97 protein-coding genes and 1 pseudogene are annotated in these 108,256 nt (G+C 70.0%); 72 read left to right on the forward strand and 26 right to left on the reverse strand.

The annotated features are described in order from the left end of the window. Positions 1–126 precede the first annotated feature (126 nt). The 5 genes and pseudogenes from AC07RM_RS29360 to AC07RM_RS29380 form a co-directional block, all read left to right on the forward strand. A pseudogene (locus AC07RM_RS29360) lies at positions 127–4,416 on the forward strand (ESPR-type extended signal peptide-containing protein); the annotation flags it as partial. Positions 4,417–4,422: 6 nt separating this feature from the next. Then, the gene (locus AC07RM_RS29365) at positions 4,423–4,833 is read left to right on the forward strand and encodes a YadA-like family protein (protein ID WP_495336813.1); all 411 of its coding nucleotides are present in this window, start codon (positions 4,423–4,425) and stop codon (positions 4,831–4,833) included. Between the two features lie 83 nt (positions 4,834–4,916). Continuing rightward, positions 4,917–6,062, forward strand: coding sequence for a DUF2827 domain-containing protein (locus AC07RM_RS29370; RefSeq protein ID WP_495336765.1), 1,146 nt, complete (start codon positions 4,917–4,919; stop codon positions 6,060–6,062). Next, positions 6,059–7,189, forward strand: coding sequence for a DUF2827 domain-containing protein (locus AC07RM_RS29375; protein WP_490877338.1), 1,131 nt, complete (start codon positions 6,059–6,061; stop codon positions 7,187–7,189). Before AC07RM_RS29370 ends, AC07RM_RS29375 begins: the two co-directional genes overlap by 4 nt. Before the next feature lie 27 nt (positions 7,190–7,216). Next, on the forward strand, positions 7,217–7,852 hold the full coding sequence (locus AC07RM_RS29380; protein ID WP_256222767.1) for a hypothetical protein: 636 nt from the start codon (positions 7,217–7,219) through the stop codon (positions 7,850–7,852). Between the two features lie 16 nt (positions 7,853–7,868). Here AC07RM_RS29380 and AC07RM_RS29385 read toward each other — a convergent pair whose 3' ends face one another. Next, on the reverse strand, positions 7,869–8,816 hold the full coding sequence (locus AC07RM_RS29385; protein ID WP_495336766.1) for a helix-turn-helix domain-containing protein: 948 nt from the start codon (positions 8,814–8,816) through the stop codon (positions 7,869–7,871). 168 nt (positions 8,817–8,984) lie between these two features. Between AC07RM_RS29385 and AC07RM_RS29390 the strand changes: the two genes are divergently transcribed. Then, entirely contained in the window at positions 8,985–11,270 is a 2,286-nt protein-coding gene (locus AC07RM_RS29390; protein WP_495336767.1) for an acyl-CoA dehydrogenase, read from the forward strand. Here AC07RM_RS29390 and AC07RM_RS29395 read toward each other — a convergent pair. Then, the gene (locus AC07RM_RS29395; RefSeq protein ID WP_495336768.1) at positions 11,158–12,021 is read right to left on the reverse strand and encodes a helix-turn-helix domain-containing protein; all 864 of its coding nucleotides are present in this window, start codon (positions 12,019–12,021) and stop codon (positions 11,158–11,160) included. The genes AC07RM_RS29390 and AC07RM_RS29395 overlap by 113 nt on opposite strands. 139 nt (positions 12,022–12,160) lie before the next feature. On the opposite strand from AC07RM_RS29395, the gene AC07RM_RS29400 reads away from it, so the two are divergent. From AC07RM_RS29400 to AC07RM_RS29450, 11 genes are all read left to right on the forward strand, one after another. After that, the gene (locus AC07RM_RS29400; protein WP_398498891.1) at positions 12,161–12,586 is read left to right on the forward strand and encodes a hypothetical protein; all 426 of its coding nucleotides are present in this window, start codon (positions 12,161–12,163) and stop codon (positions 12,584–12,586) included. 192 nt (positions 12,587–12,778) lie between these two features. Next, positions 12,779–15,655 carry an aconitate hydratase gene (locus AC07RM_RS29405; RefSeq protein WP_495317220.1) on the forward strand — a complete coding sequence of 959 codons (2,877 nt, stop codon included), beginning with the start codon at positions 12,779–12,781 and terminating at the stop codon, positions 15,653–15,655. A gap of 4 nt (positions 15,656–15,659) precedes the next feature. Continuing rightward, positions 15,660–16,121: a metallophosphoesterase family protein gene (locus tag AC07RM_RS29410; RefSeq protein WP_495336769.1), complete on the forward strand. Its 462-nt coding sequence runs from the start codon at positions 15,660–15,662 to the stop codon at positions 16,119–16,121. 168 nt (positions 16,122–16,289) lie between these two features. After that, positions 16,290–17,123, forward strand: a complete 834-nt coding sequence (gene efeU, locus AC07RM_RS29415; protein ID WP_093348815.1) for an iron uptake transporter permease EfeU — start codon at positions 16,290–16,292, stop codon at positions 17,121–17,123. Between the two features lie 9 nt (positions 17,124–17,132). Further along, entirely contained in the window at positions 17,133–18,323 is a 1,191-nt protein-coding gene (gene efeO / locus AC07RM_RS29420; RefSeq protein WP_495336770.1) for an iron uptake system protein EfeO, read from the forward strand. A 22-nt stretch (positions 18,324–18,345) separates the two neighbouring features. Continuing rightward, positions 18,346–19,662, forward strand: coding sequence for an iron uptake transporter deferrochelatase/peroxidase subunit (gene efeB, locus AC07RM_RS29425; RefSeq protein ID WP_495336772.1), 1,317 nt, complete (start codon positions 18,346–18,348; stop codon positions 19,660–19,662). A 51-nt stretch (positions 19,663–19,713) separates the two neighbouring features. After that, the gene (efeO, locus tag AC07RM_RS29430) at positions 19,714–20,550 is read left to right on the forward strand and encodes an iron uptake system protein EfeO (protein WP_093348822.1); all 837 of its coding nucleotides are present in this window, start codon (positions 19,714–19,716) and stop codon (positions 20,548–20,550) included. A gap of 153 nt (positions 20,551–20,703) precedes the next feature. Next, complete coding sequence (locus AC07RM_RS29435; protein WP_203204905.1) at positions 20,704–21,030, forward strand: FeoA family protein; 327 nt, start codon at positions 20,704–20,706, stop codon at positions 21,028–21,030. After that, entirely contained in the window at positions 21,023–22,918 is a 1,896-nt protein-coding gene (gene feoB / locus AC07RM_RS29440) for a ferrous iron transporter B (protein WP_093349278.1), read from the forward strand. Before AC07RM_RS29435 ends, feoB begins: the two co-directional genes overlap by 8 nt. Before the next feature lie 25 nt (positions 22,919–22,943). Next, positions 22,944–23,228: a DUF6587 family protein gene (locus tag AC07RM_RS29445; RefSeq protein ID WP_296780230.1), complete on the forward strand. Its 285-nt coding sequence runs from the start codon at positions 22,944–22,946 to the stop codon at positions 23,226–23,228. Positions 23,229–23,233: 5 nt separating this feature from the next. Next, positions 23,234–24,418, forward strand: coding sequence for an FAD-dependent monooxygenase (locus AC07RM_RS29450; protein WP_495336773.1), 1,185 nt, complete (start codon positions 23,234–23,236; stop codon positions 24,416–24,418). An 11-nt stretch (positions 24,419–24,429) separates the two neighbouring features. On the opposite strand, the gene AC07RM_RS29455 is transcribed toward AC07RM_RS29450, so the two are convergent. From AC07RM_RS29455 to kynB, 6 genes are all read right to left on the reverse strand, one after another. After that, positions 24,430–25,680, reverse strand: coding sequence for an SMI1/KNR4 family protein (locus AC07RM_RS29455; protein WP_093348832.1), 1,251 nt, complete (start codon positions 25,678–25,680; stop codon positions 24,430–24,432). Positions 25,681–25,745: 65 nt separating this feature from the next. Continuing rightward, a complete protein-coding gene (locus AC07RM_RS29460; protein WP_495336774.1) occupies positions 25,746–26,366 on the reverse strand; it encodes a reverse transcriptase domain-containing protein in 621 nt (206 codons plus the stop codon). Positions 26,367–26,375: 9 nt separating this feature from the next. Then, positions 26,376–27,131 carry an RNA-dependent RNA polymerase family protein gene (locus AC07RM_RS29465; RefSeq protein WP_495336775.1) on the reverse strand — a complete coding sequence of 252 codons (756 nt, stop codon included), beginning with the start codon at positions 27,129–27,131 and terminating at the stop codon, positions 26,376–26,378. A gap of 258 nt (positions 27,132–27,389) precedes the next feature. Beyond that, positions 27,390–28,238: a tryptophan 2,3-dioxygenase gene (gene kynA, locus AC07RM_RS29470; protein ID WP_093348837.1), complete on the reverse strand. Its 849-nt coding sequence runs from the start codon at positions 28,236–28,238 to the stop codon at positions 27,390–27,392. Then, the gene (gene kynU, locus AC07RM_RS29475; protein WP_495336776.1) at positions 28,235–29,515 is read right to left on the reverse strand and encodes a kynureninase; all 1,281 of its coding nucleotides are present in this window, start codon (positions 29,513–29,515) and stop codon (positions 28,235–28,237) included. Before kynU ends, kynA begins: the two co-directional genes overlap by 4 nt. Positions 29,516–29,528: 13 nt before the next feature. Beyond that, entirely contained in the window at positions 29,529–30,167 is a 639-nt protein-coding gene (kynB, locus tag AC07RM_RS29480) for an arylformamidase (protein ID WP_093348842.1), read from the reverse strand. Positions 30,168–30,391: 224 nt separating this feature from the next. Between kynB and AC07RM_RS29485 the strand changes: the two genes are divergently transcribed. After that, positions 30,392–30,868: an Lrp/AsnC family transcriptional regulator gene (locus AC07RM_RS29485; RefSeq protein WP_093348845.1), complete on the forward strand. Its 477-nt coding sequence runs from the start codon at positions 30,392–30,394 to the stop codon at positions 30,866–30,868. A 4-nt stretch (positions 30,869–30,872) separates the two neighbouring features. Here the strand turns inward: AC07RM_RS29485 and AC07RM_RS29490 are convergent, their stop codons facing one another. Genes AC07RM_RS29490 through AC07RM_RS29500 form a run of 3 tightly spaced genes read right to left on the reverse strand, consistent with a single transcriptional unit; the run spans position 30,873 to position 33,368 of the window. Then, positions 30,873–31,190: a YkgJ family cysteine cluster protein gene (locus AC07RM_RS29490; protein WP_203204912.1), complete on the reverse strand. Its 318-nt coding sequence runs from the start codon at positions 31,188–31,190 to the stop codon at positions 30,873–30,875. A 37-nt stretch (positions 31,191–31,227) separates the two neighbouring features. Next, the gene (gene argF / locus AC07RM_RS29495; protein WP_495336777.1) at positions 31,228–32,163 is read right to left on the reverse strand and encodes an ornithine carbamoyltransferase; all 936 of its coding nucleotides are present in this window, start codon (positions 32,161–32,163) and stop codon (positions 31,228–31,230) included. Further along, a complete protein-coding gene (locus AC07RM_RS29500; protein WP_495317198.1) occupies positions 32,160–33,368 on the reverse strand; it encodes an aspartate aminotransferase family protein in 1,209 nt (402 codons plus the stop codon). Before AC07RM_RS29500 ends, argF begins: the two co-directional genes overlap by 4 nt. Positions 33,369–33,538: 170 nt before the next feature. On the opposite strand from AC07RM_RS29500, the gene AC07RM_RS29505 reads away from it, so the two are divergent. Beyond that, complete coding sequence (locus AC07RM_RS29505) at positions 33,539–33,904, forward strand: DUF3579 domain-containing protein (protein ID WP_057590667.1); 366 nt, start codon at positions 33,539–33,541, stop codon at positions 33,902–33,904. A gap of 138 nt (positions 33,905–34,042) precedes the next feature. Here the strand turns inward: AC07RM_RS29505 and rpsT are convergent, their stop codons facing one another. Beyond that, positions 34,043–34,357, reverse strand: a complete 315-nt coding sequence (rpsT, locus tag AC07RM_RS29510; RefSeq protein ID WP_495336778.1) for a 30S ribosomal protein S20 — start codon at positions 34,355–34,357, stop codon at positions 34,043–34,045. 116 nt (positions 34,358–34,473) lie between these two features. Here rpsT and murJ point away from each other — a divergent pair, with 116 nt between their 5' ends. From murJ to AC07RM_RS29540, 6 genes are all read left to right on the forward strand, one after another. After that, on the forward strand, positions 34,474–36,027 hold the full coding sequence (murJ, locus tag AC07RM_RS29515; RefSeq protein ID WP_495336779.1) for a murein biosynthesis integral membrane protein MurJ: 1,554 nt from the start codon (positions 34,474–34,476) through the stop codon (positions 36,025–36,027). An 88-nt stretch (positions 36,028–36,115) separates the two neighbouring features. Beyond that, positions 36,116–36,970 carry a SirB1 family protein gene (locus AC07RM_RS29520; protein ID WP_057590664.1) on the forward strand — a complete coding sequence of 285 codons (855 nt, stop codon included), beginning with the start codon at positions 36,116–36,118 and terminating at the stop codon, positions 36,968–36,970. Continuing rightward, positions 36,970–37,395 carry a bleomycin resistance protein gene (locus AC07RM_RS29525; RefSeq protein ID WP_057590663.1) on the forward strand — a complete coding sequence of 142 codons (426 nt, stop codon included), beginning with the start codon at positions 36,970–36,972 and terminating at the stop codon, positions 37,393–37,395. The genes AC07RM_RS29520 and AC07RM_RS29525 overlap by 1 nt, the downstream gene beginning before the upstream one ends. Positions 37,396–37,554: 159 nt before the next feature. Further along, positions 37,555–37,986 (forward strand): YciI family protein, encoded by a 432-nt coding sequence (locus tag AC07RM_RS29530; RefSeq protein WP_495336780.1) that lies wholly within the window; start codon positions 37,555–37,557, stop codon positions 37,984–37,986. A 31-nt stretch (positions 37,987–38,017) separates the two neighbouring features. Beyond that, positions 38,018–38,446, forward strand: a complete 429-nt coding sequence (locus AC07RM_RS29535) for a YciI family protein (RefSeq protein ID WP_057590661.1) — start codon at positions 38,018–38,020, stop codon at positions 38,444–38,446. Between the two features lie 61 nt (positions 38,447–38,507). After that, positions 38,508–39,737 carry an RNA polymerase sigma factor gene (locus AC07RM_RS29540; protein WP_495336814.1) on the forward strand — a complete coding sequence of 410 codons (1,230 nt, stop codon included), beginning with the start codon at positions 38,508–38,510 and terminating at the stop codon, positions 39,735–39,737. A gap of 1 nt (position 39,738) precedes the next feature. Here the strand turns inward: AC07RM_RS29540 and AC07RM_RS29545 are convergent, their stop codons facing one another. The 5 genes from AC07RM_RS29545 to purM all read right to left on the reverse strand — a co-directional run bounded on the left by AC07RM_RS29545 (position 39,739) and on the right by purM (position 44,189). Further along, the gene (locus tag AC07RM_RS29545) at positions 39,739–40,749 is read right to left on the reverse strand and encodes a GlxA family transcriptional regulator (protein ID WP_495317190.1); all 1,011 of its coding nucleotides are present in this window, start codon (positions 40,747–40,749) and stop codon (positions 39,739–39,741) included. Beyond that, positions 40,728–41,360 carry a DJ-1/PfpI family protein gene (locus tag AC07RM_RS29550; protein WP_495336781.1) on the reverse strand — a complete coding sequence of 211 codons (633 nt, stop codon included), beginning with the start codon at positions 41,358–41,360 and terminating at the stop codon, positions 40,728–40,730. The genes AC07RM_RS29545 and AC07RM_RS29550 overlap by 22 nt, the downstream gene beginning before the upstream one ends. Then, a complete protein-coding gene (locus tag AC07RM_RS29555) occupies positions 41,357–41,914 on the reverse strand; it encodes an isochorismatase family protein (RefSeq protein WP_495336782.1) in 558 nt (185 codons plus the stop codon). Before AC07RM_RS29555 ends, AC07RM_RS29550 begins: the two co-directional genes overlap by 4 nt. Positions 41,915–42,042: 128 nt before the next feature. Beyond that, positions 42,043–43,113: an AI-2E family transporter gene (locus AC07RM_RS29560; protein WP_203204922.1), complete on the reverse strand. Its 1,071-nt coding sequence runs from the start codon at positions 43,111–43,113 to the stop codon at positions 42,043–42,045. Between the two features lie 35 nt (positions 43,114–43,148). Beyond that, the gene (gene purM / locus AC07RM_RS29565; RefSeq protein ID WP_495336783.1) at positions 43,149–44,189 is read right to left on the reverse strand and encodes a phosphoribosylformylglycinamidine cyclo-ligase; all 1,041 of its coding nucleotides are present in this window, start codon (positions 44,187–44,189) and stop codon (positions 43,149–43,151) included. 143 nt (positions 44,190–44,332) lie between these two features. Between purM and hda the strand changes: the two genes are divergently transcribed. The 6 genes from hda (at position 44,333) to AC07RM_RS29595 (ending at position 49,855) form a co-directional block, all read left to right on the forward strand. After that, entirely contained in the window at positions 44,333–45,019 is a 687-nt protein-coding gene (hda, locus tag AC07RM_RS29570) for a DnaA regulatory inactivator Hda (RefSeq protein WP_281077707.1), read from the forward strand. A gap of 19 nt (positions 45,020–45,038) precedes the next feature. After that, a complete protein-coding gene (gene pcnB, locus AC07RM_RS29575) occupies positions 45,039–46,655 on the forward strand; it encodes a polynucleotide adenylyltransferase PcnB (protein WP_093348884.1) in 1,617 nt (538 codons plus the stop codon). After that, entirely contained in the window at positions 46,652–47,380 is a 729-nt protein-coding gene (folK, locus tag AC07RM_RS29580) for a 2-amino-4-hydroxy-6-hydroxymethyldihydropteridine diphosphokinase (RefSeq protein ID WP_495336784.1), read from the forward strand. Before pcnB ends, folK begins: the two co-directional genes overlap by 4 nt. Positions 47,381–47,408: 28 nt before the next feature. After that, positions 47,409–48,017, forward strand: a complete 609-nt coding sequence (locus AC07RM_RS29585) for a trimeric intracellular cation channel family protein (RefSeq protein ID WP_093348886.1) — start codon at positions 47,409–47,411, stop codon at positions 48,015–48,017. A 169-nt stretch (positions 48,018–48,186) separates the two neighbouring features. Continuing rightward, entirely contained in the window at positions 48,187–48,831 is a 645-nt protein-coding gene (locus AC07RM_RS29590; protein WP_057590652.1) for a DUF47 domain-containing protein, read from the forward strand. 13 nt (positions 48,832–48,844) lie between these two features. Continuing rightward, positions 48,845–49,855: an inorganic phosphate transporter gene (locus AC07RM_RS29595; protein WP_490878655.1), complete on the forward strand. Its 1,011-nt coding sequence runs from the start codon at positions 48,845–48,847 to the stop codon at positions 49,853–49,855. Positions 49,856–49,861: 6 nt separating this feature from the next. On the opposite strand, the gene AC07RM_RS29600 is transcribed toward AC07RM_RS29595, so the two are convergent. Then, a complete protein-coding gene (locus AC07RM_RS29600; RefSeq protein WP_495336785.1) occupies positions 49,862–50,227 on the reverse strand; it encodes a hypothetical protein in 366 nt (121 codons plus the stop codon). Positions 50,228–50,633: 406 nt separating this feature from the next. Here AC07RM_RS29600 and AC07RM_RS29605 point away from each other — a divergent pair, with 406 nt between their 5' ends. Then, complete coding sequence (locus AC07RM_RS29605) at positions 50,634–51,926, forward strand: porin (protein WP_093348891.1); 1,293 nt, start codon at positions 50,634–50,636, stop codon at positions 51,924–51,926. Positions 51,927–52,136: 210 nt separating this feature from the next. On the opposite strand, the gene AC07RM_RS29610 is transcribed toward AC07RM_RS29605, so the two are convergent. The 3 genes from AC07RM_RS29610 to AC07RM_RS29620 all read right to left on the reverse strand — a co-directional run bounded on the left by AC07RM_RS29610 (position 52,137) and on the right by AC07RM_RS29620 (position 54,356). Further along, on the reverse strand, positions 52,137–53,228 hold the full coding sequence (locus tag AC07RM_RS29610; protein WP_495336786.1) for a helix-turn-helix transcriptional regulator: 1,092 nt from the start codon (positions 53,226–53,228) through the stop codon (positions 52,137–52,139). Between the two features lie 128 nt (positions 53,229–53,356). Further along, a complete protein-coding gene (locus AC07RM_RS29615) occupies positions 53,357–53,803 on the reverse strand; it encodes a TM2 domain-containing protein (protein WP_093348893.1) in 447 nt (148 codons plus the stop codon). 31 nt (positions 53,804–53,834) lie between these two features. Continuing rightward, complete coding sequence (locus AC07RM_RS29620; RefSeq protein ID WP_296781572.1) at positions 53,835–54,356, reverse strand: GNAT family N-acetyltransferase; 522 nt, start codon at positions 54,354–54,356, stop codon at positions 53,835–53,837. A 216-nt stretch (positions 54,357–54,572) separates the two neighbouring features. Between AC07RM_RS29620 and rpsP the strand changes: the two genes are divergently transcribed. The 7 genes from rpsP (at position 54,573) to hisC (ending at position 59,794) form a co-directional block, all read left to right on the forward strand. Continuing rightward, a complete protein-coding gene (rpsP, locus tag AC07RM_RS29625) occupies positions 54,573–54,836 on the forward strand; it encodes a 30S ribosomal protein S16 (RefSeq protein WP_057590647.1) in 264 nt (87 codons plus the stop codon). A 23-nt stretch (positions 54,837–54,859) separates the two neighbouring features. Then, entirely contained in the window at positions 54,860–55,414 is a 555-nt protein-coding gene (gene rimM / locus AC07RM_RS29630; RefSeq protein WP_093348898.1) for a ribosome maturation factor RimM, read from the forward strand. Positions 55,415–55,443: 29 nt separating this feature from the next. Further along, a complete protein-coding gene (trmD, locus tag AC07RM_RS29635) occupies positions 55,444–56,190 on the forward strand; it encodes a tRNA (guanosine(37)-N1)-methyltransferase TrmD (RefSeq protein ID WP_296781574.1) in 747 nt (248 codons plus the stop codon). A 122-nt stretch (positions 56,191–56,312) separates the two neighbouring features. Further along, positions 56,313–56,693: a 50S ribosomal protein L19 gene (rplS, locus tag AC07RM_RS29640; protein ID WP_093348904.1), complete on the forward strand. Its 381-nt coding sequence runs from the start codon at positions 56,313–56,315 to the stop codon at positions 56,691–56,693. Between the two features lie 179 nt (positions 56,694–56,872). After that, positions 56,873–57,598, forward strand: coding sequence for a CoA pyrophosphatase (locus AC07RM_RS29645; protein WP_431511994.1), 726 nt, complete (start codon positions 56,873–56,875; stop codon positions 57,596–57,598). An 83-nt stretch (positions 57,599–57,681) separates the two neighbouring features. Then, positions 57,682–58,683, forward strand: a complete 1,002-nt coding sequence (locus AC07RM_RS29650; RefSeq protein WP_495336787.1) for a CobD/CbiB family protein — start codon at positions 57,682–57,684, stop codon at positions 58,681–58,683. A gap of 4 nt (positions 58,684–58,687) precedes the next feature. Continuing rightward, positions 58,688–59,794 carry a histidinol-phosphate transaminase gene (gene hisC, locus AC07RM_RS29655; protein ID WP_495336788.1) on the forward strand — a complete coding sequence of 369 codons (1,107 nt, stop codon included), beginning with the start codon at positions 58,688–58,690 and terminating at the stop codon, positions 59,792–59,794. 21 nt (positions 59,795–59,815) lie between these two features. Here hisC and rsgA read toward each other — a convergent pair whose 3' ends face one another. Genes rsgA through AC07RM_RS29670 form a run of 3 tightly spaced genes read right to left on the reverse strand, consistent with a single transcriptional unit; the run spans position 59,816 to position 62,452 of the window. Beyond that, positions 59,816–60,769 carry a ribosome small subunit-dependent GTPase A gene (gene rsgA, locus AC07RM_RS29660; RefSeq protein WP_495336789.1) on the reverse strand — a complete coding sequence of 318 codons (954 nt, stop codon included), beginning with the start codon at positions 60,767–60,769 and terminating at the stop codon, positions 59,816–59,818. A 15-nt stretch (positions 60,770–60,784) separates the two neighbouring features. After that, a complete protein-coding gene (locus AC07RM_RS29665) occupies positions 60,785–61,141 on the reverse strand; it encodes a 4a-hydroxytetrahydrobiopterin dehydratase (protein WP_495336790.1) in 357 nt (118 codons plus the stop codon). 48 nt (positions 61,142–61,189) lie between these two features. Next, complete coding sequence (locus tag AC07RM_RS29670) at positions 61,190–62,452, reverse strand: M48 family metallopeptidase (protein WP_495336791.1); 1,263 nt, start codon at positions 62,450–62,452, stop codon at positions 61,190–61,192. A gap of 59 nt (positions 62,453–62,511) precedes the next feature. Between AC07RM_RS29670 and orn the strand changes: the two genes are divergently transcribed. The 6 genes from orn (at position 62,512) to AC07RM_RS29700 (ending at position 69,385) form a co-directional block, all read left to right on the forward strand. After that, a complete protein-coding gene (orn, locus tag AC07RM_RS29675) occupies positions 62,512–63,108 on the forward strand; it encodes an oligoribonuclease (RefSeq protein ID WP_495336792.1) in 597 nt (198 codons plus the stop codon). A gap of 330 nt (positions 63,109–63,438) precedes the next feature. Beyond that, complete coding sequence (locus tag AC07RM_RS29680) at positions 63,439–65,379, forward strand: DEAD/DEAH box helicase (protein WP_093348920.1); 1,941 nt, start codon at positions 63,439–63,441, stop codon at positions 65,377–65,379. A 200-nt stretch (positions 65,380–65,579) separates the two neighbouring features. Next, positions 65,580–66,653: an NAD/NADP-dependent octopine/nopaline dehydrogenase family protein gene (locus tag AC07RM_RS29685; protein ID WP_093348923.1), complete on the forward strand. Its 1,074-nt coding sequence runs from the start codon at positions 65,580–65,582 to the stop codon at positions 66,651–66,653. Beyond that, entirely contained in the window at positions 66,643–67,641 is a 999-nt protein-coding gene (locus AC07RM_RS29690; RefSeq protein ID WP_495336793.1) for a 3-hydroxybutyryl-CoA dehydrogenase, read from the forward strand. Before AC07RM_RS29685 ends, AC07RM_RS29690 begins: the two co-directional genes overlap by 11 nt. Beyond that, on the forward strand, positions 67,638–68,453 hold the full coding sequence (locus AC07RM_RS29695) for an alpha/beta fold hydrolase (protein ID WP_495336794.1): 816 nt from the start codon (positions 67,638–67,640) through the stop codon (positions 68,451–68,453). Before AC07RM_RS29690 ends, AC07RM_RS29695 begins: the two co-directional genes overlap by 4 nt. Then, positions 68,450–69,385 carry a quinone oxidoreductase family protein gene (locus AC07RM_RS29700; protein WP_495336795.1) on the forward strand — a complete coding sequence of 312 codons (936 nt, stop codon included), beginning with the start codon at positions 68,450–68,452 and terminating at the stop codon, positions 69,383–69,385. Before AC07RM_RS29695 ends, AC07RM_RS29700 begins: the two co-directional genes overlap by 4 nt. Positions 69,386–69,394: 9 nt before the next feature. Here AC07RM_RS29700 and AC07RM_RS29705 read toward each other — a convergent pair whose 3' ends face one another. After that, positions 69,395–69,880: a MarR family winged helix-turn-helix transcriptional regulator gene (locus AC07RM_RS29705; RefSeq protein ID WP_398501153.1), complete on the reverse strand. Its 486-nt coding sequence runs from the start codon at positions 69,878–69,880 to the stop codon at positions 69,395–69,397. Positions 69,881–70,078: 198 nt separating this feature from the next. On the opposite strand from AC07RM_RS29705, the gene AC07RM_RS29710 reads away from it, so the two are divergent. The 27 genes from AC07RM_RS29710 (at position 70,079) to AC07RM_RS29840 (ending at position 106,984) form a co-directional block, all read left to right on the forward strand. Next, positions 70,079–72,250: a thiamine pyrophosphate-dependent enzyme gene (locus AC07RM_RS29710; RefSeq protein WP_495336796.1), complete on the forward strand. Its 2,172-nt coding sequence runs from the start codon at positions 70,079–70,081 to the stop codon at positions 72,248–72,250. An 8-nt stretch (positions 72,251–72,258) separates the two neighbouring features. Beyond that, positions 72,259–73,752 (forward strand): indolepyruvate oxidoreductase subunit beta family protein, encoded by a 1,494-nt coding sequence (locus tag AC07RM_RS29715; protein WP_495336797.1) that lies wholly within the window; start codon positions 72,259–72,261, stop codon positions 73,750–73,752. 22 nt (positions 73,753–73,774) lie between these two features. Continuing rightward, on the forward strand, positions 73,775–74,761 hold the full coding sequence (locus tag AC07RM_RS29720; RefSeq protein ID WP_495336798.1) for a PDR/VanB family oxidoreductase: 987 nt from the start codon (positions 73,775–73,777) through the stop codon (positions 74,759–74,761). Between the two features lie 17 nt (positions 74,762–74,778). Then, complete coding sequence (locus AC07RM_RS29725) at positions 74,779–76,095, forward strand: aromatic ring-hydroxylating dioxygenase subunit alpha (RefSeq protein WP_093348943.1); 1,317 nt, start codon at positions 74,779–74,781, stop codon at positions 76,093–76,095. Then, complete coding sequence (locus tag AC07RM_RS29730) at positions 76,095–76,580, forward strand: aromatic-ring-hydroxylating dioxygenase subunit beta (protein ID WP_495336799.1); 486 nt, start codon at positions 76,095–76,097, stop codon at positions 76,578–76,580. Before AC07RM_RS29725 ends, AC07RM_RS29730 begins: the two co-directional genes overlap by 1 nt. A gap of 16 nt (positions 76,581–76,596) precedes the next feature. Continuing rightward, the gene (locus AC07RM_RS29735) at positions 76,597–78,225 is read left to right on the forward strand and encodes an AMP-binding protein (protein WP_495336800.1); all 1,629 of its coding nucleotides are present in this window, start codon (positions 76,597–76,599) and stop codon (positions 78,223–78,225) included. Between the two features lie 301 nt (positions 78,226–78,526). Continuing rightward, positions 78,527–79,696: a thiolase family protein gene (locus AC07RM_RS29740; RefSeq protein ID WP_296794583.1), complete on the forward strand. Its 1,170-nt coding sequence runs from the start codon at positions 78,527–78,529 to the stop codon at positions 79,694–79,696. Continuing rightward, entirely contained in the window at positions 79,693–80,949 is a 1,257-nt protein-coding gene (locus AC07RM_RS29745) for an SDR family NAD(P)-dependent oxidoreductase (RefSeq protein WP_203204949.1), read from the forward strand. Before AC07RM_RS29740 ends, AC07RM_RS29745 begins: the two co-directional genes overlap by 4 nt. A 28-nt stretch (positions 80,950–80,977) precedes the next feature. Continuing rightward, on the forward strand, positions 80,978–81,790 hold the full coding sequence (locus AC07RM_RS29750; protein WP_395348415.1) for a cyclase family protein: 813 nt from the start codon (positions 80,978–80,980) through the stop codon (positions 81,788–81,790). Continuing rightward, positions 81,787–82,518 (forward strand): SDR family oxidoreductase, encoded by a 732-nt coding sequence (locus AC07RM_RS29755; RefSeq protein WP_495336801.1) that lies wholly within the window; start codon positions 81,787–81,789, stop codon positions 82,516–82,518. Before AC07RM_RS29750 ends, AC07RM_RS29755 begins: the two co-directional genes overlap by 4 nt. Positions 82,519–82,571: 53 nt before the next feature. Next, on the forward strand, positions 82,572–83,738 hold the full coding sequence (locus AC07RM_RS29760; protein ID WP_495336802.1) for an ABC transporter substrate-binding protein: 1,167 nt from the start codon (positions 82,572–82,574) through the stop codon (positions 83,736–83,738). 23 nt (positions 83,739–83,761) lie between these two features. Continuing rightward, a complete protein-coding gene (locus tag AC07RM_RS29765) occupies positions 83,762–86,221 on the forward strand; it encodes a penicillin acylase family protein (protein ID WP_495336803.1) in 2,460 nt (819 codons plus the stop codon). Positions 86,222–86,293: 72 nt separating this feature from the next. Beyond that, entirely contained in the window at positions 86,294–87,391 is a 1,098-nt protein-coding gene (locus tag AC07RM_RS29770; RefSeq protein WP_495336815.1) for an ABC transporter substrate-binding protein, read from the forward strand. A 22-nt stretch (positions 87,392–87,413) separates the two neighbouring features. Then, positions 87,414–88,745, forward strand: coding sequence for an aromatic ring-hydroxylating dioxygenase subunit alpha (locus AC07RM_RS29775; protein WP_495336804.1), 1,332 nt, complete (start codon positions 87,414–87,416; stop codon positions 88,743–88,745). Next, positions 88,742–89,206: an aromatic-ring-hydroxylating dioxygenase subunit beta gene (locus AC07RM_RS29780; protein ID WP_495336805.1), complete on the forward strand. Its 465-nt coding sequence runs from the start codon at positions 88,742–88,744 to the stop codon at positions 89,204–89,206. Before AC07RM_RS29775 ends, AC07RM_RS29780 begins: the two co-directional genes overlap by 4 nt. 47 nt (positions 89,207–89,253) lie before the next feature. Then, complete coding sequence (locus AC07RM_RS29785) at positions 89,254–90,414, forward strand: ABC transporter substrate-binding protein (protein ID WP_057590617.1); 1,161 nt, start codon at positions 89,254–89,256, stop codon at positions 90,412–90,414. 75 nt (positions 90,415–90,489) lie between these two features. Next, complete coding sequence (locus AC07RM_RS29790; protein WP_093348977.1) at positions 90,490–91,545, forward strand: branched-chain amino acid ABC transporter permease; 1,056 nt, start codon at positions 90,490–90,492, stop codon at positions 91,543–91,545. Next, complete coding sequence (locus tag AC07RM_RS29795) at positions 91,542–93,326, forward strand: branched-chain amino acid ABC transporter ATP-binding protein/permease (RefSeq protein WP_495336806.1); 1,785 nt, start codon at positions 91,542–91,544, stop codon at positions 93,324–93,326. Before AC07RM_RS29790 ends, AC07RM_RS29795 begins: the two co-directional genes overlap by 4 nt. Next, positions 93,323–94,063 carry an ABC transporter ATP-binding protein gene (locus AC07RM_RS29800; RefSeq protein ID WP_495336807.1) on the forward strand — a complete coding sequence of 247 codons (741 nt, stop codon included), beginning with the start codon at positions 93,323–93,325 and terminating at the stop codon, positions 94,061–94,063. The genes AC07RM_RS29795 and AC07RM_RS29800 overlap by 4 nt, the downstream gene beginning before the upstream one ends. Further along, positions 94,053–95,633: an ATP-dependent acyl-CoA ligase gene (locus AC07RM_RS29805; RefSeq protein WP_495336808.1), complete on the forward strand. Its 1,581-nt coding sequence runs from the start codon at positions 94,053–94,055 to the stop codon at positions 95,631–95,633. The genes AC07RM_RS29800 and AC07RM_RS29805 overlap by 11 nt, the downstream gene beginning before the upstream one ends. Positions 95,634–95,695: 62 nt before the next feature. Continuing rightward, positions 95,696–96,475, forward strand: a complete 780-nt coding sequence (locus AC07RM_RS29810; RefSeq protein ID WP_057590612.1) for an SDR family NAD(P)-dependent oxidoreductase — start codon at positions 95,696–95,698, stop codon at positions 96,473–96,475. Next, positions 96,472–97,002 (forward strand): MarR family winged helix-turn-helix transcriptional regulator, encoded by a 531-nt coding sequence (locus AC07RM_RS29815; RefSeq protein ID WP_093348989.1) that lies wholly within the window; start codon positions 96,472–96,474, stop codon positions 97,000–97,002. Before AC07RM_RS29810 ends, AC07RM_RS29815 begins: the two co-directional genes overlap by 4 nt. Before the next feature lie 3 nt (positions 97,003–97,005). Beyond that, positions 97,006–97,449 carry an acyl-CoA thioesterase gene (locus tag AC07RM_RS29820; protein WP_495336809.1) on the forward strand — a complete coding sequence of 148 codons (444 nt, stop codon included), beginning with the start codon at positions 97,006–97,008 and terminating at the stop codon, positions 97,447–97,449. Between the two features lie 116 nt (positions 97,450–97,565). Beyond that, positions 97,566–98,210, forward strand: a complete 645-nt coding sequence (locus AC07RM_RS29825; RefSeq protein ID WP_064262281.1) for a response regulator — start codon at positions 97,566–97,568, stop codon at positions 98,208–98,210. Beyond that, positions 98,207–99,964, forward strand: coding sequence for an ATP-binding response regulator (locus AC07RM_RS29830; RefSeq protein WP_093348994.1), 1,758 nt, complete (start codon positions 98,207–98,209; stop codon positions 99,962–99,964). Before AC07RM_RS29825 ends, AC07RM_RS29830 begins: the two co-directional genes overlap by 4 nt. A 63-nt stretch (positions 99,965–100,027) precedes the next feature. After that, positions 100,028–106,114, forward strand: a complete 6,087-nt coding sequence (locus tag AC07RM_RS29835) for an alkaline phosphatase D family protein (RefSeq protein ID WP_495336810.1) — start codon at positions 100,028–100,030, stop codon at positions 106,112–106,114. Between the two features lie 132 nt (positions 106,115–106,246). Continuing rightward, the gene (locus AC07RM_RS29840) at positions 106,247–106,984 is read left to right on the forward strand and encodes a hypothetical protein (RefSeq protein WP_495336811.1); all 738 of its coding nucleotides are present in this window, start codon (positions 106,247–106,249) and stop codon (positions 106,982–106,984) included. A 10-nt stretch (positions 106,985–106,994) separates the two neighbouring features. Here the strand turns inward: AC07RM_RS29840 and AC07RM_RS29845 are convergent, their stop codons facing one another. Next, positions 106,995–107,393, reverse strand: coding sequence for a hypothetical protein (locus tag AC07RM_RS29845; protein WP_093349002.1), 399 nt, complete (start codon positions 107,391–107,393; stop codon positions 106,995–106,997). Between the last annotated feature and the right edge of the window lie 863 nt (positions 107,394–108,256).

The raw sequence follows: 108,256 nt of genomic DNA on the forward strand, positions 1-108,256 counted from the left end.
ACGAGTTCGATCGGCAGCCTGTCCACGTCGACTTCGACGGGTCTGAGCACCGCGACGAGCAGCATCGATAGCCTGTCGACTTCGACGTCGACTGGCCTGAGCACGGCAACGAGTTCGATCGGTAGCCTGTCCACCTCGACCTCTACGGGCCTGAGCACCGCGACGAGCAGCATCGATAGCCTCTCGACTTCGACGTCGACGGGTCTGAGCACGGCAACGAGCTCGATCGGCAGCCTGTCCACATCGACGTCGACCGGCTTGAGCACGGCGACCAGCAGCATCGACAGCTTGTCGACCTCGACGTCGACCGGTTTGAGCACGGCCACGAGCAGCATCGGCAGTCTGTCGACCTCCACGTCGACGGGCCTGAGCACGGCAACGAGCTCGATCGGTAGCCTGTCCACGTCGACTTCGACCGGTCTCAGCACCGCCACGAGTAGCATCGATAGCCTGTCGACTTCGACGTCTACTGGCCTCAGCACGGCGACGAGTTCGATCGGTAGCCTGTCCACCTCGACCTCTACGGGCCTGAGTACCGCGACGAGCAGCATCGATAGCCTCTCGACTTCGACGTCGACTGGGCTGAGCACGGCCACGAGCAGCATTGGCAGCCTCTCGACCTCGACGTCCACTGGCCTGAGCACGGCAACGAGCTCTATTGACAGTTTGTCGACTTCGACCTCTACGGGCTTGAGCACAGCGACAAGCTCCATCGGTAGCTTGTCCACCTCAACCTCCACGGGCCTGAGCACTGCGACGAGCAGCATCGACAGTCTCTCGACCTCGACGTCTACTGGCCTCAGCACGGCAACAAGCTCCATCGACAGCCTGTCCACGTCGACCTCGACGGGTCTGAGCACCGCCACGAGCAGCATTGGCAGCCTGTCGACGTCCACGTCGACCGGTTTGAGCACAGCAACGAGTTCGATCGGCAGCCTGTCCACGTCGACCTCGACGGGCCTGAGCACCGCAACCAGCAGCATCGATAGCCTGTCGACGTCCACGTCGACCGGTTTGAGCACGGCAACGAGCTCGATCGGCAGCCTGTCCACTTCGACGTCAACTGGCCTCAGCACGGCGACGAGCTCCATCGACAGCTTGTCCACCTCGACCTCGACCGGTCTGAGCACTGCCACGAGCAGCATTGGCAGCCTGTCGACCTCTACGTCGACGGGGTTGAGCACGGCAACGAGCTCCATCGGCAGCTTGTCCACATCGACCTCTACGGGTCTGAGCACGGCGACCAGCAGCATCGATAGCTTGTCGACATCGACTTCGACCGGCCTGAGCACTGCAACGAGCTCGATCGGTAGCCTGTCCACGTCGACCTCTACCGGCCTGAGCACCGCGACCAGCAGCATCGACAGCCTGTCGACTTCGACCTCGACTGGCTTGAGCACGGCCACCAGCGGCATCGACAGCCTGTCGACCTCGACATCCACCGGCTTGAGCACTGCGACGAGTTCCATTGGTAGCTTGTCGACCTCGACATCGACGGGCCTGAGCACCGCCACGAGCTCGATTGGCAGCCTGTCCACATCGACATCGACCGGCTTGAGCACGGCGACCAGCAGCATCGACAGCCTCTCGACTTCGACGTCGACTGGCCTGAGCACGGCAACGAGCTCGATCGGTAGCCTGTCCACATCGACCTCGACCGGTCTGAGCACGGTCACGAGCAGCATTGGCAGCCTGTCGACATCGACGTCCACTGGCCTCAGCACGGCAACGAGCTCCATCGACAGCTTGTCCACGTCGACTTCGACGGGCCTGAGCACGGCCACGAGCGGCATCGACAGTCTCTCGACTTCGACGTCGACTGGTTTGAGCACCGCAACGAGTTCGATCGGTAGCTTGTCCACATCGACTTCGACGGGGCTGAGCACGGCAACGAGTTCGATCGGTAGCTTGTCCACCTCGACCTCGACGGGCCTGAGCACCGCCACGAGCAGCATCGATAGCCTGTCGACTTCCACGTCGACCGGCCTGAGCACCGCGACGAGCTCCATCGGCAGTTTGTCCACGTCGACCTCGACGGGGCTGAGCACGGCCACCAGCTCTATCGGCAGCCTGTCGACGTCCACGTCGACCGGTTTGAGCACAGCGACGAGCTCGATCGGTAGCCTGTCCACGTCCACTTCGACGGGCCTGAGCACAGCGACCAGCAGCATCGGCAGCCTCTCGACCTCGACGTCTACCGGCCTCAGCACGGCGACGAGTTCGATCGGTAGCTTGTCCACGTCGACGTCGACGGGTCTAAGCACTGCGACGAGTTCGATCGGTAGCTTGTCCACGTCAACCTCGACGGGTCTGAGCACCGCCACGAGTAGCATCGACAGCCTCTCGACCTCGACGTCTACCGGCCTCAGCACGGCGACGAGTTCGATCGGCAGCTTGTCCACGTCTACCTCGACGGGCCTGAGCACCGCCACGAGCAGCATCGGCAGCCTTTCGACTTCCACGTCGACTGGCTTGAGCACGGCAACGAGCTCCATCGGCAGCTTGTCGACGTCGACCTCCACGGGCCTGAGCACTGCGACCAGCAGCATCGGCAGCCTGTCGACCGGCCTGAGCACGGCGACGAGCTCCATCGACAGCCTGTCCACTTCGACCTCGACCGGTCTGAGCACTGCCACCAGCGCTATCGGTAGCCTGTCGACTTCGACGTCCACGGGTCTGAGCACGGCGACGAGTTCCATCGGCAGCCTGTCCACGTCCACGTCGACCGGTTTGAGCACGGCAACGAGCTCCATCGGCAGCTTGTCCACGTCGACCTCCACGGGCCTGAGCACTGCGACCAGCAGCATCGGCAGCCTGTCGACCGGCCTGAGTACCGCGACGAGCTCCATCGGCAGCCTGTCCACGTCCATGTCGACCGGCCTCAGCACCGCCACGAGCAGCATCGACAGCCTGTCCACCGGCCTGAGCACCGCCACCAGCGGCGTCAGCAGCCTCTCGACCTCGACGTCGACTGGCCTCAGCACGGCGACGAGCTCGATCGGCAGCCTTTCGACCTCCACGTCGACCGGCCTCAGCACCGCCACGAGCAGCATCGACAGCCTGTCGACCTCGACCTCCACGGGTCTCAGCACCGCCACGAGCAACATCGACAGCCTCTCGACCTCGACCTCGACCGGCCTGAGCACGGCGACCAGCTCCATCGGCAGCCTGTCGGTGGGCCTGAGCACCGTGAGCAGCGGCATCGGCAGCCTGTCGATCGGCCTGAGCACGACGAACAGCACCGTGAGCAGCCTGTCGACGTCCACGTCGAGCGGGCTGAGCACGGCGACGAGCAGCATCGGCAGCCTGTCGACGTCCACCTCGAGCGGCCTGAGCACGGCAACGAGCAGCATCAACAGCCTGTCGACATCCACCTCGAGCGGCCTGAGCACGGCGACGAGCAGCATCAACAGCCTGTCGACGTCCACGTCGAGCGGGCTGAGCACGGCGACCAGCAGCATCAACAGCCTGTCGACGTCCACCTCGACCGGTCTGAGCACGGCCACGAGCAGCATCAGCAGCCTGTCGACCGGCCTGAGCACCGCGACCAGCAACATCGGCAGCCTGTCGTCGGGCCTGAGCACGACGAACAGCAACGTCTCCAGCCTGTCGACCTCGACCTCGACCGGCCTGAGCACCGTCACCAGCGGCATCGGCAGCCTGTCGAGCGGGCTGAGCACGACGAACAGCAACCTCAGCAGCCTGTCGACGAGCATCAGCGGGTCGGTCAGCGGCATCGGCAGCCTGTCGACGGGGTTGAGCACCACCAACAGCACCGTCACCAACATCTACAACAACGGCACGAAGTACTTCCACGCCAACTCGACGGCAGGCGACTCGCAGGCCATCGGCCAGGAGTCGGTGGCGATCGGACCGCAATCGGTGGCCAGCGGCGCGAACTCCTTCGCCGCGGGCAACGGCGCGAAGGCGACGGCCGACGGCGCGGTGGCGGTGGGCTTCGGGGCGCAGGCCACGGGCACCAACGCGATCGCGATCGGTACCGGGGCACTGGCCACCGGTTCGCAGGCGATCGGTGCGGGCGCCAGCGCGGGCGGCAAGGGCGTCGCGATCGGCGACGGCGCGGATGCGGGCGGCACCTCGAGGAGCGCGGCGTCCAACGTCTCGAACGGCACGGCCGTCGGCTTCAACGCGGTGGTCCAGCAGACCGGCGGCGTGGCCCTGGGCTCGGGCTCGGTGGCTTCCAGGGGCGCGGGCGTGGCCGGCTACGTGCCAGGCAGCGCCACCGCGGCGCAGGAGGCGGCGATCAAGGCCACCACCAGCACGCAGGGCGCGGTGTCGGTCGGCGATGCGGCCAACGGCCAGTTCCGCCAGATCACCGGCGTGGCCGCGGGCTCGGCCGACAGCGACGCCACCAACGTGGCGCAGCTGAAGGCGGCCTCGGCGGCTTCGAAGGCCAGCAGCGTGCAGTACGAGACCAACCCCGACGGGTCGGTCAACTACAACCAGATCACGCTGGGCGCCGGCCAGGCGGCGGGCGGCACGCGCATCAGCAACGTGGCACCGGGCATCCTGCCGGGCGACGCGGTCAACGTGCAGCAGCTGACCGACGTGCGCAACCAGATCGGCGACGTGGCGCGCGTCGCCTACTCGGGCACGGCGATGGCGTTCGCGATGTCGGGCACCTACCTGCCGACGCTCTACCCCGGCGAGAAGACCGTGGGCGTGGGCTTCGGCAGCTACAAGGGCTACAGCGCGGTGGCGCTGACCTTCAAGGCCCTGTCGGACGACGGCAAGATGTCCTGGGGCGCGGGCCTCTCGACCACGGGCAAGGAGTGGGGCATCAACGCCGGCATCGGCTGGAAGTGGAAGTAAGTCACAGGGAGAGAAAAGCCCCCTCGAAGGCTCCCGCGCCCCAGGCGCGGGGGCCTTCCTTTTTTGAGGGACACTCGCTGCCCATGCGCATCGGTATTTCAGTCCTCACCCACGCCGGCCAGAACATCTGGGAGAACGGCATGGGGCAGAACGTGCTGTTCCTGGCCCGGCTGCTGCAGCAGATCCCGTTCGTGGAGTCGGTCACGCTGATCGACGCGGGCGACCAGTCGGCGATGCCGCCGCAGGTCGACCTCGCGGCGCGCGGGCTCGCCATCGGCCGGGCGCGCGAACTCACCGATGCGCTCGACGTGGTGTTCGAGATGGCGGGCGCGCTCGAGGTCTCGTGGCTGTCGTATTTCCGGGCCCGCGGCGGGCGCGTGGTGTTCCACTGCGTGGGCCAGCCCTTCGTGTCGCTGGCCGAGCCGATCCTCTTCTCCGACAAGGGCCACTTCAGCCGGCCCGACCGCTGCGACGAGGTCTGGCTGCTGCCCAAGGACCAGGCCTTCGCACCGATGATGCGCGTGTACAACCGCTGCCCGGTGCACGTGGTGCCCTATCTCTGGTCCCCCGAGTTCCTCGCGCAGCGCGTGACCGAGGTCGAGGCGGCGGGCTTCCGTTTCGGCTACGTGCCGCGCACGGCCGAGCAGCCGGGCTTCCGGGTGGCGATCTTCGAACCCAACATCTCGGTGGTGAAGGCAGGCACCTTGCCGATGCTGATCTGCGACGGCGCCTACCGCGCCGACCCGAAGGCGGTGAACTGGATGCATGCGCTCAACACGCTGCACATGAAGGACCACCCGACCATGCTCTACCTGGCGAACTCGCTCGACATCGTGCGCGAGCACAAGGCGATCTTCCATGGCCGGCACGACTTCGCGGGCTTCATGGTGCAGTACGCCGACGCGGTGGTGTCGCACCAGTGGCAGAACGACCAGAACTACAGCTACCTCGACGCGCTCTACGGCAACTACCCGCTGGTGCACAACTCGCCCTGGTTGCGTGACGCGGGCTATTACTACCCGGGCTTCGAGGTCGGCGCCGGCGTCGAGCAGTTGCTGAACGCGGCACGCCATCACGACGCGCAACTCGACGACTACAGGGCCCGCTCGCAGCGCGTGTTCGACGCGCTCGATCCGCTGGCGAGCGCCAACGTCGAGGGCTATGCGCAGCGGCTGCTGCAGCTGGTGGGCGGCGATGCGAGCTTCCGCGCCGGAGGTGCCGCGCGATGAACGCCGTGCCCGACAAGCTGCGCGTCGGCGTCTCGATCTTCATCCGCAAGGGCGAGCAGAGCCTGTGGGAGAACGGCGTCTACCAGAACTGCCTGTTTCTCGTGATGCTGCTGCTGCGCTCGCCGCGCGTGGCCAGCACGGTGCTCGTGGCCGGCGGCGGCGACGGCGCGCCGGCCGATGCGGCCGGCTTCCTGGCCGATTCGCCGGTGCCGATCATCGACATGGCGACCGCCGCGCAGGAACTCGACGTGATGATCGAGATGAGCGCGCAGCTCGGGCGCGACTGGGCCGTGGCCTTCCGCGAGCGCGGCGGCAAGATCGTGTCGATGCGCGTGGGCAACGACTACGTGATCGACATCGAGCGCATGATCTTCGACAAGCCGCACGGCCTGCTGCTGACGCTCGCGCCCTACAACGAGGTCTGGACGCTGCCCGAGTACGAGGCCACCTGCAAACCCTATTTCGAGGCCGCCTTCCGCACGCCGGTGCGCCTGATGCCGCACCTGTGGAGCCCTATGGTGCTCGAGCGCGCCCTGGCGCGCAGCGGCGGCGGCAAGCCCTTCGCCTACGAGCCCGGGCGTCGGCACTGGCGCGTGGCGATCTTCGAGCCCAACATCTGCATGGTGAAGACCAGCTTCATCCCGATGCTGGGCTGCGAGGCGGCGCATCGCGCGCAGCCCGACCTGATCGAGCGCTTGTGGGTCTACAACAGCTTCCACCTGCGCGAGAAGCCGCTGTTCGTCGGCTTCGCCCAGAGCCTGGACCTGGTGCAGCACGGGCTGGCCTCGTTCGAGGGGCGCTTCCCGGTCTACCAGGTGGTGCCGCCCAATGTCGACTGCGTGTTCGCGCACCACTGGGAGAACGGCCAGAACTACCTCTACTACGAGGCGCTGTACGGCGGCTATCCGCTGGTGCACAACTCGCACCTGATCGGCGACTGCGGCTACCGCTACCAGGGCTTCGACTGCGAGGACGGCGGCCGGGCGCTGCGGCGCGCCTTCGCCGAGCACGACGCCGACCTGCCCAACTACCGCGAGCGCGCGCGGGCGCTGCTCGAGCGGCTGGACCCCGAAGGCGAGGAGAACGTGCGCATCTACACCGCCGCGATCGAGGCGCTCTACGCCTGAACGCGAACTCCCGAAGAACGTATGGCCATGACCCCGACCTCGCTTCCGATCCGCCGCCTGCTGTTGTGCGCCGCGGCCTGCACCCTGACGGCCACCGCCTTCGCGCAGGGCGTGCTCGTGCCCCAGGCACCGCCCGCGCCGCCGCAGGACACCCTCACGCGCGCGGCCGCCAGCGTGGGCGTCAAGCGCTGCCTGCCGGCGATCACGCGGCTGTCGTCGCTGACCGTGCAGGGCAGCCGCAGCCACGACGTGCTGCTCGACTGGGACCGCAAGCGCCCCGACAGCGGCCCGGTGTTCTCGCTGATCGGCATCGAGTTCCCGAATGCCGGCGTGGCGGGCTCGATCACCGCGATCCCCGACGACGGCGGCAGCTGCACCGTGGCGGCCGAGCGCATCTCGGTGGCGCCGTTCACCTGCGCGAGCATCGCCCAGCAGGAGCTGCCGAACTACCGTGCGACCAAGCTGCTGCCGGTCTACACGGTCTACACCGACGACAAGGAGCCGACCTCGTCGGTGTCGCTGATCGATTCGCCGCCGGGCTGCCTGGTGATCCGGCGCTATGTCGAATACGGCTGGCGCGACCCGGCGGCTGCGGCGGCCGCGCCGCAAGCGGCGCCCGCACCGGCGGCACCGGCCGCGCAGCAGGCGCCGAAGCGGCGCTGAGCCGCGCGCTTGCCGCTCAGGCCGCGGCGCCGAGCAGCGGCGTCATTGCCTCGTGGATCCAGCGCCACTCGGTGCCCTGCGCGGCGGCCGTGCCGGCATCCTCGCCGCGCAGCACGGCCATCAGTTCCTGGTAGCGCGCCGAGCGCGCGTGGTGCTTGCGGTATTGCCCCAGATGCCAGGCGAGAAATTCCGCGTCGGGCGCGCGGCGCATGGCATTCGCCGAGGCCGCGAGCCAGTCCTGCGCGATGGCCCGGCCGGTTTCCGACGCGGGCTCGGTGCGCGCGGCGAGCGCGGCGCGCACGCGGGCCAGTGTGGCGTTGGCCGCTTGCGCATAGGCGGCGGGATCGAATTCGCCATTCCACATGCCGGCCGCCTCGGCGCGCATGCTCGCGATGAAGGCCTGGTCGCCGAGCATGGCGGCCAGTTCGGTCCAGGCGTCGATCTGCGCGGGCGTGGGTTCGGCCGGCAGCTCGGGCGTGGCGGCATCGACCATCTGGCGCTTCCAGTCGTCGCCCATGCGGGCGCCGGCGGCCACCTGGTCGTAGAAGTTCTCGATGGTCTGGCGAACGCGGGTGTTCGAAAGGGTGGTCACGGTCCAGAGTCTCCGTAGCGAGGTTTCGGTGGGCTGCTTCTCGTCGGCCAGCGTCGCGCGCAGCACGGCGGCGATGCGGCGGCGGGAAGCGATTTCCGCTTCCAGGGCCTGGAGGCGGATCGTCAGAACGTCGGTGAGCGACAGCCGATCCGACAGCGTCCGCCCGACGGTCTCGATCCCGATGCCCGCGTCGCGCAGCGAACGGATCAGGTCCAGCCGCGCCACGTCGTCGTGGGTGTAGCCGCGGTAGTTGGCCTCGCTGCGCGCCGCGGGCGGCAGCAGGCCCGCGTCCGAATAGAACCGGATGCGCCGCACCGACACGCCGCTGAGCTTGGCGATCTCGCCGATGGAAAGCAGTCGTTTGACGTTCATGGGCGGGTTGTAGCGTCTCCACCGGGTGGAGGGTCAAGCGTTGCGGAGCGCCTGGAATGCGAGCCCGTCTCCGACACGCGCGGTCGCCCTCGGCCGGCCGGGCCAGGGCCGCCCCGGTCGCACCATGGTCGAGCGCCGCGCGCCTGCCTCGCGGCGAAGGAGACACGCATGCCGCTGGCCTCGTTGATCGGCCGCTGGGCCATGAAGCCTTTCTCGAAGGCACTGCCGCCGCTGGGCGACACCGAACGCGCCGCGCTCGAAGCGGGCACCGTCGGCTTCGAAGGCCAACTGTTCGCCGGCCGCCCCGATTTCGACGCGCTCGCCGCCTTCGGGCCCAACCGCCTGACCGAGCGCGAACAGGCCTTCATCGACCGCGAGGTGCGCACGCTGTGCGCGATGCTCGACGACCATGCGATCGACGAGGCGAAGGACCTCTCGCCCGAGGTGTGGCGCTACCTGCGCGAGCAGCGCTTCTTCGGGATGATCATTCCCGAGGAATTCGGCGGCCTGGGCTTCGGCCACCATGCCCACGCGACGGTGGTGGCGCGCATCGCCACCGTCAACGTCGCGACGGCGGTCACGGTGATGGTGCCCAACTCGCTCGGTCCGGCCGAGCTGCTGCTGCGCTATGGCACCGACGGCCAGAAGCAGCACTACCTGCCGCGCCTGGCCGATGGCCGCGAGCTGCCGTGCTTCGGCCTGACCTCGCCCTACGCGGGGTCCGATGCCGCCTCGATCCCCGACCGCGGCGTGCTGGTGGAGCGCGAGTTCGAGGGCCGGCCAACGCGCGGCTTCCTGGTCGACTTCGACAAGCGCTACATCACGCTGGCGCCCGTGGCCACCGTGGTCGGCCTGGCCTTCCACGCGGTCGACGAGAGCCGGCCCGAGGGCCAGCGCGATCTCGGCATCACCTGCGCGCTGATCCCGGTGCCGCACGCGGGCATGGAGATCGGCCGGCGCCATCGCCCGATGGACAGCGCCTTCATGAACGGCCCGATCCACGGCCGCCAGGTCTTCGTGCCGATGGACTGGGTGATCGGCGGCGAGCCGCAGGTCGGCCAGGGCTGGCGCATGCTGATGGAGTGCCTGGCCGCGGGCCGCGCCATCTCGCTGCCCGCGCTAGGCTCGGCGATGCAGCAGACCGCGCTGTTCGTGAGCAACGGCTATGGTCGCATCCGCGAGCAGTTCGGCCTGCCGGTGGGCAAGTTCCACGCGGTGGCGGGGCTGGTGGCCCAGATGTCGGCCGAGCTCTATGCGAGCGATGCCGCGCGCCGCTTCACTGCCTGCGCGCTCGATGCCGGCGAGCGGCCCAGCGTGGCGAGCGCGATCCTCAAGGTGCAGCTGACCGAGGCCGGCCGGCGCGCGGTCAACCACGGCATGGACATCCTCGGCGGCAAGGGCATCATTTCAGGCCCCTCGAACCTGCTGGGCGTGGCCTACCGGCAGGCGCCGATCGCGATCACGGTGGAAGGCGCCAACATCCTCACGCGCGCGCTGATCGTATTCGGCCAGGGCGCGGTGCGCTGCCATCCGCATGTGCTCGACGAGATGGCCGCGGTGCAGGCGAACGACGAGACCGCGCTCGGCAAGGCGCTGATGGCGCATGGCGGGCACGTGGCGCGCAACCTCTGGCACAGCCTGTTCGGCGCGCCGGTGCTGGGCCGCCCGCCCGAGGCGCTGGCGCCCGAGGCCCGGCTGATCGCGCGCATGAGCGCCAAGTACGCGCTCACCGCCGACCTGGCCATGGGCATGCTCGGCGGCAAGCTCAAGCGCATGGAACTGCTGTCGGCGCGGCTGGGCGACGTGCTGGCCCACCTGTACCTGGCGAGCGCCTGCGTCTGGCGCTATGGCGTGGAGGCGGCGCCCGAGATGCTGCCCTTCGCGCAGGCCGCGATCCGCGTGCAGCTCGACCAGGCGGCGGCGATCCTGCACGACCTCTATGCCAACCTGCCCACGCCGGGCCGGCGCTTCATCGGCGCGCTGGTGCTGCGGCGCACCGCGCACCTGGCGCCGCTGCGCGACGTGCAGCTGCTGGCGCTGGCCGAGACGCTGCGCACCCGGCCCGACGTGGTCGCCCGGCTGGTACCCGATCTCAGCGAACCCGCGGCCGGCGGCCTGCGCGACCTGATGAGCGCGCTGGAACTCGGCGACCGGCTTGGCGAGGAAACCGCGGCGCTCAACAAGGTGCTGCGGCGCACGAACTCGCTCGAGGCCGCGGCCCGCACGGCGGCCGATCCGGCGCTCGCGCTGGCCTATCTGCGCGCGGCCGACAAGGTGATCCAGGTCGACGACGTGCCCGGGCCGAAGGCGCGCGACGAGGACGAGGCGGGGGAGGGCGCGCTCAGCCCGCCGCGCCAGCCAGCGCCTTCGCCTGCGCAACCAGGGCCGGCAGCGCCGCCGCCGTCTGCGCATCGGCCGGAAAGAACGACTCCACCGCGAGTTCCTGCAACGTGATGTCCACCGGCGTGCCGAAGATGGTGGTGGTGCTGATGAAGCTCAGCACGCCGTTCGGCGTCACGAGCTGGAACGGCACCACCACGCCCGACAGCTCGCCGCCCGCGGGCGGGGTGTCGTGGCCGACGTGGGGCACGGGGTAGGCCGCGAGTTCGTCGTGCAGCTCGACCAGCACGCGGTCGCCGGTGGCGGCGATCTGCTGCTGCAGCCGCTCGAGCAGGTGGGCGCGCCATTGCGCGAGATTGGCGATGCGCGAGGCCAGCCCGTCGGGCCGCAGGCTCAGGCGCAGCACGTTGACCGGCGGCGTCACCAGCTCGACCGACGCGCCTTCCATCAACAGCGGCACCAGCGCGTTGTAGGCCACCAGGTTCCAGTGGCGGTCCACCGCCAGCGCGGGAAAGGGTTCGTGCCCCTTGAGCACCAGGTCGACCGCGCGGCGCGCCGAGGCCATGGCCGGGTCGTCGAGCGAGCGCTGGCGGTACATGGGTGCGAAGCCCGCGGCCACCAGCAGCGCATTGCGCTCGCGCAGCGGCACGTCCAGCCGCTCGGCCAGCCGCAGCACCATCTCGCGGCTGGGGGCGGCGCGGCCGGTTTCCACGTAGCTCAGGTGCCGGGTCGAGACCTCGGCCTCCTGTGCCAGGTCGAGCTGGCTCAGGCGGCGGTGCGTGCGCCAGTGCCGCAGGTGCACGCCGAAGGGATCGCGCGCGCCCGGCTGGCCGGGCTTCGTGGGGTGGGGGCGGGGGGTGTTCATGGGGCCGCATTCTGGCGCGCGGGCCGCGCATCGCCATGACCTGGCAGGTCATGGACGCTGTGCGCCGGTCCCGGAATCATCGACCCCAACGCAGCAGGACAGTCCAGCGGCGTACCACCCGAACCGAAGGAGAAACCTCATGACCGCACGTTCCACGCTCTTCGCCTCGCCGCGTTTCCTGCCCCGCGTGATGTGGGCCGACGCCGCCTCCTGCGCCGGCACCGGCGCGCTGCAGGTCGCTTTCACCGACACCCTGGCCCGTCTCACCGGCCTGCCGGCCGCGCTGCTGCTGGGCACCGGCGTGTTCCTGCTGGCCTATGCCGCCGCGGCCGCCTTCATGGCCAGCCGCGCCACCCCGCCGCGCACGCTGATCGGCGTGGTCATGCTCGGCAACCTGGGCTGGGCCGTGGCCTGCGCCGCCCTGCTGGCCGGTGGCCTGTTCCCGGTGACCGCGCTGGGCGTGGCCTGGGTGCTGGCGCAGGCGGTGTGCGTGCTGGTGCTGGCCGAGCTGCAATGGAGCGGGCTGCGCGCGAGCCGGCCGATGGCGCGGATGGCGCTGGCCTGAACGCCTTCCGCCCGCAGACTGCCGAGGCGCCCCGCGAGGGCGCCTTTTTCGTGGCCACGCGGGAGGCCTTTTTGTCAATGGCCGCCATGGCCTTTTGCCCCCGCCGATGCGATGCCTGACTACAGCAATTGACATTCATCCCTGCTAACCTTTGAGGCGCTTCACGAACACATTCCCCAAGGAGTCCCACACATGGCCAAAGCACCGGCTCACGCCTTTGCGTCCACCCTCAAGACCTTCAAGACCGCATCGGGCAAGGCCGGCAAGTACTGGTCCCTCAAGGAGCTGGCCAAGCAGCACCCGAGCGTCGATCGGCTGCCGGTGTCGATCCGCATCGTGCTCGAGTCGGTGCTGCGCAATTGCGACGGCCAGAAGGTGTCGGCCAAGCATGTCGAGGAGCTGGCCCACTGGGCGCCGAACGCCGAGCGCACCGACGAGATCCCCTTCGTCGTGACCCGCGTGGTGCTGCAGGACTTCACCGGCGTGCCGCTGCTGGCCGACCTGGCCGCCATGCGCAGCGTGGCCGCCAAGCTCGGCAAGTCGCCCAAGACCATCGAGCCGCTGGTGCCGGTCGACCTGGTGGTCGACCACTCGGTGATGGTCGACTACTACGGCACGCCCAAGGCGCTCGACCTCAACATGAAGCTCGAGTTCCAGCGCAACAACGAGCGCTACCAGTTCATGAAGTGGGGCATGCAGGCCTTCGACACCTTCCGCGTCGTGCCGCCGGGCTTCGGCATCGTGCACCAGGTCAACCTCGAGTACTTCGCGCGCGGCGTCTATTCGAATCCGAACGACAAGGGCGACGTCCCGGTCTACTACCCCGACTCGCTGGTCGGCACCGACAGCCACACCACCATGATCAACGGCGTGGGCGTGGTCGGCTGGGGCGTGGGCGGCATCGAGGCCGAGGCCGCGATGCTGGGCCAGCCGGTCTACATGCTCACGCCCGACGTGGTGGGCTTCGAGCTCACCGGCAAGCTGCGCGAGGGCGTGACCGCCACCGACCTGGTGCTGTTCGTCACAGCGATCCTGCGCGCCGAGAAGGTGGTGGGCAAGTTCGTCGAGTTCTTCGGCCCGGGCGCCGCCTCGATCGCCGTGCCCGACCGCGCCACCATCGGCAACATGGCGCCCGAGTACGGCGCCACCATGGGCTTCTTCCCGGTCGACGAGATGACCGTCGCCTACTTCGAGGGCACGGGCCGCACCAAGGAGGAGGTCGAGCGCTTCGAGGCCTACTACAAGGCGCAGGGCCTGTTCGGCATGCCCAACCCCGGCGACATCGATTACACCAAGGTCGTGCGCCTCGACCTCGGCACCGTCTCGCCGAGCCTGGCCGGTCCGAAGCGGCCGCAGGACCGTATCGACCTGGGCCACCTGTCGACCAAGTTCTCCGAGCTCTACAGCAAGCCCAACGACGCCAACGGCTTCAACCAGCCGGCCGACAAGCTCAAGCTGCGCTACCCGCTCGCGCCGGCCGGCGCCGGCAACGACGAGGAGACCGCCGCGCCCGCGCCGGGCGCGCCGCGCGACCTGGTCGAGATGGTGGCCAACCGCACGACCAAGGCGGCCGCGCACGTGAGCGCCACTGCGCCGGCGGCGCCGTCCAAGTCCAAGGGCGAGGTGACCATCGGCAACGGCGACGTGCTGATCGCCGCCATCACCTCGTGCACCAACACCTCGAACCCGAGCGTGATGCTGGCCGCGGGCCTGTTGGCCAAGAAGGCGGTGGAAGCCGGCCTCTCGGTCAAGCCGCACGTCAAGACCTCGCTGGCGCCCGGCTCGCGCATCGTGACCGAGTACCTCGAGAAGGCCGGCCTGCTGCCCTACCTCGAGAAGCTGGGCTTCTACCTCGCGGGCTACGGCTGCACCACCTGCATCGGCAACGCGGGCGACCTCACGCCCGAGATCAACGAGATCATCACCAAGAACGACCTGATCGGCGCGGCCGTGCTCTCGGGCAACCGCAACTTCGAGGCGCGCATCCATCCGAACCTCAAGGCCAACTTCCTGGCCTCGCCGCCGCTGGTGGTGGCCTTCGCGATCGCGGGCAACGTGATGGTCGACCTGATGACCCAGCCGGTGGGCAAGGGCAAGGGCGGCAAGGACGTCTACCTCGGCGACATCTGGCCCACGCCGAAGGAGATCGACCAGAACCTGCGCTTCGCGATGAACGCCAAGTCGTTCCGCGCCAACTACGACAAGGTCAAGACCGATCCGGGCAAGTTCTGGAGCAGCATCAAGGGCACCACGGGCCAAGTCTACGACTGGCCCACCTCGACCTACATCGCCGAGCCGCCGTTCTTCGAGGGCTTCAAGATGAAGCCGCATGCCTCGGACGCGGGCTTCAAGGGCGCGCGCATCATGGCGCTGTTCGGCGACTCGATCACCACCGACCACATCTCGCCGGCCGGCTCGATCAAGGAAAGCTCGCCCGCGGGCATCTGGCTCAAGGCGCACGGCGTGCCCAAGGCCGACTTCAACAGCTACGGCTCGCGCCGCGGCAACCACGACGTGATGATGCGCGGCACCTTCGCCAACGTGCGCATCAAGAACCTGATGATTCCGCCGGACGCCAACGGCACGCAGGAGGAGGGCGGCGTCACGCTGTTCCAGCCCGGCAACGAGAAGATGTTCATCTACGACGCGGCCATGAAGTACATCGCCCAGGGCACGCCCACGGTGGTGTTCGGCGGCGAGGAGTACGGCACCGGCTCGTCGCGCGACTGGGCCGCCAAGGGCACGCAGCTGCTGGGCATCAAGGCCGTGGTGGCGCGCAGCTTCGAGCGCATCCACCGCGCCAACCTGGTCGGCATGGGCGTGCTGCCGCTGCAGTTCCGCGGCGCCGATTCCTGGCAGACCCTGGGCCTCACGGGCGACGAGCAGATCGACGTGGTGATCGGCGGCGAGCTCAAGCCGCAGATGGACGTGAAGCTGGTCGTGCACCGCCCCGACGGCACGCACCAGGAGGTGACGGTGCGCCTGCGCATCGACACGCCGATCGAGGTCGACTACTACAAGCACGGCGGCATCCTGCCGTTCGTGCTGCGGCAACTGCTGGCCGCCTGATCCGGTGACGCGGGTCGGACTGATCTCCGACACCCACGGCCTGCTGCGCCCGCAGGCCGTGGCCGCCTTGCAGGGCTGCGACTTCATCGTGCACGGCGGCGACATCGGCAGTCCCGCCATCCTCGAGGCCCTGCGCGCGATCGCGCCGCTGACCGTGGTGCGCGGCAACAACGACCGCGAGGCCTGGGCCGAGGGCATTGCCGAGACCGAGCGCGTGGCCTTCGGCGGCGTGCATCTCTATGCCATTCACGATCTCGCGCAACTGCCCATCGACCCGGCCGCGGCCGGCGTGCGCGTGGTGGTCTCGGGCCATTCGCACAAGCCCAGGATCGAGGAACGCGGCGGCGTGCTCTACGTGAACCCGGGCAGCGCGGGGCCGCGGCGCTTCAGCCTGCCGATCGCGGTCGCCGAGCTGCGGATCGAGGGTGGGGCGGTCGACGCGCGCATCGTCGAACTGGCGGTCTGACCCTGCCTGTCACAGGGCTTTCATTACCATTCGGTAAGAAAAGCCCATCAGATGAGAATGGTTCTTGTTTGATGGGTTATCCTCGTCCGCTCCTCCGGGGAGCCGACATGCAGCGCCGCTGATCGCGCCGGTTCCGGAGGGCTCCTCTCGCCCTGATTTCCGAAGCCGATGCTCATCCCCTTTCTCATCATGCTGCGCGAAGGCATCGAAGCCGCGCTGATCGTCGGCATCGTCGCCAGTTACCTCAAGCAGAGCGGGCGCGGCGCGCTGATGCCCGCGGTGTGGGTCGGCGTGCTGCTGGCCACCGCGCTGTCGCTGTTCGCGGGCGCCGGGCTGCAATTGCTCGCGGCCGAATTTCCGCAGAAGCAGCAGGAGCTGTTCGAGGGCGTGGTCGGGCTGATCGCGGTGGTGATGCTGACCTCGATGGTGTTCTGGATGCGCAAGGCCGCGCGCTCGATCAAGGGCGAGCTGCAGGCCTCGATCGACCAGGCGCTCGCCAAGGGCTCGGACGGCCAGGGCTGGGCGCTGATCGGCATGGTGTTCCTCGCGGTCGCGCGCGAGGGCCTGGAGTCGGTGTTCTTCCTGCTCGCGATCTTCCAGCAGAGCAGCGGCTGGGAAGCGCCCGTGGGCGCGCTCGCCGGCATCGCGGTGTCGGTGGTGGTCGGCTACGGCCTCTATTCGGGCGGCGTGCGGCTCGACCTGCGGCGCTTCTTCCGCTTCACCGGCCTGTTCATCCTGCTGGTGGCCGCGGGCCTGCTGGCCGGCGTGCTGCGCAAGCTGCACGAGGGCGGCGTCTGGAACCACCTGCAGACGGTGGTCTTCGACATGAGCGAGACCCTGCCGATGGACAGCCCGCTGGGCGCCGTGCTGTCGGGCCTGCTCGGCTACCAGGCCGCGCCCGTGGTGGGCGAGGTCGTCGTCTACCTGGCCTTCCTGGCCGTCGCCCTGTTCTTCTTCCTGCGTCCGGCCGTGCCGGCGCCGCGCGCGGCTGCGGCCGGCTGAAACCCCTCGATGTCCTCTTCCTCTCCCGAACCCAAGGCCGCTTCTTCCAACCTGATGCGCGCGGCGGTCGCCGCGTCGGCCCTGCTGGCGCTCGCCGGCCTCGCGGCCTTCTGGTATGCCTCCAACCATGCGCGCCAGGCGCCGCCGAAGGCCGCCGACAACGCGGTCACCGTCACGATCCGCGGCAATGTCTGCGAGCCCAACGAGATCACGGTGCCGGCCGGGCGCACCACCTTCACCATCGTCAACCAGTCGAACCGCGCGCTCGAGTGGGAGATCCTCGATGGCGTGATGGTGGTGGAGGAGCGCGAGAACATCGCGCCGGGCTTCTCGCAGACCATGACGGTGAAGCTGCAGCCCGGCGATTTCGCGATCACCTGCGGCCTGCTGAGCAACCCGCGCGGCAAGCTGCGCGTGACGCCCTCGGCCGCCTCCGAGGCCGAGGCGGCGCGGCCCTCGCTGGTCAACTACGTGGGCGCGCTGGCCGAGTACCAGACCTTCCTGCGCCTGGAGGCCGGCACGCTCGAGGACGCGGTGCGCGCGCTGGCCGACGCGGTCCAGGCCGGCGACCTGCGGCAGGCGAGGGCGCTCTACGCGCCCGCGCACCAGGCCTACAAGCGCATCGAGCCGATGGCCGAGCTGTTCGCCGACCTCGACACGCGCATCAACGCACGCGCCGACTACTTCGAGAAGCGCGAGGCCGATGCCGGCTTCACGGGCTTCCACCGCATCGAGTACGCGCTGTATGGCCAGAACGACCTGAAGCCGCTCGCGCCCGTGGTGGCGCAACTGATCGCCGACATCGGCGTGCTCAAGGAGCGGCTGCGCGGCCTGAACATGCCGCCCGAGCGGCTCGCGAGCTCGGCCTCGAAGCTGCTGCGCCGCGTGGCCGACAACCTGCCCGCGGGCGGCGAGGACCACTACGGCCATGCCGAACTCGCGAACCTGCAGGGCAGCTACGAAGGCACGAAGAAGATCGCCGACCTGCTGCAGCCGCTGCTGGTGAAGGCCGCGCCCGCGCTGCAGAAGAGCGTGGACGAACGCTTCGCCGCCCTCGACGCCGCGCTCGCGCCGTACCGCGAAGGCGACGGCTTCAAGCCCGCGCCGCTCGACGAGGCGCAGCGCAAGGCCCTGGCCGAACCCGTGCGCGCGCTGGCCGAGGAACTGGCCAAGGTGAATGCCGCGCTCGGCCTGGAATGAGGCTACCGCCGACCGACCTCTCATGACCACGAAGAACGAATCCCTCCCCACCGACGGGCCACCCGCCTCCCCCCACCGCCGCCGCATGCTCGGCGCGGCCGGTGCCGCCTTCGCCGGACTGGCCGCGGCCGTGCATGCCGCCGCGCCCTCGGGCCCGCCCAACGGGCCCGACGCTGGCGCCCAGGTCACCGACGCACCGCAGAGCACCCACACGCAGGACCGCGTGCCTTTCCGCGGCCGGCACCAGGCCGGCATCGTCACGCCGCGGCCGACGGCCGGCATGATCGCCTCCTTCTTCGTGCTGGCCGAGAACCGCGCCGACCTCGAGCGCCTGTTCCGCACGCTGACCGAGCGCATTGCCTTCCTCACGCAGGGCGGCCCACAGACCGATCCCGATCCCAAGCTGCCGCCCGCGGGCTCGGGCATCCTCGGGCCGGTGGTGCAGCCCGACGGGCTCACCGTCACCGTCTCGGTCGGCACCTCGCTGTTCGACGAGCGTTTCGGCCTCGCCGCGAAGAAGCCGAAGCGGCTGAACCAGATGCAGCGCCATCCGAACGACGCGCTCGATGCCGCGCTGTGCCATGGCGACCTGTCGATCCAGTTCTGCGCCAACACGCCCGACACCAACATCCACGCGCTGCGCGACATCATCAAGAACACGCCCGACCTGCTGGTGCTGCACTGGAAGCAGGAGGGCACGGTGCCGCCGATTCCGGCCGTGCCCGGCAAGCCGGCCGAGAGCGCGCGCAACTTCCTCGGTTTTCGCGACGGCTCGGCCAATCCCGATTCGGCCGACGACACGCTGATGGACCGCATCGTCTGGGTGCCGGCCGGCGGCGACGAGCCGGCCTGGGCCGTGGGCGGCAGCTACCAGGCGGTGCGCATCATCCGCAACTTCGTCGAGCGCTGGGACCGCACGCCGCTGCAGGAGCAGGAGGCAATCATGGGCCGGCTCAAGCCCACGGGCGCACCGATGGACGGCGGCAGGACCGAGCACGACGTGCCCGACTACGCGAAGGACCCCGAGGGCAAGACCACGCCGCTCGACGCGCACATCCGGCTGGCCAATCCGCGCACCAGGGCTTCGGACAAGAACCTCATGCTGCGGCGGCCCTTCAACTATTCGAACGGCGTCACCAAGTCGGGCCAGCTCGAGATGGGCCTCTTGTTCATCTGCTACCAGGCCAACCTCGAGGACGGCTTCATCGCGGTGCAGACGCGCCTCGACGGCGAGCCGCTCGAGGAATACATCCGGCCCATCGGCGGCGGCTTCTTCTTCACGCTGCCGGGCGTGCGCGACGAGGCCGACTGGCTCGGCCGCAGCCTGATGGCGGCCTGAGCGCGCCGCGCGCCACCAGTTTTTTCACCACCCTCAGAACCAAGGAGATCCATGACCGTGCAGTTCCGCCGTCGCTTCCTCGCCACCTTCCTCGCAGGCATCGCCGGCCTCTACGCCGCCGGCGCGCAGGCCGCCGTGTCGCCGCTCGAGCTGGTCGGCCCGATCTCCGACTACAAGATCTACGTCGCCGAGAACGTGCGCAAGCTGGCCGCGGACACCCGTGCCTTCACCGCCGCGGTGAAGGCCGGCGACATCGAGAAGGCGAAGAAGCTGTACGCGCCGACGCGCACGAGCTACGAGCGCATCGAGCCGGTGGCCGAACTGTTCAACGACCTCGACAAGTCCATCGACTCGCGCGCCGACGACCACGAGAAGGCCGAGAAGGACCCGGCCTTCGGCGGCTTCCACCGCATCGAGTACGGCCTGTGGGTGCAGAAGAGCACCAAGGAACTGAACCCCGTGGCCGACAAGCTGCTGGCCGACGTGCTCGAGCTGCAGAAGCGCCTGGGCGCGCTGACCTTCCCGCCCGAGAAGGTGGTGGGCGGCGCCGCCGTGCTGATGGAGGAGGTCGCGGCCACCAAGATCTCGGGCGAGGAGAACCGCTACAGCCACACCGACCTGTGGGACTTCCAGTCGAACTTCGAGGGCGCCTTCAAGATCGTCGAGCTGCTGCGTCCGCTGGTGGTGAAGGAGAACAAGGCCTTCTCGGACAAGACCGACGCCAACTTCAAGGTGGTGTTCGACACGCTCGCCAAGTACCGCACGCCCGACGGCGGCTTCGAGACCTATTCGAAGCTCAGCGAGCGCGACCGCAAGCTGCTGGCCGGCCGGGTCAACACGCTGGCCGAGGACCTGTCGAAGCTGCGCGGCATGCTCGGCCTGAACTGACCCTCGATCCCCGGTCCTGCCGGGGTCGAAACGCACCGGCGCGGGGCGCGATCGTCGGATTTGTGGGGTCTTGGTCAGGTTTACGCGATTGAGAATTGATAGCATCCTGGTTTTGCTAACTGGCGCTCCCGGGGTTCCGAGCGCACTCCCACCGTGCAAACCAACAACATCGCCGCCCAGGCGGCCACTGCGGCGGCCGCCGCGGGCCTGCGTCTCGACCAGCTTCCCGACCACCAGTGGGCCACCGTGCTCGACGTCGCCCGCCCCGAGGGCGCGGAGGACCGTGAGCTGGTGCTGCGCCTGACCGAGATCGGCTTCGTGCCGGGCGAGTCGGTGCGCATCGTCGCCAGCGGCATGCCGGGCCGCGAGCCGATCGCGGTGCGGCTGGGCCACACCACCTTCGCGCTGCGCCGCCACGAGGCCGCGCTGATCCACGTGGCGCCGGGCGCCGAGGTGGCCGGAGGTGCGCGCCATGGTTGAAGCCGTGATCCAGGGCCCGGGCGGTTTCGCCGCCACCGGCCAGCCCAACCGCATCGCGCTGCTGGGCAATCCCAACTGCGGCAAGACCGCGCTGTTCAACCTGCTGACCGGCAGCCGCCAGAAGGTCGCCAACTACGCGGGCGTGACCGTCGAGCGCAAGGAAGGCAGCTTGCGCACGCCCGCGGGCCGCCGCGTGTTCGTGCTCGACCTGCCCGGTGCCTACAGCCTCAACGCGCTGTCGGCCGACGAGGCCGTCACGCGCGACGTCGTCACCGGCCAGAGCCAGGAAGCGCTGCCCGACCTGCTGGTCTGCGTGACCGACGCCACCAACCTGCGCCTGAACCTGCGCCTGGTGCTCGACGCCAAGAAGCTCGGCCTGCCGATGGTGGTCGCGCTCAACATGACCGACATGGCGCGCAAGCAAGGCATCGCGGTCGACACGGCCGTGCTGTCGCGCGAACTCGGCCTGCCGGTGATCGAGACCGTCGGCGTGCAGTCCGGCGGCGCCAAGGAGCTGCTGGCCGTGCTCGACACCCCGGTGGCCGCGGCCACGCCGCAGCCCTGGCATGCGCCCGGCCTCGACGACGTGCTCGCGACCCAGCGCGAGGTGCGCCGCATCCTCGGCCTGGCGGTGAAGGAGCCCGCGAGCAGCCTGGTCACCAGCGACCGCATCGACCGCATCGTGATGCACCCGGTCTGGGGCATGCTGGTGCTCGCGGTCACCATGTTCCTGATGTTCCAGGCCGTGTTCAGCTGGGCCAACGTGCCGATGGACGCCATCAAGGCCGCCACCGAGGGCCTGGGCGAGCTGCTCAAGGCCCACATGCCCGAGGGCATGCTGCAGAGCCTGCTGGTCGACGGCGTGATCGCGGGCGTGGGCGGCGTGATCGTCTTCCTGCCGCAGATCCTGATCCTGTTCCTGTTCATCCTGGCGCTCGAGGATTCCGGCTACCTGCCGCGCGCGGCCTTCCTGCTCGACCGCGTGATGGGCACCGTGGGACTGTCGGGCCGCTCGTTCATCCCGCTGCTGTCGAGCTTCGCCTGCGCCATCCCGGGCGTGATGGCCACGCGCACCATCAGCAACTGGCGCGACCGCATCACCACCATCATGATCGCGCCGCTGATGACCTGTTCGGCGCGGCTGCCGGTCTATGCGCTGCTGATCGCGGCCTTCATTCCGGCGCGCACCGTGGCCGGCGTGTTCAACCTGCAGGGCGTGGTGCTGTTCGCGCTCTACGTCTTCGGCATCGTCTCGGCGATGCTGGTGGCCTGGGTCATGAAGCGCTTCCGCGACAACACGCAGCGCTCCTCGCTGATGATGGAACTGCCGGCCTACCGCTGGCCCAATCCGCGCAACCTGCTGCTGGGCCTGTACGAGCGCGCATGGATCTTCATCCAGCGCGTGGGCACGATCATCCTCACGCTGACCATCCTGCTGTGGTTCCTCTCGACCTTCCCGTCGCCGCCCGAGGGCGCGACCGGACCGGCGATCCAGTACAGCCTGGCCGGCATGATTGGCCGCGGCCTCGAGCACATCTTCGCGCCCATCGGCTTCAACTGGCAGATCTCGATCGCGCTGGTGCCGGGCATGGCCGCGCGCGAAGTCGCGGTGGGCGCGCTGGGCACGGTCTACGCGCTCTCGGCCACCGGCGACGACGTGGCCGGCGCGCTCGAGCCGCTGATCGCCGGCAGCTGGTCGCTGGCGACCGCGCTGTCGCTGCTGGTCTGGTACGTGTTCGCGCCGCAATGCATCTCGACCCTGGCCACGGTCAAGCGCGAGACCGGCCAGTGGAAGTACGTGTGGATCATGGCGGGCTACCTGTTCGCGCTGGCCTACATCGCGTGCTTCATCACCTACCACGTTGCGGTGGCTCTCGGGGCGGGGTAAAACCGTCCCTGAAAGGCTAGCTTCCATGGCACAAGAACTGATCGTCGGATTGATCGTCGCGAGCGCCGCGTTCTACGCGGTCTGGCGCTGGATGCCCGCGGGCTGGCGGCGCAGCGCCGCGCGCAAGGTCGCCACCGGCACGCAGCGCGCCGGCCTCGTCGATGCCGAGCGCGCCGAGCAACTGGCGGCCTCGCTCGCCAAGACCTCGGGCTGCGGCTCGTGCGACAGCTGCAACAGCTGCGGTCCCAAATCCCCCCAGAACCCGGCGACCCCGGCTTCCTCCTCCGCCTCTTCGTCCTCCGCGCGCTGAGGCCGATGCCCGCGCACATCCTCGTCGCCGGCGGCGGCATCGGGGGGCTGGCCACCGCATTGGCGCTGGCCGGTGGTGGCCATCGCGTCGACGTGTTCGAGCAGGCCGCCGCCTTCGGCGACATCGGCGCCGGCGTGCAGCTCGGCCCCAACGTCACGCGGCGGCTCGCACGGCTCGGCCTCGAAAACTCCCTCGCCGGGGTCGCCGCGCAGCCCGAAGCGCTGGTGGTGCGCAGCGCCGGCAGCGGTGCCGAGATCGGCCGGCTCGCGCTCGGTGCCGCCATGCGTGAACGCTACGGCGCCCCCTACCTCTGCATCCATCGCGCCGACCTGCACGGGCTGCTGCTCGAGGCCGTGCGCGCGCGCGGCACCGGCGCGCTCGTGACCGCCGCGCAGATCGAACGCGTGGAGCTCAGCGACGAGCTCGTGTGCGTGTCGAGCAGCGACGCGCGCGCCTGGGAGGGCGAGGCGGTGGTCGGTGCCGACGGCCTCTGGAGCGTGGTGCGGCGGCGCCTCGACGCGGCCACGGCCGACCGGCCGCCGCGCATCACCGGCCACACCGCGTGGCGCGCGCTCGCGCGGCAGGACGCGCTGCCGCCCGCGCTGCGCCGCAGCGGCGTCGATGTGTGGCTCGGGCCGCAACTGCATGCGGTGGCCTATCCGGTGCGTGCCGGCGAATGGCTCAACGTGGTGGTCATCGCGGAGTCGGCGCCGGCCGGCAATGCGCATGACTGGGACCAGGCCAGCGGCCTCGCGGCGCTGCAGGCCGCCACGGGCCGCACGGGCGCCTCGCTGCAGGCACTGCTCGAGGCCATGCCCGGCTGGCGCGCCTGGACCCTGAGCGATCGCCCGCCGCTGGCCTCGGCCGCCGAGATGGCGCACGAGCGGCTGGCGCTGGTGGGCGATGCCGCGCATCCGATGGTGCCGTACCTCGCGCAGGGCGCGGGCATGGCGATCGAGGATGCGGTGGCGCTGTCGGAGGCCTTGGGCGATGGCGGCAGCGATGCCGTGCCCGCGGCCTTCGCGCGCTACGCGGCCGCGCGCTGGCAGCGCAATGCGCAGGTGCAGGCGAAGGCGCGGCGCAACGGGCAGATCTTCCATGCCAGCGGGCCGGTGCGGCTGGGCCGCGACCTCGCGATGCGCGCGCTCGGCGAGCGGCTGCTCGACCAGCCCTGGCTGTACGGCGGCTAGATCTGCGGCGGCTAGAGCCTGAACGACTGCAGGTGTTCGATGCGCTCGGCCAGCCCCTCGGGCCCGAGGTAGTGCCCCATCGAGCCGCTGCGCACCTGGATCAGCGTGCCCTCGAGTTCGGCCAGCAGCGCGTCGCGGTCGACGATGAAGGCGGCCGGCACGTCGATGCCCGCGCGCGCGCAGGCCTCGGCGATCAGCCGCGCGCTCGCGGGCGCGCCGCAGGCCACGCAGGCGACCACGGCCGTCATGTTCGGCTCCGCGCCATTGGCCAGCAGCGCGGTCGTGAGTTCGGGCGAGATCTGCCCATCGATGTTCGCCAGCACCTCGGCCGAGACCGGCGCGCCCGCGCGCACCAGCGCGGCCGCGGCCGCATAGGCGCTGCGGCTCACCGCCATGTCGGTGGCCAGCGCGCTGCCCTGCAGCGGCCCTTCGAAGCGCACGCCCGCAGCCGCGAGATCGACCACCAGCGCCGCGTCGTCGACCGCGATCGCATGGCGCAGCGCGGTGCGCGCCACCGCGGGCTGGCGGCGCAGGCTGCCGTCGGCCAGCGGCGTGCGCCAGTCGACCACGGCGCGGCAGTAGAAGGTAACCAGCTTGTCCATCAGGTCGATGTCCAGCCCGTGCGTCTGGTGGCGATCGTCGATGTAGGCCAGCAGCGCGTGGCCCGAGTAGCAGTCGCCCGTGGGTGCGAGCGGATCCTCGTCGAGGTGCAGCGCGGCGAAGGCGCCGAACAGGTCGTTCGCGACCACGCTCAGGCCGTCCTCGTGCAGCGCATGGGTCCAGGCCGGCGGCAGGCCCTGCTTCCAGGCCACGACCTGCCCGTGCTCGGCGCCGGGCTCGACCACCGTGTAGATGCGGTCGCAGTATTCGAAGCCGCCGAAGGGCAGGTGCGTGAGCTTGCCGCGCCAGCGCAGGCCGTGGGTCTGGGCGCCTTCCTCGGCCAGTTCCTGCTCGTGCTCGATCCAGCCCTGCAGGTCGCGGTAGCCGTCGCTGCCGTCCCAGAACAGCTCCGACCAGCTGATGTTCTCGATGTTGCCGTTCATCTCGAGCGCGAGGTCGTAGTCGAGGCGCCCGCCCGCCGTGAGCCGCCACAGCGCGAGCAGCGGTTCGGGCAGCGGGCCCGCGCACATCGCCTGGATCGCCGAGATGCGGTGCGCCGGCATCGGCGGCTGCGCATCGAAGATCACCCGGTCCGCGAACAGCGCCACGCCGTGTTCGCGCAGGGTGTCGAGTTCATCGGCCGAAAACTGGATGTCGTTCATGGCGCCTCCGTTGTTCCCAAAATGTAGCGCGCTGGGCCGCGGGGGCAATGGGTGCCACCCTCGGTTCAGGCGGGCGCGGCGCCGGCCGGCCACTCGATGCGATCGAACAGGCGCCGCAGCCGGGCCTGGCGTGTCGGGCTGAACTGGCCGAACCAGGCGATGCGGCCCAGCAGGTGGCCGCGGAAATCGGCGAGCCCGGCGCCGTTCTGGCTCGCGGGGCCGTGCAGCGTGCATTGATGCAGCAGCGCGCGCAGGCGGTCGAAGTCGGCGCGCGGCGCGTTGGGACGGTCGTTGACGACCACGCCGGTCACGCGCTGCTGGCGGTGCCGCGGCATGCAGCGCAGCTTGCGCGGATGGAGCTCGAAGCCCTCGTCGGCCGCGATGCCGCCGACCCAGGCCCGCAGCGCATCGAAGCGCAGGTGCAGCGACTCGTCGCCCGAGAACACCAGGTCGTCGGCATAGCGCGTGTAGGTGGCGCCGAAGACCCAGGCCAGGCCCTCGAGCCGCAGGTCGAGCCGGAAGGCGCAGAGATTGGCCAGCGCGGGCGAGCAGGGCGAGCCCTGCGGCAGGTGCGCCTCGGCCAGCCGTTTGCCGCCCATGACATCGAGCCCGCCGTCGTCGCGCAGGCGCTCGATGACGGCGGCGTCGGTGCGGTGCGTGCACAGCGCGGTGAGCGTGCGCGCCACGCCGTCGGGTTAGCCCAGCGTGCGCCAGGTGGCATGCACGCGCGAGGCGCGCACGCCGGCGAAGAAGTCGCGCAGGTCGAAGCCGATCACCACCGCCTTGCCGGCATGCGCGGCGGCATGGCTCGCGACCGAGCGGCCCGGCACGAAGCCATGTGCCGCCTCGTGCACGGGCACGCGCGCGAGCAGCGCGTCGAGGATGCGGCGCTGCGCGCGCTTCAGCTCGGGCAGCGGGATCTCGAGCAGCCGCAGGCCGCCGAGGCGCTTGGGCTGCAGCTGGTAGCGGTAGTGGCGGGCGGGACCGGGGCTCGTGCCTTGCGGCGCGCGAAAGGCCTGCGCGGGCGACGCCAGCCATTCGAGGCGCTGCGGATCGAGGTCCAGCCAGCGCGCGAGCTCGGCCTGCGTCGGCAGCGCGGGCAGCGCGAGGTGGTCGAGCGCTAGCGGGCGCGGGAACATCTGCGCGGGCCGCAGGATGATGCGCCGCACGCGCGGCGGCTCGTCCTGCTCGAAGGCCGCGTTGAATTCGGGCAGGTCGTGGATCGCTTGCGCCAGCGCGGGCAGGTCGGTGCGCCGCCATGTGGCCGGCGAGCGTCGGGCCAGCGCTTCGACGAGCGGCGCGAGCCAGGGCGCATCGCTGCCCAGCGTGGCCGCGGCCCGCGCGCGCAGGGCGCCCGGCGCGGTGCCGCCGGGCCGTGTTGCGTCGGCGAGCAGCGCGCGTGCGAGGCTGCGTGCGATCCACTCCCTGTAACTCGGTTCAGCTCGGTTCACGCGTCATGGATGAGGGCCGCGAAGCCGTTGAAGAGGGTGGCCACGGCGCTTCAACCAGCCGGTGAAGCGCCAGCTGTCCTGCGCGTGAGCGCAGTTCCGCTTGCGCGCCGGAATGGGCAACCATCCATCCACCGCGGGGGTACCCCGCAGCACGAGGCAAGGCGACGGATCGCAGGGCCTCGTCGTGTCTTGAAGCGCCGGTGCCGCGCGGATTGTAGGAGGCGAATCTTGCGCGGCCGGGTGCGGCCGCGCGGGCACTCAGAGGTCGGTGCGCAGGCGCCAGATCTCGGGGAACAGCACCACGTCGAGCATCTTGCGCAGGTAGCTCACGCCGCCCGTGCCGCCGGTGCCGCGCTTGAAGCCGATCACGCGTTCGACGGTGGTGACGTGGCGGAAGCGCCAGAGGCGGAAGGCATCCTCGATGTCGGTGAGCTTCTCGCCGAGCTGGTAGAGGTCCCAGTGCCGGTGCGGCTCGCGGTAGACCTGCAGCCAGGCGGCCTCGACGCCGTCGCTGGCCTCGTAGGGCTGGGTCCAGTCGCGCTCGAGGCGGTCGGCGGGCACGTCCAGGCCGTGGCGTGCGAGCAGGCGCAGCGACTCGTCGTAGAGCGAGGGCGAGCGCCAGGCGGCTTCGACCTGGGCCAGCAGGTCGGGGCGGTGCGCATGCGGCTTGAGCATGGCGGGGTTCTTGTTGCCGAGCGCGAACTCGATGCAGCGGTACTGCGCGCTCTGGAAGCCGCTCGAGCTCGCGAGGTAGGGGCGCATCGCGGTGTATTCGGGCGGCGTCATGGTCGACAGCACGGTCCAGGCACCGACCAGCTGTTCCATGATGCGGCTCACGCGCGCCAGCATCTTGAAGGCATCGGGCAACTGCTCGCTCGCGATGCAGGCGGTGGCGGCGCGCAGCTCGTGCAGCATCAGCTTCATCCAGAGCTCGCTGGTCTGGTGCTGCACGATGAACAGCATCTCGTCGTGCGCGGGCGAGAGCGGATGCTGGGCGTTGAGGATCTCGTCGAGGTGCAGGTAGTCGCCGTAGCTCATCGACGCGCTGAAATCCAGCTGCGCCTTCTCTTCGTGGACGATCTCTTCGGGGCGCTTCTCGGTGCTCATGTCACTGCGTTCTTGCGGTTGAATTCGGGGCGCCGCCACTCGCCGGTCTCGAGCACCTGCACCAGCTGCTCGACGGAATTCCAGACGTCCTCGAAGCCGAGGTACAGCGGCGTGAAGCCGAAGCGCAGGATGTCGGGCATCTGCGCGTCGCCGGCGCGGAAGTCGCCGATCACGTTGCGCGCGATCAGCGCCTGCACGATCGCATAGGCACCTTCGTCGCGGCTGAGGCACACCTGCGAGCCGCGGCGCGCATGCTCGCGCGGCGTGACCAGCGACAGGCCGTGGCCCGCGCAGCGCTCCTCGACCAGCGCGATGAACAGGTCGGTGAGCGCGAGCGACTTGGCGCGCAGCGCGCCCATGCCGCCGCGCTCGCCGTCGAAGGGCTCGGCCGCGAGCACGGTGTCGAGGCCGCATTCGAGCGCCGACAGCGAGACGATCGGCTGCGTGCCGCAGAGGTAGCGCGCCACGCCCGGCGCGGGCCGGTAGTGCGGCGTGAACTCGAACGGCGCCGCATGGCCCCACCAGCCCGACAGCGGCTGCTCGAAGCGACCGGCATGGCGCGTGTGCACCCAGGCGAAGGCCGGCGCGCCGGGGCCGCCGTTGAGGTACTTGTAGCCGCAGCCGATGGCGTAGTCGGCCTCGGCCTCGTTAAGCGCCACCGGCACCGCGCCCGCGCTGTGGGCCAGGTCCCAGACCGCGAGCGCGCCGGCTTCGTGCGCGGCGGCGGTGATGGCCTTCATGTCGTGCATGGCGCCGGTTCGGTAGTTGACGTGCGTGAGCATCAGCACCGCGACCTCGTCGGTCAGCGCGCCGGGCAGTTCGTCGGCCTCGATCAGCTTGAGCGTGAAGCCGCGCTCGCGGCACAGCGACTCGGCGATGTAGAGGTCGGTCGGGAAGTTGCTGCGCTCGCTCACCACCAGCTTGCGGCCGCTGTCCTTCTGCTGCGAGAGCGCGGCGAACAGCACCTTGTAGAGGTTGACCGAGGTGCTGTCGGTGCACACCACCTCGCCGGGCGCGGCGCCGACCAGGCGCGCGACCTTGTCGCCCAGGCGCTGCGGCAGGTCGAACCAGCTCGCGGTGTTCCACGAGCGGATCAGGCCTTCGCCCCATTCCTTGGCCACCACTTCGGCGATGCGCGCGGGCGCGGCCTTGGGCAACACGCCGAGCGAGTTGCCGTCGAGGTAGATCACGCCTTCGGGCAGCGTGAACTGGTCGCGCAGGGCGCGCAGCGGGTCTTGCGCGTCGAGCGCGCGGCAGTCTTCGAGGGTGGTCGTCATGGGGTCTTGTGGATCAGAGTTCGCGCAGCACGGCGCGAACGGGGGAGGCATCGGCGCTCACCAGCCTGAGCGGCAGCGCGATGAGTTCGTAGTCGCCCTCGGGCACCTCGTCGAGCACGAGGTTCTCGAGCACGCGCAGGCCGCGGCGGCGGATCGCCTGGTGGCTGTCGAGCGTCTTGCTGTCGGCCGGGTCGATGCTCGCGGTGTCGATGCCGATGAGCTTCACGCCCATGGCCGCGAGGCGCTCGACCGTGGACGGCGCATAGGCGGCGAGCTGGCCGTCCCAGCGATCGACCGGCATGGCGGCATAGGTGCGCACCAGCACCCGCGGCGGCAACTGGCTCGTGACCGCGTGGGCGATGTGCGCCCATTCGACCAGCGGGCCGCGGCCGATGGCGTGGATCACGCGGCAGGGGCCGATGAAGGCGTCGAGCGAGACGTCGCCGATGGTGGCGCCCTCGGGGTCGTAGTGCAGCGGGGCGTCGGCGTGCGAGCCCACGTGCGGCGACATCGTGATCGCGCTCACGTTGACCGGGCAGCCGGGCCCGATGGTGGCGCACCACTGTTGCGTATAGGGCGTGTCGCCCGGAAACACCGGGCTGCCCGCGTGCACGGGGGCGGAGATGTCCCAGAGTCGGCGTGGTGCGGTCATGGTGGCGAAATCGGTGTCACGAAGCGGTGTCACGAAGGGTGGGGTTCGGGTGGCAACAATGCCGGTGGGCCGAGGCAGCCAGTGTGGGCCGGATGCCGGCTTGCCACAAGCCGTTGCGCGCAGCCGGATGCTATTCGCAAGAACTGCTTGAAGTCGAGAAGTTATCCATAGGTTCGAATGAAATTGGATAATCCATTCTCAAACGACCGATTCTGGAAAAAATCATGCAAGCCGACCTCGATCGCACCGACCTCCAGCTGCTGCGCGCGCTGCAGGACAACGCCCGCCTGACCTCGGGCGAGCTCGCGCAGATGGCGCACCTGTCGCAGTCGCCGTGCTGGCGGCGCGTGAAGAAGCTCGAGGACGATGGCGTGATCGGCGGCTATCACGCGGGCCTGAACCGGCGCGCGCTGGGCTTTGGCGTGATGGCCTTCGTGATGGTGGGCATCGACCACCAGACCGAGATCTCGTCGCGCGCCTTCGAGGACGCGGTCTGCGCCATTCCCGAGGTGGTGATGTTCCACGGCATCTCGGGGCCCGAGGACTTCATCCTGGTGGTGGTGGCGAAGGACCTCGACGCCTATTCGGAGCTGCTGCAGCGCAAGCTGCACCGCCTGCCGGGCGTGCGCCACGTGCAGACCTATTTCTCGCTGCAGGAATTCAAGGGCCGCGTGGGCGGCCTGCCGGTGCCGGCGGCCTGAGTCCCTAGTGCAGGGTGTCGGGCAGCGCGCCGAGCCCGTGCCGCAGCCGCGCGCGCTGGCAGGCGTCGCTGCCGGCCTGCAGCTCGTGGCAGGGATTGGGCCGCCACTCGTAGATGCCGCAAGCCACCGACTGGCCGATCTTGCCGGTGAGGGCCGCGCAGCGCGCGGGCGTGTGGTCGGTGCCGCGCATGCGGCACAGCGCGTCGTTGACCTCGACGGCCAGGCCCGAGGGCACCCGGCCGCCGTTGTCGTCGAGCTCGTGCACGCTGAAGTCGACGCGGTAGCTGGCGCAGCAGGCGCCGCATTGCTGGCAGGCGTTCATGGCGGGCCGGTGCTGCTGAAGCGGAAGAAGAGGGGGCTCAGAGCCTGCCGAGCAGCAGGAACTCCATCAGCGCCTTCTGCGCATGCAGGCGGTTCTCGGCCTCGTCCCAGACCACCGACTGCGGGCCGTCGATGACCTCGGCCTGCACTTCCTCGCCGCGGTGCGCGGGCAGGCAGTGCATGAACAGCGCGTCGGGCTGGGCCACGCGCATCATCTCCTCGTCCACGCACCAGTCGGCGAAGGCCTTGCGGCGCGCCTCGTTCTCGGCCTCGTAGCCCATGCTGGTCCAGACGTCGGTGGTCACCAGGTCGGCGCCGCGGCAGGCTTCCATCGGGTCCTTGTAGACCTTGTAGCTGTCGCCCGAGCGGATGCCGGCGATCGACTGGTCGACTTCGTAGCCGCTGGGCGTGCTCACGTGCACGGTGAAGCCGAGGATCTCGGCGGCCTGCAGCCAGGTGTTGGCCATGTTGTTGCCGTCGCCCACCCAGGCCACCGTCTTGCCCTGGATCGAGCCGCGGTGCTCGATGTAGGTGAAGATGTCCGCGAGGATCTGGCAGGGGTGGAACTCGTTGGTCAGGCCGTTGATGACCGGCACGCGCGAATGCGCGGCGAAGGCATCGATCTTGGTCTGCTCGTAGGTGCGGATCATCACCAGGTCGACCATGCGGCTGATGACCTTGGCGCTGTCCTCGATCGGCTCGGCGCGGCCGAGCTGGCTGTCGCCCGTGGTCAGGTGCACCACGCTGCCGCCGAGCTGGTACATGCCGGCCTCGAAGCTCACGCGGGTGCGCGTGCTGGCCTTCTCGAAGATCATGGCCAGCGTGCGGTCGGTCAGCGGCTGGTGCTTCTCGTAGGTCTTGAACTTCTTCTTGATGACCGCCATGCGGTCGAACAGGTAGGCGTACTCGTCGCCCGTGAAGTCCGAGAACTGCAGGTAGTGGCGGATGGCTGGCGTCGCGCTGGCACTCGTCATTTGGGGGCGGGCTCCGAGAGGAAGGTCTTCACGATCGGCGCGAGGATGGCGACGATCTCGTCCGCCTCGGCGATGCTCAGGATCAGCGGCGGCACCAGGCGGATCACGCTGTCGGCGGTCACGCTCAGCAGCAGGCCGGCGTCGCAGGCGCGGTTGAGGATTGCGCCGCAGGGACGGTCGAGCTCGATGCCCAGCATCAGGCCCTGGCCGCGCACTTCCTTCACGCCGGGCAGGCCGCCGAGTTCGCGCTCGAGCGCGGCCTTCAGGTGGGCGCCGACGTTGGCGGCGTTCTCGAGCAGCTTCTGCTCTTCCATGATGCGGATGGTCTCGATGCCGGCGCGCATGGCGAGCGGGTTGCCGCCGAAGGTGGTGCCGTGGTTGCCGGGGCCGAAGATGTTGGCGGCCTTGGGGCCGGCCACCACGGCGCCGATCGGCACGCCCGAGCCCAGGCCCTTGGCCAGCGGCATGACGTCGGGCTTGATCCCGGCCCACTGGTGGGCGAACCACTTGCCAGTGCGGCCCATGCCGCACTGCACCTCGTCGATCATCATCAGCCAGTCGCGCTCGTCGCACAGGGCGCGCACCTGCTTCAGGTACTCGATGCGCATCGGGTGGATGCCGCCCTCGCCCTGGATGGTCTCGAAGAACACGGCGACCACGTTGGGGTTGCCCTCGGTGGCCTTCTTCAGGGCCTCGATGTCGTTGAGCGGCACGCGGATGAAGCCCTCGACCAGCGGGCCGAAGCCCTTCTGCACCTTGGGATTGCCGGTGGCCGACAGGGTGGCGATGCTGCGGCCGTGGAAGGCGGCTTCATAGACCACGATCTCGGGGCGCTCGATGCCCTTGTCGTGACCGAATTTGCGCGCCAGCTTCAGGGCGGCTTCGTTGGCTTCGAGGCCGGTGCAGCAGAAGAAGGCGTTGGTCAGGCCCGAGATCTCGGTCAGCTTGGTGGCGAGCTTCTCCTGGCCGGTCACGTGGTAGTAGTTGGAGCTGTGGATCAGCTTGCTGACCTGGTCCTGCAGCGCGGGCACCAGCTCGGGATGGTTGTGGCCCAGCGTGTTGACGGCGATGCCGCCGAGGCCGTCGAGGTAGGCGCGGCCGTTCGTGTCCCAGACTCGGCAACCCTGACCGTGCGACAGCGCGATCGGAAGGCGGCCGTAGGTGTTCATGACGTGGGGCGAGGTGGGCTCGACGGTAGCGCTCATTCGGTTCTCCAGTAAGGGAAGGCGGATTCTAGGCGGCGAGTTTGACGCTGGCGTTGAGGATTCCGCATCACAGCAATGCCCTGCGGCGGGTGGAAGGCGGGAGGGCGCGGATAGAATCCTTGTTGCACCGCAACAGCTCGCTACGGCGTGCGGTCGCCTCTTCCCAAACGATGATTTCCCCCACCGCCACCGAGATCTTCATCCAAGGCATCACGCACGACGGCCGCACCTTTCGCCCGAGCGACTGGGCCGAGCGGCTGGCCGGCGTGATGTGCTCCTTCCGGCCCGGCGGGGCCTATCCGGGCAGCCACCTGAGCTATTCGCCGTGGTGCGTGCCGACCACCATCAACGGTGTGAAGTGCGTGGTGGTGAACAGCGCGCTGCGCGAGGCCGAACCCATGGCCTGGGACTTCTGCGTGAACTTCGCGCGCGACAACGACTTGCAGGTGGCCGAGGCCTGCCTGGTGCCCGATCCGGACCACCAGCACAAGGACGGGCTCCAGCGGACCCCGCCTACGCCGGTCAAGAAGCCCTGAGCAGTCGACCGCTTTTCGTTTTTCGACAAACCGTTCGCCCATGAAAAAACCGCCCGAAGGCGGTTTTTCACTTTGCTGCAGCGCACCCCGATCAAACGGCGGACCGGCGCGAACCGGTCCGGGCTTGCCTGACAGGTGTCAGGCGGCGGCCTTTTCAGGCGCGAGGGCCAGGGCCTTGACCTTGGCCGACAGGCGGCTCTTGTCGCGAGCAGCCTTGTTCTTGTGGAAGATGCCCTTGTCGGCGACCGTGTCGACGATGCTCTGGGCCTTGGCGAACAGCTCGGTCGCCTTGGTCTTGTCGCCGGCCAGAACAGCCTTTTCGACGTTCTTGACGGCGGTACGGTACTTCGAGCGCAGCGAGGTGTTCGCTGCGTTCAGCTTGGTGTCCTGGCGGACGCGCTTGCGGCCCGACGCCAGGGGCGGGTTCTTCTTCTTGGGCTTGGTAGATGCCATGGTAGTGTTCTCTCAGTGTCTGAGGATGATGCAGCAAAGCCCTCCATTATAGGCCGGGCGGCGAAATCTGGCCAGAACCGCCATTTCATGCGCTTTGCGGGGCCTACACTCCCCCCGTGTCGCTGCTCAAATCCGCCTCCACCGTCTCCCTGCTGACCCTCGCCTCGCGCATCACCGGCCTCGTGCGCGACGTGCTGTTCGCATCGGTGTTCGGCGTCAGCGCACTGACCGACGCCTTCAACGTCGCCTTCCGCATTCCGAACCTGTTTCGCCGGGTTTTCGGCGAGGGCGCGTTCAGCCAGGCCTTCGTGCCGGTGCTGGCGGCCACGCGCACCGAGCGCGGCGATGCCGGCGCCAAGGAACTGGTCGACCATGTCGCCACGCTGCTGACCTGGATGCTGGTGCTGGTGTGCGTGGCCGGCGTGGTCGGCGCGCCGTGGCTGGTCTGGGCCATGGCCAGCGGCCTCGCGGGCTTCGATGCCGCGGTGGTCATGACGCGCTGGATGTTCCCCTACATCGGCTTCATGTCGCTGGTGGCGCTGGCGGGCGGCATCCTCAACACCTGGCGCAAGTTCGCGGTGCCGGCGGCCTCGCCGGTGCTGCTGAACATCGCGCTGATCCTGTCGATCCTGTTCGGCGCGCCGCTGTTCAGGCGCTGGGGCATCGAGCCGATCTATGCCCAGTGCGTGGGCGTGATGGTGGGCGGCGTGCTGCAGCTGGCGCTGCAACTGCCCGCGCTGCGCAAGCTCGGGCTGTTGCCGCGCATCGGCGCGAGCTTCAAGGCGCTGCGCACCGCCTGGGCCGACCCCGACACGCGCAAGATCGCGCGCCTCATGCTGCCCGCGCTGCTCGGCGTGAGCGTGGCGCAGATCTCGCTGCTGATCAACACGCAGATCGCCTCGCACCTGGCCACCGGCAGCGTGACCTGGGTCACCAATGCCGACCGGCTGATGGAGTTCCCGACCGCCATGCTCGGCGTGGCGCTGGGTGTGGTGCTGATGCCGCAGCTGGCGAGCGCGCGCGCGGCCAAGGACGACGCGCGCTATTCGTCGCTGCTCGACTGGGGCCTGCGCCTGGTGCTGCTGCTCGCGGCGCCGTGCGCGGTGGCGCTCCTGCTGTTCTCGCAGCCGCTGGTGGCGGTGCTGTTCCACAACGGCGCCTACGGTGGCGAGGACGTTCGCCGCACCACCGTCGCGCTGATGGGCTACGGCGTCGGCCTGGTCGGCATCGTGGCCATCAAGGTGCTCGCGCCCGGCTACTACGCCAAGCACGACACGCGCACGCCGATGCTGATCGCGGTCGGCGTGCTGATCCTGACCCAGGTGCTCAACCTGTTCCTGGTGCCGGTGCTGCAGCACGCGGCGCTGACCCTGACCATCGGCATCGGCGCGCTGGTCAACGCGAGCTGGCTGCTGGCGGGCCTGATCCGCCGCGGCAGCTACAAGCCCGAGCCCGGCTGGGGCCGCTTCGCGCTGCAGGTGCTCGCGGGCTCGCTGGTGCTGGCCGCGCTGCTGGCCTGGGCCTCGGGGCATTTCGACTGGATCGGCCTGCGCGAGCAGCGCTTCTGGCGCATTGGCCTGCTCGCGATGCTGGTGACCGGCGCCGCGCTGCTCTATTTCGCGGTGCTGGCCGCCGCCGGCGTACGGCTGCGCAGCTTCATGCGGCGCTGAGCCTCCGACGATCGGCACCGCCAGATGCCTTGGCAATCCGCATGTCCCCCGCCTTGACGCTGCCGGCCCCGCTCCTCTACAAAGCCACATGACGACGTTCAGCTTCCAGGTCCCCACCGCACTCGAGTATTTCGAGTCGCTCGTGCAGAGCGACGACCAGTTCCCGCTGCTCGAAGCCGCCGCCAGCATCGCGCAGGACGAATACCCCGACCTCGACGTCCAGCAGGTGCTCGGCGACGTCGACCAGCTGTTGGCCCGCCTCAAGCGCCGCCTGCCGTCCGACGCCGCGCCGCTCGCGCGGCTGCGCGCGCTGAACCAGTTCTTCTTCAACGACCTGAACTTCGGCGGCAACGTCAACGACTACTACGACCCCGACAACAGCTACCTCAACGCGGTGCTGCGCACGCGCCGCGGCATCCCGATCTCGCTCGCGGTGCTGTGGATGGAGCTGGCGCAGGGCCTGGGGCTGCAGGCGCGCGGCATCGGTTTCCCGGGGCACTTCATGCTCAAGGTGACGCTGCCCAAGGGGCAGGTGGTGATCGACCCGTTCACCGGCAAGTCGCTCTCGCGCGAGGAGCTCAGCGAGCGGCTCGAGCCCTACAAGCGCGGCAACGGCCTGGTCGGCGAATTCGACGTGCCGCTGGGCCTGTACCTGCAGCCCGCGAGCTCGCGCGAGATCATCGGCCGCATGCTGCGCAACCTCAAGGAAGTGCACCGCGCGCAGGAGGACTGGCAGCGCCTGATCGCCGTGCTCGACCGCATCATCGCGCTGCTGCCCGAGGCCTGGGGCGAGTACCGCGACCGCGGCATCGCCCATGCCGAGCAGGGCAGCACGGCCGCCGCGGTGCGCGACCTCGAGGCCTACCTGGCCCACGCCGAGGACGCGCTCGACATCGACGCCATCGCGGAGCGCGTGGCCGCGCTGCGGCGCGCGGCCAGCTGATGGCCACCCGGGCGGGCCCCACCGGCGCGCCCGCCCTCGGCGCCGTGCACGGCTTCCACGGTATGGAGCCGGTGCTGCCGGTGGCCGACGTTGGCCGCGCCGCGCGCTGGTTCTGCGAGGTGCTGGGCTTCGAGCTCGACTTCATCGCGGGCGAGCCGCCGAGCTACGGCCGCGTCAGGCAGTTGCCGGCCGGCGCCGGCCAGCCGATCTACCTGCGCCTGTGGCAGACCGGCGCGCGAGAGCCGCGTCCCTGGCGTGGCGAGTTCGTGATCCAGGTCGGCCACGACATCGACGGCCTGCATGCGGCCTACCTGAAGCGCGGCGTCACGGTCATCGAGGCGCCGGTGTCGCAGCCCTGGGGCACGCGCGAGTTCGCGATCCGCGAGCCCGACGGGCATGTGCTGCGCTTCTGCGGCCGCCCGTAGCGGCCGGCTCGCCGAAATTGAAACGCTTTTTTACAACTGGGCTGGCCGATTCCTGTCGATCCGGCCGGCCGTCGCTCGACGTGTCAACAGGAGCAGGCAGATTCGAGACTTCGACGCCGTTCCCGATTTCCACTTCCAACCCCCTCTAGGAGCAACGACATGCGATTCATGATTCTGGTCAAGGCCAATGCGGATTCCGAAGCCGGCGTGATGCCCAGCACCGAGATCCTCACCGCGATGGGCAAGTACAACGAGGAACTGGTGAAGGCCGGCGTGCTGCTGGCCGGCGAGGGTCTGCATCCCAGCTCGAAGGGCGTGCGCGTGCGCTGCGAGGGCCCGACCAAGCGCACCGTCATCGACGGTCCCTTCGCTGAAACCAAGGAGCTGCTGGCCGGCTTCTGGCTGTTCCAGGTCAAGTCGAAGGAAGAGGCCATCGAGTGGATCAAGCGCAGCCCGTTCCAGGAGGGCGAGATCGAGATCCGCCAGGTCTTCGAGGCCGCCGACTTCGGCGATTCGATGACGCCCGAGCTGCTCGCGCAGGAGGACCGCCTGCGCGCCGAGACCGAGACCCGCACCCAGGGCGGCCGCTGAGCGCCGCGCGCAAACCGCCAGGAGAACCGCCATGCGATTCATGCTGCTGATGATCCCCCACGGCTACGAGAACGCCGCGCCCGGCACCATCCCCGACGACGTCGACGCGGTGTCGGCCATGATGGCCTACAACGCATCGATGCAGGAGGCCGGCATCCTGATCAGTTGCGACGGCCTGCACCCGCCCTCGATGGGCGCGCGCGTGAGCTTCCCGGGCCGCAAGCCCACGGTGGTCGACGGCCCCTTCGCCGAGGCCAAGGAAGTGCTCGGCGGCTTCTGGATCATCGACGTGCCCTCGCGCGCCGCCGCCATCGAATGGGCCACGCGCTGCCCCGGCGGTGAGAACGAGGTCATCGAGGTGCGCCAGATCCAGGAGGTCGAGGACTATCCGGCCGAGGTGCAGGCGCTGACCGCCGAGGCCTTCCCCTCGATGCAGACCCTCAAGAAGCCCGCCAACTGAGCCGGTGAGCCAGAACCCGGGCATCGCCGCGATCCACCGCACCGTCGAGGCGGTGTGGCGCATGGAGTCGGCCAAGATCATCGCCACCGTCGCGCGCATGGTGCGCGACGTGGGCCTGGCCGAGGAGCTGGCCCAGGACGCGCTGGTCTCGGCGCTCGAGCAGTGGAGTGAATTCGGCGTGCCCGACAACCCCGCGGCCTGGCTCACCGCCGTGGCCAAGCGCCGCGCGCTCGACCGCCTGCGCCACCTGCAGCTGGCCGAGCACAAGGCCGGCGAGATCGGCCGCGAGCTCGATGCGCGGCACGAGATCGCGCAGGCCGATTTCGCCGAGGCGGTCGACACCGCGCTCGACGACGACATCGGCGACGACCTGCTGCGGCTGGTCTTCACCGCCTGCCACCCGGTGCTGTCGACCGAGGCGCGCGTGGCGCTCACGCTGCGCCTGCTCGGCGGCCTCGCCACCGACGAGATCGCGCGTGCCTTCCTGGTCACCGAGCCCACCGTCGCGCAGCGTATCGTGCGCGCCAAGCGCACCCTGGCCGAGGCGCGCGCGCCCTTCGAGGTGCCGCGCCGCGCCGAGTTCGAGCCGCGGCTGGCCTCGGTGCTCGAGGTGCTCTACCTGATCTTCAACGAGGGCTATGCGGCCACCGCGGGCGACGACTGGATGCGTCCCGCGCTGTGCGAGGAGGCGCTGCGCCTTGGCCGCATCGTGGCCGAGCTGATGCCCGCGGCGTCGGAGGTGCACGGGCTGGTCGCGCTGATGGAGATCCAGGCCTCGCGCACCGCCGCGCGCGTCGGTCCCTCGGGCGAGCCGGTGCTGCTGCTCGAGCAGAACCGCGCGCGCTGGGACCACGTGCTGATCCGCCGCGGCCTGGCCGCGCTGGCGCGTGCCGAGGCGCTCGGGGGCGCGCTCGGCCCCTATGCGCTGCAGGCCGCCATCGCCGCCTGCCATGCGCGGGCGCGCACGGCCGAGCAAACCGACTGGGGCCGCATCGCCGCGCTCTACGACGCGCTGGCCCAGCTCGCGCCTTCGCCGATCGTCGAGCTCAACCGCGCGGTCGCGCTGTCGATGGCCTTCGGCCCGGCCGCGGGGCTCGAGGTGGCCGATGCGCTGCTGGCCGAACCCGCGCTGCAGGGCTACCACCTGCTGCCGACGGTGCGCGGCGACCTGCTGTTCAAGCTGGGTCGGCTCGACGAGGCGCGGCGCGAGTTCGAGCGCGCGGCCGGCCTGACGCGCAACGGCCGCGAGAAGGCGCTGCTGGCCGCGCGCGCACGCGCCTGCCTCGGCTGACTCAGCCGCGCGCCAGCCCGCCCGCGTCCGACGGCGAGCCCGGCAGCCCGAACTGGTGCCATGCGCGGCGCAACTGGGTGTCGGAACCGAAGCCCGACAGCTCGGCCGCCCGCGTCACGCTGGCGCCCGAGGCCAGCGCCAGCTGCGCGGCCGCCAGCCGCAGCCGGCGCAGGTAGGCCAGCGGCGCCACGCCCGCATGCTCGACGAACAGCCGCGTGAGGTGGCGCGCCGAGGTGTGGGCCACCTCGGCCATGCGCGGCACGTTCCAGTCGGCCTGCGGCCGTTCGCTGACCGCGTCCTGCACGCGGTGCAGCGCGGCATGCAGGTGGTTGCGGTAGGCCAGGAAGGGCGAGAGCTCCGGGTCGTGCGGGCCGCGCCGCAGCGCCACCACCATGGTCTGCGCGACCTGCGCCGCCAGCGCCTCGCCGCAGGTGTCGGCGATGCGATGCAGCAGCAGGTCGATGCCGGTGGTGACGCCGGCGCTGCTGTAGACCGGCGGATCGAGCACGAACACCCGGTTGCCCACCACCTCGCAGCGCGGCTCCACGGCGCGCAGCTCGTCGAGGTGATGGTGGTGCGTGGTGGCGCGCCGCCCGGCCAGCGCGCCGGCATGCGCGGCCAGCAGGCTGCCGGCGCAGATGGTCAGCAGCTCGAGCCGGCCCGCCTCCAGCCGCAGGCCGCGCAGCCAGTGCAGCAGGTCCTGGGTCTCGGGCGTGTCGATCGGGATCGTGTCGCCCGGCATGCCGACCAGCACCACCCAGGCGGCGCTGTCGGCACCATCGGCGGCGGGCAGGTCCGGCAGCGGCGCCAGCCCGGTCAGCGCGATGCCGACCGAGCCGACCGTGTCGGGCCGCGGGCTCGCGAACTCGATCGCGAAGCGCGGCGGCGCACCGGTGGCGCGCAGCCGCTGGTTGGCGATGCGCAGCGCCTCGGCCGGCCCGGCCCAGTCGAGCACCAGGCTGCCGGGCAGCAGCACGAAGACGACGCGGATCAGGGTGGGTTGTGCGTCCATGCGTAGTCCATCTGGCGCGCGGTGCGCTCGGCCAGTTCGCGGCCGGCCAGGCGCTCGACCAGATGCAGGCTCATGTCGATGCCAGCACTGATGCCGGCCGAGCTCAGGATCCGGCCGCCGTCGACCCAGCGCACGCCTTCGCGCACCTCGAGCGCGGGGAAGCGTTCGCGCAGATCGGCCAAGTCCTCCCAGTGCGTGGTGACGGCCTGGTCGGTGATCACGCCGCTGGCCGCGAGCAGGAAGACGCCGGTGCAGACCGAGGCCACCAGCCGCGCACCCGCGGCCTGCCGCGCGATCCACTGCAGCGTGGCGGCGCTCGCGAGCGGCGCGTCGACCACGCCGCCGGGCACGAGCAGCAGGTCGGCCTGCGGCGCGTCGGCCAGGTCGTGCGCGGCCAGCAGCTGCAGCCCGGCGCGCGCCTGCACCGGCCGCGCGGGCGCGCCCTCGGCCACGGCCGCGACCTCGAAGGGCGCCGGTTCGTCCGGCCGCAGCTGCCGGTGGACGCGGCTCGCGGTGGTGAACACCTCGAACGGGCCCGCGAAGTCCAGGGCCTCGATGCCGTCGAAGGCCAGGATCAGCACGCGCAGCGCGGCGCCCGGTGAAGAACTCATGCCGCGCGTTCCAGTGCCTGCGCCACGTTGCAGATGGTCGCGAAGCGCCCCGCCAGCACGGTCGCGGTGCGGGCCTTGATGTCGGCGGCCGAGAGCGGCGTGCCGTCGGGCTGCACCATGTCGAAGGTCAGCGTGGCGTCGGTCACGTAGTCGACCTCCCAGCCCAGGTCCGAGGCGTGGCGCGTGGTGGTCTCGCAGCACTGCTCGGTGCGGATGCCGCTCACGATCAGCCGGCCGATGCCCTGCTGGGTGAGCCAGATGTCGAGCCCGCTGTTGACCAGCGCGCTGTGGCGGTGCTTGGTGAAGGTGGCGGCGGCCTCGAAGCCGGCCACGCCCTCGATCGGGCGCACGAAGCCCGATTCGACCGCGAAGGGGTTGGCGGCGGTGCTCGGGCCGTCGACGTGGTAGATGCGCACGATCGGCAGGCCGGCTTCGGCCGCGCCGGCGATCAGCGCGTTCTGCGCCGCGAAGTAGGGCGCCGCGACGCCGTCGTTCCAGTACGGGCGCTGGCGGAACGATTCCTGGGCGTCGATCACAATCAGACAGGTCTTCATGGCGGATTCCGATGGGGCAAAGTGAATGATGCCCCCGATTCTTCAGCGATCGAGCCGAGCCGGCCGCTCGGGAGCGGACCAGAATCGATCAGATCAGGACATCGCCCGGCGCGCAGGGCGCCGCCGCCTCAGACCAGGCCGCCGGCCTGCAGCTCTTTCTTGAGGTAGGCGTAGAACAGCGGCGCGGCCACCAGCCCGGCCGGGCCGAACACCGCCTCGGCCACGAACATCACCGCCAGCAGCTCCCACACGCTCATCTGCGTGCGGCTGCCCACCACTTTGGCGTTGATCACGTACTCGGCCTTGTGGATCAGGATCAGGAAGGCCAGGCAGGCCGCCGCGGTCACCGGCGACACCGACAGCGCCACCAGCGTGATCACCGCGTTGCACACCAGGTTGCCCACGATCGGCACCAGCCCGGCCACGAAGGTCAGCGTGATCAGCGCGGGCGTGTAGGGCAGGTGCGGGCCCCACAGCGGCATCAGCACCAGCAGGAAGATGGCGGTCAGCAGCGTGTTGAAGGCGGCGATCCAGAACTGCGCCGCGACGATCTGGCCGAAGGCCTGACCGAACATCGTGATGCGCTGGTGCAGTTCCTCCGACAGCGGCCGGCGCGGTCCGCGCGCATGCGCCACCGCGGCCAGCCCGCCGATGATCAGCCCCACGTAGGCGAACAGCAGCGCCCCGAGCCAGGCCCGGCCGGTGAGCGCCAGCATGCCGGCCTGGGCGCGCATGTAGTTCGCCACCATGCGCTGGATCTCGGCCGCACCCTCGGGCAGGTAGACCGCGATCTCGGGCGGCAGCTTCAGCCGCAGCTCGAGCACCGTGCGTGCCGTGTAGTCGAGCAGCTCGCGGTACTGGTCGGGCGCGTCGATGATGTATTCCCGCGCCTGCGAGAGCCCCAGCGTGATCAGCGCGATCGGTGCCAGCAGCACCAGCGTGACCGCCACCACGCGCGCGATGCCGTCGCCGCGTGCGCGCAGCGGCGCGACGCGCGCCAGGCCGCGCCCGATCAGCCGCGCGAAGAAGCGCGTGGCCAGGAAGCCGATGCAGGCGCACAGCAGGCCCGGCAGCAGGTGCTGCCACATCACGAGCATCAGGCCCGCGAGCATCAGCAGATAGCTGGCGATCACCACGTTGCGCGGGGCGCTGCGTGGCGGCACGGGAGCGATGGGGGCAGTGGGCAGGGGCTTGGTCATCCGGGAGGGCGCTCGCGCGTCGAAACCCGGTTCGTTCAGGCGACGACCACGGCCGCGCCCTCGCCGCGCTCGGCGATGACGCCGATCTCGTGCACCGTCTCGCCGGCGGCGCGCAGCGTGGCGGCGCAGGCGGCGGCCTCGGCCGCGTCGATCACCACCACCATGCCGATGCCGTTGTTGAAGGTGCGGTTCATCTCGATGTCGTCGATGCCGGCCACCTTCTGCAGCCAGGCGAACAGCTCGGTCTGCGGCCAGCTGCCCTTCTTCAGGTGGGCGGCCGTGCCTTCGGGCAGCACGCGCGGGATGTTCTCGAGCAGGCCGCCGCCGGTGATGTGGGCCAGCGCCTTGATCGGGTGCTTGCCGAGCGCCTCGAGCACCGGCTTCACGTAGAGGTGGGTGGGCTCCATCACGGCCTCGCGGAAGGGCTTGCCGTCGAGGGTGGCGGGCAGGTCTGCGCCGGCGCGCTCGATCACCTTGCGCACCAGGCTGAAACCGTTGGAATGCACGCCGGCCGAGGCCAGGCCCAGCACCACGTCGCCGGGCTTGACGCCCTGGCCGGTCAGGATCTTCGATTTCTCGACCGCGCCGACCGCGAAGCCCGCCAGGTCGTACTCGCCGGCCGGGTACATGCCGGGCATTTCGGCGGTTTCGCCGCCGATCAGCGCGCAGCCCGAGAGCTCGCAGCCGCGCGCGATGCCGCCCACCACCGCCGCGGCGGTGTCGACGTCGAGCTTGCCGCAGGCGAAGTAGTCGAGGAAGAACAGCGGCTCGGCGCCCTGCACCAGCACGTCGTTGACGCTCATGGCCACCAGGTCGATGCCGACCGTGTCGTGCATGTTCCATTCGAAGGCCAGCTTGAGCTTGGTGCCCACGCCGTCGGTGCCGCTCACCAGCACCGGCTCCTTGTAGCGCTTGGGCACCTCGAACAGTGCGCCGAAACCGCCGATGCCGGCCAGCACGCCTTCGCGCATGGTTTTCTTCGCGAGCGGCTTGATGCGGTCGACCAGCGCGTCGCCGGCATCGATGTCGACGCCTGCGTCCTTGTAGCTGAGCGGAGTGGGCAGAGGGGAGGTCATGGCTGGTTGGAGGCGAGAGGAATGGAAAGCGCACCGGCCGCGATGGCACCCCGGGGGGAGGGTCAAAGGGCGAAACGGCCGGGCCGATAGAATTCCGGACGATTTTACGGGCGTTGACCGCCCCCTCCATGAACCTTCCCGGGATGAAACAGCTCGCGCTCGATATCGGCATCGCGACGGGCCCCAGCTTCGACGCCTTCTTTGCCGGCCCGAACGAGGCGGCGCTGCGGCACCTGCAACTGTGGGTGGGCGGCGCCGGCAGTCCGGCGCTCCACTCGCCCGTGCCGACCTACCTGTGGGGCGAAAGCGGCAGCGGCAAGACCCATCTGCTCGAATCGGTGCGCGTGGCGCTGCGCGAGCAGGGCGCCAGCGTGGGCTGGCTGCACGCCGGCCTGCTGGAGCCGCCCGAGTTCGACGAGCGCTGGGTCGCCGTGCTGCTCGACGACGTGCACCTCTACACCGCCGTGCAGCAGCACGCGGCCTTCAACTGGTTCGTCAACGCGCAGAGCCTGCAGCGTGGCGTGGTGGCCGCGGGCGCGCTGCCGCCGGCCGACCTGCCGCTGCGCGAGGACCTGCGCACCCGCCTCGGCTGGGGCCACGTGTTCCACCTGCAGGTGCTCGGCGAGAGCGAACGACGCGCCGTGCTGCGCCAGGCCGCCGATGCGCGCGGCGTGATGCTGTCCGACGATGTCCTCGACTACATGCTGCACCGCTTCAGCCGCGACCTCGGCAGCCTGATGGAGCTGCTCACGCAGCTCGACGGCTATGCGCTGCAGACGCAACGCGCGATCACCATTCCGTTGATCCGCTCCATGCTCGAAAACGAATAAGAAGAACCCTTCTCAACCAATGATCAAGAAATTCATCGACAAGCTGCTCGGCAAATCCGCCGGCGGCGCACAGGGAAAGAGCCGCTTCGGCAAGCGCGAGGAAGTGCCGGCGGAGGTTCACCGGATCGATCCGGCCCTGGTCGACGAACGCGCGAAGAACGTGGTCACCACCCTGCAGCAGGCCGGCTTCGAGGCCTACGTGGTGGGCGGCGCGGTGCGCGACCTGCTGCTGGGCCTGCGGCCCAAGGACTTCGACGTGGCGACCAATGCCACGCCCGAGCAGGTCAAGGGGCTGTTCCGGCGCGCCTTCATCATCGGGCGGCGCTTTCGCATCGTGCACGTGGTGTACGGGCGCGGCCGCGAGCACGAGGTGATCGAGGTCTCGACCTTCCGCGCCTACATGGACGCGGCCGCGGCCGGCCAGGTCAGCGGCAACGAGCGCACCAGCAAGGGCGAGCTCGCGGGCATGACCCATGCCGTGGACGCCAGCGGCCGCGTGCTGCGCGACAACGTCTGGGGCCCGCAGGAGGAAGACGCCGCGCGCCGCGACTTCACCGTCAACGCGATGTACTACGACCCGGCGCGGCAGGTGGTGATCGACTACCACCACGGCATCCGCGATGCCCAGAAGCTGGTGCTGCGCATGATCGGCGACCCGGCCGTGCGCTACCGCGAGGACCCGGTGCGCATCATCCGCGCCATCCGCTTCTCGGCCAAGCTCGCGGCCCTGGGCTTCAAGCTCGAGCCCAAGACCGGCGCGCCGCTGGTCGAGTCGAGCAAGCTGCTGGCCGACGTGCCGCAGAGCCGCCTGTTCGACGAGATGCTCAAGCTGCTGCAGACCGGCCACGCGATCGCCACCGTCGAGCAGCTGCGCAAGCTGGGGCTCGCCAAGGGCATCTACCCGCTGCTCGACGTGGTGGTGGAGCGCGCCGACCTGCCGTTCGTGAAGGCCGCGCTGCAGGACACCGACCGCCGGGTCGGCGAGGGCAAGCCGGTGGCGCCGAGCTTCCTGCTGGCCTGCGTGCTGTGGGCCGACGTGCGCGACGGCTGGGCCCAGCGCCAGGAAGGCCGCAACGGCCAGCGCGCGCAGCCGCCGTTCCCGGCGCTGCAGGACGCGATCGATGACGTGTTCAACGCGCGCATCGGCGACGTCTCGGGCCGCGGCAAGCTGGCCGCCGACATGCGCGAGATCTGGATGATGCAGCCGCGCTTCGACAAGCGCACCGGCTCCACGCCCTACAGCCTGGTCGAGCAGGCGCGCTTTCGTGCCGCCTTCGACTTCATGCGCCTGCGCGCCGACGTCGGCGAGGTCAGCGAGGCCATCGCCGAGTGGTGGCAGGAGTTCAGCACCTCGGACGACACGCGGCGCCAGGACCTGCTGGACCAGGTGCGCGACGAACAGAAGACGCGCCAGCGCGTGCGGGTGCGCAACACCGCGCCTGTGGCGGCCGCGCCCGGGGGCGCAGCGCCCAGGAGCGCCGCTGCGCGCAATGACGAGCGCGAGGACGACGAGACGACCGAAGGCGAGGGCGGCGCCGTGCCGCCCGATGGCGAGCCGGCTGCGCCGCGCAAGCGCCGGCGCCGTCGCAAGCCGCGCACCGGCGGTGAGGGCGGCGCGCCAGCCGCATCCGAATGAGTACCGCCAAGCGCCCGCCGGGCGGCAAGGCTGCGCCGGGGCGCAAGCCCGCGGGGGGTGGCGAGGGCCGCCGCCAGGCACCGCGCGATGCCCGCGATGGCGATGCGAAGCCCGGCCGCGCGCCCGGCCGCGGCGCCAGTTCCGCCGGTCCGGCCCGCAAGGGCGCGGCGCCGGCGCGCAAGCCGGCCGGTCGCTCGGGCGGCTCCGGTCCGGCCCGGCCCCCGAGCCGGTCCCGCGACGAGTACCCCACGGTCCAGGCCTTCATCGCGATCGGCGCCAACCTCGGCGATGCCGCCGCGGCGGTGCGCGCCGCGATCCTCGCCATCGGCGCGATCGAGCGCACCACCGTGACGGCCAGTTCCTCGCTCTACCGCAGCGCGCCGGTCGATGCCACCGGTCCCGATTTCATCAACGCCGTGGTCGCGGTGCGCACCGGCCTCACGGCCGAGGCGCTGCTGGCCGACCTGCAACTGCTCGAGCTCGAAGCCGGGCGCGAGCGGCCGTTCCCGAACGCGCCGCGCACCCTCGATCTCGACCTGCTGACGCACGGCAACACGGTCAAGGACACGCCCGCGCTCACGCTGCCGCATCCGCGCATGCGCGAGCGTGCCTTCGTGCTCAAGCCGCTGGCCGAGATCGCGCCCGACAAGGTGCCGCGCGCCGCGCTGGCGCGGGTGTCGAAGCAGGTCATCGAGCGGCTGCGCGACACCGACGCCAAGGCCTGAGCGAAGGTTTCGGGGGAGGGCGGGCGCCGTGCTGCTGTACGTCCTCGATCTCGCCGGCGTCGCGGTGTTCGCCGTCAGCGGCGTGCTGGCCGCGGCCCATGCGGGGCTCGACTGGCTCGGCGTGGTCGTGATCGCCTCGGTCACCGCGGTCGGCGGCGGCACCCTGCGCGACCTGCTGCTCGACCGCCATCCCGTGTTCTGGATCCGCGACACCCGCTATGCCTGGGTGATCCTCGCCGTCTCGGCGCTGGCCATCGCCTGGCTGCACGCGTTGCCGGTGCCGCAGCACGCGCTCGCGGTGGCCGATGCGCTGGGCCTCGGGCTGTTCGCCGTCATGGGCGCGCAGGTGGCCGAGGAGCAGCGCCGCGGCGCGCTGATCGTGGTGCTGACCGGCACCATGACCGGCGCCGCCGGCGGCCTGCTGCGCGACGTGCTCACGGGCCACGTGCCGCTGCTGCTGAGCGGCGGCTTCTACGGCTCGGCCGCCATCGCGGGCATCGTCGCCTACCTGCTGCTGCAGGCGGCGGGCCTGCCGCGGCGCTGGGCCTTCCATGCCGGCATCGCGCTGGTCGTGGCGCTGCGGCTCGGCGGCATCTACGGCGGATGGCAGCTGCCCGTGCTGAAGCTCGCGGCCTGAGTTCTCTTTTTTTCGGGCCGGAGTGCGGCCGCGGCCGCCGTGCCTCGCGCATATACAACGAAAAGATCAACCCCCCAAGGTCCGGATCGCACGATCCGCCCGTTTAAACTTCGCGGGTTTTTTCATCAAGGCGTCATCAAACTGTGATTGACGTCCTCCAGGAGTCGCCATGTTCGGCAAGCTGCTGCCCCGCGAGGGCAATTTCTTCGAGATGTTCAACCAGCACGCCGAGCGCATCGTCGAGGCGGCCCGGGCCTTCGAGCAACTCGTCACCAATTACAACGACGTGCACCTGCGCGAGCAGTACAACCGCGACGTCGACAACGCCGAGCGCGCGGCCGACCGCGTCACGCACGACGTCAACCGGCTGATCCACAAGACCTTCATCACGCCGATCGACCGCGAGCAGATCCACAAGCTCATCAACACCATGGACGACGTGGCCGACCTGATCCAGGACTCGGCCGAGACCATGGCGCTGTACGACGTGCGCCACATGACCGACGAGATCGTGCGCCTCACCACGCTGAGCGTGAAGTGCTGCGACCGCCTCAAGGACGCCGTGAAGTACCTCGGCAAGATCGCCGACCCGGCGGTGGCCGAGGCCACGCTGAAGACCTGCGAGGAGATCGACCGCCTCGAGTCCGACGCCGACCGCGTGATGCGCAGCGCCATGAGCAAGCTGTTCCGCGAGGAGCCCGACGTGCGCGAGGTCATCAAGCTCAAGGCGATCTACGAGCTGCTCGAGACGATCACCGACAAGTGCGAGGACGTGGCCAACGTGATCGAGGGCATCGTCCTCGAGAACTCCTGAGCGGGCACGACCGATGGCAACGGTGCAGGTCGCCCTCTGGGTGGTGATGGTGCTGGTCGCGCTCGCGATCCTGTTCGACTTCATGAACGGCTTCCACGATGCCGCCAACTCGATCGCGACCGTGGTGTCCACGGGCGTGCTGCGGCCCGGCCAGGCCGTGGTGTTCGCCGCCTTCTTCAACCTGATCGCGATCTTCGTCTTCCACCTGAGCGTGGCGGCCACCGTGGGCAAGGGCATCGCCCAGCCTGGCGTGGTCGACGTGCACGTGGTGTTCGGTGCGCTGATCGGCGCCATCAGCTGGAACCTCGTCACCTGGTACTACGGCATCCCCAGCAGTTCCTCGCATGCGCTGATCGGCGGCATCGTCGGCGCCGTGATCGCCAAGACCGGCACCAGCGGCCTCGTCGCCTCGGGCATCTGGAAGACCGTGGCCTTCATCTTCGTCTCGCCGGTGCTGGGCTTCCTGCTCGGCTCGCTGATGATGGTGATCGTGGCCTGGACCTTCCGCCGCGCCACGCCTTCGCGCATCGACCGCTGGTTCCGGCGGCTGCAGCTGGTCTCGGCCGGTGCCTACAGCCTGGGCCACGGCGGTAACGACGCGCAGAAGACCATCGGCATCATCTGGATGCTCTTGATCGCCACCGGCTACGCATCGGCCGGCGCGGCCGAACCGCCGACCTGGGTCATCGTGAGCTGCTATGCCGCGATCGCGCTGGGCACCATGTTCGGCGGCTGGCGCATCGTCAAGACCATGGGCCAGAAGATCACCAAGCTCAAGCCCGTGGGCGGCTTCTGCGCCGAGACCGGCGGTGCGCTCACGCTGTTCCTGGCCACCGCGCTGGGCATTCCCGTGTCGACCACCCACACCATCACCGGCGCCATCGTCGGCGTGGGCTCGGCGCAGCGCGCGAGCGCGGTGCGCTGGGGCGTGGCGGGCAACATCGTGTGGGCGTGGATCTTCACGATTCCCGCGTCGGCGTTCGTGGCGGCGATTGCTTATTGGGTGAGCTGGCAGATTTTCTGAGCGCGGCTACCAGGCCTGAAACACGGCGCCCGGAATGACGAGCCCCGCCAGCGACGGTCCCGCGCTTTCGACCAGCGCGATGCACTCGCTCAAGGGCGCCATCTTCACCATCGAGCCTCGCCGTGCCTCGACGATGAAATCGATCTGGACCGTGCGGTCGTCGTTCACGTAGAACTGAAGCGTCTCGCCGAACTGGTCGATGAGGCCGAAGAAATTCCCGGGGTGGACGAGTACGCCGCGCATGTACTTCCTGATCTGCTCGAAGTCGAAGTAGGACTCGTCCTCCGGCTTCCCGAGGCCCCACCCGTCTTCGCGGTAGTCATGGTGGAACGCGACGAAGCCGGGGCGGTTTCTCTCGGGCCATTCGATCATGTGCAACTCCTTGGGGCCTGGATCGACGTGCTGCGATCGACAGCGGACGAACAAGCCGTCGTTGTAGCGCGAGCCTGTCGTCGATGCGCGCAGCGCAGTGCGTTTCAGCACAAGTTTCTGAGCCTGTTGTTATCGCGCCAAAGAGTCCCGATTCCATCGATGGGCTCTAAGGGTTGTCACGGACTCTTCACTCGCACACGAGACCATCACTGCACCCGATTGCAGATGCATCGTGTGCAGCGTCGCTCGGAGCCGGTCCCACGCCGGTGCCGAAAGAAACGCGATCCGATGCGCACGAGAAACCGCGGCGAGCCGCCGCGGAATCCCCGGTGTCCCCCCCGTTCCGGGGTGGTTCCTCGAAGGACCGCCCAGGACGCTTGTTGTGCTTAAGAAAGAGGAAGCTGAAATGAAAAAATCCCTGGTGGCATTGGCCGCCGTGCTGGCGGCCGGCGGAGCGGCTGCTCAATCGTCGGTGACGCTGTTCGGCGTGGTCGATGCGAGCGTGAGCAACTACTCGACCAAGAGCGAGTACCGTGGCACGAACCCGCTGCTGATCGGCGCTTCGCGCAAGCAGAGCCAAACGGCCCTGGCGAACGGCAGCAGCAGCTCCAGCCGCCTCGGCTTCCGCGGCACGGAAGATCTGGGCGGTGGCCTGGCAGCGAGCTTCTGGCTCGAATCGGGCATCACCAACGATGACGGCAAGACCGGCGTGGCCGCGTTCGACCGTCGCTCCACCGTGAGCCTGTCGGGTGGCTTCGGCGAAATCCGCCTCGGCCGCGACTACACGCCCACCTACTGGAACGACAACGTGTTCGATCCCTTCGGTCTGCGTGGCGTGGGCACGAGCCTGATCAGCCGCGTCGGCGACTCGCTGTCGCGCAAGGGCGGCACCGCTCCCAACGGCGCTTCGGCCAGCGACAACTACGCGCGCGCCAGCAACAGCATCGGCTACTTCCTGCCGCCGAACCTCGGTGGTTTCTACGGTCAGTTCCAGTACGCACTGCACGAGAACGTGAAGTTCGACGAGAACGTGATCGAGTCGCCGTCCAAGCGCGGTTCGTACTTCGGCGGTCGCGTCGGCTATGCCAACGGCCCGCTCGACGTGGCTGTTTCCTACGGCCAGGACAACAAGGACTCCACGCCGCTGACCGCGACCACGGTCCTGACCCCGGCGCTGGCTTCGCAAGCGTTCAAGAACCGCATCAACACCTTCAACCTCGGTGCGAGCTACGACCTCGGCGCTGCGAAGCTGTTCGGCGAGTACTCGTCGGCCCGCAACAAGTTCGACAACGTCACCACCCTGGGTGCTCTGAACTACGTCAACAGCGTGACCGACAAGTACGACGGTTTCCTGCTCGGCGTCAGCGTGCCGGTGGGTCCGGGCCAGATCAAGGCTTCGTACGGCTACCTGAAGTACAAGGCTGGTCAGAACCCCGTCGTGAACCCGGCCCTCGCGCTGTTCGGCAACCCCGAGCTGTCGACCAAGGCCAACCAGTTCGCGATCGGCTACGTGCACAACCTGTCGAAGCGCACCGCGCTGTATGCCACGCTCGCTCGCGTGCGCATCAAGGACGGTCAGAACAACCCGACCGTCTTCGGTCGCGTGACCACCGGTGGCGCCCCGGCCTACCTGGCCACCGCCGGCTGGGCACCGCGCTCGTCGACGGGCTACGACTTCGGTCTGCGTCACAGCTTCTGATTTCCGCGTCTTTTTTGTCTCCAAGGTTTGCCACCCGGCTCTGGTCGGGTGGTTTTTTTGGTTGGTACCCGGTGTCGGCACGACCGACCGCGCAGGCCCACCGGATGCGCGAGCCCTCGGGGCGCCGGGTCCTTCCCGCCTGATTTCCTTTTTTTCTTCGCAGTGGACGGCCTCGCGCCGCGCCGCCGCATGGGCGTTCGCCGCCGGACGCTACGCCACCGACAGTGCCATGCGCACCAGGTCGATCTGCCGCTGGCAACCCATCTTGTCCATCAGCGCCGCGAGTTGCGTGCGCACCGTGTTGATGGAGACCGCCTGCGCCGCCGCATGCTGCTTGAGCGTCTGTCCCTCGACCAGCGCGACCAGCACCCGCGCCTCGGCCGGCGTGAGGCCGAAGGCGCCGCGCAGCAGCTCGGCATCGAGCGGCTGCACCCGATCGGGCAGATGCAGGCGCACGAGCAGCAGTGGCTCGTTCGCCACGCGCAGATGCGCCTGTGCCTTCGTGAACTGCAGGCCGCAGGCCAGGCTGTCGCGGTCGGCGGGCATCAGCAGCCGCGTGGGCGCGCCGCCGGGCGCCGAGGCGCGCGCGAGGGTCGCCGCCAGCGCATCGCGTGCCCGCGCGGCGGGATGCCAGAGCCGGCCCTGGTGCACGCGCAGCGCGCTGCGGTGCGACAGCAACTCGGCCGCGTGGGCCGACACGTGCTGCACCGTACCCGTGGCATTGACCAGCAGCATGGCCTCGCCGAAGGCCTCGAAGGCCGATTCGGCCGTGGCGAGCCAGCCTTCGGCGTATTCGCGGCGACGCGCGAGCGCCGACTGCAGTGCGTGGGTGAAATGGCGCACCCGCTCGGAATCGAGATGGCTGCGCGTGCGCTGCAGCGGCCGGCTACGCTGAAGGGTCAGGCCGCCGCGGCGATGCGGGCCGTCCTCGATCTGGTAGCTGAGCATCTGGCGCATGCCGTAGCGCAGCATGTAGTCGGCGTAGTAGGCATTGCCCGACAGGTCGCCCGCGTCGAAGAACTCCGCCGTGTCGAGCCAGGTGCCGGGCGCCGCGCCGAGGGCCTTCGGCGTGATGATGTCCTGCTGGACGTAGTGCTCGCGGTAGACGCGCTCCGCCTCGGGGTCGACGTTCCATTGCTGGGCCGACAGCAGCTGGCCGCCGGCATCGACCATGATGAAGGTCGCGCTCTCGCCGCCGATCAGGCCGCACGCGCCTTCGAGCACGCCGAGCCAGGGTGGCTCGGGGTCGGTCAGATGATGTACCGCGTCGAGCGCGCGACGCTGCACGGGGTCCTCCAGCATGGCAATGCTCCCTCGGCCCGTTGTGATTTATGGGCACACCATAACCGGGAGGGAGCGGCCGTCAATCATGGAAACCGGTGGTTGCGCCCGCTCTCCGCGGGGCGCATCGACCGGCCGCGGCGCGCGGGCTACTGCGAGATCTTCCGGCCCTCCTCGACCTGGTGCTCGAAATAGCGCTGGAAGCTGAACACGATGCTGGCCATGAGGATGGTGCTGCCGAAGAACAGCGCGAGCACCACCGCGCCGATGGTGGCCCAGCTCGTGCGGCCGGGTTCGGCGTCGAGGGCGGCGCCGGCGTTGTAGCGCGCGTTCCACTTCTCGGGCGTCATCAGGCCGTAGACGATGGCCGTGAGCGCGCAGCCGGCGATGGTGAAGCCGAGGAAGGGGATCAGCACCCAGCTCCAGCCGTCGTCCACGCCGTACATGCGCACGCGCTCGACGCCGTAGAGGCCGAGCGCGGTCGGGATCGGCAGCAGCCAGCCGAGCCAGTCGCCGAGTCCGCGCAGGTAGAAGCGGTGCAGGCCCAGCGGGCCGCCGAGGAAGGCCAGCCAGGCCGTGGTCGTCTTGCTTTTCATGCGGTGCTCGATCCTTGTTTCGTTGCTTCGTTCATTCGGGATGGGTGCTGCTGCCTTCGCCGATGGTCTTTTCCATCAGCACGACGTCGCGCCACTGGCCGAACTTCCAGCCGCAGTCCTTGAGCACGCCGACCTGGGTGAAGCCCTGGCCGCGGTGCACGCCGATCGAGCCGGCATTGGCCGAGTCGCCGATCACCGCGATCAGCTTGCGCACGCCGGCGGCCTCGGCCGCCTCGGACAGGGCGGCCAGCAGCCGAGCGCCCAGGCCCTGGCCGCGCGCGGCCTCGGCCAGGTAGATCGAATCCTCGGCCGAGTAGCGGTAGGCCGGACGCGGCTTGAACCAGTTGCAGTAGGCGAAGCCGAGCAGCTCGCCGTCGCGCTCGGCGACCAGGTAGGGCAGCCCCTTGCCCAGCACGTCGGCACGCCGGCTGGCCATCTCGGTGGGCGAGGGCGGCTCGGTCTCGAAGGTGCCGGTGCCGTGCAGCACGTGGTGCGCGTAGATGGCGGCGATCGCCGGAATGTCGTCTTCGCGGCTGGGGCGGATCGTTGTCATGAGGGGAAATTGGGGCGGCGGAATGGCCGGAAATGGGCCGAAATAGGCCAGTGCAGGCAGGAATTCTCGGCCGGAACGCGGCGCGGGCTATAATCGCAGGCTTTTCAGCGTGTCGCTGGCCGGGTGGCCATGTCGCGTGTCTCGACGCTGGAAGAACATCGTGAGCAGGTTTTCATCTTCAAACACGAAGGCCTGCGACCCACCCAAGGATAAATCATGGTCGTCATTCGACTCTCCCGTGGCGGTGCCAAAGGCCGTCCGTTCTTCAACATCGTCGTGTCGGACAAGCGCGTTCGCCGCGATGGTCGCTTCATCGAGCGCCTGGGTTTCTACAACCCGACCGCCAAGGAAAACGAAGAAAGCATCCGCATCGCTCAGGACCGCCTGACCTACTGGAAGAGCGTCGGCGCCCAGCCGTCGCCCACCGTCGCGCGCCTGATCCGTCAAGCCGCAGCGGCTGCTCCCAAGGCCGCGGCCTAAGGCCCGCCGGCTCCCGCACGGCGATGCTGCCCGCGCTCGAAGCCGCCGAATTGCCGGCGGATGCGATCGAAGTAGGACGCATCGCCGATGCCTGGGGCATCAAGGGCTGGTTCAAGGTCCTGCCCCACAGCGCCCAGCCCGAGGCGCTTTTTTCTTCCAAGCGCTGGTTCCTGCAGGCCCCCGGGGCTTCGGCGACCGCCGCTTTCCGGCTCGCGATCAGCGAAGCCAAGGAACACTCCGACTGCATCGTCGCCTCGTCGCGTGACGTGCCCGACCGCAATGCGGCCGAGGCGCTGCGTGGCGCGCGCGTGTTCGTGCCGCGCTCGAGCTTCCCGAGCACCGGCGACGACGAGTACTACTGGGTCGACCTGATCGGCCTCGAGGTCGTCAACCGCGAGGGCATCGTGCTCGGCACGGTGCGCGAGCTGCTCGCCTCCGGTCCGCAGACCACGCTGGTGATCGCGGCCGAGCAGGACGGCAAGGCCATCGAGCGCATGGTGCCCTTCGTCTCCGCCTTCGTCGACGGCGTCGACCTCGCGGGCCGGCGCATCACGGTCGACTGGCAGCCCGACTACTGACCTCGGCCCCGCCGCCGCGGTCCGCGCGCATGCGCTTCGACATCCTCACGCTGTTCCCCGAACTGTTCGCGCCCTTCATGGCCAGCGGCGTGACGCGCCGCGCCTACGAATCGAAGCAGGTCGAGGTGGTGCTGTGGAATCCGCGCGACTACGCGCCCGGCAACTACAAGCGCGTGGACGACCGCCCGTTCGGCGGCGGCCCCGGCATGGTGATGATGGCCGAGCCGCTGTCGGCCTGCCTGGCCGCGGCGCAGGCCGCGCGCGGCACGCCGGCCCCGGTGGTGCTGTTCTCGCCGATCGGCGAGGCCCTGCGCCACGAGGCGGTCGAGCGCTGGTCGGCCAGCGAGGGCGCGGTGCTGGTCTGCGGTCGCTACGAAGGCATCGACCAGCGCTTCATCGACGCCCATGTCACGCACCAGATCAGCCTCGGCGACTTCGTGCTGTCGGGCGGCGAGATCCCCGCGATGGCGCTGCTCGACGCGGTGGCGCGGCTGCAGCCCGGCGTGCTCGGCGACGAGGCCAGCCATGTGCAGGACAGCTTCAATCCCGCGCTCGACGGCCTGCTCGACTGCCCGCACTACACGCGGCCCGAGCAGTGGAACGGGCAGGGCGTGCCGGCGCCGCTGATGTCGGGCCACCATGCGCAGATCGAGCGCTGGCGCCGCGACCAGCGGCTGGCGATCACCGCCCGGGAACGCCCCGAATTGATAGACGCGGCCCGCTCTGCCGGCCGCCTGAACGCCGCCGATGAGGCGGTGCTCAAAAAAAAGCTATAATCGCGGGCTCCCCGATCCTCTGGCCGGCCGCGTCCGGTGCAGGCGTCTACTCTTCATAGAGCCCCAGACCCCTGCCAACGACGCCTTTTGTGCAGCGCGGACACGATCGATTTCAGGAAATCATGAACCTCATCCAGACCCTCGAGCAGGAAGAAATTTCCCGTCTCGGCAAGACCATCCCCGATTTCATGCCCGGTGACACGGTCATCGTCAGCGTGAACGTCGTCGAAGGCACCCGCAAGCGCGTGCAGGCCTACGAAGGCGTCGTGATCGCCAAGCGCAACCGTGGCCTCAACAGCGGCTTCACCGTGCGCAAGATCTCCAGCGGCGAAGGCGTGGAACGTACCTTCCAGACCTACAGCCCGCTGATCGCCAACATCGAAGTCAAGCGCCGCGGCGACGTGCGCCGCGCCAAGCTGTACTACCTGCGCGATCGCAGCGGCCGTTCGGCTCGCATCAAGGAAAAGCTGCCGGGCAAGTCGTCGGGCGCCGCGGCCGCGTAAGCTGCCTGCAGGCTTGCCTGTTGCGAAAAAGCCGCCGCTCTGGCGGCTTTTTGCGTTCTGGCAGCGGCCGATCCGGCAGGCCCTTCGCGCGTTCTTCCGGGCCCGGGTCCTGCTTTCATCACGACTTCCTTTCGCTTCTTCACGATCCACACTTGACCGCCACCATCGCCGCCCCGTCCATGTCCTCCATTCCCACCGAACCCGTCAATGCCGTCGTGCCCACGATGCTGCCGCCATTCGACCCGCGCAAGGTCCCGGTGGTGGGCGGCGGCACGGCCGACGGGCTGCCCGCGGTGGCGCTGGAGCAGCTGACGGCGCAGGCGCTGCGTGCGCGCTTCGCTGCGCCGCCGGCCTGGGCGCCCGAGCTGCGCCGCGAGCCGCGCATGACCGGCCGCGAGCCCGCGCAGGCTGCCGTGCTGGTGCCGATCGTGCAGCGCCCGCAGGGCCCGACCGTGTTGCTCACCGAGCGCACCGCGAACCTGTCGACCCATTCGGGCCAGGTCGCGTTCCCGGGCGGCCGCGTCGATCCCGAAGACGCCAACATCGCGGCCGCCGCGCTGCGCGAGGCCTGGGAAGAGGTCGGCCTGTCGGCCAGCTACATCGAGGTGCTCGGCAGCCTGCCGACCTACACCACGGTGACCTCGTTCATCGTCACGCCGGTGGTGTCGCTGGTCGAGCCCGGCTTCGAGCTCACGATCAACCCCTACGAGGTCGCGCAGGCCTTCGAGGTCCCGCTGGGCTGGCTCATGGACCCGGCCAACCACCGCCGCCATGCCGTGCCCGCGGGTGACGGCACGCAGCGCCATTGGTACTCGATGCCCTACCAGGACGGTACCGAGGAGCGCTTCGTCTGGGGCGCCACGGCCGGCATGCTGCGCAATCTCTACCGCTTCCTGAGCGCCTGAGCCGCCTGAAGAAACGGCGAGTTCTGTCGGCCTCATAGGTCCGCAAGCCCCGAACGACGGGGCTGTCTCGCTATCATCTCTGGATGAGCTTCTTCGCCATCCTGTGTGCGTTGCTGATCGAGCAGGTGCGGCCGCTGGCCCCGCACAACCCCGTGTATGGCGGCGTGCTCGCATGGACGCGCTGGACCAGCCGCAACTTCGACGCGGGCAAGCCGCACCATGGATGGATCGCCTGGGGCCTCGCTGTCTTCGTGCCGACGCTGCTCGCGCTCGGCATCCACTGGCTGCTGGTGCTCACGCTGGGGCTGCCGTTCGCGGTGCTCTGGAGCATCGCGGTGCTCTACGTCACCCTGGGCTTTCGCCAGTTCAGCCACCACTTCACCGACATCCGCGACGCCCTCGACGAAGGCGACGAGCCGCTGGCGCGCTCGCTGCTCGCGCACTGGCAGGGCGTGGACGCCGCCGAGCTGCCGCGCAGCGAGATCGTGCGCCACGTGATCGAGCATTCGGTGATCGCCGCGCATCGCCACGTGTTCGGCGTGCTGGCCTGGTTCTCGGTGCTCGCCGCGGTCGGCCTGGGGCCGGCCGGCGCTGTTTTCTACCGCATGAGCGAATTCGTCGCGCGCTACTGGCTGCACAAGAACGGCGCGGCCGTGCAGCCCTCGAGCGAATCGGTGCAGGAGGCCGCCGATGGCGCCTGGCATGCGATCGACTGGCTGCCCGCGCGCATCACGGCGCTGGGCTTCGCGGTGGTGGGCAGCTTCGAGGAAGCCATCGACTGCTGGCGCAACGACGCGCGCCGCTTTCCGAGCGAGAACGACGGCGTGATCCTCGCGGCCACCTCGGGCGCGGTCAACGTGCGCCTGGGCGGCGGCCGGCTGCGGCCGATTCCCAGCGTCGACCCGCTGCCGCGTGCACAGGCCGGCGAATCCTTCGCCGACACCCGACGCCCCGACAGCGGCAGCACGCCGGGCCGCGAGCCCGAGCCCGGCCACCTGCGCAGCGTGGTGGGCCTGGTCTGGCGCTCGGTCGTGATGTGGATGGTGCTGCTCGCGCTGCTGACGCTCGCGCGGCTGCTGGGCTGAGCCCATGGCCGACTCGATCGATCCGGCGGCCGAACGCGCGCCTTCGTTCTGGAGCCCGCGCATCGCGGGCCTCGAGCCCTACGTGCCTGGCGAGCAGCCGCGCATCCGGGACCTCGTGAAGCTCAACACCAACGAGAACCCGTACCCGCCATCGCCGCGCGCCATCCAGGCGATCCGCGAGGCGGCCGAGAACGGCCTCGAGCTCTACCCCGACCCCACCTCGCTCGCGCTGCGCGAAGCCGTCGCGCGCCGCCACGGGCTCGCGGTCGAGCAGGTCTTCGCGGGCAACGGTTCCGACGAGGTGCTGGCCCACGCCTTCTTCGCCTTCTTCCAGCAGCGCGAGCCGCTGCTGATGCCCGACATCAGCTACAGCTTCTATCGCGTCTATGCGCAGCTCTACGGCATCGCCTGCGAGCAGTTGCCGGTCGACGAAGGTCTGCGCATCGACGTCGATGCCATGGCCGATCGCGCGCGCGAAGGCTGCGCGGGCGTCGTCGTTGCCAACCCGAATGCCCCCACCGGCATCGGCCTGCCGCTGGCGCGCATCGAGGAACTGCTGCGCGCCTGTCCCGAGCGCGTGGTGCTGGTGGACGAGGCCTACGTCGATTTCGGCGCCGAGAGCGCGCTCCCGCTGATCCCGCACCATCCCAACCTGCTGGTGGTGCAGACGCTCTCGAAGTCGCGTTCGCTGGCCGGCCTGCGCGTGGGCTTCGCCTGCGGCCAGGCGCACCTGATCGATGCGCTGGTGCGCGTGAAGGACAGCTTCAACTCCTACCCGCTTGACCGGCTCGCGAGCGCCGGCGCCGTGGCGGCGCTCGAGGACGAGGACTGGTTCCGCCGGACGCGCGACGACGTCGTCGATACCCGCGAAGGGCTGGTGCTGCAGCTCGAGGACCTGGGCTTCGAGGTGCTGCCCTCGCAGACCAATTTCGTGTTCGCGCGGCATCCGTCGCGCGACGCCGCCGAACTGGCCGCCGCATTACGCGAGCGCGCGGTGCTGGTGCGGCACTTCCGCCAGCCGCGCATCGTGCAGTACCTGCGCATCAGCATCGGCACGCGGGCGCAGTGCAGCGTGCTGGTGGAGCGGCTGCGCGAGATCCTGCAGGGCTGAGGCAGCCGGGTCCTCGGCCGTTCAGTAGCGCGTCTCGCTGAGCTCCGCGAACAGATCGCCGTAGATCTTGTAGCGCGAGGCGCTGATCGGCCCGTCGTTGGCCGCCGACTCCACGTGCGCGATCACGCCGCAGCCCGGCTCGTGCAGGTGGGTGCAGTTGTAGAACTTGCAGTCACCCGCATGCTCGGCGATGTCGGGCATCAGGCCCGCGAGCTGCATCGGCGCGATGTGGTTCAGGCCGAATTCCTGGAAGCCCGGCGAGTCGATCAGCGCGGTGCTGCGCGCCGCGTCGACCCAGTACCAGGTGGTGCTGGTGGTGGTGTGCTTGCCCGAATTGAGCGCCTGCGAGATCTCGCCGGTGAGCGCGGTGGCGCCCGGCACCAGCAGGTTGATCAGCGTGCTCTTGCCCGCGCCCGAGGGGCCGAGCACCAGCGTGGTCTTGCCCGCGAGGCGCTGCGTCAGCGAGGCGTGGTCGACTTCGCCCGAGGCCTTCAGCGACAGCGGCAGCACGCCGTGGTGCATGCGCCGGTAGGGCGCGAGCTTGCGCCAGGCGCGCTCGAAGGGCTCGACCAGGTCGCTCTTGTTGAGCGCGATGATCGGCGTGATGCGCTCGGCCTCGGCCGCGATCAGGGCGCGCGCGAGCTGGTGTTCGGAGAACTCGGGCTCGGCCGCGATCAGGATCAGCACATGGTCGAGGTTGGCCGCGAAGGACTTGGTGCGAATGTCGTCCTGGCGGTAGAACAGGTTGCGCCGCGGCACCACCTGCTCGATCGTGCCTTCGTCCTCGCTGGCCTGCCAGCGCACGCGGTCGCCGACCACGGCCTGGCTCTTCTTGCCGCGCGGATGGCAGATGCGTCGTTCGCCTTCGGGCGTCTCGACCAGGCAGTGGCGACCGTGGCTGGCCACCACGAGGCCGTCGTTCAGCGCATCGGCCGAGGCACGGCCCTGCTGGCGCTCACGGCCCGGCTTAGCCAAAGGCGATCGCTCCGGTCATGCCGTGGGCGCGGCCGCCAGCAGCGCATCGGCCTGGCGTGCGCACTCGAAGTCGGTGACCGAGATGCCACCGACGTCGTGCGTGTTGAAGCGCACCACGCAGCGGTTGTAGTGCACCGACAGGTCGGGGTGATGGTCCTGCGTGTGGGCCACCATCGCCAGTGCATTCACGAAGGCGATGGTCTCGAAGTAGTTCGTGAAGCCGTAGGTCTTCTCGATCGCGACGTTCGCGCCGTCGCCGCTGAGCTTCCAGCCTTCGAGCCGCGCGAGCGCCGAGACGATCTCGGTCGCGCTCAGTGCCTTGCGGGGGATGGACTTCCAGTCCTTGATCTTCAACATGCTGGCGGTGCTCATGGCGCTGCTTTCGAAAGGGGGGCCAGGGAGATGGAAAAGAGATGGCGCTCAGGCGGTCGCCAGCATGCGCGCGAGGCGCTCGGAGGCGGGCGGGTGGGAGTAGTAGAACTTGACGAACACCGGGTCGGGGGTGAGGGTCGAGGCGTTGTCGCGGTAGAGCTTGAGCAGCGCGGCCGAGAGGGCGTCGCGGCTCGTCTGGGAGATGGCATAGGCATCGGCCTCGAACTCGTTCCTGCGCGACAGCTGCGAGAACAGTGGCGCGACGAAGAAGGTGAAGACCGGCACGGCGATCATGAACAGCAGCAGCGCCAGTGCGTTGTTGGGCGCCGCCATGTTGGGCTGCACCCCGAGCCCGGCGTAGAACCAGGTCTGGGTCGAGACCCAGCCGAGCAGCGCGAAGGCGGGCAGGTTCAACAGGCAGGTCATGACGAGATGGTTGCGCAGGTGCTTGTGCTTGAGATGGCCCAGCTCGTGCGCCAGCACCGCTTCCATCTCGCTCGCATCCAACTGCTCGAGCAGCGTGTCGTAGAAGACCACCCGCTTGCTGACGCCGAAGCCCGTGAAGTAGGCGTTGGCGTGCGCACTGCGGGTGCTGCCGTCCATCACGAACAGGCCGCTGACCGCGAAACCGCAGCGTTTCAGCAGGGCGGTGACGCGGGTTTCCAGCGCTGCATCGGCGAGTGGCGTGAACTTGTTGAACCACGGCGCGATGAACAGTGGAAAGATCACCTGCAGCAGCAGAAGGAAGAACGAGAAAGCCGCCCAGGCCCAGAGCCACCACAGCGATCCAGCCGCGGCCATCAGCCACAGGATCAACGCCGCGAGCGGCAGGCCCAATCCCGCGCCGACGACCATCCACTTGGCGTTGTCGAGGACCCACAGCTTCCATTTCATCTTGTTGAAGCCGAAACGCTCCTCGAGCACGAAGATCCGATAGATGGAAAACGGCAAGCCGAGCAGTCCGCCGATGGCGGCAAAGGCGGCGATGAGCGTCAGCTGCTGCAGCATCCCGCCACCGAGCCAGGCGAGCAGCAACTTGTTGAGGAGGTCGAGGCCGCCGAGCAGGGTCCAGCCCAGGAGGAACGCGGTGCTGCAGGCCGTCTCGAGGATGCTGAACCGGGTCTTCGCGATGGTGTAGTCCGCAGCCCGCTGGTGCCCCTGCAGCGTGATGCTTTCCGCGTACGCGGGGGGAACGGCGTTTCGGTGCCTCGCCACATGCCGGATCTGCCTGGAGGCAAGCCAGAATTCCACGATCATGCCGGCCACCAGCGCGGCGGCAAAGGCGATGGTGAAGAGAAGCGAATAGGACATAGGGGGCGGAGTTTAGTCCTCGCATCCAAGGCCCCAGGGCCATCGGCGACAATCCCGCGATGCCCGAATCCTCCGCCTCCACGGCCGCCGCAGCGGTCCCCACCCTGAAGAAAAGCGACCAGAACCTGGTCTGGCTCGATTGCGAGATGAGCGGGCTCGACCCCGAGAAGGAACGCCTGCTCGAGATCGCCGTGGTCATCACCGGCCCCGACCTCACGCCGCGCATCGACGGCCCGGTGCTGGTCATCCATCAGAGCGACGCCGTGCTCGACGGCATGGATGCCTGGAACAAGGGGACGCACGGCCGCAGCGGCCTGATCGACAAGGTCAAGGCCTCCGCCGTCGATGAGGCCACGGCCGAGCAGCAGCTGATCGAATTCATCGCGCGCTACGTGCCCAGGAGCGGCTCGCCGATGTGCGGCAACACCATCGGCCAGGACCGGCGCTTTCTGGTCAAGTACATGCCCAAGCTCGAGGCCTACTTCCACTACCGCAACCTCGACGTCAGCACGCTCAAGGAGCTCGCCAAGCGCTGGAAGCCCGCGGCCTACAACGCCTTCAAGAAGCAGCAGGCCCACACGGCGCTGGCCGACGTGCACGAATCGATCGAGGAACTGGCGCACTACCGCGAGACCTTCCTGCGCCTGACCGACTGAGGCCTGGTGGGCCGGAACAACGGCCAAAAATCCCATTGCATACGGGGATTAGGTAAAAACCCCGATGCATGTCATAATCGTGGGCTTCGCTGACCGGGGTGCCCGGCTATTCTTCAAAAAGGATGGCGCGTGCATGAGCAGAATCGGTTCCCCGCCGGCATATCCCGCATCTCCCTATCTTGCACACCGCGCCCGATCGCATGGATCGATCAAAAAGGGCCGCAGCCTCGGGTTTCAGAACCGGAAGCTGAATGTCGTTGGATGGTTGATGTTTTTAACCACCAACGGGGCGCCGCCCACGGCTGCGCTCGCGTTTGAAATTTGACATTCATGACCGACGCTTTTGAAGCGCAGGGCGAGCTCGCGCCTGTGCAATCGATTCACAACAACGAATTTTCCGCTGTCACCTCCGAAGTGCCCGTGCTCGAGGCGCTCGACGCCGCCAGCACCGAGGCCAACGAAGTCCTCGAGGTTGCCGATCAGGACGCGCAGACGTCCGACGCACCCGAGGCACCGCGCGGCCCCAACGGATTCATTCCGCTGGGCCTCGCACCCGAACTGATCGCTGCCGTCGTGGACCTGGGCTTCCACCAGCCCACGACCGTGCAGGAAAAGGTGATCCCGCTGGCCCGCGGCGACGAATCGGCCCGTTTCGTCGACCTGATGGTCTCGAGCCAGACCGGCAGCGGCAAGACCGCGGCCTTCCTGTTGCCCGTGCTGCACACGCTGATCCGCCGCCAGGCGGAAGCAGCCGCCGCCGAGCGCGCCGAATTCGACCGCCTCGCGGCCGAAGCCGCCGAACGCGGCGAAGCGCCGCCCAAGCGGCCCAAGCGCGTCAACCCGACCAGCAACCGCAACTTCAAGGCCGCCACCCCCGGCGCCCTGGTGCTGTGCCCGACGCGCGAACTCGCGCAGCAGGTCGCGCACGACGCCATCGAGCTGGTGCGCCACTGCCGCGGCCTGCGCATCGCCAACGTGGTGGGCGGCATGCCCTACCAGCTGCAGATCGCGCGCCTGCAGAACGCCGACCTCGTGGTCGCCACGCCGGGCCGCCTGCTGGACCTGCAGCGCTCGATGCAGATCAAGCTCGACAAGGTCAAGTTCCTGGTGGTCGACGAGGCCGACCGCATGCTCGACCTGGGCTTCGCCGACGACCTGGCCGAAGTCAACCAGCTCACCATCGAGCGCCAGCAGACCATGATGTTCAGCGCCACCTTCGCGCCGCGCATCCAGCAGCTGGCCCAGCGCGTGATGCGCGAGCCGCAGCGCGTGACCATCGACAGCCCGCAGGAAAAGCACGCCAACATCAAGCAGTCGCTGTTCTGGGCCGACAACGCCGCCCACAAGCGCAAGCTGCTCGACCACTGGCTGCGCGACACCAGCATCAACCAGGCGATCGTGTTCGCCAGCACCCAGGTCGAATGCGACGGCCTCGCCAACGACCTGCAGCAGGACGGCTTCAGCGCCGTGGCGCTGCACGGCGCGCTGAGCCAGGGCCTGCGCAACCGCCGCCTGATGGCGCTGCGCCAGGGCCAGGTGCAGATCCTGGTGGCGACCGACGTGGCCGCGCGCGGCATCGACGTGCCGACCATCACCCACGTCTTCAACTTCGGCCTGCCGATGAAGGCCGAGGACTACACCCACCGCATCGGCCGCACCGGCCGTGCCGGCCGCGACGGCCTGGCGATCACCTTCGCCGAGTTCCGCGACCGTCGCCGGATCATGGACATCGAGCAGTACAGCCGCCAGCAGTTCAAGGCCGAGGTGATCCCCGGCATGGAACCGCAGCAGCGCATGCCGCAATCGCGCCCGCAGGGCGACTTCGGCGGCCGCGGCCGTGGCGGCGATCGTCGCCAGGGCAACGGCGGCGGTGGCTACCGCGGCGGCAATGGCGGTGGCAACGGCTACGCCAATGCCAGCGGCTTCAACGACCGCGGTGCACGCGGTCCCGGCCCGGGTGCCGGCGCTCCGCGCGGTGGCAGCTTCCATGGTGGTGGCCAGAACGCCGGTTTCGGCGGCGGCCGCGACCGCGATGAATCGGCCGGCTTCGGCCGCAAGCCGGGCTGGGGCGACAGCGCGCCGCGCGGCAATGCCGGCGGCAGCCGCAACGAAGGCTTCGGCGCCCGCAGCGGCGGTCCGCGCAACGAAGGCGGCTTCGCGCCGCGCAACGACGGCTTCGCGCCCCGCAAGGGCCCGGGCCACGCCGGCGGCCCCGGCAAGGTGTTCGTGCCGCGCGACGCGCAGAAGCGCGCGTTCAAGCCCAGCCGCTGATCGGTTCCTTCCCTTCGCAAAGCCCGCGTTCTCCGGAACGCGGGCTTTTTGCATTGGGGGTTTGCGAGCAGTCGAAGACGCCGATTTTGGTTGACGTCTGAATTGATGAAAAGTAATGTATTGGACGCGCGCAGTCCTGCATTCCGGTTCCGCATCGTCGGTGGCCGGTTCATCAACCTCAGCTTTTCGACCCTTCGACCATGAAAATCGCGATCCTGGGTGGCGGCCATGGGGCCTATGCGGCCGCCGCCGATCTGTCCGAAGCCGGGCATGAAGTGCGGCTGTGGCGCCGCGACGCGGCCGCGCTGCAGCCGGTCATCGACAGCGGCAGCATCGTGCTCAAGGATGCGCGCGGCGTGCGCGAGGTGCCGATCGCGCTGCCCACCGCCGACATCGGCGCCGCGCTGCGCGATGCCGAACTCATCGTGCTGCCGACCCCGGCCATCGCGCAGGACTTCATCGCGCGCGCCATGGCGCCGCACCTGGTCGACGGCCAAGTGGTGTTCCTGCCGCCCGGCACCTTCGGCAGCTACGTGATGGCGCGCACCGTGCGCGAGGCCGGCAACCGCGCCGACGTGGCCTGGGCCGAGACCGGCACCTTGCCCTACCTGGCGCGCAAGCATGGCGAGCGCGAGGTCAACGTCACGATCCGCGCCATCCGCCTGCCCACCGGCGTCTATCCGGCACGCAAGGCCGCGCAGGCGATCGACACCATCCGCGTGGCCTACCCGAGCGTGCACGGCTGCGGCGACGCGCTCTCGGGCGCGCTGATGAATGCCGGCCCCGTCATCCATCCGCCGCTGATGGTGATGAATGCCGCGCCGCTGCAGCACTTCGAGCGCTGGGACATCCACAACGAAGGCACGCAGCCCGCGGTGCGCGCCGTGACCGACCAGCTCGACCGCGAGCGCATCGCGGTGCGCGAGGCCTTCGGCCACGGCGGCCCGCACTATCCGCTGGCCGACCACTACGACAACGATCGCTGGATGTACGGCGATGCCCACAAGCAGCTCGTGAAGTCGGGCGACTGGCGCGAGAACATCGACCTGCACGGCCACCGCTACATCACGGAAGACACCGAGCTCGGCCTGGCCTTCCTCGCCTCGGCTGCAAGGCATGCGGGCGTCGACGCACCGATCGCCCACGGCCTGCTCGCGATCGTCGGCGGCTTCCTCGGCCGCGACCTGCGCCAGGGGCCGCGCAGCTTCGAGGCCCTGGGCCTCGCGGATCTTTCGGCCGACGCGCTGCGCCAGAGGCTGCACGATGGCGAATGAGCCGGTCCGCTTCGCCGCGGTCGGCGCGGGGCGCATGGGCCGCGGCATCGCGATCGCCTTCGCCTACGCGGGCCACCGCATCGCGCTGGTCGACCTGCGCGTGCGCGGCGACGAGGCCTGGAACAGGCTGCACGACGAGGCACGGCAGGAGATCGCGGCCAGCCTCGCGGGCCTGGCGCAACTCGGCGTGATCGATGCGGCGCAGGCCGAGGCCATCGCGGCGCGCGTGCAGTACGTGCGCGCGGCGCAGGCGCCGGCGGCGCTCGCGCAGGCCGAGCTGGTGTTCGAGGGCGTGCCCGAAACGCTGGCGGCCAAGCGCGAGGCCTTCGAACAGATCAACGCCCATTGCCGCGACGACGCGATCCTGACCTCGACCACCAGCAGCATCCTGGTCACGCAGCTCGCGGCGCTGGTGCGCAGGCCCGAGCGCTTCCTCAACATGCACTGGCTCAACCCGGCCTACGTGATCCCCGTGGTCGAACTGAGCTGCCATCCGGGCACCGACCCCGCCGTGCTGGCGCGCACGCGCGAGATCATGGAAGCGATCGGCAAGCTGCCCGTGGTGTGCGGGCCCACGCCCGGCTACATCGTGCCGCGGCTGCAGGCGCTGATCATGAACGAGGCCGCGCGCATGATCGAGGAGGGCGCCGCCACCGCCGAGGAGATCGACAAGGCCACGCGCCACGGCCTCGGCCTGCGCTTCGCGGCGCTCGGCGTGGTCGAGTTCATCGACTTCGGCGGCTGCGACATCCTGCACCACGCGAGCCGCGAGATGTCGGCCTCGATCGACAAGGGGCGCTACACCGCGCCGGCCATCGTCGACCGCATGGTGGAGGAGGGGCGGCTCGGCCTCAAGAGCGGCAGCGGCTTCTATGCCTACGAAGGCACCGACACCGCCGCCTACCGCCGCGACGTGCTCTCGCGCACGCTCGGCATGCTGCGCCACGCGGGCCTCTGGCAGCCCGCGGCCGAACGCACGCTGCCATGACGCCGACCATCCGCCGCGCCTTCGCCGATCTGTCGGTCGGGCAGGTGCACCACGCGAGCTGCGGCGACATCGATGCGCCGCCGGTGCTGCTGCTGCACCAGTCGCCGCGCAGTTGGCGCGAGTACGAAGCGGTGCTGCCCCTGCTCGGCGCGCGGCATCGCGCGATCGCGATGGACACCGTGGGCTTCGGCGATTCGGCCGCGGGCAGCGAGCCCGCCTCGATCGCGCACTGGGCCCGCGTCGCGGCCGAGCTGCTCGATGCGCTGCGCATCGAACGCATCGCCGTGGTCGGCCATCACACGGGCGGCGTGATCGCGATCGAACTCGCGGCCGCGCTCGGCGCGCGCGTGCGCGCGCTGGTGCTGTCCTCGACCCCCTACACCGGCGCAGCCTTTCGCCGCGCGCGTGCCGAGCGTCCGCCGATCGATGAGGTCGAGCCCAGCGAAGACGGCAGCCACCTCGCGGCACTGTGGGGCAAGCGGCAGGGCTTCTATCCGCCGAACCGGCCCGAGCTGCTCGAGGCCTTCGTGCTCGATGCGCTCAAGGTCGGCCGGCGGCTCGAGGAAGGCCATCGCGCCGTGGCCTCGTACCGCATGGAAGAGCGCATCGATCGCGTCACGCAGCCCGTGCTGATCGTGCGCGCGCCCGAGGATCCTTTCGCCTCGCCGCATGCGCAGGAGCTCGCGCAGCATCTGCGCCACGCGGCCAGCGTGCGCATCGCCGACATCGAAGGCGGCATGGTGCCGCTGCCCGACCAGTTGCCCGAAGCCTTCGCGCGCTGCGTGGACGACTTCCTCGCGGGCCTCGCATGAAGGCCGTGCGCATCGCGCAATGGGGCGCGCCGCCGCGCATCGAGCAGCGGCCCGATCCCGTGCCCGCGCCGGGCCGCAGCCTGGTGCGCATCCAAGCCGCGACCGTCGGCCACATCGACCGCACCGTGTGGCGCGGCGGTTTCCTGCGTCCACCGCCCTTGCCGTACACGCCCGGTGTCGAGGGCGCGGGCATCGTGATCCACAGCGAACGCTTCGCGTCGGGCCAGCGCGTGTGGCTGCGCGGCAGCGGCCTCGGCACGCAGTTCGACGGCACCTGGTGCGAGATCGCCGATGCGCCCGACGCCGCGCTCGGCGAACTGCCCGAGGGCCTCGACATGGCACTGGGCTCGGCCTTCTTCTCGCCCTGCACCTCGGCCTGGGTCGCGTTGCACGAGGTGGCGCGCGTGCGCGCAGGCGAGCGCGTGATGGTCACGGGCGCGAGCGGTGCGGTCGGCTCGCTCGCGGTGCAGCTCGCGCTCGAGATCGGTGCGAAGGTCTGCGCGGTGGTGGCCGATGCGTCCGCCGACCATGGCTTGCCTGCGGGCGCGGACATCGTCGAGTGGCGGCCCGGCATCGAAGCGCCGTCGCAAGAGGCCGAGGTGCTGATCGATACCGTCGGCGGCGATGTGCTCGCCACGCTGCTGGGCCGCGTGCTGCCCGGTGGCCGCGCGGTGCTGATCGGCTACACGGCGGGCGAGACCCTGTCGCTCTCGCTGCCGGCCTTCATGCAGCGCGACGTGAGCCTGCTGCCGCTCAACATGTTCCGGCGCGAGGCGCAGGGCCGCGCGGCCGTGCCTCGATTGCTCGAGCGATTGGCCGACGGAAGGCTGCGGCTCGCGGTGCAACGCTTCGCGTTCGACGAAGCGGCACGGGCGCTGGACTGGATCGCGCAGCGCGGCCATCGAGGCCGCGCGGTGCTCGTCGCGGACTGAGCTTCAGCGCTACTCGTCGTCCTCTTCCTGCGCCGCGTCCGTCGGCGCATGCGCATGCAGCTGGATCATCAGCCGCAGCGTGTTCTTGAGTTCCTCCGCGCGCGTGAGGCCGAAGGGCTCGAGCACGCGGCGCTCGTGCTCGCTCGCGAGCTGCATCAGATGCTCCACCTTGGCCGCACCCTTGCGGGTGATGCGCACCAGCGTGATGCGGCGATCGCTCTCATGGGGAATGCGCTCGACCTGGCCCTGCGTTTCCATGCGGTCGAGGAGCCGCGTCACGGTCGGCTGCTTGGTCACGGTGATCTGCGCGAGCCGGCCGATGCTCACCGCATCGCCGCCCGCGAGCGAGGCCATCACGCGCCACTCCGACACCGAGAAACCCTCCTGCCGCGCCACCTCGTGGAACTCCGAGGAGATCAGCTGGCTCGCCTGCGCGAGCAGCGCGGGCAGATAGTTGTCGACGAAGCGCTGCGGCTTCTTTTCAGTGCTTCCCATGCGTTCTCCCGATGCACATCGAACGACCCGAAAGTGGCACGCGGCTTGCGTGTCTAGGGTTATTCATGATTGTGGATAGATTCATTTCTAAACAGTATACGTACCAAGGCCCGTACAAGCACTCATCGCTTTTCTGCAGGTGATGCATGAACGGGCCACCGCCCACACGGTGACGTCGATCCAGGAAAAGAGCAAGCCATGGCCGAGCGTTCGTTTGTCGAAGAAGTGAAGAAACTGCGGCTGTCCGCCGGTGAAGTGTTCCGCGGCGAAGGCATCCTCGCCGTCACCAAGGCGCTGCTCGAATCGGGCGTGTCGTACGTCGCGGGCTACCAGGGCGCGCCGATCTCGCACCTGATGGACGTGCTGGCCGATGCGCAGGACATCCTCGCCGACCAGGGCATCCGTTTCGAGAACAGCGCGAGCGAGGCCACGGCCGCCGCCACGCTCGCGGCCTCGGTCAACTATCCGCTGCGCGGTGCCGTGACCTTCAAGGCCACGGTCGGCACCAACGTCGCATCCGATGCGCTGGCCAACCTCGCCTCGGGCGGCGTGACCGGCGGCGCGCTGGTGATCGTGGGCGAGGACTACGGCGAAGGCTCCTCGATCATGCAGGAGCGCAGCCATGCCTTCGCGATGAAGTCGCAGATCTGGCTGCTCGATCCGCGGCCCAACCTGCCGAGCATCGTCGAGGCCGTGAAGCAGGGCTTCGAGCTCTCCGAGGCCAGCCACACGCCCGTGATGCTGCAGCTGCGCATCCGCGCCTGCCACGTGCACGGCCAGTTCATTGCCGCCGACAACCGCCGCGCCGCCTACTCGGTGCAGGAGGCGGCCGAGAACCCGCGGCGCGACGTGAGCCGCATCGTGCTGCCGCCCGCGAGCTTCGTGCACGAGCAGGAGAAGGTGAAGGAGCGCTGGCCCGCGGCCGTGCGCTTCATCGAGGAGCGCGGCCTCAACGAGTTCTTCGCCGACGGCGCCGACGACATCGGCATCGTGGTGCAGGGCGGCAGCTACAACACGCTGGTGCGCGCGCTCGAGCGCCTGGGCCTGGCCGACGTCTACGGCAACAGCCGCATCCCGCTGTACGTGATGAACGTCGCCTACCCGGTGATCGACAGCGAGGTGGTGCGCTTCTGCGAAGGCAAGCGCGCGGTGCTGATGGTGGAGGAGGGCCAGCCCAACTTCATCGAGCAGAACATCGCGACCATCCTGCGCCAGCGCGGCGTGACCACCGCGCTGCACGGCAAGGACATGTTGCCGGTGGCCGGCGAGTACACGGCCGCCGAGTTGCTGCAGGGCGCGCGCGTCTTCTGCGAGCGCTACGGCCGCCTCGCGCCGCAACCGGCCGCGCCCGTGCCGGCCCCGGTGCGCAAGGTGATCCCGCTGATCGAGCTGCCGAGCGAGCCGGCCGCGCCGCTGGCCGACAGCGTGCACGCGCGCCCGCCGGGCTTCTGCACCGGCTGCCCCGAGCGCCCGATCTTCAGCGCGATGAAGCTGGTCGAGCGCGAGCTCGGCCCGCACCACGTGAGCGCCGACATCGGCTGCCACCTGTTCTCAATCCTGCCGCCGTTCCACATCGGCAACACCACCATGGGCTACGGCCTCGGCGGCGCGGGCGCGGCCGCCATGGGCGCGCCGCGCGGCAAGCGCGCGATCGCGATGATGGGCGACGGCGGTTTCTGGCACAACGGCCTCACGAGCGGCGTCGCCAACGCGGTGTTCAACCAGAGCGACAACCTCACGATCGTCGTCGACAACAACTACACCTCGGCCACCGGCGGGCAGGACATCCTGTCGTCGAAGGCCGTCAACGCCACCCGCAGCACCGGCCATGCGATCGAGCGCGCGGTGCGCGGCGTGGGCGTGAACTGGGTGCGCACCATCCGCCGCACCTACGACGTGGCCGGCATGCGCGATGCGCTCAAGGAGGCGCTGACCACCAAGGAGAAGGGACCGAAGGTCCTGATCGCGCAGTCCGAGTGCATGCTCAACAAGCAGCGGCGCGAGAAGCCGCTGGTGCGCAAGGCCATCGCCGACGGCAAGCGCATGGTGCGCGAGAAGTTCGGCGTCGATGCCGACACCTGCACCGGCGACCACTCCTGCATCCGGCTCTCGGGCTGCCCCTCGCTGTCGATCAAGACCAATCCCGATCCGCTGCGCACCGACCCGGTCGCCACCGTGCTCGAGAGCTGCGTGGGCTGCGGCAACTGCGGCGACGTCTCGCACGCGGCCGTGCTGTGCCCCTCGTTCTACAAGGCGCGCATCGTCAGCAATCCCACCGGTTGGGACCGCCTGCGCGAGCGTGTGCGCGGCGCCGTCATCGGCTGGCTGCAGCGCGGCGCGGCGCGCCGGCGCGAGGCCTATTCGTTCTGAGCGCGCCGATGACCACCCCACAACCGATCAAGATCGCGATCCTCGCCATGGGCGGCGAGGGCGGCGGCGTGCTGGCCGACTGGATCGTCGACATGGGCGAGGCCAACGGCTGGGTCGCCCAGACCACCTCCGTGCCCGGCGTGGCGCAGCGCACCGGCGCCACCATCTACTACGTGGAGCTGTTCCCCGAGGCCGCCGCGCGCGCCGACGGCGGCCAGCCGGTGCTGGCGCTGATGCCGCTGCCCGGCGACGTCGACCTGGTGCTCGCCTCCGAGCTGATGGAAGCCGGCCGCGCGGTGCAGCGCGGGCTGGTCACGCCCGACCGCACCACGCTGATCGCCTCGACGCACCGCGTCTATTCGATCGCCGAAAAGAGCGCGATGGGCGACGGCCGCGTCGACAGCCGCGAACTGCTCGCGCATGCGGCGCGCGCCGCGCACCGCTTCATCCGCTTCGACATGGCGCAGGCCGCCGAGGACGCGGGCAGCGTGATCAGCGCCGTGCTGTTCGGCGCGCTCGCGGGTTCGGGCGTGCTGCCCTTCGGCCGCGCCCAGTTCGAGGCCACCATCGAGCGCGGCGGCGTCGGCGTGAAGCCCAGCCTGCGCGCCTTCGGTGCCGCCTTCGCGCGCGCCCAGGCCGAGGAGGGCGAGGCGCCCGCGCCGGCCCTGCCGCCGGCCGCACCGCCGCAGCCGCGCCATCCCGCGGTGCGCGCGCTGGTCGAGCGGGTGCAGAAGGATTTCGCGCCGGCGCAGCAGGCGCTGCTGCTCGAGGGCGTGCGCCGCCTCATCGACTACCAGGACCCGGCCTATGCGGGCCTCTACCTCGACCGCGCCGCCGCGCTGCAGTCGCTCGGCAGCCCGGCGCTGCTCGAGGTCGCGGCGCGCCACCTGGCGCTGTGGATGTCCTACGAAGACACGGCGCGCGTCGCATCGCTCAAGATCCGCGCGACCCGCTTCGACCGCGTGCGCGACGAGTCGCGCGTGCAGGCCGACCAGCTGCTCGCGATCCACGAGTACATGCATCCGCGGCTGCAGGAGATCTGCGAGACCCTGCCCGCGGGCCTGGGCCGCTGGCTCATGCGCACCGGCTGGGCGCGCGGCCTGGTCGAGCGCTTCACGCAGAAAGGCCGCGTGGTGCAGACCAGCTCGCTGCACGGCTACCTGTTGCTGTCCACCGTGGCCGGCATGGGCCGCTGGCGCCGTTCCACGCTGCGCTACGCGGACGAGAACCGGCGCATCGAGGCCTGGCTGGCCGAGATCGCCACCACCGCCGCGCGCAACACCGAGCTCGCGATCGAGGTCGCGCAGTGCCAGCGGCTGGTCAAGGGCTACAGCGACACGCACGAACGCGGCCTGCGCAACTACGACACCGTGATGGCGGCCCTGCGCCGCGCCGGCGATGCGCTCGCGCCGGCCACCTTGCGCGAACTGCGCAATGCCGCGCTGGCCGACGAGCACGGCCACCAGCTGCAGGCGGCGCTGGTGCGCCACGCGCTGGCCTGAACGACGAAGAAGAGACGACACCATGGCCTCCGATCCCACGACCCTTCGCCTGCGCGTCGCCGAGGCGCGCGAACTCAATCCGCTGGTCCGGCTGTTCCGCCTGCGCGCCGACGATGGCGCCGCGCTGCCGGGCTTCGAGGCCGGCGCCCACATCCGCGTGCGCGTCGACCTCGGCAACGGCCAGTCGGACTGGCGCCACTATTCGCTGATCGACTTCGCGGCGGGCGGCCAGCCGGCACCGGCCGAGTACCTGATCGCGGTGCGCAAGGAGGCCGCGGGCCGCGGCGGCTCGCGCTTCATGCACGAGCGGCTGCGCGAGGGCGACACCCTCGAGGCCGAGCCGCCGAAGAACGATTTCCCGCTGCACGGCGGCGCGGGCCGCGCGGTGCTGCTGGCCGGCGGCATCGGCATCACGCCGCTCGCGAGCATGGCCGCGCACCGCCGGGCGCAGGGCCTGCCGGTGGAACTGCACTACGCGGGCCGCAGCCGCGCGCTGATGGCCTTCCTGCCCGAGCTCGGCGAGCTGCTGGGCCCCGACCTGCTGCTGCACGACGACGAAGCCAAGGGCGCGCCCTTCGACGTGGGCGCGCTGCTCGCGCGCTGCGATCCGGCCGACCAGCTCTATGTCTGCGGCCCCAAGCCCATGCTCGACGCGGTGCTGGCCCAGACCCAGGCGCGCGGCTGGAACAGCGACCGCGTGCACTTCGAACTCTTCACCGCACCCGTGGTGGAGGAGGGCGACCATGCCTTCGAGGTCGAGCTCGCGATGTCGGGCCAGCGCTTCAGCGTGCCGGCCGACCAGAGCATCCTCGACTGCCTGATCGAGCACGGCTGCGACCCGATGTTCGACTGCAAGCGCGGCGAATGCGGCGTGTGCGCCGTGCCCGTGATCGACGGCGAGATCGACCACCGCGACTACGTGCTCACGGCGCGCGAGAAGGCCGCGGGCAACGTGATCCAGATCTGCATCTCCCGCGCCAAGGGCCAGCGGCTGGTGCTCGACCTCTGAACCCAAGGAGTCCACGCATGACCAGCTACCGAGGCAATCCCGACGCGGTTCGCGCGCTGGTGCGGCCCGACCGCGTGCACCGCGACCTCTACATCAGCGAGGAGATCTTCGCGCTCGAGCAGGAGCACTTCTTCGCCAACACCTGGAACTACGTCGGCCACGAGAGCCAGCTCCCCAAGCCCGGCGACTACATCACCAACGAGATCGCGGGCCGGCCGCTGATCGTGGTGCGCCATGCCGACGGCAGCGTGCGCGTGCTGATGAACCGCTGCGCCCACAAGGGTTCGCGGCTGGTGAGCGCGCCCTGCGGCAACACCGGCAAGTTCTTTCGCTGCCCCTACCACGCCTGGACCTTCAAGACCGACGGCTCGCTGCTGTCGATCCCGCTGAAGAACGGCTACGAGGGCACGCAGCTGCACGACTGCGAGGCCTCGAAGGGGCTGGTGCCGGTGGCCGGCGTGCGCAGCTACCGCGGCTTCGTCTTCGTGAAGATCAACGATGTCGGACCCTCGTTCGAGGAGTACTTCGGCGACTCGCTGAGCTCGATCGACAACATGGCCGACCGCTCGCCCGAGGGCGAGCTCGAGATCGCCGGCGGCTGCCTGCGCTTCACGCACCAGTGCAACTGGAAGATGTTCGTCGAGAACCTCAACGACACCATGCACCCGATGGTGGCGCACGAGTCCTCGGCCGGCACCGCCAAGACCATGTGGGCCGGCAAGCCCGCCGACGAACCCAAGCCGATGGCGATCGAGCAGTTCGTGCCCTTCATGTCCGACTACAAGTTCTTCGAGGACATGGGCGTTCGCACCTACGACAACGGCCACAGCTTCACGGGCGTCAACTTCAGCATCCACAGCAAGTACAAGGCGATCCCCGCGTACGACGACGCGATGAAGGCCCGCTACGGCGAGGAGCGCACCGCGCAGATCCTCGGCATGGCACGCCACAACACGGTCTACTACCCGAACCTCACGATCAAGGGCGCGATCCAGGCGATCCGCGTGGTCAAGCCGGTCTCGGCCGGCATGTCGATCGTCGAGAGCTGGACCTTCCGCCTCAAGGGCGCGCCGCCCGAGCTGCTGCAGCGCACCACCATGTACAGCCGGCTCATCAACTCGCCGTTCTCGGTGGTGGGGCACGACGACCTGCAGGCCTACCGCGGCATGCAGGCCGGGCTGCATGCCAGCGGCAACGAGTGGGTGAGCCTGCACCGCAACTTCGAGGACGGCGAGGCCGAGCGCAGCGGCGAGGCCACCACCGTCGGCACCAGCGAACTGCCGATGCGCAACCAGTACCGCAGCTGGGCACGCTACATGACGGAGACGATGTGATGAGCGCCGTCGTCACGCACCAGCAGCTGGTCGACTTCGTGGTGCGCGAGTGCCGCCTGCTCGACGCCAAGCGCTACGAGGAGTGGAACGCGCTCTTCACCGACGAGGCCTTCTACTGGGTGCCGCTGATTCCCGACCAGGAGGACGGCATCAACCACACCTCGCACATGTACGAGGACAAGCTGCTGCGCGAGCTGCGCATCGAGCGCCTGAAGAGCCCGCGCGCCTTCTCGCAGCAGCCGCCGAGCCGCTGCCACCACCTGCTGCAGGCGCCCACGGTCGAGGAATTCGACGAAGCCGCCAACCGCTACGTGGTGCGCACGGAGTTCCACTACACCGAGTGCCAGGGCGACGAGCTGGAGTTCTACGTCGGCACCTTCTTCCACCACCTGCTGTGGCAGGACGGCGCACTGCGCATGACGCTCAAGCGCGTGAACCTGCTGAACTGCGACGCGGCGCTGCCCGCGGTGCAGCTCTTCATCTGAACGGACGGACACCGCGATGACCCATCCCACCGTCCATGCCGCCTTCGCCGCCTCGGCGGCGCGCACGCCCGAGGCCGAGTTCCTGTGCGTCGAGCCGGTCACGGCCGCGAGCTATGGCATCGAGGCCGTCGGCATCCGCTGGCGCGAGGCCGTGGCCGAGGTCGACCGGCTGCGCGAAGCCTATGCACGCGCGGGCTACGGCCATGGCCACCGCGTCGGGCTGCTGCTCGAGAACCGGCCGGCCTTCCTGTACCACTGGTTCGCGCTCAATGCGCTCGGCGTGAGCGTGGTGCCGATCAATGCCGAGATGCGCGCGGCCGAGCTGGCCTACCTGATCGGCCACAGCGGGATCGAGCTCGCGGTGAGCCTGCCGCAGCGTGCCGATGACCTGCGCGCGGCGGCGCAGCGCGAAGGTGCCACGCTCGACGTGATGCAGGCCTCGGACCCCGAAGTGCCGCCGGCCCGCAGCAGCGCACCGCGCGCGCACGAACCCGTGGGCCCCCACACCGAATGCGCGCTGCTCTACACCTCGGGCACCACCGGGCGTCCCAAGGGCTGCATGCTGGGCAACGAATACTTCATCCGCGCGGGCGAGTGGTATGCGGGGCTCGACGGTGTGTGCGAGGTGCGGCGCGACCGCGAGCGGATCATCACGCCGCTGCCGCTCAACCATGTGAACGCGATGGCCTTCTCGACCATGGTGATCCTGGTGGCCGGCGGCTGCCTGATCCAGCTCGACCGCTTCCATCCGAAGAGCTGGCTGCACAGCGTGCGCGAGACCGGCGCGACCATCGTCCACTACCTCGGCGTGATGCCCGCGATGCTGCTGGCCGCGCCCGCGTCGCCCTCCGACCGCGAGCACGCGGTGCGCTGGGCCTTCGGTGCCGGCGTGGACCGGCGCAACCATGGCGTGTTCGAGGAGCGCTTCGGCTTCCCGCTGGTCGAGGCCTGGGCCATGACGGAGACCGGTGCCGCCGCCTGCGTGATGGCGAACCACGAGCCGCGCCACATCGGCACGAGCTGCTTCGGCCGGCCCGAGGATTTCGTCGAGCTGCGGCTGGTCGACGAGGCCGGCGCGGACGTGCCGGTGGGCACGCCGGGCGAACTGCTGGTGCGCAGCGCGGGTCCGGATCCGCGCCGCTATTTCTTCTCGGGCTATCTCAAGGACGAGGCCGCGACCCAGGAGGCCTGGGCCGATGGCTGGTTCCACACGGGCGACATGGTGCGCCGCGAATCCGACGGCAGCCTCTGCTTCGTCGACCGCAAGAAGAACGTGATCCGCCGCAGCGGCGAGAACATCTCGGCGGTGGAGGTCGAGAGCGTGCTGAACCAGCACCCGGCGGTGAAGAGCTCGGCCGTGGCCGCGACGCCCGATGCGGTGCGCGGCGACGAGGTGCTGGCCTGCATCGTGCTGCACGAGGCGGTGAATGAGGATGCCCGCTCCGCCATGGCGCTGAGCATCGTGGCGCATGCGCTCGACCAATTGGCCTATTACAAGGCGCCTGGCTATGTGGCGTTCGTCGATGCCTTGCCGCTCACGGCTTCTCAAAAAATTCAACGCGGGGAGTTGCGTGTGCTGGCCCAGGGGTTGCCTGGGCAGGTGCATTGCATCGATACGCGTGGGTTGAAGAAGAGGCAAGGGTGATTATGGAAATCCTCTGCGTTGTTCGCTCGGGGCGGGCTCACGCCGACGGGGTACTCCCCTCCGCGAATGTCCCCCGCCCTTCGGGCTCCTCCTTTATTTCGCTGCGGGGAGTACCCCGTCGGCGTGAGCCTGGGACGCGCCGGTCGAACCGGCCGCACAACGACTGCGCTTCTCGTGCGGAGGGCATCGGGTGCTCCCCGCAGCGAAATAAAGGAGGAGCCGAAGGCGGGGGACATTCGCGGAGGGGAGTACCCGGTGTCCTCCGCACGCACCCCCGTCCGAACAAAGTGGAGTCCAACCAATGACCCACCGCCAATCCTACGAAGGCGTAGCCGTAGCGGTCCCCGTCACGGTGCCCTACCAGCGTTACTCCACGCTCACCGCCCATTGGTTCCTCGGCCAGGCGATCGAGGCATTGGTGAAAGACAGCGGGATAGACAAGGAAGCAATAGACGGCCTCTGCATCAGCAGCTTCTCGCTCGCCCCAGACACCGCAGTAGGCGTCACCCAGCACCTGGGCCTCTCGCCACGCTGGCTCGACCACGTACCCACGGGCGGTGCCTCGGGCGTGATGTGCCTGCGCCGTGCCGCGCGCGCGGTGCAGAGCGGCGATGCCGATGTCGTGGCCTGCGTGGCGGCCGACACCAACCATGTCGACTCCTTCCGCCAGACCCTCGGCAGCTTCAGCAACTTCGCGCGCGATGCCACCTATCCCTACGGATCGGGCGGGCCCAATTCCATCTTCGCGATGATCACCGCGCACTACATGCGCCGCTTCGGCGCGAAGCGCGAGGACTTCGGACGCATCGCGGTGGACCAGCGCGCCAATGCGCTGCGCAATCCCAACGCCATGTTCAAGAAGCCGCTCACGCTCGACGAATACATGGACGCGCGGCCCATCGCCGAGCCCTTGCACCTGTTCGACTGCGTCATGCCCTGCGCGGGGGCCGAGGCCTTCCTCGTGATGAGCGAGGAGCGTGCGCGTGACCTCGGCCTTGCGCACGTCGCGATCCGTGGCGCCATCGAACGCCACAACGCCTATTCGGAAGATCCGGTGATGGTGCAGGGCGGCTGGCGCCGCGACCGCGACGACCTCTATGCCCAGGCCGGCGCCGCGCCCGCGCAGGTCGACTTCATCCAGACCTACGACGACTATCCCGTGATCGCCATGATGCAGTTCGAGGACCTGGGCTTCTGCGAGAAGGGCGAGGGCCCGGCTTTCGTGCGCTCGCACACCATGACCTGCGAAGGCAGCTTTCCCAACAACACCAGCGGCGGCCAGCTGTCCGCGGGCCAGGCCGGTGCCGCGGGCGGCTTCCTCGGCATGACCGAGACCATCCGCCAGCTCACCGACACCGCGGGAGCGCGCCGCGTGCCCGACGCCAAGCTGGGCCTCGTGGCCGGCTTCGGCATGGTCACCTACGACCGCTGCCTGTGCACCGGCGCCGTCCTCCTGGGGAGAAGCCAATGACCATGCCCCTCATGCGCCCCCCGCGCAAGAACCCCGTGCTGCGCACGCGGCAGATGAACCTGCCGCCCTGGCAGCGCGGCCGCATCGCGCTGGGCATCACCGCCGCCGCGGCCGAGGGCCGCTTCGAGCTGCAGACCTGCGAGGACTGCGGCACCGTGCAGTACCCACCGCGCGCGGCCTGCCACAAGTGCCTGTCGCCGCACCTCGCCTGGCGCGAGCAGGACGGCGAGGGCGAGCTGCTCAGCAGCACCACGCTGCATCACAGCAACGACCTGTTCTTCCGCGAACGCCTGCCCTGGCGGCTGGGCCTGGTGCACCTCGATGCCGGCCCGACGCTGATGGTGCACCTGCACGGCGAGGTCGGCGAGGCGCCCTCGCGCGTCAAGGTGGGCGCGCGGCTCGACCGCGCGGGACAGGCGGTACTGATCGGATTCCCGAACCAAGGAAGTGCACACATGGCCGACGACAGGATGCTCAGAGAAATGACCAGCGACCCCAAGTTCCGCAAGGTGTTGGTGACCGACGGCAAGACCGAGGTCGGGCAGGCGATCGTGCGCGCCCTCGTGAAGGCCGGCGCCGACATCGTCTGGGTCGGCCATGCCGAACCCTGGAAGAAGCTCGGCGACGGCCTCGACGACATCGGCGCGCTGCCGCAGGTCACGCTGGTGCCGCTCGACCTCACCAACGGCCGGCAGGTGACCGAGCTCGCGGGCTCCATCGGCGGCAAGGTCGACATCGTCATCAACAACGCCGAGGTGCACCGCACCTTCGGCATCGCCTCGCGGCGCGGCACCGACGTGGCCAAGGCCGAGATGGACATCAACTACTTCGGCGCGCTGCGGCTGGCGCAGGAGTTCGGTCCCGCGCTCAAGGGCCGCTCGGCCGATGGCGCCACCGGTGCCACCGCCTGGGTCAACCTGCTGTCGATCTACGCGCTGAGCAACTACCCGGCGCACGGCACCTTCAGCGCCTCGAAGGCCGCCGCCTATTCGCTCGCCCAGTGCCTGCGCGCCGAGATGCGGCCGGCCGGCATCCGTGTCGTCAACGTGTTCCCGGGCCCGATCGACGACGAGTGGAACCAGCACATGCCGCCGCCCAAGCTCGGCGCTCCGGCGCTCGCGAGCGCGATCGTGAAGGCGCTGCGCGACGGCGTGGAAGACGTCTACCCCGGCGACGTGGCGCAGGAATGGCTCGAGCGCTGGCGCGACAACCCCAAGGTGCTGGAACGCGAACTCGCGGCCGGCGGCAGCTGAAGACAGACAGAGACAGGAGCGCTCCCCGATGACCACCAGCAACCCCACGCTCACCCCGGCGCAGATCCTCGCGGGCCTGGCCGGCGCCCTGGCCGGCGGCGGCATCCGCGTGATCGACCTCACCCAGACCCTGACGCCCGAGTTCCCGCAGATCGCGCTGCCGCCCGAGATGGGCCAGTGCTGGCCGTTCCGCATCGAGGAGGTCTCGAAGTACGACGAGCGCGGGCCGGGCTGGTACTGGAACAACTTCTCCTGCGGCGAACACACCGGCACCCACTTCGATGCGCCGATCCACTGGATCTCGGGTCGCGACCTGCCGAACAACTCGGTCGACACCATCCCCGTGCAGCACTTCGTGGCGCCGGCCTGCGTCATCGACTGCTCGCCGCAGGTCAAGGACGATCCCGATTACCTGCTCACGCCCGCGGACATCGAGGACTACGAGGCGAAGCACGGCCGCATTCCGGCCGGGGCCTGGGTGCTGATGCGCACCGACTGGTCGAAGCGCCACGATCCCGAGGCCTACCAGAACTTCGACGAGACCGGCCAGCACACCCCGGGCCCGAGCACCGAGGCCGTGCGCTTCCTGGTCGAGCAGCGCGACGTGCTGGGCTTCGGCTCCGAGGCCATCGGCACCGATGCCGGCCAGGGCTACCACCTGCGCCCGCCGTACCCCTGCCACTACTACATGCACGGCGCGGGCCGCTACGGCCTGCAGTGCCTGAGCAACCTCGACCTGCTGCCGCCCGCGGGCGCAATGCTGATCTGCCCGCCGCTGAAGATCGAGAAGGGCAGCGGCAGTCCGCTGCGCGTGCTCGCGCTGGTGGGAGCGAACGCATGAGCGACGCACCTAAGACTGCCGTCGTCACCGGCGGCAGCGCCGGCATCGGCAAGGCCATCTGCTTCGACCTGCTCGCGCAGGGCTACGAGGTCGTCTCGCTCGCGCGCCGCAAGGCCGAGATCGACCATCCGAAGCTGCACAGCATCGAGGTCGACCTGGCCGACCGCGCGGCCACGGCCGAGGCCGCGAAGGAGCTGGTGTCGCGCTTCGAGGTGACCACCGTGGTCCACAACGCCGGCGTGATCCGCGCCGCGCTGCTGCCCGAAGTCCAGCTGTCCGACCTCGACGCGCTGGTCGACCTGCACCTGGGCTGCGCGATCCAGCTCGTGCAGGCCGCGCTGCCCGCGATGCGCGCGCGCCGCTTCGGCCGCGTGGTGCTGCTGTCGTCGCGCGCCGCGCTGGGCCTGGCCACGCGCACCAGCTACTCGGCCACCAAGGCCGGCATGCTGGGCATGGCGCGCACCTGGGCGCTCGAGCTCGCGCCCGAGGGCATCACCGTCAACGTGGTCGCGCCCGGGCCGATCCGCACCGACATGTTCTACGACGTGGTCGAGGCCGGCAGCGAGAAGGAACGCGCGCTGGCCGCCAGCGTGCCGGTGCGCCGCCTCGGCGAATCGGCCGACGTGGCGCGCGCCGTGCGCTTCTTCGCCGACCCCGCCAACAGCTTCGTCACCGGCCAGGTGCTCTACGTCTGCGGCGGCACCAGCGTCGGCAGCCTCGCGCTCTGAATCCCCACCACCGAGTTCCCGTCACCCACCCCCCTCACTCCAGGAGAAGAAGCATGACAGTCATGACCCGAATCCGTGCCCTCTCGGGCCTCGCCGTGGCCGCGGGTGCGCTCGCGGTATCGAACGCCTGGGCGGCAGACCTCAAGGTCGGTTTCATCACCTCGCTGTCGGGGCCGGTGTCCTCGCTCGGCATTCCCTACGACAAGGGCATCAAGGCCGCGCAGGCCTACAAGTCCGAGGTCGGCGGGCGCAAGGTGCAGCTGATCGCGCTCGACGATGCCTCCGATCCCTCGACCGCCGCGCGCAACGCGCGCAAGCTGATCGAGGAGGACAAGGTCGACGTCATCATCGGCACCGCCGGCGCGCCGGGCTCGCTGGCCATCGCCGGCGTGGCGCGCGAGACCAGGACCCCGCTGATCTCCATCGCCAACGCCGACCTGCCGGGCGAGGAGGGCGCGTGGATGGTGACGCTGCCGCAGCCCGCGCCGCTGATGATGGGCGCGATGGTCGAGAAGATGAAGCAGGCGGGCGTGAAGAGCGTGGCCTACATCGGCTACTCCGACGCCTGGGGCGACCTGGTCTACGACGCGCTCAACAAGGCCGCGCCCGCGGCCGGCATCAAGGTGGTGAGCAACGAGCGCTATGCGCGCAGCGACTCCTCGGTCGCCGGCCAGGTGCTGAAGATCGTCGCGCTGCGCCCCGACGCCGTCATCACCGGCGCCTCGGGCACGCCAGGCGCGCTGCCCTACCTCGCGCTGACCGAGCGCGGCTACAAGGGAAAGATCTACGGCATGCACTCGCTGATCAACCCCGACTTCATCCGCGTCGGCGGCCCCTCGGTCGATGGCCTGCTCGCGCCCACGGGCCCGGTGGTGGTGGCCGAGCAGCTGCCCGACAGCAACCCGATGAAGAAGATCGCGCTCGACTTCCGCGCCGCCTTCCAGAAGGCCAACGGCGCGCCACCGACCGACACCTTCTCGGCCTACAGCTTCGATGCCTGGCTGATCTACCTCGACGCCGCGCAGCGCGCGCTCGCCACCAAGGCCGAGCCCGGCACGCCGCAGTTCCGCCTCGCGTTGCGCGACGCCATCGTGAGCACCAAGGAGCTGGTGGGCACGCACTCGGTCTACAACTTCAAGCCCGACAACCGCTACGGCTCCGACGACCGCTCGCGCGTGGTGGTGCGGCTCGACAAGGGCCAGTGGAAGCTGGTGCCTTGAACGCCGCGCGGCCCGCCTCGCCGATGAACGCCATCGCTTCGCACCGCCCGCGCGCCCGGACCGTGGCCGGCGCGCTGCTGGCCGCGGCCTGGCTGGCCGGCTGCGCCACGCAGGCGCCGCCGGCCGGCGAGGTCACGATCAAGCGCGACGGACACGGCGTGCCGCACGTCTACGCCGGCACCACCTACGGCCTGTTCTACGGCTTCGGCTACGCGGTGGCCGAGGACCGGCTCTACCAGCTCGAGATGGCCAGGCGCTCGGGCAACGGCAGCGTGGCCGAGGTGCTCGGGCCCGACTACGTGGCGGTCGACACCGCCACGCGCTCGAACATCGACCCAGCGAGCATCCGGCGCCAGATCGATGCGCTGGGCGCCGACGACCGCGCCCTGTTCGAGGGCTACGCGGCCGGCGTCAACGCACGCATCCGCGAAGTGCTGGCCGACCGCGCGCGGCTGATGCCGCGCCAGTTCATCGACAACGGCTTCGCGCCCACCGCCTGGTCCGCCGACGACGTGGCGCTGGTCTGGATCGGGCTGATCCTCAACCGCTTCTTCGCCGGCACGGCCGAGGTCGCGAACCTCTCGCTGCTGCAGCAGCTCAAGGTGGCGCGCGGCGATGCCGCGGGCCTGCAGCTCTACGAGCAGCTGCGCTGGCTCGAGGATCCGACCGCGCCCACCATCGTGCCGCGCGGCGTCCCGGCCCCGCGCACGAGCGCGCGCGCCGAGCCTGGCGACGCGGCGCTCGCGCCGCTGTCGCCCACGGCGGCCGCCGACTTCCGCGCGACGCAGGTCGCGCGCCTGGGCCTGGCCGCGGCCGAGCAGATGCCGACCGCCAGCAATGCCTGGGTGCTCGGGCCCGGCCGCACCCGCGAGGGCGTGGCGGTGCTCTACAACGGGCCGCAGCAGGGCTTCAACAACCCGTCCTTCGTGCATGGCATCGGCCTGCACGGCGCGGGCTACGACCTGACCGGCCTCACGCCCGTGGGCCTGCTGCCGGTGCTGTTCGGCACCAACGGCACGATCGCCTGGGGCTCGACCGTGGGCTCGCTGGACACCAACGACAGCTACCAGGAAGAGCTCTCGCCCACCGACCGCTACCGCTACCGCTACGAGGGCGCCTGGCGGCCGATGGCGCGGCGGGTCGACGAGATCCGCGTCAAGGGCGAGGCGCCGCGCCGCATCGAGGTCCATTCGACCGTGCACGGCTTCGTGCAGAGCTGGGACCTGCCGAACCAGCGCGCCTACACCGTGCGCAGCAGCTGGCAGGGCCGCGAGGTCGAGACCATGCTGGGCTGGGCCCAGGCGGCCCGCGCGCGCGACTGGCCGCAGTTCCTCGCGCAGGGCGCGCGGGTCAGCGCCTCCATCACCTGGTTCTATGCCGACGTGGCGGGCAACATCGGTGTCGCCGGCCTGGGCAGCCAGCCGCGCCGGCCGGCCACGCAGGACATCCGCTTTCCCGCGCGCGGCGACGGCAGCATGGAGTGGCAGGGCCTGCTGCCCTTCGAGGCCAATCCGCGCAGCTTCAATCCGGCGCAGGGCTATCTCGCGAGCTGGAACAACCAGATCGCCGCGGGCCTGCGTGCCGACGGCGCGAACTTCTCGCATGTCGACCGCGTGGCGGAGATCCATGCGCAGCTGCAGGGCGACGCGAGGCTCGACGCCGACCAGGTCTGGCGCGTGAACGAGAACGCCGCGCTGGCCGACCTCAACGCGCGCTACTTCGTGCCGAAGATCGTCGAGGCCGCGGCGCGGCTGCCGCAGAACGATCCGGCGCGCCGTGCGGCCGACCTGCTGGCGCGCTGGGACTTCAAGAACCGGGCCGCGCCCGGCGACGCGGTCTATGCCGACAATGCCACCACCGTGCTGCGCGCCTGGCTCGCCGCCATGGGGCGCCGGCTGCTGTCGCAGGACCTGCCGGCGCCGGTGCTCGCGAACTACGCCAACCTTGGCTATCCCACGCTCACGCCACGCGGTTCGCCGGGCAGCGTGCAACCGGCCGCGGTGTCCAAGCTGATCTGGAATGCGCTCGCGGGCCCGGCCTCGGGCGTGCCGCAGCGCATCGACTTCCTGCATGGGCAGGACCCGCAGGCGCTGGTGCGCGCGGCGCTGGCCGACGCGGTGGCCGAGCTGTCCGCCGCGCGCGGCCCGGACATGGCGCGCTGGACCACGCCCGTGGTGCGGCACCGCTTCTCCAGCATCAACGCGATCGGCGTGCCCTGGGCCGGTGCCGACGAGCAGCCCGAGACCAGCCCCTACATGAACCGCGGCACGCTGAGCTACCGCGTGGTGCTGCGCCCGGGCGCGGTCGGCATGTGCTCGGTGGCCGCGCCGGGCCAGAGCGGCTTCGTCGATCCGGCCGGCCGGATCGACAAGCACTACGGCGACCAGCTCGCGCTGTTCCAGGACTTCGGCTGCAAGCCGGAGCGGCTCACCCCGGCGCAGCTCGACGCCGACCTCGAATCCACGCGCACGCTGCGCTACTGACCCGCCCCAGAAAGGACCACCCCCGTGACCCATCTCTTCCCCCGCCTGGCCACCGCCGTGCTGGCCGCCTGCATGGTCGCCGGCGCCGCCGCCGCCGACCTCAAGGTCGGCGTCATCAGCTCGCTCTCGGGCCCGGTCTCGGCGCTCGGCATTCCCTACGAGAAGGGCATCCGTGCCGCGCTCGCGCAGCAGCCGACCATCGCCGGCCACAAGGTCGAGCTGATCGTGCTCGACGACGCCTCCGATCCCACCACCGCCGGGCGCAACGCGCGCAAGCTGGTGACCGAGGACAAGGTCGACGTGCTGATCGGCACCTCGGGCGTGCCCGGCGCGATGGCGATCGCGGCGGTGGCGCGCGAGCTCGGCACGCCGCTGATCTCGCCCACGCCGGTGTCGCTGCCGGGGCCGGAGAACGTCTGGACCGTCTCGGTCTCGCAGCCCTTCGAGCTGATGGTGGCGGCGGTGGTCAAGCGCATGCAGCACGCCGGCGTGAAGTCGGTGGCCTTCATCGGCTTCTCCGATGCGCTCGGCGACCTCGCCTACGACTCGCTGATGAAGAGCGCGGCCGCGGCCGGCATCAAGGTGGTGGCGAACGAGCGCTATGCGCGCAGCGACTCCTCGGTGGCCGGGCAGGTGCTGAAGATCGTGGCCGCCAAGCCCGACGCGGTGTTCGCGGGCAACTCGGGCACGCCCGGCGCGCTGCCCTACCTGGCACTGGCCGAGCGCGGCTACAAGGGCCAGATCTACGGCACGCACGGCCTGATCAACGCCGACTTCGTGCGCGTGGGCGGCAAGTCCATCGAGGGCCTGCAGGTGCCCAGCGGCCCGGTGCTGGTGGCCGAGCAGCTCGATGCGGTCAACCCGATCCGCAAGGTGTCGATGGACTTCCGCGCGGCCTACCAGAAAGCGCACGGCGCGGCACCGGTCGATGCCTTCTCGTCGTACACCTACGACGCCTACCTGCTGCTGGCCAATGCCGCGGCGCGCGCCAAGGGCGAGCCGGGCACGCCGGCCTACCGCACGTCGCTGCGCGATGCCATCAACAGCACCAAGGAGCTGGTCGGCACGCACGGCATCTACAACTTCAAGCCCGACAACCGCTACGGCTCGGACGAGCGCGCGGTGGTGATCGTGCGCATGGAAAAGGGCCAGTGGAAGCTGGTGCCCTGAGCGCCCGCACCTGACGCACGCCATGAGCCGCTACCGCGAACACCCCGAGGCGATCCGCGCGCTGGTCGAGGACCGGCGCGTGCACCGCGACGTCTACCTGAGCGAGGAGCTGTTCGCGCTCGAGCAGGAGCGCTTCTTCGCGCGCACCTGGCTGTTCGCGGGCCATGCGAGCGAGGTGCCGCGGGCCGGCGACTACCGCACGCTCGAGCTCGCAGGCCGGCCGCTGGTGATGGTGCGGCAGGCCGATGGCGCGCTGCGCGTGTTCTACAACCGCTGCGCCCACAAGGGCAGCCAGCTCGTGAGCGACGAGCGTGGCAACGCCGGCAAGTTCTTTCGCTGCCCCTACCACGCCTGGACCTACAAGCTCGACGGCGCGCCGCTCGCGCTGCCGCTGAAGTCGGGCTACGAGAACACCGGGCTCGCGCAGTGCGAGTCGGGGCGCGGGCTCTCGCCCGTGGCGGGCCTCGCGGTCTACCGCGACTTCGTGTTCGTGCGCCTGTCGCCGCAAGGCCCGAGCTTCGAGGACTATTTCGGCGGCGTGCTGCATGCCATCGACAACATGGTCGACCGCTCGCCCGAGGGCCGGCTCACGGTGGCCGGCGGCGTGCTGCGCAACATCGTCCACTGCAACTGGAAGATGTACCTCGAGAACATCAACGACACGGTGCATCCGATGTCGACGCACGAGTCGGCCACCGCCGCGGCCGAGGGCCTGTGGGCCGGCATCACGGCGGCCGAGCCCGATGCGGCCAAGCCGATGGCGATGGAGCAGATCCTGCCCTTCGGCGCGGGCTACGACTTCTTCGACCGCATGGGCGGTCGCGTCTATCCCAACGGCCACAGCGTGCTGGGCATCCACTTCAGCATCCATTCGAACTATGCGCAGCTGCCGGGCTACGAGGCCGCGATGCGCGCCGCGCACGGCGAGGAGCGCGCGACCGAGATCCTGCAGCGTTCGCCGCAGAACTCGGTGCTGTTCCCCAGCCTCTCGGTCAAGGGCTCGCCGCAGGCGATCCGCGTGATCCGCCCGCTCGCGGCCGATCGCACCCTGATCGAGGCCTGGAGCTTCCGCGCCGAGGGCGCGCCCGAGCTGCTGCTGGAGCGCTCGATGAACTACAACCGGCTCGTGTTCTCGCCGATGTCGGTGGTGGCGCACGACGACGTGCACCTGTTCGAGAGCATGCAGAAGGGCCTGCGCGGCGAAGGCAACGAGTGGGTGAGCCTGCACCGCGACTTCGATTCGGCCGAACTCGCGCAGGGAACGGCCGAGACCAACGGCACCAACGAGCTGCTGATGCGCAACCAGTTCCGCGCCTGGGCGAAGTTCATGGGCGAGCAGGGGGAGGGTGCATGAACGATGCCATCGACCTCGTGGTGCGGGAGGCCGCGCTGCTCGACGCGCGCCGCTTCGACGACTGGCTCGCGCTGTACGACGCCGAATGCCTCTACTGGGTGCCGCTGCTCGGCGCGGCGCAGGCCGATCCGCGCAGCCACAACGCCATCGCCTGCGAGGACCGGCTGCTGCTGCAGCTGCGCGTCGACCGGCTGAAGAACCCGCGCGCGCATTCGCAGCATCCCGCGAGCCATTGCCAGCATGTGCTGCAGCGTTCGGTGCCGGAGGCCGACGAAGGCGGCGAGGCCGTGCTGCGGACCCCTTTCATCTACATCGAGGCACGCGGCGAGTCGCAAGTGCTGCTCACCGGCAGCTACCGCCATCGACTGGTGCGCATCGAGGACGGCTGGCGCATCCGCGAGAAGCGCGTCGACCTGCTCAACCCGGGCCAGGCATTGCCGGCCATCCAGCTTTTCATCTAGTTCCCTCCCTCGTTCCACTCTCCATCCTTTCCTCCAGGAGCTTCGACATGACCCGCTTGATGCAGTCCCTTCGCCACGCCGCCGTGCTCGCGCTGGCCGCCGGCCTCGGCGCCGCCGCCTTCGCGGCCGACCTCAAGGTCGGCCTGAGCGTGTCGCTGTCGGGCCCGAACTCCTCGCTGGGCGTGCCCTATGCCAAGGGCATGCAGGCCGCGCTGGCCTACAAGGGCGAGATCAATGGCCGCAAGGTGCAACTGATCGTGCTCGACGACGGCTCCGACCCCACCACCGCGGGCCGCAATGCGCGCAAGCTGGTGGACGAGGAGAAGGTCGACGTGCTGATGGGTACCTCGGGCGTGCCGGCCGCGATCGCCATGGCGCAGGTCGGGCGCGATGCCAAGGTGCCGATGATCGGGCTCACGCCGATCCTGCTCGACCCGGCCGAGAACGGCTGGGTGATGACGGTGGCGCAGCCCACGCAGTTGATGATCGACGCGGTGGTCGAGCGCATGAAGAAGGACGGCGTGAAGTCGGTCGGCTACATCGGCTTCTCCGACGCCTGGGGCGACCTGGTCTACAACGCGCTGATGAAGGCCGCGCCGGCCGCCGGCATCCAGGTGCTGGGCAACGAGCGCTATGCGCGCGCCGACGCCTCGGTCACGGGCCAGGTGCTGAAGCTGCTCGCGATGAAGCCCGAGGCCGTGATGACCGGCGGCGCCGGCACGCCGGGCGCGCTGCCCTTTCTCGCGCTGCAGGAGCGCGGCTTCAAGGGCAAGGTGTATGGCCAGCACGGCTTGATCAATCCCGACTTCGTGCGCGTGGTCGGTGCCGCCGGACAGGACGCGCTGATGCCCACGGGCCCGATCATCGTCGCCGAGCAGCTGCCGGCCGACCATCCCACGCGCAAGATCGGCCTGGAGTTCCGCAGCATCTTCCAGAAGGTCAACAACGCGCCCACCAGCGACGCCTTCTCGGCCTATTCCTTCGACGGCTACCTGGTGTTCGCCGACGCGGCGGCGCGCGCGCTCACGAAGGCCGAGGCCGGCACGCCCGAGTTCCGCGTCGCGCTGCGCGACGCGATCTTCAGCACCAGGGAAGTCGTGGGCACGCACGGCGTCTACAACTTCAAGCCCGGCGATCTCTACGGCGTGGACCAGCGCGCGCGCGTGATCGTGAAGCTCGACAAGGGTCAATGGAAGCTCGCCCCCTGAGCGCGCTGCCTCCGATCCTCCATCCACCCACAGCAAGCGAGAAGCGAGAGCGATGACGAAGCGAAGGACTGTGCAATGACCTGGGACGTGGCCCTCATCCTGGGCATCGACGGGCTGGCTAACGGGGCCATCTACCTGCTGGCCGGGCTCGGCCTGGTGTTGATCTTCTCGGTGACCCGGGTGGTCTTCGTGCCCTTCGGCGACATCGCGGCCTTCGCCGCGCTGACGCTGGCGGCCTTCGAGACCGGCAAGCTGCCGCCGACCATCGGCCTGGTGGCCGTGCTCGCGGCGCTGGCCGTGCTGACCGAGGTCGGCAGCCTGATCCGGCGCGGCGAGGCGCGGCGCATTCCGAAGGCCGTGCTGGCCTGGGGCGTGCTGCCGCTGGTGCCCTGCGCCATCGCCTGGGCCGCGGCGAGCGCGGGTGTGCCGGCGCCGGTGCAGCTCGCGGTGTCGGTGCTGCTGGTGGTGCCGGTGGCGCCGCTGCTGGCGCGCGTGGTGTTCCAGCCGATCGCCGATGCCTCGGTGCTGGTGCTGCTGATCGTCTCGCTGGCGCTGCACTTCCTGCTGTCGGGCCTGGGCCTGCTGTTCTTCGGGCCGGAAGGCTCGCGCACCAGCCCGCTGGCCTCGGGCACGCTCACGCTGGGCGACGGCTTCACCGTCAGCGGCCAGGTGATCCTGATGGTGAGCTCGGCGATCGTGCTCAGCGGCCTGTTCTTCCTGGTGTTCGAACGCACCGTGATGGGCAAGGCGCTGCGCGCCACGGCCGTCAACCGCGTCGGCGCGCGGCTGGTCGGCATCCGGCCCGCGCGCACCGCGCTCTTGGCCTACGGCTGCGCCTCGCTGCTGGCGGGACTGATCGGCGTGCTGATCGCGCCGGTGACCACCATGTACTACGACTCGGGCTTCATCATCGGCCTGAAGGCCTTCGTGGCCGCGATCATCGGCGGCCTCGTGAGCTACCCGATGACCGCCATCGGCGCGCTGGCCGTCGGCGTGGTCGAGAGCTTCGCCTCGTTCTGGAGCGGCGCGCTCAAGGACGTGATCGTGTTCAGCCTGCTGATCCCGGTGCTGATGCTGCGCTCGTTCATGGCGCGGCACGTGGAAGAGGAAGAAGAGGAGGTGGACCAATGAACCGCCGTCCAATGATCCTCTGCGCCGTGGTGATCGCCGCGCTGGCCGTGGTGCCGGCGCTGTTCGGCAGCTTCACGGTCTCGCTGCTCAATGACATCGGCATCGGCGCGCTGGTCGCGCTCGGGCTGGTGCTGCTCACGGGCGTGGGCGGGGCCACCTCCTTCGGGCAGGCGGCCTTCGTCGGCATCGCGGCCTACGCCACGGCCTGGCTCAGCACCACGCAGGGCTACTCGCCGTGGATCGGCCTGCTGTTCGCGCTGCTGCTGACCGGCCTCTCGGCGCTGGCCATCGGGCTGCTCACGTTGCGCCTGGGCGGGCACTTCCTGCCGCTGTCGACCATCGCCTGGGGGCTGTCGATCGCCATGCTGTTCGGCAACGTCGACGCGCTGGGCCGCCACACCGGGCTGTCGAACATCCCGCCGCTGTTCATCGGCGGCTGGTCGCTGGCCGATCCGCGCGCCATGTACTACCTGATCTGGGCGATCGTCGGGCTGGCCTTCCTGTTCAGCCACAACCTGCTGCGCTCGCGCCCCGGCCGCGCGATCCGCAGCCTGCGCGGCGGCGCGACCCTGCTGGCGAGCGTGGGCGCCGATGCCTACCGCGTGCGGCTGTCGCTGTTCGTGACGGCGGCGCTGTTCGCCGGGCTCGCGGGCTGGCTCTATGCGCACATGAACCGCTTCGTGAGCCCCTCGCCCTTCGACGTGCGCGCGAGCATCGAGTACCTGCTGATGGCGGTGGCCGGCGGTCTCGGCAGCCTGGTCGGCGCGCTGGTGGGCGCGGGCCTGGTGCTGGTGCTCAAGAACGGGCTGCAGGACGTGCTGCCGCTGATCACCCAGCGCGCCGGCCAGCTCGAGGCGGTGGCCTTCGCGGTGCTGTTCATCGCGCTGCTGCACTTCGCGCGCGGCGGGTTGATGGGCTTCGTGCGGCGGCTGCGCGGGCGCAAGGGCTCGGGCGCGGCGCGCCCACCCGCGGCGCCGCTGGCGGCGGTCGAACCGCTGCCGCACCGCGCGCTGCCGGCGCGCGGCGCGCCGATCCTCTCGGTGCAGGGCGCGGTCAAGCGCTTCGGCGGGCTGGTGGCGGTCAACGACGTGAGCTTCGACGTGGCGGCCGGCGAGATCGTGGGCCTGATCGGGCCCAACGGCGCCGGCAAGTCGACCATGTTCAACCTGCTGACCTGCACCCTGCCGATGAGCTCGGGCAGCGTGCGCTTCCTGGGCCAGGACATCGCCGGCATGCCGCAGCGCGAGGTGGCACGGCTCGGGCTGGCGCGCACCTTCCAGCACGTGAAGCTGCGCCCGCAGATGAGCCTGCTCGACAACGTGGCGCTGGGCGCGCATTCGCGCACGCGCTCGGGCGTGCTGCGCGCGGGGCTGCGGCTCGATCGCGCGGAGGAGCGGCAGATCTTGCAGGAGGCGCAGCGCCAGCTCGAGCGCATCGGCCTGGGCGACCGCGCGCACGAGCTCGCGGGCAGCCTGCCGCTGGGCACGCAGCGCATCCTCGAGATCGCGCGCGCGCTCGCGGCCGACCCGGTGCTGCTGGTGCTCGACGAGCCCGCGGCCGGCCTGCGCCGCAAGGAGAAGATGGCCCTGGGCGAGTTGCTGCGCAAGCTGCGCGACGAGGGCGTGACCATTCTGATCGTCGAACACGACATGGACTTCGTGATGAAACTCGTGGACCGCCTGGTGGTGATGAACTTCGGCGCCAAGCTGGTGGAGGGCGCGCCGGCCGCGGTGCGCGCCGACGAGCGGGTGCAGGCGGCGTACCTGGGGAGCGTGGCATGAGTACGACGACCCCGATGCTGGAGATCGGCGACCTGCACGTTTCCTATGGCCAGGTCGATGCGGTGCGCGGCGTGTCGCTCGCGATGCGGCCGGGCCAGATCGTTTCGGTGATCGGCCCCAATGGCGCCGGCAAGACCACGCTGCTCGCGGCCGCGATGGGCCTGCTGCCTTCCAAGGGCGTGCTGCGCTTCGAGGGCGAGGACCTGCATGGCCTCGACGTGGAGGCGCGCGTGGAGCGCGGCCTGTGCCTGGTGCCCGAGAAGCGCGAGCTGTTCGGCGAACTCTCGGTGCTCGACAACCTGCAGCTCGGCGCCTTCTCGCGCCGGCTGCGCGGCAGCGTGCTCAAGAGCCGGCTGCAGGGCGTGTACGACCGCTTCCCGCGGCTGGCCGAGCGCCGCACGCAGCGCGCCGACACGCTCTCGGGCGGCGAGCGTCAGATGCTGGCCGTGGGGCGCGCGCTGATGTCCTCGCCGCGCCTGCTGATGCTCGACGAGCCCAGCCTCGGGCTGGCGCCGCTGATCGTGCGCGACATCCTCGCGATCGTGCGCAAGCTGCGCGAGGACGGGGTGTCGATCCTGCTGGTGGAGCAGAACGCGCGCGCCGCGCTCGAGAGTTCGGACCACGGCTACGTGCTCGAAACCGGCGAGATCGCGCTCGATGGCGCCTCGCAGGACCTGGCCTGCGATCCGCGCGTGCAGGCCACCTACCTCGGCGGGGGCACGCACGATGAGGACTGAGCCGGACCCGCTGCCGCCCGCGCGACGCACGCTGCCGGCGATGCTCGAGCGGCAGGCGGCGCTGTTCGGCGACAAGCCGCTGCTGTCGATCGCCGGACGGCAATGGGCGCATGCCGATGCGCGCGCGGCCGCCGCATCGCGCGCCGGCGCGCTGGCCGCGGCGGGCGTGGCGCGCGGCGATCGCGTGGCGCTGATGAGCGGCAACCGCCTCGAGGTGCTCGAGACGCTCGGCGGCTGCGGCTGGCTGGGTGCTGCGATGGTGCCGATCAACACCGCCTCGATGGCGCCGCAGATCGAATACTTCCTGGCCGACAGCGCGGCGCGGCTGCTGGTGATCGAGAGCGCCTTCCTCGACCGGCTGGCCGGCGTCGACCTCGCGCGCACCGCGCTGCGCACGGTGTGGGTGATCGGCGAGGGCGAGATCGCGCTCGAGGGCGTGGCGGTGAAGGCCTGGCCGGCGGAGGGCGAAGCGATCGCCGCGGCCGAGGTGCAGCCGGGCGACACGCTCGCGATCCTCTACACCTCGGGCACCACCGGTCCGGCCAAGGGCGTGACCTGCCCGCATGCGCAGTACTACTGGTGGGGCGTGAACAGCGCGGCCGTGCTCGGCGTGGGCGCCGACGACGTGCTGTGCACCACCTTGCCGCTGTTCCACATCAATGCGCTCAACACCTTCGCGCAGGCCGCGATCACCGGCTGCCGCGTGGTGTTCGAGGCGCGCTTCTCGGCCTCGGGCTTCTGGGAGGCGATGCGCGCGCACGAGGCCACGGTGGTCTACCTGCTGGGCGCGATGGTGCCGATCTTGCTGGCCCAGCCCGAGGGACCGGGCGAGCGTGGGCACCGGGTACGCGTGGGCCTGGGCCCGGGCGTGCCGGCGCATGCGATGCAGAGCTTCCTGGAGCGCACGGGCGTGCGGCTGCTCGAGGGCTACGGCTCGACGGAGACCAACTTCGTCATCAGCACCGCGCCCGATTCGCCGCGCGGCGGCGTGATGGGCTGGGTGCGCCCGGGCTTCGAGGCGCGCGTGGCCGACGCGCACGACGTCGAGCTGCCCGACGGCGAGGCCGGCGAGCTGCTGCTGCGCGCGAGCGAGCCCCATGCCTTCGCGAGCGGCTACTTCAACCTGCCGGCCAAGACCGTCGAGGCCTGGCGCAACCTGTGGTTCCACACCGGCGACCGCGTGGTGCGCGACGCCGACGGCGCCTTCCGCTTCGTCGACCGGCTCAAGGACGCGATCCGCCGGCGCGGCGAGAACATCTCCTCCTTCGAGGTCGAGCAGGTGCTGCTGAGCCATCCGGGCGTGGCGGCGGTGGCGGTCTACCCGGTGCGCTCGGAGCTGGCCGAGGACGAGGTGATGGCGGCGCTGATCGCGCGCCCCGGCACGGCGGTGGCGCCCGCCGAGCTCGCGGCCTTCTGCGAGGCGCGGCTGCCGTATTTCGCGGTGCCGCGCTACATCGACATCCTCGAGGACCTGCCGCGCACCGAGAACGGCAAGGTCCAGAAGTACAAGCTGCGCGAGCGCGGCGTGACGCTCGGCACCTGGGACCGGCAGCCGGCGCGGCGCGCCTGAGTCGGCGGCCGGGGCCCAGGGCGGCAAAACGCTAGAATGGTTTAGGACTAAATATTATTGCCATGCAAGCAAATTCTCTTTCCGGCCGCCACGCCCTGGTCACCGGTGCCGCGCGCGGCATCGGCGCCGAGATCGCACGCACCCTCGCGGCCGAGGGCGCGGTGCTCACGCTGCTGGGGCGCGACCGCGAGGCGCTGCAGCGCGTGGCCGACACGCTGCCCGCCGCCGCCTCGCACCGCGTGGTGGCGGCCGACGTGGCCGACCCGGCGGCCGTGCAGCAGGCCTTCGCGCAGGCGCGCGCCGCGCTCGGGCCGCTCGCGATCCTGGTCAACAACGCCGGCGCGGCCGAGAGCGCGCCCTTCCTCAAGACCTCGGTCGAGCTCTGGCAGCGCATGCTGTCGGTCAACCTCACGGGCAGCTTCCTGTGCACCCAGGCGGCGCTGCCCGACATGCTCGAGGCCGGCTGGGGCCGCATCGTCAACATCGCCAGCACCGCGGGGCAGAAGGGCTATGCCTACGTCGCGGCCTACACCGCGGCCAAGCACGGCGTGATCGGGCTGACGCGCTCGCTGGCGCTCGAGGTGGCGCGCAAGGGCGTGACGGTGAACGCGGTCTGCCCGGGCTACACCGACACCGACATCCTGCGCAACAGCGTCGCCAACGTGGTCGGCAAGACCGGCCGCAGCGAGGCCGACGCGCTGGCGGAGTTCTCGAGCGTGAATCCGCAGCGCCGCATCGTGCAGCCCTCGGAGGTGGCCGACGCGGTGCGCTGGCTGTGCGGCGAGGGCGCCGCCTCGGTCAACGGGCAGTCGATCTCGGTCTCGGGCGGGGAGGTCACATGAAGCACAACGATGCCTCGCATGCCGCGCTGAGCGACGCCGAGGAACTGGGCCACGAGGCGCGCGCGCGCACCGAGGACCATGCGGCCCTCAAGCTGTGGCTGCGCATGCTGGCCAGCACCACCCAGATCGAGGCCGAGATCCGGCGCCGGCTGCGCGAGCGCTTCGGCATCTCGCTGGCGCGCTTCGACTACATGGCGCAGCTCTACCGCCACAAGGAAGGGCTGAAGATGCGCGTGCTCTCGCGCTACCTGATGGTGACCGGCGGCAACGTCACCGGCCTCACCGACGAACTGGAGCGCGAGGGCGTGGTGGCACGCGCGCCCAGCCCCGAGGACCGCCGGGCCTGGATCGTGAGCCTCACGCCCAAGGGCCGGACCAGCTTCGAGGCGATGGCCAGCGAGCACGAGCAGTGGATCCTCGAGATGTTCTCGGGCCTGGACATGAAGACCATCAAGCAGATGCATGCCCAGCTCGGCGAGCTGCGCGTGCACGTGATGCGCAGCGAACCCGCGGGCGAGGAGGGCTGAGCCATGGCCGAGACGCCCGCGCGCTTCGCCGAATTCAGCCGGCCGCGGCTGATCCGCTTCTCGGACTGCGATCCGGCCGGCATCGTCTTCTACCCGCAGTACTTCGTGATGCTCAACGGGCTGGTCGAGGACTGGGTCAACGAGGAACTCGGCATCGGCTACGACGCACTGGTCACCGGCCGCCGCGTCGGCCTGCCGACCGTCAAGCTCGAGGCCGATTTCCGCGCCGTGAGCCGCATGGGCGACCGGGTGGCGCTGGGGCTTTCGGTCGAGCGGCTCGGTTCGCGATCCCTGACGCTGCGGCTGCGCTGCTTCGAGCCGGTGTCGGGCGAAGTGCGTATGCAGGTCAGCCAGGTGCTGGTGACCACTTCGCTGGAAACCCACAGGGCGATCGAGATTCCGCCCGACCTGCGCGCGGCGATCCTGAAGGGCGCGCTGCCTTCTTAAGCCCCGGGGAATGTCGATCCCTCTAAAGGAGGAGTTCCCCCTGCTTGTACTACCAGCGTACTGCTCCCACAATTCCGGGCCTGGGAAAATAAGGCGGAGATGAATGGGAACGGTTGATGAGAATTCTGCTGGTTGACGATCACGGCCTCGTGCGCGAGGGCGTGGCACTTCTTTTGCGCTCGCTCGATCCCAAGATCGGCGTGCACCAGACCGCCGACATCCACGATGCGATCGCGGCCATGCGCACGCACGGCCCGTTCGACATCGTGCTGCTCGACCTCGAGATGCCCGGCATGCGCGAGCTCGACTCGCTGCACCTGTTCCGCGGCCAGTTCCCCGAGCAGGCGGTGGTCGTGCTGTCGGCCAACGAAGACCCCAACACGGTGCGCCGCGCGATCGACGATGGCGCCATGGGCTACGTCAAGAAGTCGCTCGACCCGGCGACCATGATGCAGGCGCTGCGCGTGGTGCTCGACGACGGCATCTACGTGCCGCCGGTCTGCCTCGAGCCGCCGCGCACCGACGAGCCCTCGCCGGCCGACCGGCTCGCGAGCCTGCGGCTGTCGCCGCGCCAGGAGGAAGTGCTGCTGCGCCTGGCCCACGGCAAGTCGAACAAGGCGATCGCGCGCGAGCTCAACATCTCCGACACCACCGTGAAGTCGCACCTGAAGGTGGTGTTCGAGATCCTCGACGTCCACAGCCGTACCCAGGCCATGTACGAGCTCTCCCGCCTCGGCTGGCGCGCGATGGAAGCCGGATGAGGAACCGGGCCGCGGCGCTGGTCGCCGAGCAGGTCGGGTTGCTCGCGACCCAGTCGCGCAACGCCGTCCTCGGGCTGCTGGTCGGCTGCTCCTTCGTTTCCGCGATCCTGGCGCGGCACGTCTCTTGGGTGCTGATCGGCGCCTGGCTGGCGCTGTTCATCGGCGCCAACGCCTACCGCATGCGGCTGGGCGCGCGCCTGCTGAGCGACCGCGAGCCGCGCGATGCCGCGGCGCTGCGCAAGTTCTTCTACATCGCGCTGATCAACGGCATCTGGATCGGCCTGCTGCCCGTGATGTTCTTCGGCGTGCTGCCCGACGAGTCGCGGCTCGCATTGACCGTGATCGTGCTGCTCGCGGCGGCCGGCGGCGCCGCCACCTATGCCTCGTTCGCGCGCGGCTACCTGTGCTTCCTGCTGGTCGGGGTGCCGCTGGTGGCGCTGGGCTGGGGGCTGCACGGCGGCCCGCGCGCCTGGGCGGTGGTGCTGTCGCTGCTGATGTACGCGGTGGTGATGGCGCGTTTCTCGACCTACCTCGCGAGCGTGTTCGAGCGCTCGGTGCTGATCCGCTTCGAGGCCGACGCGCAGCGCGAGCAGGCCGAGCGGATGCGCGTGATCGCCGAGGAGGAGCGCGGCAAGGCGGTGGAGGCGCGCCACGCGGCCGAGGAGGCGAGCCTGTCGAAGTCGCGCTTCCTGGCCAATGCCAGCCACGACCTGCGCCAGCCGGCGCAGGCGCTCGCGCTCTACACGGCGGTGCTCACGCACAACGCCGAGACCGACGAGCAGCGCCAGATCGCGCGCAGCATCGCCGAGGCCAGCCGCGTGTTGGGCGACCTGCTCGACAACCTGCTCGACATGTCGCGCCTCGACGCCGGTGCGGTGCAGCCGCGCGCGCAGGCGGTCGACATCGGCCAGATGCTGGCGCGCCAGGGCACCGAGGCACGCGCCATGCTGGCCGGGCGCAACGTGCGGGTGGAGGTGGAGGGCGGTGCCTTCGTGGCCCAGACCGACCCGGTGCTGCTCGAGCGCGCGCTGCGCAACATCGTCGGCAACGCGGTGAAGTTCACCGCCTCGGGACTGATCGCCATCCGCGCCCATATCGTCGGTCCGGTGATCCGCTTCGAGGTCGAAGACACGGGCCAGGGCATCGCGAGCGAGCACCAGACGCTGATCTTCGAGGAGTTCTTCCAGGTCGACAACAAGGAGCGCGACCGGGCCCGCGGCCTCGGCCTCGGGTTGTCGATCGTGCGCCGGCTGATCCACATGCTCGGCGGCGAGGTGAAGGTGGAATCGGCGGCCGGCAAGGGCTCGAAGTTCACGCTGACCATTCCCGCGCTGTTCACGCGCGCGCCCGACGAATCCGACCTGCGTCCGCGCCCCTCGGTGCCGATGCCCGACCTGCGCGGCCGGCGCGTGCTGGTGATCGACGACGAACAGATGGTGAGCAACAGCCTGAGCGCGCTGCTCCAGACCTGGGGTGCCGACGTCGACACCGCCGACGGCCTGCATGCCGCGCTCGCCCTCGGGCCGCCCGGCAACTGGCAGCTGTGCCTGTGCGACCTGCGCCTGCGCGGCGGCGAGGACGGCATCTCCACGGCGGCGCGGCTCAGCCGCGATGCGCCCGACTTGCCGATCGTCTTCATCACGGGCGACACGGCCCCCGGGCGCATCGAGCAGGCGACCCGCACCGGCCGGCCGCTGATGCACAAACCGGTGGACGAACTCCAGCTGGCAAGACAGGTGCGCGCCTTGCTCTGAGCCCGACCGCCCAGGCTCACCGTCGGCGGGCCACGATTTCCTTTCTCTCGCTCCCGCCGTCCCATGTTCTCGCCCACCGCGCAGCCGCTGTCCATTCCCTTCGACGAATGGAAGCCTCCCGAGCCGCTGCAGCTCGATGCCGTCGTGATCGGCTCGGGCTATGGCGGCAGCGTGGCCGCGCTGCGGCTCGCGCAGGCCGGGCGGCGCGTGGTGCTGCTCGAGCGCGGCTCGGAGTTCCTGCCGGGCGAATTCGCCAACGACGTGGGCCAGTTGCCCAAGTACCTGCGCTTCCAGGGCCCGCAAGGGCCGATGGGCAGCCCCTGCGGCCTGTTCGAATGGCGCGCCGGACCGGGCATGGTCTCGCTGGTGGCCAACGGCTTCGGCGGCGGCAGCCTGATCAATGCCGGCGTGCTGGTGCGGCCCGACGACGACGTCTTCGCCCAGCCCGCCTGGCCGGCCCAGATCCGCCATGCGCTCGACGACGACAAGCCCGGCCTGCGCCTGCCGTCGGCCTTCGCGCGCGCCAAGGAACAGCTGCAGGGCACGCGCTTCTCGATCCGCAGCGCGAGCGGCGCCGAGGCCGAGCCGCTGCCCAAGTCGCAGGCCCTGGTGAAGCTCTGCGAGACGCTGCAGCGCGACAAGACGCTGCGTAAGCACGCGCCACGGGTGCACACGGCGGAGCTGACCATCGATCCGGCACGCTGCAGCCACTGCGGCGACTGCTTCACCGGCTGCAACACGCCCGGCGCCAAGCACACCCTGCCCACCACCTACCTGAAGCAGGCGGGCGAGCGGGGCGTGCAGTTCGTGAGCCGCTGCACGGTCTACGCGCTCGAGCCGCAGCGCAACACCGGCCGCTGGCGCTTCACCGCGGTGGAGACCGAACGCAGCCGCGACCTGCGCAACATGGCCGACCTGGTGGAGCAGCACGGCCGAACCTTCGAGGCCGCGCTGGTGGTGGTCGCGGCCGGCACCTTCGGCAGCACCGAGCTGCTGATGCGTTCGCAGAAGGTGCACGAGCATTTCACGCTGTCGCCCACGCTGGGCACGCGCGTGAGCGCGAACGGCGACAGCGTGAGCGTGATCGCCGACCTCGAGACGCCGGTGAACAACGTGGGCCGCGGCGCGATCCCCGAGGCCAAGGCCGGCCCGCCCGTGGGGCCGACGATCACCACGCTGCTCGACCTGCGCGGCAGCGGCGACGACCGGCCGCCGCTGCAGGACCGCGTGATGCTGCAGGACGGCGCAGTGCCCGGCCCGCTGTCGCGCCTGTACGAGGAGATGCTGGCCATCGCCTGGACCCTGCGCCACATCGGCGCGCGGGCACCGGCGCCGCGCGCGCATGGCAACGGCATCGATCCGCTGGCCGCCTCGCCCGAGCTCGCCGCCCACAGCCAGCTGCTGCTGGCGATGGGCCACGACAGCTCGCAGGGGCGGGCGGTCTGGGTGCCCGAGATGGACGGCATCGCGCCCTACTGGCCGCGGCCGCAGGAGGCGCGCACCTACGCCGCGCAGCAGCGCTTCTTCGACGCGGGCACGAAGCGCGATGGCGTGCACATGCACCTGCCGACCTGGCAGGCGCTGCCGCCGGGCGCCGCCACCTTGCTGTCGGGGCCGAAGCCCGACCCGTTCGCGATGACGGTGCACCCGCTCGGCGGCTGCCCGATGGGCGACAACCACGACTCGGGCGTGGTCGACCACCTGGGGCGGGTCTGGCGCGGCGACAACGAGCTCTGGCACGGCCTCCACGTGCTCGACGGCTCGATCGTTCCGACCTCGCTGGGCTGCAATCCGCTGTGGACCATCACCGCGCTGGCGGAACGCGCGATGGCGCACCTGGCCCCCGGACTGCGAGTCGCGGGCCCGACTGCCACGCCGACGCCCGTGCCGCAGCGCGGCCTGCCGCGCTCCACCGCGGGCTGGTCGCGGCCCGGACCGATGCGGGTCGAGGCCCGTGCGCGCGAGCGGCTGGAGTGCCGCGCGCTGCCGCTGCAGGGGCCGCTGCGACGCATGCTGGGCACGCCGACGGCCGACTGCGACATGGTGGTCAGCATGCACACCTTCGACTGGCAGCAGCTGTGGAACGATGCGCGGCATCGCTTCACGGGCGTGCGCGGGCTGCTGCGTTTCGAACCCCTGGTCGAGGGTGCGGCGCCCGATGTCAGGCCGGCCAGCGAGCGCTTCGTCAACTACAAGATCCGCGGCGGCGCGGTCTCCATCCTCGCGGTGGAGCCCGGTGGTCCGCTCGCGACCCTGCGGCGCATCGCCAGCCTGCCGCGCACGGTGCTGACCTGGTTCACCTTGCGCGGTTATCTCGACTGGCGGCGCGGCGACACCGAGATCACGCTCGAGCGCAGCCGCAACATGTTCTGGGCCTGGTGGGCCGCCACCGAGATCCGGCACGTGGAATACGACCTCAGGCTGACGCTGCGCCCCGGCGGCGTCCCCCGGCCCGATCCGGTCCGGCGCCTGCGGCTGCGCGGCACCAAGGAGGTCGTCTATGCCGCGAGCTGGCCGCAGCTCGTGGTGCATGGCGCGCAGCGGCTGTGGCAGTGGGGGTGGGAGGCCGACCGGCCGGGCAAGGTCACGCCGGCCGACCTGCGGCCCGACCTGTTCACCCAGCTCACCTGCCCGGTCATCACGCTCGATGCCGACGACCGGCCCGCGCCCTGGTGGTCGCCGTGGCGCAACCGCGCTGCGAAAGCGCACTTCGCCTTCGACGTGGCGCGCGCGGTGCGCGACACGCCGATCGAGCTGCTCGGTGGCGCCGACGCCAGCTCGGCGATGGGCACGCTGGTGGCCTATCCGGCGCTGCTCGCGCGCTTCGCGCTGCAGACGCGCATGCTCGACTTCCGGCTGCCCGACTACAGCGACAGCCCGCTGGTCGACATCGCCAGCCCCGAGGACCTGAAGCTGCGTGGCGAGGCCTGCGGCAGCACGCAGGGCGACGTCCATCCGCAGGCGCATTCGTTGTGGGTGCGGCGCGGCCGCTCGTCGAGCGACGACGGCACCGAGGCGGTGGAGAACGTGCAGCTCCGGCTGTGGCGCTACCGGCGGACTGCCGCCGACGGGCTGCCGGAATTCGTGGGCGGAACGTGGTGCGGCGTCCCCGTGCGGCGCGCGCGCTCGGTGCTGCTGACCCATGCCTTCGGCATGTCGGGCCACACCTTCACCTTCAAGGGCACCAAGAAGAATTTTGCAGAGTATCTCTACGGCCTCGGTTGGGAAGTCTGGGTGCTCGACACCCGGCTGAGCCCGCGCTCGCGGGCCTCGCAGGAGCCGGGCACCGCGGACCAGGTCGCGATGATCGACATTCCGCAGGCGGTCGATTTCGTGCTCGACCTGCTGCGCAACGAGCGCGACCGGGTCGTCGGTCCCGAGGCCGGGCTGCCGCTGCAGCTCCATGCCTTCGGCCAGTGCCTCGGCGCGGCGGCCTTCCAGATGGCGCTGCTGGCGGGGCGGCTGTCGTATCCGATCGAGAGCGCCGGCTACGTGTCGGCCACGGGCGTGCGCCCGCTGCTGCCGAAGCTCGCGGGCCTGGTGAGCGCGCAGACGCACCTGTTCACGGTGGGCTCGCGCTCCTCGCAGGGCAAGACCTGGCTGCCGGCCTTCATCCGCAACCTGGCGGGCCGCACCACGGTGCCGCTGGCGGTGCGCGGGCCGGTGGAGTCGCTGGTCGAATCGCTGGTCGATCGCCTGTTCGCGGCGCTGCCGGTGCCGCCCGGCGAGCACTGCCCGGGCGAAGGCACGCTGGGCCGGCCGCACGACGACGACTGCGCGACCTGCAGGCGCGTGCGCTTCCTCGACGCCGAGCTGTTCAAGCACCGCAACCTCAACGCCAAGACCCACCGCGAACTGCCCAAGCTGTTCGGCAACGCCTCGGTGCGCGTGTTCGCGCATGCGGCGCGCTTCGTGGAGTACGAGCGGCTGGTCAGCGAGGACGGCTTCAACGTCTACGCCAACGACAGCGCGATCGCGCGCCACATGGCGCTGCCGGTGCGCTTCGTGCACGGCTGCGAGAACGAGCTGTTCGACAAGGAAGGGGCGCTGCGCTCGTCGCTGCAGTTCGCGCAGATCCATCCCGAGTGGGTGCCGCTGTTCGGCAAGGCGGCCGACGGGCAGCCGCCGCACATGTGCGACCTGCTCGTGGGCTATGGCCACCTCGATCCGCTGATCGGCCAGGCGGCGATGGATCGCGCCGGCGGCGAGGCCAGTCCCTACGAGCGGCTGGCCGCCTTGCTGAACCATGCCTGGGAGGCGCAGGCGCACGGCCCGGCCCTCTCTCCGTCGGAGAGCGCCGAGGCGCTCCCGCCGGCGAGCCCGCATCCGAACCACGAGGTGCGCTTTCCGCGCGCCGGCCCCTGGGTCGGGCCGATCGAGCCGATGGAGGTCGATCCGCAGCTCGCTCTGTACTGCGCCATGCCGCCGGGCCCGGCGCGCAGCGTGCGCGTGGCCTTCGTGGTCGACGACACCGCCGCCGATGCGCTGCTGAGCCGCGGGCTGGCGGCCAGCGCCATCGTGCATCTGGCGCAGCGCGTCTACCGGGTGCCGCTGGAGATCGTCGACTTTCCCGCGCCGATGGTGGCGCGCGACGGCTTCCTGCTGCCGCCGTCGCGGCGCCCCTGGGTGCTCGGCAGCGCCCAGGGCCGCACCGACGGCAGCAGCGCGATCCGCGTCGCCTGCGGCAGCATTCCGCTGCCCGAGGGCGGGGCGTGCGAGCGGGCGCGCATCGAGTGCGTCTCGCACGCACCCGCGCTCGATGCACGGACCGCCAGCCGGCCGCTGCAGCGATTGCCCGACGAGGTCGCGGAGGGGCCGCCGGTGGCGTTCTCGGCCGCCGCGGAGGCGGCCGAGCTGATGGCGCTGCAGGGCTCGATCCGCTTCGCGGCCGAAGCGGCGTTGCGCGAGCGCGAGGTGGGGCGTGGGCCCTTTCCCGCCTCGCTGTCGCACCAGCGCCGCAATGCGCCGCTGGCGGAGCATCGCTGGATCCGCCTCAGGCAACGCATGCTGGCCGAGCGCGACGGCGCGCTCTGCATCGCCATCGGCAGCTGCAGCTACCCGGGCTTCTCCTTCGACAGCGAGCCGGCCTCGGCCTCGTTCGAGCGGCTGTTGAAAACGGTGCGCAGGCTGGGGCCGGGCGGGCCCGAGATGCTGTTCATGCTGGGCGACCAGATCTATGCCGATGCGACCGGCGGCATCATCGATTCGACCAACCCGGTCGAGCGCTACACCGACCGGCACCAGCGGGCCTTCGCGCGGCCCGCGCTGCAGAAGCTGCTGGCGCGGGTGCCGTCGGTGTGCACGGTGGACGACCACGAGTTCACGGACAACTACCCGCTGGCCCGCTCGCTGTTCAAGCCGCATCTCGCGCGTTGCGGCTACAGCCAGTTGCGCGAGGAGCATGCATTGCGGGCCGCGAAAAGCGCGCTGACCGCCTACCAGCTGATGCACGGCACCGAGAGCATGCGCCGCTTCGGCTTCGCGCGCTACGAGCGCGGTGGCGTGCGCTTCTTCGTGGCCGACACGCGGCGCTGGCGCAAGGCGGCGGAGCACAGCGAGCCGGGCAAGCCGGTCGCCGCGCGCACGCTGTCGGACGAAGCGCGCGCGGCCTTCCATGCCTGGGTGGAGGAGGGCCGCCACACGGACGCCTTCCATTGCCTGCTCACGGGCAGCGTGCTGCTGCCCGGGCTGGTGCCGGGCTGCGATCCCGCGAACCCCGGTCCGCCCGACTCGATGCAGGCCGCGCCGGCCGAACGCGCCGACCTGCTGGGCCAACTGGCCGACGCGGTGCCGGGGCGCTTCGCCTGCATCTCGGGCGACTACCACCTGAGCTTCTCGGGCGCGGTCGCGGTGGATGGCAAGCGCGTCGGTGCGGTGATGCTCGCGCCGGCCTTCTACGCGCCCCTGCCCTATGCCAACTGCTCGCCCGGCGATCTCTGGCTCGACGAGGCCCTGCCATTGCCGGGCGGCCGCACGCTGCGCCTCGAGGCCATCGATGGCGAACTGCCGCAGCGCGGATCGGGCTATGGCCTGCTGCGTTTCGAGCGGCACGCCGGGGGATGGACGGCCGCGCTGTCGACCGACCTGCTGGTGCTCGAGGAGGGCACGACCCGGCAGCGCTTCGACTGGCCGAGCGTCGACCTCCGGTAGCGCTGCGCGGCGTTCTCCCCCAATTGGGGCATGCGCGCGGCATGGCGATGAACTCCAATCCCCGCATGCCGTTCAGAGGGGCCCGTGGGCCTCGCGTACGGCACGTTGCAGTCTTCCAAAAAGAAAGCGCTCATGCCGGGACGGTTGGTTTCGATCGATGTGCCCTCGATCTACAAGGTGGCAGGCCAGTGGCTCGCGCTGTCGCGGCCGATGGCCTGGTGCACGCCCGACACGCGGCGCGCGCTCGCCGGCATCCGCAAGGAGGTCGAGTGCCGCGGCGGTCGCCTGCTGCTGTCCGACCTGTTCCATGACCGGACCGCCGAGTCCGGCCGGCCATCGTCCTTCGGTGCCTGCACGGGCGACGGCATGCACGAGGCCGGCCGCGCGTTCGATGTCGACCTCGGCGCGCTGCGCCTGCCGCTGGCCGAGTTCTGGGCGCTGGCGCGCGGCTTCGGCGTGGTGCCGATCCACCGCACGCCCGACCCGGCGCTCAGCGAGGCCTGGCATTTCGAATGCCGCGGCAGCCATCAGCGCGTGTACGACCAGCATGCATCGAAGCCCGCGGGCCTGTTCAGGACGCCGTACCTCGCGATGGCCGCCAGCGCGACCCTCGCGGCCGGCCTGCCGCACGACCTGTTCATCCACAACGCCGACGAGGCGCGCCTGCAGAGCGGCCTGATCCGCCTGGGGCACGACATCGGCGGCATCGATGGCCTGATCGGCTTCCGCTCGATGCGGGCGCTGCGGGCCCTGGCGCTCGATGGCCTGTCGCTCGAGGCTCAGCTGAGCGGGGTCGAGTGGTGGTTGCGGGGGATGTACCCCGCGGAGTACGGCGACCCGGAGTCGATGGAGACGGCGCTTGCGGCCTGAGCTTCCGGGGTTACTTCTTGTCCGCAGCGACGGGTGCAGCAGCTTCGGCGATCTTCTTCTTGAGCCAGCCCGCGAGTTCGCGCTTGCCCTTGGCATTGGCGGCGCGCCAGGCCTCGCGCGCCAGCGCGACGAAGCGCTCCTCGGCCTCGTCGGGCACTTCCGAAGGGCGGTCTTCCCGGTCGAGCCAGCCGGCCTCGACCTCGCAGTGCCGCTCGATCTGCCGCGCGAGGTTGTCGCCGATCGGCCGCGCGCTCTTGATCTGGCTCCACATGCTCGGCGACACCTCGATCTTCCGGGCGAAGGCCTGGTCGAGCCCCTTGGCGGGCAGGCCGGCGGCCACGGACGCTTCGAGAAAGCGGCGATGCAGCGCGAGCACATTGCGGCGGCGTGCGACGGTGAGATTGGGCACTGTTCAAAAACAACAACAAGACAAAAAAAGATTGTCCCGGTTGTTGACGCCCTCGTAAAGACTATTTACAGTGCAAGGCAATCGCAGGCTCAGGCCGCGAGAGGCCCGATCCCCCCACCCTTTTTCAAAGCGCGACAGCTTCAACCAAGGTCCCATCGTGAACACCGCACGCCAACTCTCCAGCATTCGACCCGTCTCGGGCCGGGCGCTCGTGCGCGCGGGTTTCAGCAAAGGATTCGACCTGCCATCGCTCGCCACGAATCTGGGTCGTTCGTACGCCATGCATTCGCCGAACCACGCGAAAGCGCGCGTTGATGCATTCGAGGATCGACTGCCACCGGGTGGAGGTTGCGCTTAGGCGCTTGCCCTCCCCAGCTCTCTTACCAGAGGCCCGGACACCGAAAGGTTCCGGGCCTTTTTGTTTTTCGTCGCCGCATCCCGATGCGGTTCGCGTTCGCGGCGATCGTGCCGTGGCGGTGGTGTCTCCGGATGCCGCCGATGTTCTTCCACAACTTGCCGCGAGGCGCAGCCGTCACTGGATCGGCGCGCAGCTTCGCCATTTCGGGTGTGCCTTCACCACACCGCCAGGATCAGCCGCGTGGACGGTCTGGCGGGATGTGCAGGAGCGTGGACCACTCCTGTGCAGCGATGTCGCACGGGGCCTCGAGCGAGAGCGCGGGGCCTGTCGCGTGAGGACACAACCGAAATGGAAAGCGCCGTTTCCTCGATCACGTTCCGCTAACTCAGCGGCCAGAGTGCCTCCCTGTCTGGGGCCTGTTGACACTATGCAAGGGGTCGCGTTGCCCCGCAAAGGGGCTGGATGCAAGGCGCCCGCGCGCAGCAAGGCTGATGCCTTGCAAGGG

Source organism: Variovorax sp. GW821-FHT09B05, from assembly GCF_059418265.1.

Coding starts and splice junctions, on each gene's coding strand:
- AC07RM_RS29725 (WP_093348943.1), top strand. CDS start 74,779: ATGACCAGCTACCGAGGCAATCCCGACGCGGTTCGCGCGCTGGTGCGG.
- AC07RM_RS29405 (WP_495317220.1), top strand. CDS start 12,779: ATGGCCAAAGCACCGGCTCACGCCTTTGCGTCCACCCTCAAGACCTTC.
- folK (WP_495336784.1), top strand. CDS start 46,652: ATGAGTACCGCCAAGCGCCCGCCGGGCGGCAAGGCTGCGCCGGGGCGC.
- AC07RM_RS29705 (WP_398501153.1), bottom strand. CDS start 69,880: ATGGGAAGCACTGAAAAGAAGCCGCAGCGCTTCGTCGACAACTATCTG.
- AC07RM_RS29615 (WP_093348893.1), bottom strand. CDS start 53,803: ATGAAAAGCAAGACGACCACGGCCTGGCTGGCCTTCCTCGGCGGCCCG.
- AC07RM_RS29710 (WP_495336796.1), top strand. CDS start 70,079: ATGGCCGAGCGTTCGTTTGTCGAAGAAGTGAAGAAACTGCGGCTGTCC.
- AC07RM_RS29780 (WP_495336805.1), top strand. CDS start 88,742: ATGAACGATGCCATCGACCTCGTGGTGCGGGAGGCCGCGCTGCTCGAC.
- AC07RM_RS29500 (WP_495317198.1), bottom strand. CDS start 33,368: ATGAGCGCTACCGTCGAGCCCACCTCGCCCCACGTCATGAACACCTAC.
- AC07RM_RS29670 (WP_495336791.1), bottom strand. CDS start 62,452: ATGTCCTATTCGCTTCTCTTCACCATCGCCTTTGCCGCCGCGCTGGTG.
- AC07RM_RS29375 (WP_490877338.1), top strand. CDS start 6,059: ATGAACGCCGTGCCCGACAAGCTGCGCGTCGGCGTCTCGATCTTCATC.
- AC07RM_RS29590 (WP_057590652.1), top strand. CDS start 48,187: ATGTTCGGCAAGCTGCTGCCCCGCGAGGGCAATTTCTTCGAGATGTTC.
- AC07RM_RS29740 (WP_296794583.1), top strand. CDS start 78,527: ATGACCCACCGCCAATCCTACGAAGGCGTAGCCGTAGCGGTCCCCGTC.
- kynB (WP_093348842.1), bottom strand. CDS start 30,167: ATGACCGCACCACGCCGACTCTGGGACATCTCCGCCCCCGTGCACGCG.
- AC07RM_RS29730 (WP_495336799.1), top strand. CDS start 76,095: ATGAGCGCCGTCGTCACGCACCAGCAGCTGGTCGACTTCGTGGTGCGC.
- AC07RM_RS29760 (WP_495336802.1), top strand. CDS start 82,572: ATGACAGTCATGACCCGAATCCGTGCCCTCTCGGGCCTCGCCGTGGCC.
- efeO (WP_495336770.1), top strand. CDS start 17,133: ATGTCCTCTTCCTCTCCCGAACCCAAGGCCGCTTCTTCCAACCTGATG.
- AC07RM_RS29605 (WP_093348891.1), top strand. CDS start 50,634: ATGAAAAAATCCCTGGTGGCATTGGCCGCCGTGCTGGCGGCCGGCGGA.
- AC07RM_RS29455 (WP_093348832.1), bottom strand. CDS start 25,680: ATGAACGACATCCAGTTTTCGGCCGATGAACTCGACACCCTGCGCGAA.
- purM (WP_495336783.1), bottom strand. CDS start 44,189: ATGACCTCCCCTCTGCCCACTCCGCTCAGCTACAAGGACGCAGGCGTC.
- orn (WP_495336792.1), top strand. CDS start 62,512: ATGCCCGAATCCTCCGCCTCCACGGCCGCCGCAGCGGTCCCCACCCTG.
- AC07RM_RS29690 (WP_495336793.1), top strand. CDS start 66,643: ATGGCGAATGAGCCGGTCCGCTTCGCCGCGGTCGGCGCGGGGCGCATG.
- AC07RM_RS29805 (WP_495336808.1), top strand. CDS start 94,053: ATGAGGACTGAGCCGGACCCGCTGCCGCCCGCGCGACGCACGCTGCCG.
- AC07RM_RS29560 (WP_203204922.1), bottom strand. CDS start 43,113: ATGACCAAGCCCCTGCCCACTGCCCCCATCGCTCCCGTGCCGCCACGC.
- efeU (WP_093348815.1), top strand. CDS start 16,290: ATGCTCATCCCCTTTCTCATCATGCTGCGCGAAGGCATCGAAGCCGCG.
- AC07RM_RS29680 (WP_093348920.1), top strand. CDS start 63,439: ATGACCGACGCTTTTGAAGCGCAGGGCGAGCTCGCGCCTGTGCAATCG.
- AC07RM_RS29715 (WP_495336797.1), top strand. CDS start 72,259: ATGACCACCCCACAACCGATCAAGATCGCGATCCTCGCCATGGGCGGC.
- AC07RM_RS29450 (WP_495336773.1), top strand. CDS start 23,234: ATGCCCGCGCACATCCTCGTCGCCGGCGGCGGCATCGGGGGGCTGGCC.
- rpsP (WP_057590647.1), top strand. CDS start 54,573: ATGGTCGTCATTCGACTCTCCCGTGGCGGTGCCAAAGGCCGTCCGTTC.
- AC07RM_RS29840 (WP_495336811.1), top strand. CDS start 106,247: ATGCCGGGACGGTTGGTTTCGATCGATGTGCCCTCGATCTACAAGGTG.
- AC07RM_RS29755 (WP_495336801.1), top strand. CDS start 81,787: ATGAGCGACGCACCTAAGACTGCCGTCGTCACCGGCGGCAGCGCCGGC.
- AC07RM_RS29750 (WP_395348415.1), top strand. CDS start 80,978: ATGACCACCAGCAACCCCACGCTCACCCCGGCGCAGATCCTCGCGGGC.
- AC07RM_RS29645 (WP_431511994.1), top strand. CDS start 56,873: ATGTCCTCCATTCCCACCGAACCCGTCAATGCCGTCGTGCCCACGATG.
- AC07RM_RS29610 (WP_495336786.1), bottom strand. CDS start 53,228: ATGCTGGAGGACCCCGTGCAGCGTCGCGCGCTCGACGCGGTACATCAT.
- feoB (WP_093349278.1), top strand. CDS start 21,023: ATGGTTGAAGCCGTGATCCAGGGCCCGGGCGGTTTCGCCGCCACCGGC.
- AC07RM_RS29825 (WP_064262281.1), top strand. CDS start 97,566: ATGAGAATTCTGCTGGTTGACGATCACGGCCTCGTGCGCGAGGGCGTG.
- AC07RM_RS29720 (WP_495336798.1), top strand. CDS start 73,775: ATGGCCTCCGATCCCACGACCCTTCGCCTGCGCGTCGCCGAGGCGCGC.
- AC07RM_RS29775 (WP_495336804.1), top strand. CDS start 87,414: ATGAGCCGCTACCGCGAACACCCCGAGGCGATCCGCGCGCTGGTCGAG.
- kynA (WP_093348837.1), bottom strand. CDS start 28,238: ATGAGCACCGAGAAGCGCCCCGAAGAGATCGTCCACGAAGAGAAGGCG.
- AC07RM_RS29505 (WP_057590667.1), top strand. CDS start 33,539: ATGATTTCCCCCACCGCCACCGAGATCTTCATCCAAGGCATCACGCAC.
- AC07RM_RS29770 (WP_495336815.1), top strand. CDS start 86,294: ATGGTCGCCGGCGCCGCCGCCGCCGACCTCAAGGTCGGCGTCATCAGC.
- AC07RM_RS29520 (WP_057590664.1), top strand. CDS start 36,116: ATGACGACGTTCAGCTTCCAGGTCCCCACCGCACTCGAGTATTTCGAG.
- argF (WP_495336777.1), bottom strand. CDS start 32,163: ATGACGAGTGCCAGCGCGACGCCAGCCATCCGCCACTACCTGCAGTTC.
- AC07RM_RS29390 (WP_495336767.1), top strand. CDS start 8,985: ATGCCGCTGGCCTCGTTGATCGGCCGCTGGGCCATGAAGCCTTTCTCG.
- AC07RM_RS29800 (WP_495336807.1), top strand. CDS start 93,323: ATGAGTACGACGACCCCGATGCTGGAGATCGGCGACCTGCACGTTTCC.
- AC07RM_RS29745 (WP_203204949.1), top strand. CDS start 79,693: ATGACCATGCCCCTCATGCGCCCCCCGCGCAAGAACCCCGTGCTGCGC.
- AC07RM_RS29695 (WP_495336794.1), top strand. CDS start 67,638: ATGACGCCGACCATCCGCCGCGCCTTCGCCGATCTGTCGGTCGGGCAG.
- AC07RM_RS29785 (WP_057590617.1), top strand. CDS start 89,254: ATGACCCGCTTGATGCAGTCCCTTCGCCACGCCGCCGTGCTCGCGCTG.
- AC07RM_RS29395 (WP_495336768.1), bottom strand. CDS start 12,021: ATGAACACCCCCCGCCCCCACCCCACGAAGCCCGGCCAGCCGGGCGCG.
- AC07RM_RS29600 (WP_495336785.1), bottom strand. CDS start 50,227: ATGATCGAATGGCCCGAGAGAAACCGCCCCGGCTTCGTCGCGTTCCAC.
- AC07RM_RS29620 (WP_296781572.1), bottom strand. CDS start 54,356: ATGACAACGATCCGCCCCAGCCGCGAAGACGACATTCCGGCGATCGCC.
- rplS (WP_093348904.1), top strand. CDS start 56,313: ATGAACCTCATCCAGACCCTCGAGCAGGAAGAAATTTCCCGTCTCGGC.
- AC07RM_RS29835 (WP_495336810.1), top strand. CDS start 100,028: ATGTTCTCGCCCACCGCGCAGCCGCTGTCCATTCCCTTCGACGAATGG.
- AC07RM_RS29490 (WP_203204912.1), bottom strand. CDS start 31,190: ATGAACGCCTGCCAGCAATGCGGCGCCTGCTGCGCCAGCTACCGCGTC.
- AC07RM_RS29485 (WP_093348845.1), top strand. CDS start 30,392: ATGCAAGCCGACCTCGATCGCACCGACCTCCAGCTGCTGCGCGCGCTG.
- AC07RM_RS29665 (WP_495336790.1), bottom strand. CDS start 61,141: ATGAGCACCGCCAGCATGTTGAAGATCAAGGACTGGAAGTCCATCCCC.
- AC07RM_RS29830 (WP_093348994.1), top strand. CDS start 98,207: ATGAGGAACCGGGCCGCGGCGCTGGTCGCCGAGCAGGTCGGGTTGCTC.
- AC07RM_RS29795 (WP_495336806.1), top strand. CDS start 91,542: ATGAACCGCCGTCCAATGATCCTCTGCGCCGTGGTGATCGCCGCGCTG.
- efeO (WP_093348822.1), top strand. CDS start 19,714: ATGACCGTGCAGTTCCGCCGTCGCTTCCTCGCCACCTTCCTCGCAGGC.
- hda (WP_281077707.1), top strand. CDS start 44,333: ATGAAACAGCTCGCGCTCGATATCGGCATCGCGACGGGCCCCAGCTTC.
- AC07RM_RS29380 (WP_256222767.1), top strand. CDS start 7,217: ATGACCCCGACCTCGCTTCCGATCCGCCGCCTGCTGTTGTGCGCCGCG.
- AC07RM_RS29370 (WP_495336765.1), top strand. CDS start 4,917: ATGCGCATCGGTATTTCAGTCCTCACCCACGCCGGCCAGAACATCTGG.
- AC07RM_RS29700 (WP_495336795.1), top strand. CDS start 68,450: ATGAAGGCCGTGCGCATCGCGCAATGGGGCGCGCCGCCGCGCATCGAG.
- AC07RM_RS29820 (WP_495336809.1), top strand. CDS start 97,006: ATGGCCGAGACGCCCGCGCGCTTCGCCGAATTCAGCCGGCCGCGGCTG.
- AC07RM_RS29765 (WP_495336803.1), top strand. CDS start 83,762: ATGAACGCCATCGCTTCGCACCGCCCGCGCGCCCGGACCGTGGCCGGC.
- AC07RM_RS29540 (WP_495336814.1), top strand. CDS start 38,508: ATGGAGTCGGCCAAGATCATCGCCACCGTCGCGCGCATGGTGCGCGAC.
- AC07RM_RS29810 (WP_057590612.1), top strand. CDS start 95,696: ATGCAAGCAAATTCTCTTTCCGGCCGCCACGCCCTGGTCACCGGTGCC.
- rimM (WP_093348898.1), top strand. CDS start 54,860: ATGCTGCCCGCGCTCGAAGCCGCCGAATTGCCGGCGGATGCGATCGAA.
- AC07RM_RS29385 (WP_495336766.1), bottom strand. CDS start 8,816: ATGAACGTCAAACGACTGCTTTCCATCGGCGAGATCGCCAAGCTCAGC.
- AC07RM_RS29550 (WP_495336781.1), bottom strand. CDS start 41,360: ATGAGTTCTTCACCGGGCGCCGCGCTGCGCGTGCTGATCCTGGCCTTC.
- AC07RM_RS29525 (WP_057590663.1), top strand. CDS start 36,970: ATGGCCACCCGGGCGGGCCCCACCGGCGCGCCCGCCCTCGGCGCCGTG.
- AC07RM_RS29545 (WP_495317190.1), bottom strand. CDS start 40,749: ATGGACGCACAACCCACCCTGATCCGCGTCGTCTTCGTGCTGCTGCCC.
- AC07RM_RS29400 (WP_398498891.1), top strand. CDS start 12,161: ATGACCGCACGTTCCACGCTCTTCGCCTCGCCGCGTTTCCTGCCCCGC.
- AC07RM_RS29790 (WP_093348977.1), top strand. CDS start 90,490: ATGACCTGGGACGTGGCCCTCATCCTGGGCATCGACGGGCTGGCTAAC.
- AC07RM_RS29735 (WP_495336800.1), top strand. CDS start 76,597: ATGACCCATCCCACCGTCCATGCCGCCTTCGCCGCCTCGGCGGCGCGC.
- AC07RM_RS29685 (WP_093348923.1), top strand. CDS start 65,580: ATGAAAATCGCGATCCTGGGTGGCGGCCATGGGGCCTATGCGGCCGCC.
- AC07RM_RS29815 (WP_093348989.1), top strand. CDS start 96,472: ATGAAGCACAACGATGCCTCGCATGCCGCGCTGAGCGACGCCGAGGAA.
- rpsT (WP_495336778.1), bottom strand. CDS start 34,357: ATGGCATCTACCAAGCCCAAGAAGAAGAACCCGCCCCTGGCGTCGGGC.
- AC07RM_RS29445 (WP_296780230.1), top strand. CDS start 22,944: ATGGCACAAGAACTGATCGTCGGATTGATCGTCGCGAGCGCCGCGTTC.
- AC07RM_RS29555 (WP_495336782.1), bottom strand. CDS start 41,914: ATGAAGACCTGTCTGATTGTGATCGACGCCCAGGAATCGTTCCGCCAG.
- AC07RM_RS29595 (WP_490878655.1), top strand. CDS start 48,845: ATGGCAACGGTGCAGGTCGCCCTCTGGGTGGTGATGGTGCTGGTCGCG.
- AC07RM_RS29650 (WP_495336787.1), top strand. CDS start 57,682: ATGAGCTTCTTCGCCATCCTGTGTGCGTTGCTGATCGAGCAGGTGCGG.
- AC07RM_RS29530 (WP_495336780.1), top strand. CDS start 37,555: ATGCGATTCATGATTCTGGTCAAGGCCAATGCGGATTCCGAAGCCGGC.
- AC07RM_RS29535 (WP_057590661.1), top strand. CDS start 38,018: ATGCGATTCATGCTGCTGATGATCCCCCACGGCTACGAGAACGCCGCG.
- efeB (WP_495336772.1), top strand. CDS start 18,346: ATGACCACGAAGAACGAATCCCTCCCCACCGACGGGCCACCCGCCTCC.
- kynU (WP_495336776.1), bottom strand. CDS start 29,515: ATGACGACCACCCTCGAAGACTGCCGCGCGCTCGACGCGCAAGACCCG.
- trmD (WP_296781574.1), top strand. CDS start 55,444: ATGCGCTTCGACATCCTCACGCTGTTCCCCGAACTGTTCGCGCCCTTC.
- pcnB (WP_093348884.1), top strand. CDS start 45,039: ATGATCAAGAAATTCATCGACAAGCTGCTCGGCAAATCCGCCGGCGGC.
- hisC (WP_495336788.1), top strand. CDS start 58,688: ATGGCCGACTCGATCGATCCGGCGGCCGAACGCGCGCCTTCGTTCTGG.